This window comes from Pseudomonas sp. FW305-7, from assembly GCF_058786735.1.
This window is the reverse complement of the sequence record NZ_JBYSZA010000020.1, coordinates 1-115,343: the sequence shown is the minus strand read 5'-3', so window position 1 is coordinate 115,343 and position 115,343 is coordinate 1. Positions and strand designations below refer to the sequence as shown.

General features: G+C 56.8%; 91 protein-coding genes and 2 pseudogenes (1 of these 93 running past the window's edge). 40 read left to right on the top strand and 53 right to left on the bottom strand.

Annotated features, from left to right (window positions below; translation table 11 throughout):
- Positions 1-239: the beginning of a sigma-70 family RNA polymerase sigma factor gene (locus AC3WMT_RS22070; protein ID WP_103305030.1), read on the bottom strand. 256 nt of this gene lie to the left of the window's left edge; the window shows 239 of its 495 coding nt (coding positions 1-239); it begins with the start codon at positions 237-239; the stop codon falls past the left edge of the window.
- A gap of 52 nt (positions 240-291) precedes the next feature.
- Complete coding sequence (locus tag AC3WMT_RS22065) at positions 292-825, bottom strand: tetratricopeptide repeat protein (protein ID WP_103305029.1); 534 nt, start codon at positions 823-825, stop codon at positions 292-294.
- A gap of 159 nt (positions 826-984) precedes the next feature.
- Here AC3WMT_RS22065 and AC3WMT_RS22060 point away from each other — a divergent pair, with 159 nt between their 5' ends.
- Positions 985-1,755: a class I SAM-dependent methyltransferase gene (locus tag AC3WMT_RS22060; protein WP_103305028.1), complete on the top strand. Its 771-nt coding sequence runs from the start codon at positions 985-987 to the stop codon at positions 1,753-1,755.
- A gap of 44 nt (positions 1,756-1,799) precedes the next feature.
- On the opposite strand, the gene AC3WMT_RS22055 is transcribed toward AC3WMT_RS22060, so the two are convergent.
- Positions 1,800-2,279, bottom strand: coding sequence for a hypothetical protein (locus AC3WMT_RS22055; protein WP_103305027.1), 480 nt, complete (start codon positions 2,277-2,279; stop codon positions 1,800-1,802).
- Positions 2,280-2,489: 210 nt separating this feature from the next.
- On the bottom strand, positions 2,490-2,825 hold the full coding sequence (locus AC3WMT_RS22050) for a DUF2834 domain-containing protein (protein WP_103305026.1): 336 nt from the start codon (positions 2,823-2,825) through the stop codon (positions 2,490-2,492).
- Between the two features lie 285 nt (positions 2,826-3,110).
- Between AC3WMT_RS22050 and ilvA the strand changes: the two are divergent.
- Positions 3,111-4,094: pseudogene (gene ilvA / locus AC3WMT_RS22045) on the top strand (threonine ammonia-lyase, biosynthetic); the annotation flags it as partial.
- A 30-nt stretch (positions 4,095-4,124) separates the two neighbouring features.
- On the opposite strand, the gene AC3WMT_RS22040 reads toward ilvA, so the two are convergent.
- Positions 4,125-4,430 carry an NIPSNAP family protein gene (locus tag AC3WMT_RS22040; RefSeq protein ID WP_103305024.1) on the bottom strand — a complete coding sequence of 102 codons (306 nt, stop codon included), beginning with the start codon at positions 4,428-4,430 and terminating at the stop codon, positions 4,125-4,127.
- A 21-nt stretch (positions 4,431-4,451) separates the two neighbouring features.
- On the bottom strand, positions 4,452-4,937 hold the full coding sequence (eco, locus tag AC3WMT_RS22035; RefSeq protein WP_103305023.1) for a serine protease inhibitor ecotin: 486 nt from the start codon (positions 4,935-4,937) through the stop codon (positions 4,452-4,454).
- Between the two features lie 370 nt (positions 4,938-5,307).
- Here eco and AC3WMT_RS22030 point away from each other — a divergent pair, with 370 nt between their 5' ends.
- Positions 5,308-5,577 (top strand): DUF1652 domain-containing protein, encoded by a 270-nt coding sequence (locus AC3WMT_RS22030; RefSeq protein ID WP_103305022.1) that lies wholly within the window; start codon positions 5,308-5,310, stop codon positions 5,575-5,577.
- On the opposite strand, the gene AC3WMT_RS22025 is transcribed toward AC3WMT_RS22030, so the two are convergent.
- Positions 5,574-5,972: a hypothetical protein gene (locus AC3WMT_RS22025; protein ID WP_103305021.1), complete on the bottom strand. Its 399-nt coding sequence runs from the start codon at positions 5,970-5,972 to the stop codon at positions 5,574-5,576. The genes AC3WMT_RS22030 and AC3WMT_RS22025 overlap by 4 nt on opposite strands.
- A 91-nt stretch (positions 5,973-6,063) precedes the next feature.
- Positions 6,064-6,333 (bottom strand): DUF2790 domain-containing protein, encoded by a 270-nt coding sequence (locus AC3WMT_RS22020; RefSeq protein ID WP_103305020.1) that lies wholly within the window; start codon positions 6,331-6,333, stop codon positions 6,064-6,066.
- Between the two features lie 492 nt (positions 6,334-6,825).
- On the opposite strand from AC3WMT_RS22020, the gene AC3WMT_RS22015 reads away from it, so the two are divergent.
- Entirely contained in the window at positions 6,826-7,122 is a 297-nt protein-coding gene (locus AC3WMT_RS22015) for a hypothetical protein (protein ID WP_103305019.1), read from the top strand.
- 62 nt (positions 7,123-7,184) lie between these two features.
- On the opposite strand, the gene AC3WMT_RS22010 is transcribed toward AC3WMT_RS22015, so the two are convergent.
- The 17 genes from AC3WMT_RS22010 to AC3WMT_RS21930 form a co-directional block, all read right to left on the bottom strand.
- The gene (locus AC3WMT_RS22010) at positions 7,185-7,979 is read right to left on the bottom strand and encodes a PoNe immunity protein domain-containing protein (RefSeq protein ID WP_103305018.1); all 795 of its coding nucleotides are present in this window, start codon (positions 7,977-7,979) and stop codon (positions 7,185-7,187) included.
- Positions 7,980-8,005: 26 nt separating this feature from the next.
- On the bottom strand, positions 8,006-8,539 hold the full coding sequence (locus AC3WMT_RS22005) for a hypothetical protein (RefSeq protein WP_103305017.1): 534 nt from the start codon (positions 8,537-8,539) through the stop codon (positions 8,006-8,008).
- The gene (locus tag AC3WMT_RS22000; protein WP_103305016.1) at positions 8,536-9,342 is read right to left on the bottom strand and encodes a PoNe immunity protein domain-containing protein; all 807 of its coding nucleotides are present in this window, start codon (positions 9,340-9,342) and stop codon (positions 8,536-8,538) included. The genes AC3WMT_RS22005 and AC3WMT_RS22000 overlap by 4 nt, the downstream gene beginning before the upstream one ends.
- Before the next feature lie 33 nt (positions 9,343-9,375).
- Positions 9,376-10,149: a PoNe immunity protein domain-containing protein gene (locus tag AC3WMT_RS21995; protein WP_103305015.1), complete on the bottom strand. Its 774-nt coding sequence runs from the start codon at positions 10,147-10,149 to the stop codon at positions 9,376-9,378.
- The gene (locus tag AC3WMT_RS21990; protein WP_103305014.1) at positions 10,146-10,871 is read right to left on the bottom strand and encodes a YcxB family protein; all 726 of its coding nucleotides are present in this window, start codon (positions 10,869-10,871) and stop codon (positions 10,146-10,148) included. Before AC3WMT_RS21990 ends, AC3WMT_RS21995 begins: the two co-directional genes overlap by 4 nt.
- Positions 10,872-10,912: 41 nt before the next feature.
- Positions 10,913-11,683, bottom strand: a complete 771-nt coding sequence (locus AC3WMT_RS21985; RefSeq protein WP_103305013.1) for a PoNe immunity protein domain-containing protein — start codon at positions 11,681-11,683, stop codon at positions 10,913-10,915.
- Between the two features lie 69 nt (positions 11,684-11,752).
- Positions 11,753-12,526: a PoNe immunity protein domain-containing protein gene (locus AC3WMT_RS21980; RefSeq protein WP_103305012.1), complete on the bottom strand. Its 774-nt coding sequence runs from the start codon at positions 12,524-12,526 to the stop codon at positions 11,753-11,755.
- A 55-nt stretch (positions 12,527-12,581) separates the two neighbouring features.
- On the bottom strand, positions 12,582-13,520 hold the full coding sequence (locus AC3WMT_RS21975) for a type VI immunity family protein (RefSeq protein WP_103305011.1): 939 nt from the start codon (positions 13,518-13,520) through the stop codon (positions 12,582-12,584).
- Positions 13,521-13,548: 28 nt separating this feature from the next.
- Positions 13,549-14,511 (bottom strand): type VI immunity family protein, encoded by a 963-nt coding sequence (locus tag AC3WMT_RS21970; protein ID WP_103305010.1) that lies wholly within the window; start codon positions 14,509-14,511, stop codon positions 13,549-13,551.
- An 83-nt stretch (positions 14,512-14,594) separates the two neighbouring features.
- Positions 14,595-15,542, bottom strand: a complete 948-nt coding sequence (locus AC3WMT_RS21965) for a PoNe immunity protein domain-containing protein (RefSeq protein ID WP_103305009.1) — start codon at positions 15,540-15,542, stop codon at positions 14,595-14,597.
- Positions 15,539-16,330: a PoNe immunity protein domain-containing protein gene (locus AC3WMT_RS21960; protein WP_103305008.1), complete on the bottom strand. Its 792-nt coding sequence runs from the start codon at positions 16,328-16,330 to the stop codon at positions 15,539-15,541. Before AC3WMT_RS21960 ends, AC3WMT_RS21965 begins: the two co-directional genes overlap by 4 nt.
- Before the next feature lie 190 nt (positions 16,331-16,520).
- Positions 16,521-17,645 (bottom strand): DUF3396 domain-containing protein, encoded by a 1,125-nt coding sequence (locus AC3WMT_RS21955; protein WP_256583549.1) that lies wholly within the window; start codon positions 17,643-17,645, stop codon positions 16,521-16,523.
- A 72-nt stretch (positions 17,646-17,717) separates the two neighbouring features.
- Complete coding sequence (locus AC3WMT_RS21950) at positions 17,718-18,680, bottom strand: type VI immunity family protein (protein WP_146041247.1); 963 nt, start codon at positions 18,678-18,680, stop codon at positions 17,718-17,720.
- Between the two features lie 32 nt (positions 18,681-18,712).
- On the bottom strand, positions 18,713-19,363 hold the full coding sequence (locus tag AC3WMT_RS21945; RefSeq protein ID WP_103305005.1) for a DUF2931 family protein: 651 nt from the start codon (positions 19,361-19,363) through the stop codon (positions 18,713-18,715).
- A 413-nt stretch (positions 19,364-19,776) separates the two neighbouring features.
- A complete protein-coding gene (locus AC3WMT_RS21940; RefSeq protein WP_103305004.1) occupies positions 19,777-20,718 on the bottom strand; it encodes a PoNe immunity protein domain-containing protein in 942 nt (313 codons plus the stop codon).
- A gap of 3 nt (positions 20,719-20,721) precedes the next feature.
- Positions 20,722-22,278 (bottom strand): hypothetical protein, encoded by a 1,557-nt coding sequence (locus tag AC3WMT_RS21935; RefSeq protein ID WP_103305003.1) that lies wholly within the window; start codon positions 22,276-22,278, stop codon positions 20,722-20,724.
- The gene (locus tag AC3WMT_RS21930; RefSeq protein WP_103305002.1) at positions 22,275-24,566 is read right to left on the bottom strand and encodes a type VI secretion system Vgr family protein; all 2,292 of its coding nucleotides are present in this window, start codon (positions 24,564-24,566) and stop codon (positions 22,275-22,277) included. The genes AC3WMT_RS21935 and AC3WMT_RS21930 overlap by 4 nt, the downstream gene beginning before the upstream one ends.
- 374 nt (positions 24,567-24,940) lie before the next feature.
- Here AC3WMT_RS21930 and AC3WMT_RS21925 point away from each other — a divergent pair, with 374 nt between their 5' ends.
- The gene (locus AC3WMT_RS21925; protein ID WP_103305001.1) at positions 24,941-26,242 is read left to right on the top strand and encodes an OprD family porin; all 1,302 of its coding nucleotides are present in this window, start codon (positions 24,941-24,943) and stop codon (positions 26,240-26,242) included.
- Positions 26,243-26,395: 153 nt separating this feature from the next.
- Here AC3WMT_RS21925 and AC3WMT_RS21920 read toward each other — a convergent pair whose 3' ends face one another.
- From AC3WMT_RS21920 to AC3WMT_RS21865, 12 genes are all read right to left on the bottom strand, one after another.
- On the bottom strand, positions 26,396-27,016 hold the full coding sequence (locus AC3WMT_RS21920) for a transglycosylase SLT domain-containing protein (RefSeq protein ID WP_103305000.1): 621 nt from the start codon (positions 27,014-27,016) through the stop codon (positions 26,396-26,398).
- A gap of 47 nt (positions 27,017-27,063) precedes the next feature.
- A complete protein-coding gene (locus AC3WMT_RS21915; RefSeq protein ID WP_103304999.1) occupies positions 27,064-28,002 on the bottom strand; it encodes a carbohydrate kinase family protein in 939 nt (312 codons plus the stop codon).
- Positions 28,003-28,015: 13 nt separating this feature from the next.
- Complete coding sequence (xylB, locus tag AC3WMT_RS21910) at positions 28,016-29,512, bottom strand: xylulokinase (RefSeq protein WP_103304998.1); 1,497 nt, start codon at positions 29,510-29,512, stop codon at positions 28,016-28,018.
- A 308-nt stretch (positions 29,513-29,820) separates the two neighbouring features.
- Positions 29,821-31,293, bottom strand: coding sequence for a mannitol dehydrogenase family protein (locus AC3WMT_RS21905; protein WP_103304997.1), 1,473 nt, complete (start codon positions 31,291-31,293; stop codon positions 29,821-29,823).
- Between the two features lie 18 nt (positions 31,294-31,311).
- A complete protein-coding gene (locus AC3WMT_RS21900) occupies positions 31,312-32,415 on the bottom strand; it encodes an ABC transporter ATP-binding protein (protein ID WP_103304996.1) in 1,104 nt (367 codons plus the stop codon).
- Positions 32,416-32,580: 165 nt separating this feature from the next.
- Entirely contained in the window at positions 32,581-33,411 is an 831-nt protein-coding gene (locus AC3WMT_RS21895) for a carbohydrate ABC transporter permease (protein WP_003225143.1), read from the bottom strand.
- Positions 33,412-33,419: 8 nt separating this feature from the next.
- The gene (locus AC3WMT_RS21890; RefSeq protein ID WP_103304995.1) at positions 33,420-34,346 is read right to left on the bottom strand and encodes a carbohydrate ABC transporter permease; all 927 of its coding nucleotides are present in this window, start codon (positions 34,344-34,346) and stop codon (positions 33,420-33,422) included.
- 173 nt (positions 34,347-34,519) lie between these two features.
- Entirely contained in the window at positions 34,520-35,830 is a 1,311-nt protein-coding gene (locus AC3WMT_RS21885) for an ABC transporter substrate-binding protein (RefSeq protein ID WP_103304994.1), read from the bottom strand.
- Positions 35,831-36,177: 347 nt separating this feature from the next.
- Entirely contained in the window at positions 36,178-37,080 is a 903-nt protein-coding gene (locus tag AC3WMT_RS21880; RefSeq protein WP_103304993.1) for an AraC family transcriptional regulator, read from the bottom strand.
- A gap of 119 nt (positions 37,081-37,199) precedes the next feature.
- Positions 37,200-38,066: a phosphatidylinositol-specific phospholipase C domain-containing protein gene (locus AC3WMT_RS21875; RefSeq protein WP_103304992.1), complete on the bottom strand. Its 867-nt coding sequence runs from the start codon at positions 38,064-38,066 to the stop codon at positions 37,200-37,202.
- Between the two features lie 132 nt (positions 38,067-38,198).
- Positions 38,199-39,491, bottom strand: a complete 1,293-nt coding sequence (locus AC3WMT_RS21870) for a glycosyltransferase (protein ID WP_103304991.1) — start codon at positions 39,489-39,491, stop codon at positions 38,199-38,201.
- Between the two features lie 102 nt (positions 39,492-39,593).
- On the bottom strand, positions 39,594-43,484 hold the full coding sequence (locus tag AC3WMT_RS21865) for a hypothetical protein (RefSeq protein ID WP_146041246.1): 3,891 nt from the start codon (positions 43,482-43,484) through the stop codon (positions 39,594-39,596).
- A 596-nt stretch (positions 43,485-44,080) separates the two neighbouring features.
- Between AC3WMT_RS21865 and AC3WMT_RS21860 the strand changes: the two genes are divergently transcribed.
- Positions 44,081-44,362: a hypothetical protein gene (locus AC3WMT_RS21860; protein ID WP_103304988.1), complete on the top strand. Its 282-nt coding sequence runs from the start codon at positions 44,081-44,083 to the stop codon at positions 44,360-44,362.
- A gap of 53 nt (positions 44,363-44,415) precedes the next feature.
- On the opposite strand, the gene AC3WMT_RS21855 is transcribed toward AC3WMT_RS21860, so the two are convergent.
- On the bottom strand, positions 44,416-44,778 hold the full coding sequence (locus AC3WMT_RS21855) for a response regulator (RefSeq protein WP_103304987.1): 363 nt from the start codon (positions 44,776-44,778) through the stop codon (positions 44,416-44,418).
- Positions 44,779-45,042: 264 nt separating this feature from the next.
- Here AC3WMT_RS21855 and AC3WMT_RS21850 point away from each other — a divergent pair, with 264 nt between their 5' ends.
- The 5 genes from AC3WMT_RS21850 to AC3WMT_RS21830 are packed head-to-tail and all read left to right on the top strand — an operon-like array spanning position 45,043 to position 51,593.
- Positions 45,043-48,540 (top strand): response regulator, encoded by a 3,498-nt coding sequence (locus AC3WMT_RS21850; RefSeq protein WP_103304986.1) that lies wholly within the window; start codon positions 45,043-45,045, stop codon positions 48,538-48,540.
- Positions 48,540-49,373, top strand: a complete 834-nt coding sequence (locus tag AC3WMT_RS21845) for a CheR family methyltransferase (protein WP_103304985.1) — start codon at positions 48,540-48,542, stop codon at positions 49,371-49,373. The genes AC3WMT_RS21850 and AC3WMT_RS21845 overlap by 1 nt, the downstream gene beginning before the upstream one ends.
- Positions 49,370-49,963 carry a chemotaxis protein CheB gene (locus AC3WMT_RS21840; protein ID WP_103304984.1) on the top strand — a complete coding sequence of 198 codons (594 nt, stop codon included), beginning with the start codon at positions 49,370-49,372 and terminating at the stop codon, positions 49,961-49,963. Before AC3WMT_RS21845 ends, AC3WMT_RS21840 begins: the two co-directional genes overlap by 4 nt.
- Positions 49,957-51,171 carry a hybrid sensor histidine kinase/response regulator gene (locus AC3WMT_RS21835; protein ID WP_103304983.1) on the top strand — a complete coding sequence of 405 codons (1,215 nt, stop codon included), beginning with the start codon at positions 49,957-49,959 and terminating at the stop codon, positions 51,169-51,171. Before AC3WMT_RS21840 ends, AC3WMT_RS21835 begins: the two co-directional genes overlap by 7 nt.
- 44 nt (positions 51,172-51,215) lie before the next feature.
- Complete coding sequence (locus AC3WMT_RS21830) at positions 51,216-51,593, top strand: response regulator (RefSeq protein ID WP_103304982.1); 378 nt, start codon at positions 51,216-51,218, stop codon at positions 51,591-51,593.
- A 120-nt stretch (positions 51,594-51,713) separates the two neighbouring features.
- Here AC3WMT_RS21830 and AC3WMT_RS21825 read toward each other — a convergent pair whose 3' ends face one another.
- The 3 genes from AC3WMT_RS21825 to AC3WMT_RS21815 form a co-directional block, all read right to left on the bottom strand.
- Positions 51,714-53,384, bottom strand: a complete 1,671-nt coding sequence (locus tag AC3WMT_RS21825; protein WP_103304981.1) for an ATP-binding protein — start codon at positions 53,382-53,384, stop codon at positions 51,714-51,716.
- Positions 53,381-54,883 (bottom strand): ATPase domain-containing protein, encoded by a 1,503-nt coding sequence (locus AC3WMT_RS21820; RefSeq protein ID WP_103304980.1) that lies wholly within the window; start codon positions 54,881-54,883, stop codon positions 53,381-53,383. Before AC3WMT_RS21820 ends, AC3WMT_RS21825 begins: the two co-directional genes overlap by 4 nt.
- Positions 54,884-55,098: 215 nt before the next feature.
- Positions 55,099-56,154: a tetratricopeptide repeat protein gene (locus AC3WMT_RS21815; RefSeq protein ID WP_103304979.1), complete on the bottom strand. Its 1,056-nt coding sequence runs from the start codon at positions 56,152-56,154 to the stop codon at positions 55,099-55,101.
- A 172-nt stretch (positions 56,155-56,326) separates the two neighbouring features.
- Between AC3WMT_RS21815 and AC3WMT_RS21810 the strand changes: the two genes are divergently transcribed.
- From AC3WMT_RS21810 to AC3WMT_RS21800, 3 genes are read left to right on the top strand one after another with little or no spacing between them, the layout of a single operon-like run.
- Positions 56,327-58,462: an FUSC family protein gene (locus AC3WMT_RS21810; RefSeq protein WP_103304978.1), complete on the top strand. Its 2,136-nt coding sequence runs from the start codon at positions 56,327-56,329 to the stop codon at positions 58,460-58,462.
- Positions 58,452-58,652, top strand: a complete 201-nt coding sequence (locus tag AC3WMT_RS21805) for a DUF1656 domain-containing protein (RefSeq protein ID WP_103304977.1) — start codon at positions 58,452-58,454, stop codon at positions 58,650-58,652. Before AC3WMT_RS21810 ends, AC3WMT_RS21805 begins: the two co-directional genes overlap by 11 nt.
- 4 nt (positions 58,653-58,656) lie before the next feature.
- Positions 58,657-59,598 carry an HlyD family secretion protein gene (locus AC3WMT_RS21800; protein WP_103304976.1) on the top strand — a complete coding sequence of 314 codons (942 nt, stop codon included), beginning with the start codon at positions 58,657-58,659 and terminating at the stop codon, positions 59,596-59,598.
- A 113-nt stretch (positions 59,599-59,711) separates the two neighbouring features.
- Here the strand turns inward: AC3WMT_RS21800 and AC3WMT_RS21795 are convergent, their stop codons facing one another.
- From AC3WMT_RS21795 to AC3WMT_RS21780, 4 genes are all read right to left on the bottom strand, one after another.
- Complete coding sequence (locus AC3WMT_RS21795; RefSeq protein ID WP_103304975.1) at positions 59,712-61,133, bottom strand: efflux transporter outer membrane subunit; 1,422 nt, start codon at positions 61,131-61,133, stop codon at positions 59,712-59,714.
- Complete coding sequence (locus AC3WMT_RS21790; RefSeq protein WP_103304974.1) at positions 61,130-64,321, bottom strand: efflux RND transporter permease subunit; 3,192 nt, start codon at positions 64,319-64,321, stop codon at positions 61,130-61,132. The genes AC3WMT_RS21795 and AC3WMT_RS21790 overlap by 4 nt, the downstream gene beginning before the upstream one ends.
- A 15-nt stretch (positions 64,322-64,336) precedes the next feature.
- Positions 64,337-65,590, bottom strand: a complete 1,254-nt coding sequence (mexE, locus tag AC3WMT_RS21785) for a multidrug efflux RND transporter periplasmic adaptor subunit MexE (protein WP_103304973.1) — start codon at positions 65,588-65,590, stop codon at positions 64,337-64,339.
- Between the two features lie 273 nt (positions 65,591-65,863).
- Positions 65,864-67,603: a dipeptidase gene (locus AC3WMT_RS21780; protein ID WP_103304972.1), complete on the bottom strand. Its 1,740-nt coding sequence runs from the start codon at positions 67,601-67,603 to the stop codon at positions 65,864-65,866.
- A gap of 309 nt (positions 67,604-67,912) precedes the next feature.
- On the opposite strand from AC3WMT_RS21780, the gene AC3WMT_RS21775 reads away from it, so the two are divergent.
- Complete coding sequence (locus AC3WMT_RS21775) at positions 67,913-69,112, top strand: sugar transporter (RefSeq protein WP_103304971.1); 1,200 nt, start codon at positions 67,913-67,915, stop codon at positions 69,110-69,112.
- Positions 69,113-69,154: 42 nt separating this feature from the next.
- Here the strand turns inward: AC3WMT_RS21775 and AC3WMT_RS21770 are convergent, their stop codons facing one another.
- The gene (locus tag AC3WMT_RS21770) at positions 69,155-70,084 is read right to left on the bottom strand and encodes a LysR family transcriptional regulator (RefSeq protein ID WP_103304970.1); all 930 of its coding nucleotides are present in this window, start codon (positions 70,082-70,084) and stop codon (positions 69,155-69,157) included.
- Between the two features lie 269 nt (positions 70,085-70,353).
- On the opposite strand from AC3WMT_RS21770, the gene AC3WMT_RS21765 reads away from it, so the two are divergent.
- The 4 genes from AC3WMT_RS21765 (at position 70,354) to pgm (ending at position 76,582) form a co-directional block, all read left to right on the top strand.
- Complete coding sequence (locus tag AC3WMT_RS21765; protein WP_103304969.1) at positions 70,354-71,376, top strand: zinc-dependent alcohol dehydrogenase family protein; 1,023 nt, start codon at positions 70,354-70,356, stop codon at positions 71,374-71,376.
- 549 nt (positions 71,377-71,925) lie between these two features.
- Positions 71,926-73,380: a hypothetical protein gene (locus AC3WMT_RS21760; protein ID WP_103304968.1), complete on the top strand. Its 1,455-nt coding sequence runs from the start codon at positions 71,926-71,928 to the stop codon at positions 73,378-73,380.
- Positions 73,381-73,429: 49 nt separating this feature from the next.
- Positions 73,430-74,830, top strand: coding sequence for an aminotransferase-like domain-containing protein (locus tag AC3WMT_RS21755; protein ID WP_103304967.1), 1,401 nt, complete (start codon positions 73,430-73,432; stop codon positions 74,828-74,830).
- 105 nt (positions 74,831-74,935) lie between these two features.
- Positions 74,936-76,582, top strand: coding sequence for a phosphoglucomutase (alpha-D-glucose-1,6-bisphosphate-dependent) (gene pgm / locus AC3WMT_RS21750; protein ID WP_103304966.1), 1,647 nt, complete (start codon positions 74,936-74,938; stop codon positions 76,580-76,582).
- A gap of 77 nt (positions 76,583-76,659) precedes the next feature.
- Here the strand turns inward: pgm and AC3WMT_RS21745 are convergent, their stop codons facing one another.
- On the bottom strand, positions 76,660-77,355 hold the full coding sequence (locus tag AC3WMT_RS21745; protein WP_103304965.1) for a pirin family protein: 696 nt from the start codon (positions 77,353-77,355) through the stop codon (positions 76,660-76,662).
- Between the two features lie 279 nt (positions 77,356-77,634).
- Between AC3WMT_RS21745 and AC3WMT_RS21740 the strand changes: the two genes are divergently transcribed.
- Positions 77,635-80,109, top strand: a complete 2,475-nt coding sequence (locus AC3WMT_RS21740; protein ID WP_103304964.1) for a UvrD-helicase domain-containing protein — start codon at positions 77,635-77,637, stop codon at positions 80,107-80,109.
- A gap of 51 nt (positions 80,110-80,160) precedes the next feature.
- On the opposite strand, the gene AC3WMT_RS21735 is transcribed toward AC3WMT_RS21740, so the two are convergent.
- Positions 80,161-80,433, bottom strand: a complete 273-nt coding sequence (locus AC3WMT_RS21735; RefSeq protein WP_103305046.1) for a DUF1652 domain-containing protein — start codon at positions 80,431-80,433, stop codon at positions 80,161-80,163.
- A gap of 263 nt (positions 80,434-80,696) precedes the next feature.
- On the opposite strand from AC3WMT_RS21735, the gene AC3WMT_RS21730 reads away from it, so the two are divergent.
- The 18 genes and pseudogenes from AC3WMT_RS21730 (at position 80,697) to AC3WMT_RS21645 (ending at position 106,266) form a co-directional block, all read left to right on the top strand.
- Positions 80,697-81,512, top strand: coding sequence for an AraC family transcriptional regulator (locus AC3WMT_RS21730; RefSeq protein WP_103304963.1), 816 nt, complete (start codon positions 80,697-80,699; stop codon positions 81,510-81,512).
- A gap of 52 nt (positions 81,513-81,564) precedes the next feature.
- A complete protein-coding gene (locus AC3WMT_RS21725) occupies positions 81,565-82,971 on the top strand; it encodes an NAD(P)/FAD-dependent oxidoreductase (RefSeq protein WP_103304962.1) in 1,407 nt (468 codons plus the stop codon).
- 54 nt (positions 82,972-83,025) lie between these two features.
- On the top strand, positions 83,026-83,370 hold the full coding sequence (locus tag AC3WMT_RS21720) for a cupin domain-containing protein (RefSeq protein ID WP_093431317.1): 345 nt from the start codon (positions 83,026-83,028) through the stop codon (positions 83,368-83,370).
- Positions 83,371-83,428: 58 nt separating this feature from the next.
- A complete protein-coding gene (locus AC3WMT_RS21715; RefSeq protein WP_103304961.1) occupies positions 83,429-84,514 on the top strand; it encodes a polyamine ABC transporter substrate-binding protein in 1,086 nt (361 codons plus the stop codon).
- Between the two features lie 217 nt (positions 84,515-84,731).
- A pseudogene (locus tag AC3WMT_RS21710) lies at positions 84,732-84,872 on the top strand (FAD-dependent oxidoreductase); the annotation flags it as partial.
- Between the two features lie 158 nt (positions 84,873-85,030).
- Positions 85,031-86,551: an ATP-binding protein gene (locus AC3WMT_RS21705; protein WP_103304959.1), complete on the top strand. Its 1,521-nt coding sequence runs from the start codon at positions 85,031-85,033 to the stop codon at positions 86,549-86,551.
- Positions 86,551-87,480: an HNH endonuclease gene (locus AC3WMT_RS21700; RefSeq protein ID WP_103304958.1), complete on the top strand. Its 930-nt coding sequence runs from the start codon at positions 86,551-86,553 to the stop codon at positions 87,478-87,480. Before AC3WMT_RS21705 ends, AC3WMT_RS21700 begins: the two co-directional genes overlap by 1 nt.
- A 458-nt stretch (positions 87,481-87,938) precedes the next feature.
- Positions 87,939-89,402, top strand: a complete 1,464-nt coding sequence (locus AC3WMT_RS21695; protein WP_103304957.1) for a serralysin family metalloprotease — start codon at positions 87,939-87,941, stop codon at positions 89,400-89,402.
- Positions 89,403-89,495: 93 nt separating this feature from the next.
- Entirely contained in the window at positions 89,496-89,918 is a 423-nt protein-coding gene (locus AC3WMT_RS21690; protein ID WP_158249177.1) for an AprI/Inh family metalloprotease inhibitor, read from the top strand.
- Between the two features lie 208 nt (positions 89,919-90,126).
- Entirely contained in the window at positions 90,127-91,905 is a 1,779-nt protein-coding gene (locus tag AC3WMT_RS21685) for a type I secretion system permease/ATPase (RefSeq protein WP_103304956.1), read from the top strand.
- Positions 91,902-93,251, top strand: a complete 1,350-nt coding sequence (locus AC3WMT_RS21680; protein ID WP_103304955.1) for an HlyD family type I secretion periplasmic adaptor subunit — start codon at positions 91,902-91,904, stop codon at positions 93,249-93,251. The genes AC3WMT_RS21685 and AC3WMT_RS21680 overlap by 4 nt, the downstream gene beginning before the upstream one ends.
- 2 nt (positions 93,252-93,253) lie before the next feature.
- Complete coding sequence (locus AC3WMT_RS21675) at positions 93,254-94,615, top strand: TolC family outer membrane protein (protein ID WP_103304954.1); 1,362 nt, start codon at positions 93,254-93,256, stop codon at positions 94,613-94,615.
- A gap of 354 nt (positions 94,616-94,969) precedes the next feature.
- The gene (gene eprS, locus AC3WMT_RS21670; RefSeq protein WP_103304953.1) at positions 94,970-97,921 is read left to right on the top strand and encodes an autotransporter serine peptidase EprS; all 2,952 of its coding nucleotides are present in this window, start codon (positions 94,970-94,972) and stop codon (positions 97,919-97,921) included.
- A gap of 238 nt (positions 97,922-98,159) precedes the next feature.
- Entirely contained in the window at positions 98,160-101,246 is a 3,087-nt protein-coding gene (locus AC3WMT_RS21665) for an autotransporter serine protease (RefSeq protein WP_103304952.1), read from the top strand.
- Between the two features lie 64 nt (positions 101,247-101,310).
- A complete protein-coding gene (locus tag AC3WMT_RS21660) occupies positions 101,311-102,999 on the top strand; it encodes a polyurethane esterase (protein WP_103304951.1) in 1,689 nt (562 codons plus the stop codon).
- A 215-nt stretch (positions 103,000-103,214) separates the two neighbouring features.
- Positions 103,215-105,068: a polyurethane esterase gene (locus tag AC3WMT_RS21655; RefSeq protein ID WP_103305044.1), complete on the top strand. Its 1,854-nt coding sequence runs from the start codon at positions 103,215-103,217 to the stop codon at positions 105,066-105,068.
- Positions 105,069-105,307: 239 nt separating this feature from the next.
- Positions 105,308-105,682 (top strand): hypothetical protein, encoded by a 375-nt coding sequence (locus tag AC3WMT_RS21650; RefSeq protein WP_103304950.1) that lies wholly within the window; start codon positions 105,308-105,310, stop codon positions 105,680-105,682.
- Between the two features lie 230 nt (positions 105,683-105,912).
- Positions 105,913-106,266: a hypothetical protein gene (locus AC3WMT_RS21645; protein ID WP_249412126.1), complete on the top strand. Its 354-nt coding sequence runs from the start codon at positions 105,913-105,915 to the stop codon at positions 106,264-106,266.
- Positions 106,267-106,280: 14 nt separating this feature from the next.
- Here the strand turns inward: AC3WMT_RS21645 and AC3WMT_RS21640 are convergent, their stop codons facing one another.
- The 3 genes from AC3WMT_RS21640 to AC3WMT_RS21630 all read right to left on the bottom strand — a co-directional run bounded on the left by AC3WMT_RS21640 (position 106,281) and on the right by AC3WMT_RS21630 (position 111,274).
- A complete protein-coding gene (locus AC3WMT_RS21640) occupies positions 106,281-107,576 on the bottom strand; it encodes an OprD family porin (RefSeq protein WP_103304948.1) in 1,296 nt (431 codons plus the stop codon).
- 330 nt (positions 107,577-107,906) lie between these two features.
- On the bottom strand, positions 107,907-109,610 hold the full coding sequence (locus AC3WMT_RS21635; RefSeq protein ID WP_103304947.1) for an amidase: 1,704 nt from the start codon (positions 109,608-109,610) through the stop codon (positions 107,907-107,909).
- A gap of 281 nt (positions 109,611-109,891) precedes the next feature.
- Positions 109,892-111,274 carry an aspartate aminotransferase family protein gene (locus tag AC3WMT_RS21630; protein WP_103304946.1) on the bottom strand — a complete coding sequence of 461 codons (1,383 nt, stop codon included), beginning with the start codon at positions 111,272-111,274 and terminating at the stop codon, positions 109,892-109,894.
- Between the two features lie 157 nt (positions 111,275-111,431).
- Between AC3WMT_RS21630 and AC3WMT_RS21625 the strand changes: the two genes are divergently transcribed.
- A complete protein-coding gene (locus AC3WMT_RS21625; protein ID WP_103304945.1) occupies positions 111,432-112,040 on the top strand; it encodes a TetR/AcrR family transcriptional regulator in 609 nt (202 codons plus the stop codon).
- Between the two features lie 125 nt (positions 112,041-112,165).
- Here AC3WMT_RS21625 and AC3WMT_RS21620 read toward each other — a convergent pair whose 3' ends face one another.
- The gene (locus tag AC3WMT_RS21620; protein ID WP_103304944.1) at positions 112,166-112,759 is read right to left on the bottom strand and encodes a DUF502 domain-containing protein; all 594 of its coding nucleotides are present in this window, start codon (positions 112,757-112,759) and stop codon (positions 112,166-112,168) included.
- A 117-nt stretch (positions 112,760-112,876) separates the two neighbouring features.
- On the opposite strand from AC3WMT_RS21620, the gene AC3WMT_RS21615 reads away from it, so the two are divergent.
- The gene (locus AC3WMT_RS21615) at positions 112,877-113,485 is read left to right on the top strand and encodes a nucleotidyltransferase domain-containing protein (protein WP_103304943.1); all 609 of its coding nucleotides are present in this window, start codon (positions 112,877-112,879) and stop codon (positions 113,483-113,485) included.
- Between the two features lie 46 nt (positions 113,486-113,531).
- On the opposite strand, the gene proP is transcribed toward AC3WMT_RS21615, so the two are convergent.
- A complete protein-coding gene (proP, locus tag AC3WMT_RS21610) occupies positions 113,532-115,037 on the bottom strand; it encodes a glycine betaine/L-proline transporter ProP (protein ID WP_103304942.1) in 1,506 nt (501 codons plus the stop codon).
- Positions 115,038-115,343 lie beyond the last annotated feature (306 nt).

Here is a 115,343-nt window from a genome sequence, read left to right as displayed (position 1 = left end):
AGTTGCCCGTCGGCATCGACCTGTCCGGCACCTTGGCGCACGCGGCGGGCGCGCACTTCGTTGAGCCAGATCGAATGCAGAATGCTCAGCAGCCAGCGATCCATGCGCGTGCCGGCGACGTATTGCGCCGAACGCTCCAGCGCCCGCACGCACGTCGCCTGCACCAGATCCTCGGCCACATGCCGATTGCGCGACAGCAACAAACCGTAGCGCCACAGTCGCGCTAGATGCTGTCCCAGTTCTGCTCTGAATGCCTGATCGCTGACGATGATGGCTGTCCTTTATAAATGCTCAGGTTTTCGATGAATCGTTGATGGCTTCAGCCAAATCCTGGTACTCCTCGCAAGATGTGCCGCAAATCGATTTGATCTGTTGCAACTGCTCCTGCGCGAGGTCGACGCGACCCTTGATTACATAAGCCTCGCCCAGGTATTCGCGGACTTGCGCGTACTGCGGATCAAGTTTTACCGATTGCAGGTAATAGCCGATGCCTTCGTCGGTGCGCCCCAGTTTGCGCGTGGCGTAGCCGCGATAGTTGAGAGCCTTGGCGGTGTTCGGTTGTTGCAGGGTGTCGAGCAGCGCCAGTGCCTCCTCGTAGCGACCGTCCTTGGCGAGGCGGTAGGCATAATCGGTGCGGTCGGCGTCGGGCAGCAGGCGGCTGGTTTGCAACACGCATTTCTGGGTTTTGCTGTCCCAGACCTGACCTTTGGGGCATTCGGGCTTCTTGACCGGCTCGTCCTCATCGCCATTGGCAAACGCCAAATGGCTGGACAGGGCAGCGACCAGCAGCAACGGGGCGGCGAACATAACGGAACGGATAGTCATGGGCAAGGCTCCACAGAGGGTTATGTCTGACTTTGAACACCACAGGGTGAAATTTTATTCATTGCATTGTCAGTGACTGTTCAGGGCAGGCGTAAATTCAAACGCTATGCTAGTCAGCGTCCGCCGTTGATCCGAAGCTTTGCCGCAAGGGGAATTGCCATGAAAGATCAGCTCCATCACTCCGCCGCCGGCTACAAAACCGCTGCCGACACCTACGTCAAAGGGCGGCCGGATTATCCGCCGCAGGTCAGCGATTGGTTGGCAACCACGCTGAACCTTGATGGACATAAAACAGTGATAGATCTGGGCGCCGGCACCGGCAAGTTCACCGGACGTCTAGCGGCGACCGGGGCGCAAGTGATCGCCGTGGAACCGGTGGCGCAGATGCTGGAAAAACTCTCTGAAGCCTGGCCTCAGGTATTGGCGGTCAGTGGCACGGCGACGGACTTGCCACTGCCGGACGCCTCGGTTGACGCGGTGGTTTGCGCTCAGGCGTTTCACTGGTTCGCCAGTGCCGAGGCGCTGACGGAAATCGCCCGCGTGCTCAAGCCCGGCGGCAAGTTGGGACTGATCTGGAACTTGCGCGACCCACAAGCCAGTTGGGTGCCGAAACTCGACGCCATCGTCAATGCCCTGGAAGGCGATACGCCGCGCTATTACACCGGTGCCTGGCGTACGGCGTTTCCGCATCCAGCGTTCGGACCACTGCAATTGCAGCAGTTTCACCACGGGCACACCGGCTCGCCGGAAGACGTGATTTTCAATCGTGTGCGCTCTACCAGTTTCATTGCCGCGCTGCCGCAGGCACAGCGGGCGAAGGTCGACGAACAGATTCGCGACTTGATCGCATCGGAACCGGCACTGCGCGGTAGAGACGTGGTAACGGTGCCGTACGAAACCGCCGCATTTGTTGCGGTGAAACATGGCTGAGGCAAACGGGCCGCGATGGGCACACGGTTGCCTCAATGACGGTGTTACTCAGATTTTGAGGTTGAAGGTGTGGAAGCGGTCTGAGCAGTCAATTTGAACTCGCCACTCGTGACATCGACTTTCTGCCGTCCATCTTCATGAACGCCCTTGAACCAGAAAGTACCCTCTAGCCGATCATCGCCAGCAGTCGGCACAACGCTCAGGATCAGTTCACCTGATACTGCTGGGTACTCGTCAATATCACCCGGGTTGCCGAGGGCATAGCTTGCTCGATAATCCTTGCCATCCTTGGTTATCTCGTGGGTGCCAATCGTGGCATCCTCTGGGACGTACACATTCAGGTATGCATTTTGATTATCAATTGGCTGCGAGATGAGCTGTCCGCCGTGGCCGTGCCAATAGGAACCCAGATCTGGTCGCCACTTGAGGGACAGCTCCGTCTTGTCCGCACTGAACAGCGGGCGTCCACCCCCATTCACCTCAGCAGTAAACCTATTGTCAGTTTTTGAGTTTGATCCGGTCATCGTCAACGCTCCTGATGCATGAACAAGCGGGAGTGAACTCCCGGTGAATGTTCAAACTACTGCATCAGGACTGGCGGCATAACTGTCAGAGTTGACAGGTACTCACAGCTTGACAGCTTCATTAACCCAACGACTTACCGGTGCAACTCTATTCCCTGTGGGAAGGCGCTTGCTCCCGAAGACTGATTCAGCTTCAACCCACAATCCGGATCAGCTCAACTGAGGTGTATCAACAACTTTCCTGCGCTCCCGAACCCCACGCACCACCAGATACAACAACGGCCCGATCGACACAAAAACCGCTGTCAGTAACAGATAAGGCACCACCGACCAAACCGACCGGCCAAGCGACCGGGCGTCCTTGACCATCCACACCCCGGCCATCGTCGCCAGCAGGTACAGATCGATCACCACCTGCGCGGTATCCGGTCGCGACATCAGGCTGATGCCGAAGTCGATCAGCGACTGCTCAGCCTGGAGCATCACCGAAATGGTGTAACCGGTAAAAGCGAGCAGCGCCGTGAGGGGTAGGGCGATCGACATCATGCGTTCATTCCTTGAAGTGATGAGCTGAACCGCCAGCCTACATTCGCCACGCACAATTGACCATTGACTTGCCGGCTGGGCTCGGGCTAATTTCCAGTCCATGACTTCCACCGTATTGCGCTGCCAGCCAAGCATTATTACCGCCATTCCTCATTTGGCGGGCTAGCTCACGACTGCAGCACCCAACCCGCCCTAGAGGCGGGTTTTTACTTTCTGTCTCCCGGGTTTTAACGAAAAACACCTTCCCCTGTCGGAGTCGCGGCAGTGGAGGTGAGTCAGGAGACGATGATGAACGACCCGCAAACCCTGCTTGAGCACTACGTGAAGAAGATCCTCGCCGCGCCGGTTTACGACATCGCGGTGCGTACGCCGCTGCAGGCTGCGCCAGCCTTGTCCGAAGCATTGGGAAATCGCATCCTGCTCAAACGCGAAGACCTGCAACCGACGTTCTCCTTCAAGATCCGTGGCGCCTACAACAAACTGGTGCAGTTGAGTGTTGAACAGAAAGCACGCGGGGTGATCACCGCATCCGCCGGCAATCATGCTCAAGGTGTGGCGCTGGCGGCACGTGAACTGGGCATCTCGGCAACCATCGTCATGCCCTCGACAACGCCTGAACTCAAAGTCCTCGGTGTGCGCAGTCGCGGCGCCGAAGCGCTGCTGCACGGCGAGAGCTTTCCATTCGCACTCGCCCATGCGCTGCAACTGGCCGAAGAGACCGGCCGCACCTTCGTTTCCCCCTTCGATGACCCTGACGTGATCGCCGGCCAAGGCACCGTCGCGATGGAGATCCTGCGCCAGCATCAAGGCGCGCTGGACGCGATCTTCGTCCCGGTGGGTGGTGGCGGTTTGATCGCCGGGATCGCGGCGTACGTCAAATATCTGCGCCCGGACGTGCGCATCATCGGCGTCGAATCCGAGCACTCAGCTTGCCTGAAAGCGGCCCTGCAAGCCGGCGAACGGGTGGTGCTGCCCACGGTTGGCACATTCGCCGACGGCGTGGCCGTGGCACAGATCGGCGAGTACGGATTTGAAGTGTGTCGCTTTTGCGTGGATGAGGTGATAACCGTCAGCAACGACGACCTCTGCGCCGCAATCAAGAACATCTACGACGATACCCGCTCGATCACCGAACCTTCCGGCGCCCTGGCCGTGGCCGGTATCAAGCAATACGTGGCGCGAACCGCTGTGCGCGGTCAGACCTTCGTGGCGATCGACTCCGGCGCCAACATCAACTTCGACAGTTTGCGACACGTTGCCGAGCGCGCCGCTGTGTGCGGCGCCCCCGCGTAATGGCGATCAGGGCAGCATCGGGCGCAGGAAGCTGCGCTCGTAGCTGACGATGAACTTCTTCTCGACCAGTGATTGCACCAGCGCAGTACTTTCCGGGTCGGTCAGTGCGATGTGCCGGTAGCTTTCGTAATCCGCCAGCGACGGAAAACTGAACAGGCAATAGGCGATATTGCTCGCACCCTCGGACGGCAGAAAGTAGCCGTGATGAGTGCCGCCCAAGCGTTCGACAATGCCGAGCCAGGCCTTGGCGTAGGCCTCGAATTCGGCCAGTTGATAAGGGTCGATCACGTATCTGACGTGGCAGGTAATCACCGATGACGCTCCTTGTTCAGATTATTCCTGAATGGCGGTGCCGACTTTGTCCGAGGCGGACCAGATGCGATAACGCACTTCGACGTCCGACGGGGCATACACCACCACCGGCAACTTGCTGTTGTACCGCAGCATGAAACCGTCGCCGACGACCGGCACGAACGCGCGTTTCTTCTGCGAGCCGGGCGGGCAGGCCATCATTGTGCTCATCGGGCCAATAACCTTTTCCAGTCGGTAGAACGAGTAACCCCAGCCTTCGAGGTTTTTCTCGTCCAGAACCCCGCCCAGACGCTGGCGATTGCAATCCACTTCGAGAGTTTTGCCCGCGAGAATCTCGACCTGGAAGTTCTCTTCCTGATCCTGCTTGGGCAGATGAATGACCTGGCGCGTGAAGCCCGGTTCAGCCTTGGGATACGGCGCGACATCTTCCAGTTTCGCTGCGTGGGCGACAGTGGAAAGGCTGGCGATGATCAGGCCGGTGGTCGCGTAAGCACGGAAAGAACCCATGGAAGCCTCCTTGCGGGTGTAGTGTGATTGACGGGCATTCTTACCGTCACTGGCGGTGAATGCAAACCGACGACGAATTGCAAATTGCAGGGCCTGGAGGGGCGTTTCTTGCAATTTGCAACTGGCCCAATACTGGCCAGTTCGCCAAGTGCTTGATTTCACGAGGGTCAAAACGATCCGATGAAAGGCATGGTTTATGCGTCTCTATGGTGCAGCGCACCGGATTCGGGCGCCTACACTCCAATGGGCATTTCGCAGTACAACCGTTTGTTGCACCAGGGAAACAGCGGGGACACACCCGTGCAGGGGCAGCAAAAGCGGTCAACGTGAAAAGTTGATTGGCAGTTTCATCAATAAGGAGAGGTTCATCATGTTTCTGTCTGCCTTGGAACTACGCAATATCATTGAAAGCAGTTTTCTGCCTAAACGTTGCCAATGCACGCTGTCGCCGGACTTGTCGATGACCGTCAAGGTCTTCGGCGATCACCAGACCGATCAAGTTGATCTGCACGTCAGCGGCATCGACGCCAGCCACCTCAACGGCTGTCGCGAAATCAACGAACTGATCGCCGGGCTGCGCTCGGATCTGGCGCAACAAGCCACGCCACACCACTACAGTCCCCGCTCCCGAGCCGTTTAACCGACCGTTTCACCCAGTTCGACCGTCACGCGCCGGGCCTGCACGAAACCAAGGCCCAGCGCGAACTCGACCAGCACCGCGAGCAAAATCCCGGGGCCGGCGTGGCCGTTCAGCCATTCTGCGAAACCCAGCACCGCCAATCCAAAACAACCGACGATAAAGCCGTTGCTCAACGCATTGCGCGCGATCGACACCGGCGCTCTGCGCACCAGATAAAACATCACACCCAGCGCCGCAAACAGCACCGCGCTGCGCCGTGCAACAAATCCGACCCCCTCGGAATATTCGATACTCCAGATCGCCAACAACATGTCCGGCACCAAGCCCCAGACCAGCGCCAGCAGAAAACACAACGAAGAAGTGAAAGTCGACAACGTGCGAAACGACAACTGCATGGCGAATCCTTGCGGCAGTGAGGAGGGGCCCCGAGCATAACTCCGCAAAACCCTTCACGCCTACCGCAAAGCCGCAAATCAGACGTTTCTGTCAGTTCTGGAAGTTGCACGCGTCAGACATTTTCCTGTAGCTGATCTCCTCGGGTTTACCGGTGTTGTCGATGTACTTCATGTCGGCGGTAATGACCTTGCACTGCATCGTGGAAGGCTCGGTCATCGAAACCACCTTCGCCACATGCAGCGGCATGCCGTACTGGTACGGCACGGCATTGGACGTGGTGGACGTGTCGTTGGCCTGGGCCAGCCCGGCGAACGCGGTGCAGGCGAGGGCGGTGGTGAGCAGGAAAGGACGAATGTTCATGAAAGGACTCCCGTGCGACGCAAAGAAAGTTCGACGCGGATCTGGCCGAACTTGCCGCACTGGGCGTCAGCCAACGGCTGCGAGCGTGCGGTCAGGTAGAGTCTTTGACCGCGGCGTTAAGCGATGGTTAACCCACCTGAACGCCGGCTGTCAGCGGGCAGGGCGATTTCTGCGGGACGGATGGCGTATTCCTACAAGGGCCGATGCCTTGTCTGCTTCCGGTGGCTGGAGTGGGGCGGTTATGGTTTGGCGTCGCTGCAAAATCAGCGATTCGGGTTTGGTCACCTGAGAAGAGTTCATTGCATATGTGCCATCATTTGCGCCGCGGACATCTATGTCCGTGTAGTGCATTGCTGTGGCGGCTGTGTGCAGGACGCCTTCGGGCGAGCTGAGTTTGAACTGTTCTCGGTTGACCAAGCCTGTACATGGCCGCCTCCCTACTGTTTGGTCACAGTGCTGGCGGTTACCTTCAATACAGTTGAGTAATCATCTATGCCAGTTATTATTCCGTCTCCCAAACGCTACATCCCCCTCAACAGCGGCGTCACCGAAAGCGCGCCCCTGGTCATCGACACCGAAGCCAATCCCAAAGACATCCTCGAAGCCGCCGTCCAGCGCGTCCGCGCCTCGGCCGACCTGCTCGAAACCTTGCATTGCCTCTGTTTCAAACACGCAGACGTGCAAGACATTCCGCACATCACCCACGCGCTGTACCTGCTGACCCAGGATGGCAACGACTTGCTGCAAGTCGCGCAACAGCTGATGTTGAACTGGAAGGCGCCAGTCTGAGTTTTTCGCTCAAAAAAGCCTGCCATCGAAAGAGGGCAGGCTGAGTTGTTTATGAGGCCACTTCAGCGGGGAGTCACTTCAGTCGATTGCCGGTGCCGCGCATATTCGACCAAGTCCTTCGGGTAAGCCCAATGATCGTTCTGGCGATCATCAATCTCATACAGAAAAGCAACGGCGGCGGCCTCGAACGCCCAGTAACCGACGTAATTACCGTCATCGTCTTCAATGTCGAGATGACTGTCATGCCAGTTGGTTTGCTCCTCTTCAAACCCGGCGTACCAACCTTCGCAATATTGCCGAAGCAGCTCACTGGACTCTGAGGCATCTGCCGCGTAAATCGCCCTGATCAGCGGGGTGTACAAATCGTGGTACCACTCATCAAGGTTTGCCCGGCCGGGTAAATCCTTGCGCAACAGATCTTCATACAACGTGTCCTCGCCTGCGTAGCCAGCCCGATCAATCAGGGTGCAGAACCTCGCCAGCAAATCGGTGCGCCGCAGCAGAATGCACAAGCTGATGACCTGAACGCATTCTTCATACTGATCCGGCCAGTCATCAATGGCCAAAGGCGAAACATTGGCACCATCGTCCAGAGCCAGCGCCCGCTGATGGATTTCATAGCAATCCACCAACTTCTCCAGTCGCGGCAGCAAAGCGGCAATCGGCTCACCTGCGGTATAGCTGATCAGCAAAGCGTTAAACGCGGCTTCCTTGAAATAAGCCGTACGCAGTGCCTGCTCCTCCTCGGGGCTGTCAGCCTGCATGGTTTGGCCCATCCAGCGGGACTCGGTTTCGTCATAAAGCCGGATGGATTTTTGATAGTAAGAGTCAGTCAGGAACGCTTGGCGCTTACGCATGCGGGGATCTTCCTTGTCCATGCAAACTACTTCAGATCGATCACTGTGAATTCACCCGGATCGGGCAAGACATCAAACCCTTGCGGCTCATCTGTTTGGCCATTCTTTGCGAAAGAGTCATAGACGATGTACTTCTCGGGCACCTCGTATCCTTCGTTGGGAATGACCAGACGCATCTGTTCAGCGCTCAAGTACAAGAAACGCGGCAAGGCCTTCTCGGCAAAATCAATACGCTCCAGCACGCTGCTTACTGGACCTTTGCGCAAGACGACCCCTTTGGTATAAGGCGATCCGTAGTTCAACGCAAAAATCAAAGTGGCGCCTGTGCACTTTGCCAACATCACGTCACCGACAAAGTCCTCATCGGGCATGTCCGTAAAGGCTGTTTCGATTTTGCCGTCGAATTTCACAAACAGGCGCTGCCCGTCTGCATTGGAAGTGGCGAGCAACGCTATTTTGGTTCCGTCCGAAAGAGGGCAGGTCAACAGCGTTTTCTGCGAGCCTGCCCACGCCGGGCGACACATCAGCGTGATTAGTAATAGGTAAAACACCTTGTTCATTTGATGGGGCCGATTTCATAGACGTTATTGCGAGTGGTCGGCTTATGGCTTCTTGCGTACTCGACCAGGTCTTTCGGATAGACCATATGGTCTATCTGGCTGTCGTCTATGCCATACAGGTAAGCAATTGCCCCCGCTTCCAGAGCCCAATAGCCCACGTAACTGCCTTCTTCACCGTCAAGGTGCGTGTCGTGCCATGGCGCCTGTTCAAAGGTGCAATACCAGTTATTGCAGTATTCACTGAGAAAACGCGACGCTTCGCTCTTGTCTTCAGCGTAAATCGCCTGAATGAGCGGCGTGGAGACGTCGTGATACCACTGATCGATATCCAATCGCCCAGGCAGAACCTTGGTCAGCAAATCCTCATACAGCGTGTCTATGCCGGCGTATCCCGCATTGTCGATCAAAGAGACAAAGCGTTTTAACAAGTCAGTGCGGTGCAGCAGGATACACAGGCTGATGACTTGCAGGCATTCTTCGTATTCGTCGGGCCAGTCATCGATGATGAGCGGCGTGATATTGGGAATTTGCTCGTAAATGGCCAGATATTTTTGCAGTTCTTCGTAACTGGCAATCAGGGTTTCCAAAGGAAGAATCAGGCTTTGTATGTCCTCTCCGGCGGTGTAAAGCATCAAAATGTGCTGGAGGTGCAGGCTCTGAAAATTTCTGGCTCGCAGAGACTTCTCCTGCTCCGGAGAGTCAGCCGTGAACAGCTTGTCTTTCCAGAACTCAAACTCTTCCTCGAAGTAGGATTTGAAACTTTCATATCGAGCCGTAGTGAAATATTTTTGTCTGCTATTCAAGTGTCAAGTCCGTGACGAAAGTGCGTTTGAAGTTTATGCGCTTGGAGCATGCGATCTAGCGTATTCAACCAGATCCTTTGGGTAAACCATATGGTCTATCTGGCTGTCATCAATGCCATACAAATAGGCAATCGCACCCGCTTCAATAGCCCAATATCCTACGTAATTTCCATTTTCGCCCTGTAAATGCGAGTCGTGCCAAGGGGCTTGCTGAAATGCGGCGTACCATTGGGCGCAATAGTTTTTTAGATACTCTGATGCTTCCCCTTTACTTTCTGCATAAATAGCCAGAATCAATGGTGAATATGTCTCGTGGAACCATTGATCTACATCGTGTCTATCAGGAAGTAATTTGACGAGCAGATCTTCGTATAACGTATCGTCCCCAGCATAGCCCGCCCTGTCGATTAGTTCTACAAAGCGCTTAAGCAGGTCGGTACGATGCAATAGGATACAAAAGCCAATGATCTGAACACACTCTTCGTATTCGTCAAGCCAATCGTTTATTGCAAGTGGAGATATATCAGGTGTCCGCTGGTATTCAGCGAGTTTGGCTTGCCTGAGTTCATGCTTTGTTATCAGATCTTCAAGCAGCGGGATAAGGGAGTAGATTTCTTCCCCAGCAGTATATGCTGCCAAAAGCCTGTCAAATGCTAGTTGCTTGAAGTATGTGGCGCGCAGCGACGCCTCTTCCTCTGCTGAATCGGACTGAAAGGTGTTTGTTTCAAAAAAAACAATTACCTCGTCATGCTCTCTTTTGAAGTTTTCGTAATGGGTTTTAGTAAAAGGATGTTGGCGTATATTCACTGCTGAACTTTCCCTGTTGAGTCAAGGGAAGTACCCATATTTCGCACCATTGAAGTTTGGTCGTCAAATGCGGAAACAGGTATCCGGCTCAAAAACAGTTCCAAACCCTGCTGATACGAGTCAACGTCCATCACCTCGCTATGTCTGGGGATGTGATAGGCCTTGCCCTTGCTGTCCAGTTTTGCGCACGCAACGGAGTAGAAGTCGGGTGTTACCTTGAGCCGCACAATCTGATCCCACGCAAGTCTGCCTTTGGCGCCTTTGCCCTTGGTAAAGAACAAGGTAAAACCATCTTCATCGAATTCCAGGCGATAAGCGCCTTCAGCAGCCTTGAGTCGGGCACGTACCGTTGATTCGATCAGGCGCAGGTTTACCTTATGAAAAGGCTTGCGAGGTTTCGCACGGTTGGCGGCAATCCGCTTGCGCAAGCGATTTAGAAGGCGTTCGGAGAAGAACCGCCAGCACAACACGTATGCCACGGTGAAGAACACCAGGGCGATGAGCTTCTCCGGGCTCAACTCGCGCGCCGGGAAATAAGCGCCCAGAATGCCGCCAACCAGCCCGAGCAAAAACAAGACCGGCGCGAGCAGACGATCCTCAATGCGAGCCAGTTTGCCAAGTAGGCTGGCCCTCAGTTGATCATCCTTGAGTATTTCCTGCTCAACCAGTTTGCCGATTCTGGACTGTGTGTGTTCGGGGGTGATGGTGTATTGCAATTCCATGGTGCTGAATCCGAAATCCGTTTTCTGGGGGAGGGCAGAGTTTACGTGTTTGCCTTGCGTCTGGCGTATTCCACCAGATCTTTTGGATAGACCATATGATCGATCTGGCTGTCGTCTATGCCGTACAGGAAAGCAATTGCTCCTGCTTCGATAGCCCAATAGCCCACATAGCTACCATCCTCGCCTTGCAAATGTGTGTCGTGCCAAGGGGCTTGAATGAAAGCTTCATACCATTGGTTGAAATACTCTCTCAGTCGCTGTGCGGACTGTTCTTTAGACTCCATGTAGATGGCTTGTATCAGGGGGGTGTAGACGTCGTGAAACCACTGGTCAACATCATGTCTGTTTGGCAGCACTTTTCTTAATAGGTCCTCGTATAGGGTGTCACTCCCGACGTACCCCGCCTGATCAATCAAAACTACGAATCGCGTCAATAAATCGGTGCGGTCCAGGAGAATACACAAGCCTATTACTTGGACGCACTCTTCGTATTGATACGGCCAGTCATCTATAGCAAGCGGGGATATTTGGGGTTCCTGTTCATAAATAGATAACGTGTTCTGCCGTATTTCGTATTTCTCTATCAGTTCCTCAAGCAACGGAATGAGGATTTCTATTTCCTCTCCCGCCGTATAGCAGGCGAAGATTTTGTCAAGCAGAAGGCGCTGAAGATGGCGTGCTCGAAGCGACTCTTCTTGTTCGGGAGAATCTGATTCAAATTTATTGTTTTTGCAAAACTCTACAACTTCCTCGTACTCCTTCAAGAAGATTCTATAGTGGCTTTCGCTATAGTATTTTTGCCTTTTGTTCACGTTTCTTCCTTGGTTGTAAAATTCAAGCCTGCCTGGAATTTTTAAGCGCTCAGTGAGCTATTTAATAGGTCAAGCGGTCGATTTATTGTTTCGTGCATACTTGACCAAGTCCTTTGGGTAAACCATATGGTCGATTTTGCTGTCATCTATGTCGTACAGGAAAGCAATTGCTCCTGCTTCGATAGCCCAATAGCCCACATAGTTACCGTCTTCCCCTTGATGATGAGTGTCGTGCCAAGGAGCTTGTTTGAACGCCGTATACCAATGGCTACAATAATTTTTAAGATGTAGGGTAGCCTCTTTTACCGTTTCCGAATAAATCGCCTGTACCAGGGGTGAATAAACGTCGTGAAACCACTGGTCTATGTCATATCTGCTAGGTAGAACCTTGCAAAGCAAATCCTCATAGAGCGTATCGGTACCTTTATAGCCCGCGTTGTCTATTAGCACTACAAATCGTTTTAGGAGGTCTGTGCGATGTAATAAAATACAAAACCCTATAACTTGAACACATTCTTCATATTGGTAGGGGTAGTCGCCAATCGCCAACGGTGATATTTCAGGAATCTGTTCGTTCTTTGCCAGTTTGTCCTGATATATTTCGTATTTTTCGATCACATCCTCGAGCAGTGGAGGAAGTTCGGATATCTCTCTTCCCGCCGTGTACGTCGCTAACAGCTTATTCAAGGTCAGCCTCAGGAAAAACCTGGAACGAAGCATTTCCTCTTCTTCGAGCGAGTCTGATTTAAATTTTCTTGTGCGATAAAAATCGTGAGCTTCGTCATGTGCACTCATAAAAATGCTGAAGTGATTTTCACTGTAAAATTTTTGTCTCTGTTTCATGTTATTAGTCTATATCTTATTAAATTGACTCTATGCGAAATGGGTAGTCGATAATTCATTCCCGATCAAAGCGGGCGTACCATCGCTTGGTACTTTCTTCCTCGAAGCAATTTCCATGAGGAGAGTAATGATGAATTTGATCCGGTTCTGGAATACGCACTGGCTTTAATATTTTGTTTACTGCGATGTAAGCATCGAGCTCATCTCTACCTTCGGCGCCGAGTTGCGGGTACTCACCTGCTTGAATAATCAGTCCATTGTCATAGTTGACAAAATCAATGTCGCTACGGCTACTTAGCTTCTGGCGCAAAGCGGGCTCCCCGCCAAGGTTCGCAATAAATGAATTTCCGATTATAGTTTGCCAGTTAACACCTTTTATATGGTCGATAAGCTCGGAGGCCAAACTGTGAGGCATTGAATCAACATCCAGGCCGGTGTATTTTTGTGCAAGTTCATACTCGATAGGCATATAACTATCATAGTCGAACGGAAGTGCCGTGGATAATCCACCGTAACCATGCTCTGCTTCGACTTGGTTGCACAGGTATTTTACCCAGGTCCTGTACGTGGTCAGCCCCTCGTCTGATGCAATGAAGTCCCAGGGGAGAACTAGTTTTATATACGAGCGGTCGCTGTCTTCATGAACTTCGCGAGAATTAAGCACGGATATCCCATAATCCGCAGCTTCTTTAGTGCTCGACGCACTCGTTAGGTGCAATTCGCACCGTTCATTACCAGATGATGAGCGAATTTTGGTGAATGCTTTTTTTAGTGACTCCGAGGTCAGTTGTTTGTAGCTATCCTGAAGTAAGCCGTTAAGGTGTGCTCCAAATTCGTCATTGAATTTTCCAAAGCAATCAATAATCTTCAGTTTTTTTCCTGCTGTGTAGCCTTCTTTAAAGTATAAAGTGATGATGATACCCAGTTTTGCAACGGGCGTTCCATCGGGAAGTTCGAAGCACAAACCTGCGGCGCGTTGTTCAAGGTTTTTCATTATTTAACTCACGATGGTTCTCGATGCTTCATTTCGAATCGTTATCATCTTGATCAAAACGAGTATACCAGCGGGCGGTGCTGTCTTCTTCGAAGCAGTTTCCGTAAGGCGAGTATGTATGCAATTGATTCGGCGCAGGGATCCGTAGCGGTTTAAAAACGCGATTCACTGCTACATAGGCCGCCGGCAATGGTTCATTTATGGGGCCCAAGTCCGGGAACTCACCGGCGCGAACTATCAAACCGTATTGGTATTTCATTACCTCTATATCGCCGCGACCGCTAAACATATAACTGATTGCATCTACGCCACCCAATTGTTCAGCAAATCGATCGCCTACGACGGTATACCAGTTAACACCTTTAATATGATCGAGGAGTTCTCGTTTGAAATTAGTTGCCAAAGAATCAACTTCAAGGCCGGTGTACTGCTGGGCTAATTGGAACTCTATGGGCAAGTAGCTATCGAAGTCAAACGGTAGGATGCTGGAAAGTCCGCCATACCCATGTTCAGCCTTAACTTGATCAGCTAAGTAAACAAGCCAGTTTTTATAACGTGCCGCACCATCGGGTTCTTTTAATATACTCCATGGTAGCGTCATTTTTAGAAATGAGCGTCTTTGATCACCATGTACTTCAAAAGAATTCAGTACGGTTAGACTATACTCGGCAGCTTCGTTAGCTTTAGTGGCGCTACTGATGTGCCATTCGTATTGTTCATTTGGGCCCGTGTCGAGAATTTTTGAGGTTTTGTTATTAAAGTTTGTACCATTTAGTCTTTTGTAACGGTTATCGAACTGACCTTTTAGGTGTTGGCCAAACTCTTCCTTGAAACGTGCGAAACACTGCATGACAGCTTCTTTGCTCTGCCGTAAATAGCCCTCTTTGAAGTAAAAAGTCGCAATCAGTCCCAATCTGATAACCGGTGTACTATCCGGTAATTCAAATGTCAGGTCGGATGCACGCTCGGTCAATTTTTCCAGTGAGTTCATAGGATTTCTCTTTTGTCCGCAAGATAATGCCTGTGTGCTTTGCTCAAAACATGAAAACAGACCTAAGCGAATCGGAGATCCGCTTATTCATTTCCTGACCAATACCAGATAGTGTCTTCCCAAGCTAAGTTTTTATACTTCTGCATGATTTCGCCTTGGTTAAAGTAACGGCGAGAATCTGCCTCAGCCGGAGTAAACCAGAATCCTGCTTTACTGCATGGTTGACCAGCGTCTATGCGAGCAACCTGAAATTTATTGGATACTTGATGATTTCTTGCGTATTCAACCAGTTCTTTCGGGTAAACCATGTGGTCTATATCGCGATCATCAATGCCGTAAAGAAACGCTACTGCTCCTGCTTCCAATGCCCAATATCCACAGTAGCTACTTTCATCGCCTTGTTTGTGAGAGTCATGCCAAGGTGCTTGTTTGAATGCTGGATACCAACTTTCGCAGTATTTTTTTAACAGATTTGAGGCTTCTCTTTTATCCTCTTCGTAAATAGCGAGGACTAGAGGTGTATAGACGTCGTGATACCAACGGTCAACATCGTATCGGTCAGGTAATAGTTTGCAAAGTAGGTCTTCATACAATGTGTCATCACCGCCATAGCCTGCGGAGTCGATAAGCGAAACGAAGCGCTTTAGCAAGTCAGATCGGTGAAGAAGTATGCATAGACTAAAAACTTGGACGCACTCCTCGTATTGGTCTAGCCAGTCATCAATTGTCAATGGTGTTATGTTGGGGGTCCCTTCATAGATTGCTAATTTCTTCTGTAGTAGTTCGTAGCTGTTTATGAGGCTTTCCATCAGTGGGATGAGATTGTTTATCTCGTCTCCCGCTGTATAGCGAATGAGTATTTCTTTAAAAATTAATTTTTGGAAGTGTCGGGCTCGAAGAGATTTTTCTTGATCTTCTGAGTCTGCTTGAAATGTGTTTTTCTCAAAAAATGCTGTTGTTTTTTCTTTGTTGTTGAAGAAATTTTGATAGCGTTTTTCGCTCAAATACTGTTGTCTTCTATGCATCATCAAGCACCAACCTGCGATTTTTTCGTGGTTTTCTGGTTTCGGGCGTATATGACGAGGTCTTTTGGATAAATCATATGATCGATTTTGCTGTCATCTATGTCATACAAAAAGGCGATAGCTCCAGCCTCGAATGCCCAGTATCCAACGTAGTTTCCTTCTTCACCCTGCAGGTGAGTATCATGCCAAGGTGCTTGTTCAAAGGCCGAATACCATTGATTGCAGTATCTTTGCAGAAAATTTGTAGCCTCTTCTTTTGTTTTTGCATATATGGCTTGTACTAGCGGTGAATAAACATCGTGATACCATTGGTCTACATCAGTTCTGCCAGGCAATATTTTACAGAGTAAATCTTCGTATAATGTGTCGTCGCCAGCATATCCCGCATTGTCTATCAATTTAACAAAGCGATTTAGCAGGTCTGTGCGATGCAATAGGATGCAGAGACCTATGACTTGCACGCACTCTTCATATTCGTGTGGCCAGTCGTCTATTGCTAACGGTGAAATTTCTGGGGATTGTTCCGATACCGCTAGTGCCGCCTGCCGGATTTCATATTTTTCAATCAGATATTCCAATGGTGGAATCAGCGAAGAGATTTCTTCGCCTGCTGTATACATGGCTGTAAGCTTTCGAAGTGCTAAACGTTGAGCGAATCTTGAGCGAAGTGTCGCTTCACCTTCGGGGCTGTCGGACTTGAATTTAGTCGTGTTTAAAAGCTCGACAGCATCGTCATGCTCTTTTAAGAAGTTGTTGTAGTGGGCTTCATTAAAGAATTTTTGTCTATTTTTCATTTGGCGACTAAACTTATGCGAATCTAATGTGCCATATTTTTATCAAAACTTTCGTCCGTCATTTACAAGATTGTGATGGAAAGTTTTATGGCTCTTATGGATCGATTCGTCTGTAAGGTCAAGGCAGAATTCTCTTTGTACACTTCGCTCAGATCCTGAAACAGATCTAAGCGAAGGGTAGGGGATGGGCTTAGTCTTCACCTGACCAATACCAAAGCGTATCGCCCCAAACCGAATTATCAATTTTAGGCATTAGCTCTCCCAGCTTGAAGTATTTACGAGAGTTTGGCTTTGCCGGGGTAAACCAGTAACCTTCTTTTGTGCATGACTGGTTCGACTCTATACGGGAAGGAGTGGTCATGTCGTCATTACGGTCAAAGCGCGCATACCATTTATCAGTGCTCTCTTTCTCAAAGCAAATTCCATAGGGTGAGTAGCTATGTAATTGATCCGGAACTGGTATACGTAGAGGCTTGAAAATGTTGTTTACCGCAACATACGCTGCCGGGAGATACTCCTCAGAGGAACCAAGCTCAGGCCACTCTCCTGCTCGAACGATCAGTCCTTTTTTATAGCTGAGAATATTTATGTCACCGCGACCGCTGAAAGACTTTCTAATTGTTGATTCCCCACCCAATCGTTCGATAAGGTCGTTTTCTACAATCGTGAACCAATTTACTCCCTTAATGTAACCAAGCAGTTCCCTTGCAGACGAATGAGGCATCGAATCGACTTGCAGGCCAGGATAACGCTTCGCTAATTCGTATTCTGTTGGCATATAGCTATGGTAGTCGTAAGGCAGAATGCTTGAGAGACCTGCATATCCATGCTCCGCGCCAATTTGGTCACAAAGATAAGTGATCCAATCTTGGAAGCGCTCCACGCCTTTTTCTTCATTTAAGAAAGTCCACGGCAATACAATTTTTATAAATGACCGTTTTTTATCACCGTGCACTTCAAATGAATTGAGCATTGACATGCTATAGCTGTCGGCCTCATCAGGGCTGCTCGAGCTACCTATGAACCAGCTGAACTGATCATCCGGATCAGTTTGAAGAATACTTTCACGTGCCTTTGTGAAATTATCATTTGTAAGCTTTTTTCGGCGCCGATAAACCATGGTTTTTAAATGAGATTCAAATTCTTCATGGAATCTAGCGAAGCATTTATTAATCTTGTTCTTTTTTTTGAGACTGTACCCCTCTTTAAAATACAGAGTGGCAATCAGCCCAAGTTTAGTTGTCGGCAAGGCGTCCGGCGGCTCAATCGACAAGTTGTGGGCTTGCTCATTGATGGCTTTTAAGAGTCGGTCCACGGAAAGTCTCATTTGGTGGCATCAGATCGAAAGTGGGCGACCAATTCTGGATCGAAACGGCACGTTTAGCATTTAGTAATTCTTGACTTCTCCGTCGAATCGAGCATACCAATGTGCCGTGCTGTCTTTTTCGAAACAATTTCCATGTGGCGAATAATTATGCAACTGACTGGGAGCAGGGATGCGCAGTGATTTAACTATTTTGTTGACGGCCAAGTAAGAGGATGGTGCGCCGTCCTCGATTGCACCGAGTTGAGGATAATGTCCCGCACGGATAATCAAGCCATGACCGTATCGTTCTATAGAAATATCACCGTGTCCTTCAAGCTCCTGGCGCAGAACATCCTCTCCCCCAAGTTTCTGCACAAAGGTCTCTCCTAGCACAGTTTGCCAGTTCACCCCTTTGATAAAGTCGATCAAATGAATAGTCAAACTATGGGGCATTGAGTCAACGTCCAGCCCTAGATACCGTTGAGCAAGCTCAAACTCCATTGGCAAATAGCTATCGAAATCATAAGGAAGGATTGTTGATAATCCGCCATATCCGTGCTCGGCGTTGACTTTCGAGCTCAGGAAGTTTATCCAGTAATTATATCGAGATAACCCTTCTTCGGTGGTTATAAGTTGCCAAGGTAGTACGATTTTTATATAAGATTGAGCATGGTCGCCGTGCAACTCCCGGCTGTTCATGGTTGATATTCCGTACTCTTCAGCTTCATAAATACTGGCGGCGCTAGTAAGTTGCCATTCGTACTGCTCATTTGGGCCGGTGCGTATCGTTTTCTCTACGTTTTTTTCAAGGTTTTGTTGAGTGAGCTTTGTGTACTTATCTTTAATCTGCCCTTTCAAGTGGGCGCCGAACTCTTCATAAAAAGCACGGAAGCAATCCATTACAGATGTTTTAACTTCTGTTGTGTATCCATTCTTGAAGTAAAGTGTTGCGATCAAGCCAAGTTTGACCACAGGTGTACCGTCCGAAAGCTCAAATGACAATTCTTCGACGCGATTTTCGAGGTTTTTTCCTATTTTGCTCACGATGCTTCTCGACCCTCCGGTCCCTTACAGCGCTACCATGAGTTGTATGGCACGCCGAATTTTTCGACATAGAATTGGGATTCCTTGGAGAGAGAGTCATATTCTCCTCCAGACTTACCCTCGTAGGGGCCTCGAGGGTCTATCTCGGCTTTAATCTTTGCCACTTCGACGGAGGTCATGCAGGGGCCGGCGACCCAGACTTTAGCAATTCCTCCGGGAGCGAGGTGGACTGTAATTGATTGACGATATCCGGTAATCCATTTTCCGTCCGCCGCACAAAATACCTTTTCACCCTGACGCATGAGTTCCCTGGTCGAGTCAGAGATATCAATTTCCATCTTGTAGGTTTGCGGCTCAACCAGAGACTGCCAACGTACATATATTTTTTTTGGCAGGTCCGCTCCTGTAACGTATTTACCGCCTCCAATGCCAGCTTTTTTAGGCCAGCCTCGTGGATCTCCGGAATTGTTTGGAGGCGTCTGCAATGACGCGACGCCGCTCATCGCGCGTCTGTAAACGTCACCACGGATATCTATTACATCTGCCGTTTCGATCCAGACTTCCATATAGTCGGGAGCAGAGAATCCAAGATGCCACCTATCGTATGGTAAAGCCACGCTGTAAGAATGAATGCATCCAGTAAGTAGTAATGCAGCAAATATAGGTGTTAAGTATTTACTCATTCTGGGGGTACCATGTGCAGCAAATTATCGATTGGCTTACTGATAAGTTAAGTGTTCTACTCAATCAAATAAAGAATGTTACGGTTTGTGCATTGGTTACTGGCTTCTCATAAGAGTAGTGCTTTATTTTTTCAGATGGCTCTCAACTGGTCATCAGTCCAGTTGAGAGGCTCTTCGAATTTATTACCTCATTACCACAAATTTTCTCGATTAAAGCCAAGGTTCAAATCGCATCAAGCAGTTCTGAGCTGAGCACTGCCCGCTTGAGGGATCATCGCGAGCCTGACTTCAACGTTGTTCTCTTTTTCGCCAACCAACGCTGCAGGTTCTGATCATGTTCGGGGGCCTGAGTAGTAGAGCAGTAGATATATTCAGGCGTGACTTTCAGATTGCTTAAGGTGCCAGAGGGCGTTTTACTCTTCCCCTGACCAATACCAAATCGTGTCGCCCCAAGTGGAATCTTCATACTTCGGCATGATTTCACCTTGATTGAAATAGCGGCGGGATTCCGTTTTTGCAGGGGTAAACCAATAGCCAGTCTTTCCGCAAGGTTGACCAGCATCTACACGAGCTACCTGCGATTCATTCGTAGGTTGATAATTTCTGGCGTATTCGACTAAGTCCCTAGGGTAAACTAGGTGATCTATTTTACTGTCGTCTATACCATACAAAAACGCAATCGCGCCAGCTTCGAAGGCCCAATAGCCTACATAACTTCCATCCTCTCCCTGCAGATGAGTGTCATGCCAGGGAGCTTGTTTGAATGCTGGGTACCATTGCTTGCAGTAATCATTTAACAGCTTTGAAGATTCTTCTTTAGAATCTGCGTATATGGCTTTGATCAATAGCGTGTATACGTCGTGGTACCATTGGTCAACATCATGCCTTTTTGGTAGCGTTTTTCTTAATAAGTCTTCATAGAGTGTGTCGTCACCAGCATATCCCGCATCATCTACCAGAGTGACAAAGCGTTTCAATAAGTCAGTGCGTTGTAATAGTATGCACAAACTTATGACTTGAACACACTCTTCATACTGATCCAGCCAATCATCTATTGCCAAAGGAGATATATTTGGTGCTTGTTCATAGATAGCTAATTTTTCCTGTCGAATTTCGTATTTTTCTATTAGCTCTTCAAGCAATGGGATAAGTTTCTCTATCTCTTCTCCAGCTGTATAGCTGGCTAGAATTTTATCAAGCAGTAGATCTTGGAGGTGCCTGGCTCTAAGTGAGGCTTCTTGCTCTGGTGAGCTAGATTTGAAAGTGTTAGTTTTGCAGAATTCAAGAACCTCTTCGTACTCTTCTAGGAAGGTTCTATATTGGTTTTCAGTGTAGAATTTCTGTCTTTTTTTCATGTTCTAAATCTCAAGCGTCAGCGTCTCTAGTTTGCCATGTTTTCTAATCAAAGATTTTTTTCGCTTGTTGACAAAAGCTTTGATCTCGGCTTCGCTATAATGAAAGGCTTTGTGGTTTTCGTGAGTTTCGTTGTTTGAGTTGTTGAGGCGTGCGCTAGCGTGTTCTTTGGGGCTCAAACTTGTGTGGTAGAGTGGTGAATAAAAAAGATGACGGCTATATGAGCTTTTTACTTGAATGGCTAGTGCTGCTCGAACGGATTTTTTGATATTTCTATCGATCCATTCTTCGCTCATTTGAACCAAAATTTCTCTTGTTTTTGGTTTTGAGCTTTGTTTGTTTTTTGCCAAGATTGGTTTGTTTTTTCCTGATCTTAAAGGTGTCTTGCTTTGGTCAGTATCAGTGGCACTCTCGATGGGTTCGATCAAATCGCTAGGAGCAAGCCCTGAAACACCTAGTTTTGAACTAACCCCTGGTTTCCTAGTGTTATTTGGTCTGCGCAAAAATCTTGGCGCATCTTCATCCCTGCTAGCCTTCGCTTCCACAATGGCAAACTTCTCGCCGCCATTGTTAGCCGGGTTGGCCCGCCAAACCGCATCTATCCCCGTGCCATTCGCCCCATCCGTCAGCTTGTAAAGCACATGCTTCGCTTTAGGACTCCCCCCCGCCGAAAGTTTCCCCATCTTGCTCCCGCTCGGCACGCCCTCAAGCCACTTCCCATCAGAACCCTTGTCATGCCCATCCCAATCCTTGCCCCAGCCAAACTCCACCGCGCAGATGTAGTCGGCAATGTGCTCGCCACTGACACCCAATCCTTCATTCAAGATGCTGGAGGGGGCCTGCAGGCCTACTTTGGAGGCTTCGACCTGATTGGAGTGGGTGCCGCTGGCGCCATCCTTGCCTTTCGCTGCAACCGATGAATCTTTGCTGGCAGGTTTTTCCGCTCTTTTCGGGTGGCTGGAGCCGGAGGAGGCCGCTGAGCTGTTGCGCTGCATGCCTTTCCATTTCACCAAGCGTTTCTCAACAATCCCGACCATGGCCGGCATGTTGTCGCGGGAGGAGGCCAGGACAGTGACGACGGAGGTTTTCGCCCAGTTGGGCAGGCTCTGGAATGTGGAAGAGCCTTTTACGCCAGTGATGATTTCGTCGAGTTCGCCGCGTAGCTTGCCAGCGTCGAAGATTTGTTTGAGCAGTTCTTCGGGGCTGGTTTTGATTCCGCATTCCTGGAGGACGAAGCGCAGCAGGTCGAACAAGACCGGGGCGAAGCGTTGAGGGTCTTTGTTGACGATTCGCAGGCTCTTTTTCAGTCCGTCGCCCGGGCCGGGAATCCAGCCGATGACGGCCATCAGCAGGTCGAATTGCGCGTCTTCCTTGCCTGCCGTCGTCTCTGCGTTGTAGAGGACGATAGCGGATTCGATGGTGTCGTAGGCATCAATGGCCTGACCCAGAAACGGCACAGCGCCGAGGGCGATGCCTTTTGCCAGTTCAACTGCGGCTTCTTGATACGCTGCGCTGCGGTCTTCGCCGCCCTCGCTTGCGTTCTCAGCTACTGCCTCGCTCATGTCAGCCTCCCTGCGGCTTTCTCCACTAATGCTTGTAAATCAACCTGATTCGGGTCCAGGCCGAGTTTGCGTAAATCTTCGTTAACTTTGTCGTCCGAGTTCTGCACGACCGCGACGCTGTCGCGGCTGTACGGTCTCGGGTCTTCGCCGTAATACACTTTGGCCGGGCCTTTCGGTACGTCCTCCAGTCGGGCGAATCCGTCGTCATCCAGCACGCCTTCACGCGTCGAACCGTCTGCAAAATCAACGCGGTACGAGGCGCCGGGCACGGGTTCAAGGTTGTCGTAATGCAAGTTCAACTCCAGCCACGTCGGATTGGCCTTGGCTTTTTCCATCAGCCTTCCGGCGATGTCCGCTGCCGCCAACCCCGGAATCAACGGAATCAAAATCCCGATCCCGGTCCCGACCCCTGGCGCGCCCCCGGTATTAGCCTTCACCTCAGCCCCGCTAATCGTCACGCCACCCGCATCAACCTTCACAAAACTTCCGCCAGCCTTGGCCGTGAGCTCCATCCCCCCCTCAACCACAACCTTCTCGCCAGCGTGGTAGTGAATCTCCGTCCCAGCCTCGACAAACTGCGCCGTACCCACTTTCACATGCTGCGTCACGCCCACGGTCAGGTGATCATCCGCGCGCATTTCACTGACGCGATCCAGATGTGTAATCCGGTGTTCTTCCACCTTGAACTCGCTCAAGGTGTTGGCTTCAACGGTGTCATGCCGTTCGTTGCCGACGCGGATCTTCTGGTCGTGCTCGATGTTTTCGTCCCAGTCGCGCTGGGCGTGGATGTAGATCTGCTCGATGCCTTTTTTGTCTTCGATGCGGAATTCGTTGTAGCCCTTGCCGCCCGGTGAGCTGAGGGTTTTGAAGGTGCTGCGGGTCTTGTTTGCCGGCAGGTCGTAGGGGACGACGTTTTCCTTGTGGTACAGGCAACCGGTGACGAGTGGCTGGTCGGGGTCGCCTTCGAGGAAGGTGACGAGGACTTCCATGCCGATACGCGGGATGGCGAGGCCGCCGTAGGCGCTGCCGGCCCAGCCGCTGGCGACGCGCATCCAGCAGGTGGTTTTGTCGTCGGCCTGGCCGTCGCGGTCCCAGTGAAATTGCACCTTGATGCGGCCGTATTGGTCGCAGTGAATTTCTTCGCCGGACGGGCCGGTGACGATGGCGGTCTGGCTGCCGAGGATTTTCGGTTTCGGGTGTTCGAGGGCAGGGCGGTAGTGCGCGTCCCACGGGGTGGCGAGGAAGCTGTTGCGGTAGCCCTGGTGGAAATCGCTTTTGTTGTCGGTGACGTCGCTGGTGACGTTTTCGCCAAGCACTTGCGGTTGTTTGCCTTCGTGGAAGACTTCCAGCAGCAGCCACAGGTCGTTCCACTCGGCACGCGGGTGTTCGGCGAGGGTGAGGAAATGGCCGCTGGTGAGCGTCGGTTCGTCACCTTTACCTTCGGCGAGTTTGTAGTCGCTGCGGTGGCGTTCCAGTGCGCGGGTCGAGAGGAACTTACCGCGCTCGCGGGTGGTGAAGCGGCCGGGGTAATCGTAGTCTTCGAGGTCCGGGGCGAAGGGGCTGGTCGCCGTGCCTTCGGGCAGGATCTGCGGTTTTTCGAAATCGTAATCGCGGCGGCTGACGCGGGTGGTGCGGGTTTCCAGGCGCAGGTTGAAGCGCTTGATCACCGGTTTGTCGGCGGCCATGCCGGAGTCTTGCTGGTAGCTCACGGCTTTGAGTTTGCGGAACACGGTCTGGTCGTCGCCGAACACCAGTTTGTGGCCGCTGCTGCTGTGCTGGAAGTGGAAGTGGATGCCTTCCTCTTCGCACAGGCGCTGGATGAAGTGCAGATCGGACTCGTCGTACTGCACGCAGTATTCGCGTTCCGGGTATTCGGCGCTGAGCTGGAAGCTGTAGGCGTCGGCGAGGATGCCGCGATCTTCGAGAACCTGGGCGATGATCTTCGGCACCGTGAGCTGCTGGAAGATCTGCTGGTCGTGGTTGTGGCGCAGGTAGGCCAGTTGCGGCACCAGGCTGATGCTGTAACGGGTCAGGGTCTTGCCGGAATCGCCTTGCTCGATGCGGTACACCAGGCCGTGGATCTTGCCTTCGCCTGTGGCGCCGAAGGTCAGCACACCGGGTTTGTGCAGCAGCTCTTCGAGTTTCAGGTCGGGGCGGGCGCTGACCAGTTCGAGGTCGAAACGGAACGGTTCGTTGAGGGCTTCGCGACCGGTGAAGCTGAGGACTTGCAGGTCGGCGTTGGCGCCTTCGAGCGTGAGGGTGATGTGGGTAGCGTTGGCGTCCAGCATGCCTTGAATTCCGTCCGTTGAATAAGCAGGGGACGGATGATGGAGGATTAGACCGCCTCGTTCAAGGCGCAAATGCCGTATGCACGGCACTGGCAGCGCATAGGGCAAACCCTTAGACAGAGGGTTTTCGTCAATGAAACCGGGCGATTTGCGGGTTGCAGCGCGGGTCGGTTGCCGCTATCAATCCAGCCGGGCGTTGCAGAATAGCCGGTCAGTTTCAGACTAAAGTCGCCTGTGGCACGTTAAAGCCATCTGCCATCATTGCGCTTCACCCCTGCGTGTTCACTTTCTCCCGGCTCAGCCTTGATCCGGGACGGGAGCTATTTTTCTGGCTTATTGCGCCTCGCGCAAACGCTGCATTGTTGGAGTTTTTCATGCGTCCCCCATTTCCCCTCATCACCCCGCGCCAGTCGTTTGGCTTCGGAGCCGTTGTGCTGTGCGCCGGTTTTGCCGCACAGGTTCAGGCCAGCGGATTTCTCGAAGACACCACAGCGAAAATCGAATCGCGCACGGTGTACTTCAATCGCGATTTCCGTGATGGGCACACGTCCAACGATCAAGGCGCATCGAAACGTGAAGAGTCGGCGCAGGGGTTCATTCTCAACCTGCAATCGGGTTACACCGAAGGCACGGTGGGTTTTGGTATCGATGCGCTGGGCATGCTTGGTTTGCAGCTCGATTCCAGCCCTGACCGCAGCAACAGCGGCTTGTTGCCGTCCAGCGGCCAGGATCCGCGCGGTTCAAAGGGTCAATACGCAAAGATGGGCCTGACTGCCAAAGTGAAGGTGTCCGACACGGTGCTGAAATACGGCGCACTGCTGCCGGATCTGCCGCTGCTCAAGTACAACGACGGACGTCTACTGCCAACGATGTTCAACGGTGCGATGCTGACCTCAAAGGAAGTGAAGGACCTGACCTTCATGGCGGCGCGTCTGGACAAATACACCGCGCGCGATTCCACCGACTCGCAAGACATCCGCGTGCACTGCAAGAACAAGCGCTATGCGTGCAACACCACCGCCGACCATTTCGACATGTACGGCTTCGACTACAAGATCAACGATCGCCTGACCGCGCAGTATCACTACGCCGAACTTGAAGATATCTATCGCCAGCACTTCGTCGGCCTGTTGGCCAATCAGCCGCTGGGCAACGGTGTGTTGAAAGCGGATTTACGCTTGCTGAAAAGTGCCGACAGCGGTGATGCCAAGGCTGGTTCCATCGACAACCGTGCGTTGAGCGGCATGCTGTCCTACGCCATCAACGGCCACACCTTCAGTGGCGGCTGGCAGCGCATGAACGGCGACAACTCGATGCCGTATCTCGATGGCAGCAACCCGTATCTGGTCAACTACGTGCAGGTCAATGACTTCGCCGCTGCACAGGAACGTTCCTGGCAGTTGCGTTATGACTATGACTTCAAGGCGATTGGTATTAACGGCCTGAGTTTCCTGACGCGTTATGTGAACGGTGATCACATCAAGGTGTTGGGCAGCGATCAGGAAGGTAAAGAGTGGGAACGTGACAGCGAGTTGAAGTACGTGATTCAGAGCGGCACGTTCAAGGATGTGAGTCTGCGTTTGCGTAATGCGACTTACCGCACCAACTACGAGAAGTTCGCTCGGGATGTGGATGAGACCCGGTTGATTGTGAGTTACAACTTTTCGGTGTTGTAACCGCCGGGTTTTCGGCGTCTGATCCGCCGTCATCGCGGGCAAGCCCGCTCCCACAGGTTTCTTCGGTGGTCACAAAATCTGTGTTCACCGGAGATCCTTGTGGGAGCGGGCTTGCCCGCGATGGCGTCCTGAAGGTCAACGAAATTGTGCCTGTTACAACCAATGCCAGAACCGGCTCCAGAACCCCCGATTCAAATCCTCTTTGCAGCCGGCATATTGCTGGGCATACATGTCTGAGCGATTCTGCACCTTGCGCGCCGTCGGCATCAGCCACGCCTTGCTCGCGTAAGTCTTGTTGCGATAACCACCCCAGCCTTCGTGGTAGTTGAGGTACTGGCCGTAGGCGTCGTATTTGTACACGCCGTTGATGCTGGTGGTCTTGTCCATGTACCAGCCGACGAAATCGATGGCGTCATCGAAGTCTTCGCGGTCGGCCCAGTTGCGGCCGGTGCTTTTCTGGTAGTCGGACCAGACTTCATCCTTGGCTTGCGCATAGCCCGACGCGGTTGAAACGCGGCCCCACGGAATCACCCAGAGCAGGTATTTGCGTGGGGTCTTGGCGTCGTAGCGGTAGCCGGATTCCTGATACATGATCGCGAACGGCACCTGGATCGGCACGCCCCAGCGCTTTTGCGTGACTTGCGCGGCGTCGTACCAGTCGCTCTTTTCGCGGAAGATCTCGCAGATGTTTTCCGGCGAACGGGGCGGCGAGGTGCCGCAACCCGTCAACAGTGCCGCGAGTACCAGTAGTCCAACCGTCTGCCCTGAATTCAAAAGCCGTTATCCCGTCATGCGCATAAAAAGGGCGACAGTCTACGCGCTCAGGTCAATTGGTGACGATAGGGCAGATCCGGACCCGTCTTGCTACAGGTCAGCGCCGCCGCTTGCACGGCGAACTTGAGCATGGCGTCGATCTGTTCGCGAGCAAGTTGCTGCACACCTTCGACCGAGTCCAGACCTTGTTCGGTCAGCCAGGTAATCAGCGCGGCCTGGAAGGTGTCGCCGGCGCCGACGGTATCGGCGATCTTCACCGAGCAGGCGGGTGCCGACCATGAACCATGGGCGCGGCTGAACACGCTGGCGCCTTCGCCGCCACGGGTGAGGAAGACGACCTGGCAGCGATGCTCCAGCCAGCCTTCGATGACGTGCTGCGGATCCTGCTCGGGGTAGAGCAGGCTCAAGTCTTCATCGCTGACCTTAATCAGATCCGCCAGTTGCACCAGCGTGGCAATCCGTTCGCGCCACAGTTCGATATTCGGCTCGGGATTAAGGCGTACGTTGGGGTCGAGGGTGATCAGGCGTTTGCCACTTTCACGCTGAACCAGCGCGAGCAGGGTGTCGGCAATCGGCTGCACCACCAGGGAGAACGAACCGATGTGCAAGCCGCGCACCTCAGGGCCCAGCGTTGGTAAATGGGTCAGACTCAATTGCCGATCAGCGCAGCCTTCACCGCGAAAACTGTAATGCGGCGAGCCGTTAGCACCGACCGCCACCATCGCCAAAGTCGTCGGCGCGGCAAAATCCAGCAGATAGTCCGGCCGTACACCTTCCTCCTGCAAGACCTGCTGCAAGCGCCGGCCGAGGTAGTCGGTGGACAGACCACCGAACAAGGCCGAGTCCACGCCCAAACGACGCAAACCAACCGCGACGTTGAACGGCGAGCCGCCGGCAATCGCCTTGAAATTCACTTTCGAGGCCAGTCCGCTGGCATCGTCTTCGCTGAAGAAATCAAACAGGGCTTCGCCACACACCAAATACATAATTGTTTGCTCTTTATAGGGTTGCGACATGCTGTTGATAGCGTTCATAAGCCTGCTGAAACGCCGCGACATTGGCGGCGATCGGCAGGGTTTCACTGCTCAGGTCGAGTTTCACGCAGCGCTGGCACAAGTCGGCCAACGTGTCTTCGTGGCCGTTCGACCAGGATTTGCACCACGCCGCCTGAATCGCGGCACCGAGGGCCGCAGCTTCACTTTGCTCGGTGCAGATCACCGGGGTGTTCATGGTGTCGGCGACGATCTGCCGCCACACCGCGCTGTTCGAACCGCCGCCGATCAGGCAAATGCTGCGGCTTTGTAAACCATTCTGCCGGAGCAAATCCAGTCCATAACGCAAGCCGAACGTCGTGCCTTCGACGGCGGCGCGGCACAGATTGGCTTGGGTCAGATTATCCAGCGTCAAACCGTGCAGGCTACCAGTGGCGTGGGGCAGGGCCGGGACGCGCTCGCCGTTGAAAAACGGCAGCAGGCTGACGCCTTCGGCGCCGATGGGCGCTTGGGCGACAAGCTCGTTGAACCGGGGCAGATCGAGGTTGAACACTTCGCGAATCGCGCCGGTGGCATTGGTCAGGTTCATGGTGCAGATCAGCGGCAACCAGCCGCCGCTGGATGAACAGAACGTGGCGACGCTGGCATCCGGGCTGACTTTCGGGGTTTCGGCGTAGGCGTACACCGTGCCGGAGGAGCCGAGGCTCATGGTGATTGCGCCGGGCTGAATATTGCCGGTGCCGATCGCGCCCATCATGTTGTCGCCGCCGCCGCTTGAGACCAGCGCGTTGGGGTTGATGCCAAGGTGTTCGGCGATGGCCGGCAGGATTGTGCCGACGGCTTGGTGCGCATCGATCAGCTCAGGCAGCGCCGCTTGCAGACGTCCGCTGGCGTCGATGTCGCGCAGCAGCTGCAAATCCCACTGGCGGGTGCGCACGTTGAAATAGCCGGTGCCGGAGGCGTCGCCGTATTCGCTGCAGGCACGGCCGGTGAGCCAGAAATTGAGGTAGTCGTGGGGCAGCAGAATGCGGGCGATGCGTGCGAACACGAGCGGATGCTGCTCTTTGGTCCACAGCAGTTTCGATACTGTGTAGCCGGGAGCAATGACCACGCCGAGGCGTTCTAGCGAGCCTTTTTCACCGCCCAGATGGCTGAGCAGCCGGTCGTTCTCAGCGCTGGTTTCGGTGTCGCACCAGAGCTTGGCCGGGCGCAGGACTTCGCCTTGATCGTCGAGCAGCACCAGCCCGTGTTGCTGGCCGGAAACGCCGATGCCGAGGATCGCCTGGCCATCGACTTCCGCCGCCAACAACGCACGGCGGGTGGCGAGGGCGAAGGCTTCCAGCCACTGGCGAGTGTCTTGCTCGCGACGGCCGTTGGCGCCACTGATCATGGTGTGAGCGGCAGCGCCGTGGCCGAGGACTTCGCCGCTGGCGGCATCGAGGATGATCGCTTTGCTGCCTTGGGTGCCGCAGTCGATGCCGAGGAAGAGTTGTCGGGTTGTCATGTGTGAACCAGTCAGTTGGGCTAAAGATCAAGAGCTACCCCCTCACCCCAGCCCTCTCCCCCAAGGGGGCGAGGGGGAAAGGGAGCCGACCTGGGTGCTATTCAAAACCTCAGTTCGACATCGGACTATCAGGTCGATGTAAGTCGCACCAACCACTCGGTCAGTTCCTTCCCCCAGGGGAAAGGGAGCCGACCTGGGTGCTATTCAAAACCTCAGTTCGACATCGGACTTTCAGGTCGATGTAAGTCGCACCAACCACTCGGTCAGTTCCCTCTCCCTTTGGGAGAGGGCTAGGGTGAGGGGCTTTTTCAGGCCAGCACCCGCTCCAAAGTCCGCGAAACGCCCACCTCACGCAAACTGTCGCAGCACCATTCAAACGCCGCCACAAATTCCGCAGACTGCGGAATCGCCGTGCCAAAAATCTCTTCAACCCCCAGCAATCGCTGGGTCATCAACCCATCATCCGCCACCAACGCCTGACAAAAAGTCGCCCGTGGATCAGGAATCGAATAGGTATCGCCATTCTCATCCACCCCCTTCAGATACAACGCCCAGGCCGCCACCACCAACGCCGTACGCTTGGTCTCGCGCCCATCGGCAATCAGCCGGTTGATCGTCGGGATGGTGAACTTGGGAAACTTCGACGAACCGTCCGAACACACCCGCTCCAACTGATCGGCAATCGCCTGATTGGAGAACCGCGCCACCAGCGTGTTCTTGTAATCGGTCAGGTCGATACCCGGCACTGGCGCCAGTTGCGGCGTGACATCCAGATCCATATACGCACGCATGTAGCGCACGAACAGCGGGTCATTCATGGTCTCGTGGACAAAGCGATAGCCTTTCAAGAAACCCAGATAGGTCAGCGCCAGATGACTGCCGTTGAGCAGTTTGATTTTCATCTCTTCGTACGGCGAAACATCGTCGGTGAACTGCACGCCGACCTTTTCCCAGGCCGGGCGGCCGTTGACGAATTTGTCCTCCAGCACCCACTGCACAAACGGTTCGCAAACCACCGGCCAGGCGTCATCCACCGCGTGTTTATCGGCCAGTTGCAAGCGATGCGCGGTGCTGGTCATCGGCGTGATGCGGTCGACCATCGCATTAGGGAAGCTGACGTTGGCGTCGATCCAGCTGCACAGATTGCTGTCGCGCAGGGTGGCAAACGCCAGCAACGCCTTGCGGGTGATCGCGCCGTTGTGTGGCAGGTTATCGCAGGACATCACGGTGAACGCCGGAATACCCGCCGCCCGGCGCTTTTCCAGAGCTGCGCACAAAAAACCGAACACGGTTTTCGGCGACTCAGGATTGTTCAGATCGTGCTGGATCTGCGGCAGGTGCGCCATGAATTCGCCGTTGCTGTCGTCGATGCAGTAGCCGCCCTCGGTGATGGTCAGCGAGACGATGCGGATCTGCGGATCGGCTAGTTTGTCGATCAAGGCCTGGGCGCTGTCTTCGGCCAGCAACATGTCGCGAATCGCGCCGATCACCCGCACTTCAGTGTCATCGCTGTCGCCGAGTTCGAAAAGCGTGAACAGGTAATCCTGCTCCTTGAGATCGTCGCGGGCGCGGCGGTCTTCGGCGCGCAGGCCGACCCCGCAAATCGCCCAGTCGAGTGCTTCGCCGGTATTCATCAGCGCGTCGGTGTAATACGCCTGATGCGCCCGGTGGAAACCGCCGACGCCAATGTGCGCAATGCCTTGGCGGGTATCACTGAGGCTGTACGCCGGCAGTTGCACTTCGGCGGCGAGGCGATTGAGGTTTTGTCTGTTGAGTTTCATTGGGCAAGTCTCGAAAAATCAGGCGGCAGCGCGCAGCGGACGGGTGAGCGCCACGCCTTCGGCATCGAATAAATGGCAATGGGCGGCGTCCAGATGGAGGCTCAGTTGTTCGCCATAACGGCTCGCCAGATCACCGCGCACGCGCATGGTCAGCGCTTCACCGGCGTTGGTCTTGACGTGGCAGAAGGTGTCGCTGCCCAGCCGCTCGCTGACATCGGCGGTGACTTGCAGGGTGCAGTCGCCCGGTTGCGCCAGTTCCAGATGTTCCGGGCGAATACCCAGGGTTACGGCGCTGCCGACGCTCAGGTGGGCGGCGTTGAACGGCAGGGTGATGCGCGTGCCGGCATCCAGTGACACTTCACAGACCTGAGCGTCGATCCGGGCGATCTGGCCTTTGAGGAAGCCCATTTTCGGCGTGCCCAGAAACCCGGCAACGAACAGGTTGGCGGGGTTGTGATAGAGGTCCAGTGGTGAACCGACCTGCTCGATCTTGCCGCCATCGAGCACCACGACTTTGTCGGCCATGGTCATCGCTTCGACCTGGTCGTGGGTCACGTAAATCATCGTCGCTTGCAGGTCCTTGTGCAGGCGCAGCAGTTCCAGACGCATCTGCACGCGCAGTGCGGCGTCGAGGTTGGACAGCGGCTCGTCGAACAGGAAGATCTTCGGGTTGCGCACGATGGCGCGGCCGATCGCCACACGCTGACGCTGGCCACCGGAGAGCTGTTTCGGCTTGCGTTCGAGCATCGGGCCGAGTTCGAGAATCCGCGCCGCTTCGCCGACTTTTTTCTCGACATCAGCCTTGGGCACGCCGGCCAGATCGAGGGCGAAAGACATGTTCTTTTTCACGGTCATGTGCGGGTACAGCGCGTAGGTCTGGAACACCATCGCCAGATCGCGTTTGGCCGGGCTCACTTCGGTGATGTCGCGGCCATCGAGTTCGATGGTGCCGCCGCTGACTTCTTCGAGGCCGGCGATCAGTCGCAGCAGGGTGGATTTGCCACAGCCGGAGGGGCCGACGAAGACCACGAATTCCTTGTCGTTCACTTCCAGGTCGATGCCCTTGATGATGGAAAAACCTTCGAAGCCTTTTTGCAGATTCTTGATTTTCAGGTTGGCCATGAGGATGGGCCTCCGCAATTTATTATTCGTTTGAGCTGAATTGGTTTTTATGTGGGAGCGAGCCTGCTCGCGAAGGGGCCGTGCCAGTCGCCTTCATCGTTGAATGACACTCCGCTTTCGCGAGCAGGCTCGCTCCTACAGGGAATCGCATTAGGTTCGGCATGTTCATTTCACAGCGCCGAACGACAGGCCGCGCACCAGTTGTTTCTGGCTGATCCAGCCGAAGATCAGGATCGGCGCACAGGCAAGGGTCGAGACCGCCGACAACTTGGCCCAGAACAACCCTTCGGGACTTGAATACGAGGCGATCAGCGCGGTCAGTGGTGCGGCTTTCGACGAGGTCAGGTTCAGCGACCAGAACGCCTCGTTCCAGCACAGGATCAACGACAGCAACACGGTCGAGGCAAGGCCGCCCTTGGCGATGGGCAGCAGCACCCGAACCATTTCCTGCCACAACGTGGCGCCGTCGAGGCGTGCGGCTTCGAGGATGTCTTTGGGGATGTCCTTGAAGTAGGTGTAAATCATCCAGACCACGATCGGCAGGTTGATCAGTGTGTAGATCACGATCAGCGCGATGCGCGTGTCGAGCAGGCCGAAACTCTTCGCCAGCAGGTAGATCGGCATCAGCACGCCCACCGGCGGCAGCATCTTGGTCGAGAGCATCCACAGCAGGGTGCCTTTGGTGCGCTGGGTCTCGTAGAACGCCATCGAATATGCCGCCGGCACTGCGATCAGCAGGCACAGCGCGGTGGCACTGAAGGAAATCACCACAGAGTTCCAGGCAAAACTGAAGTAGTCGCTGCGCTCATTGATGTGCAGATAGTTCTCCAGCGTCGGCGTGAAGATGAACTGCGGCGGCGTGGCGAACGCATCGATTTCGGTCTTGAAACTGGTCATCACCATCCAGAAGATCGGGAAGAAAATCACGATCGCGATGGCCCAGGCCAGGGTGCCGAGCAACAGGCTTTGCAGCCGGCGGGATTGTTGAAGGGTCATGGCAGGCCTCAGGCTTTGTCAGTCAGGTTTTTGCCGATCATCCGCACCAGAATGATCGCGGCGATGTTGGCGATGACCACGGCAATCAAGCCGCCCGCCGAGGCCATGCCGACGTCGAACTGCACCAGCGCCTGGTTGTAGATCAGGTAGGCGAGGTTGGTCGAGGCGTAGCCCGGCCCACCGTTGGTGGTGGTGAAAATTTCGGCGAACACCGACAGTAGGAAGATCGTTTCAATCATCACCACCACCGCGATTGGCCGGGCCAGATGCGGCAGGGTCAGGTGCCAGAAAATCGCTATCGGGCCGGCGCCGTCGAGGCGGGCGGCTTCCTTTTGTTCCTGATCGAGGGACTGCATGGCAGTCATCAGGATCAGGATCGCGAAGGGCAGCCATTGCCACGAAACAATGATGATGATCGACAGCAGCGGGTAGTGCGCCAGCCAGTCCACCGGTTGCGCGCCGAACAACTTCCAGAGGTAGGCGAGGATCCCGGACACCGGGTGGAAAATCAGGTTTTTCCAGATCAGCGCGCCGACCGTGGGCATGATGAAAAACGGCGAGATCAACATGACCCGCACGATGCCGCGACCGAGGAATTCACTGGCCTCAAGCAACGCACTGATCAGCACACCGAACACCACGCTGATCAGCAACACGCTGCCAACCAGCAGCAGGGTGTTGGTGGCACCGGGCAGGAAGCCCGAGTCGGTCAGAAAGTAGGTAAAGTTCTCCAGCCCGACGAATTCATTCACGCCCGGGTCGAGCAGGTTGTAACGAATCATCGAGAAGTAAATGGTCATGCCCAATGGCACGATCATCCACAGCAGCAACAGGGCTACCGAAGGGCTGACCAGGAACCAGCCGGGATTGCGTACGCGGATTTTGCGCGCAGGTTGCGACAGGTCGATGTGGGCTTTGGCAGTTGAAGTATTCATGGTGATCACAACCAGTTGGGTGCAGATACATGCTCAGGAGAGAAACCCTTCCTGACATCGACGCGAACCCTGTGGGAGCTGGCTTGCCAGCGATGGCGATTGAACAGTCGACATCAATTTTGAATGTGCCGGCCTCATCGCTGGCAAGCCAGCTCCCACAGGTTTAGTGGCGTTTACTTGGGATAACCGGCGCGCTTCATCTCGCGTTCAGTGGTTTGCTGGGCTGCTGCCAGGGCCTGGTCCACCGTGGTCTGGCCAATCAGCGCTGCCGAGAACAGCTTGCCGACCTGGGTGCCGACGCCCTGGAACTCAGGAATGGTCACCAGTTGTATGCCGATGTAAGGCACCGGTTTCAACGTCGGTTTGCTCGGGTCCGCCGCTTTCAACGACTCCAGCGTCACCTTGGCAAACGGCGCGGCGCTCATGTAGGCGTCGCTGTAGGTCGAGGCGCGAGTGCCCGGCGGTACGTTGGCGATGCCGTCGGTCTTGGCCACCAGCTCGCCGTATTCCTTGGACGTGGCCCAGGCGCTGAATTCTTTTGCCGCATCTTTCGCTTTGGAACTGGTCGGAATCGCCAGCGCCCACGAATACAGCCACGCCGAACCTTTGTCAGTAACCTGATGCGGCGCGAAGGTGAAACCAACGTGATCGGCAACCTTGCTCTGGGTCTTGTCGGTGACGAACGAACCGGCAACGCTGGCGTCGACCCAGATCGCGCACTTGCCGCTGTTGAATAGCGCAAGGTTTTCGTTGAAACCGTTGCTGGACGCACCGGGCGGGCCGGATTTCTTCATGGTGTCGACGTAGAAATTCAGTGCGTTTTTCCACTCGGGGCCATTGAATTCCGGCTGCCATTTTTCATCGAACCAGCGCGCGCCATAGGCATTGGCGACGGTGGTGATCAGCGCCATGTTCTCGCCCCAACCAGCCTTGCCGCGCAGGCAGATGCCGTACTGCTCTTTGTCTTTGTTGGTGAGTTTTTCGGCGAAACCGGCGATCTCTTCCCAGGTCGGACGTTCCGGCATGGTCAGGCCGGCGTCCTTGAACAGGTCGGTGCGGTAATAAGTGATCGAGCTTTCGGCGTAGAACGGCAGGGCATACAGCGAGCCCTTGACCGAAAGGCCTTCGCGCACCGACGGGAACACGTCGTCGAGGGCGTAACTGGCCGGCAGATCCTTCATCGGTTCGAGCCAACCTTTGGCACCCCACAGCGCTGCTTCGTACATGCCGATGGTCAACACGTCGAACTGGCCGCCCTGCGTGGCGATGTCGGTGGTCAGACGCTGGCGCAGGACGTTTTCTTCCAGTACCACCCAATTGAGCTTGATGTCCGGGTGCTCGGTCTCGAAGGTTTTCGAGAGTTTTTGCATGCGGATCATGTCGCTGTTGTTGACGGTGGCGATGGTCAGGGTCTGGGCGCCAAGGCTGACGCTGCTGAGGGTCATGCAGGTGAGGGCAAGCAGAGCTTTTGCAGTGGGTTGCATCGTGCACTCCTTTTCTGCACCCGGCGGGTGGCAGAAGGACGGTTATTGTTTTTGTGTCTTCCGAATGCAGGAAGAATGTGCACCGATTACAGCCTTCAATTGCCGGGCTGACAAATCATCCGTAGCACTTCAATTGATACTTTTTTGCACTGGTGTTGTTGCGGGCGAACGCAGGGTAGGGGGTTGCAGCGAACGGAGGGTATCGGATACGTACAGGTTTTCGACGCAAAGCAAGGTCAAAACCTGTGGGAGCTGGCTTGCCAGCGATGGCGGTGGATCAGTCGACGCGGAGGTTGGGTGTGCTGGCCTCATCGCTGGCAAGCCAGCTCCCACAGGGGTTCGGAGTTTCAGACGTTCTGTTCAGTCAGGCGCTGCACCGCGAGCCGCCGATAGTGCGAAGGCGTCATGCCCTTGAGCTGCTGAAACCGCCGATTGAAGTTGGAAATATTGTTGAAGCCTGACTCAAAGCACACATCGGTCACCGGTTTATCGCCGTCCGCCAGCAACTCGCAGGATTTGCTGATGCGCAAGCGATTGACGAACTCGATGAAGTTGCGCCCGGTGGCCTGTTTGAATACGCGGCTGAAATAGGTCGGTGTCATGCCCAGGTGCTCGGCAACTTCTTCCAGCGAAATATCCCGGGCGTAGTGGCTGAAGATGTAATCGACAGCGCGGTTGGTGCGGTCGATATTGTGCTCATCGGCCAGTTGCGGGGTGGTGGCACCGGACAGCAACTGATAGTCGTCACTGGCCGCAAGCAACTCCATCAGGATGAAAAAGTGTCCGAGCCGGGTGATGCCACGGGTGTCGGCGATTCGCTGCATCAGCGTCATGGCCTCGCGGATTGTCTGTTTGCAGCGGAATTCGATGCCGTACTGCGCCCGTTCCAGCAACGGCGCCAGCGTTTTCAGTTCGGCGAATATCTGGTGACCGCTCTCGAACAGTTCATCGGTGAAATTGACGAGCATGTCGCGTTTTTCCACCACTTCGTCTTCGGCCACCTGACTGATCCAGTTGTGCGGCAGGTTCGGACCGGTCAGAAACAGGGTTTCAGGGTAGAAGTTGCCGATGTAGTCACCGATGAACACTTTGCCGGAACTGGCGACGATCAGGTGCAGCTCGTATTCCTTGTGGAAATGCCAGCGCACCAGCGGGCAGGGGAAACCGTGCTGGCGGTAGATGATGGACAACCCGTTGTGGTCATCCATCAATTCGTAGGAAGGGTCGGTCACGCGTGCGGTTCGAGTCATGGCTGAGCGCTTTATTTTGTTATCGCTTGCCGATCATGCCTCTTTCTGCGCTTGCTGTGCCAGCCTGTATCAACTCAGCACTATGCCTTGGCTGATGCGTTCGCACAGGGGTTGGCTGATTAAGTTTTTTTGGCTGCCTTGATCAGGTTGGCCGCGTGGCAGTATGCAACGATGTCGCTCTCCTCGATGAAGTCGACATTGATAATGTTGCATTTCATGGCCCAGTCACCGTTTTTCGGATTGAACCAGGCATTTAATTCGTCGTGAATATCCACCGGGCCTCCGAGAGCAGCGTAGCAGGCGGCCGAAAGAGACCAGGGCGACCACTTGCCAGGCGGATTCTTCATTACTTCAGAAATGTATTTATTAAGTTCATTGGCACTAACGGTGCCAGTACCGATCCATTTGTGAGCTATCTGTCCAAAAAAAACGTTGTGTGACAGCTCGCCGTGACTCTGGGTGGCAAACAAAACTCTCTGTGTGGAGCTGATTTTTTTTAGTTGTCCCAATGTGAGGCGTGCGTTATTCGGTGGAATGATTCGGTCCCCGAGCAAGTGCTGAACCACTTCGTTGAAATAGCGGAAGTCAAACGTTGCGCCGAGCATTTTATGAACATCTACAACAATAAACTCGTCAGGATTTTCATCGAGAAACTGATTGATGTCGGAAATCAGATGCCCCAGCGTTCGAGAGTTGGGGAATTTATTGTGGTGCATGCGAAATTTGCCTAGTCCCTTTGCAGCAGGCTCACTCATCAAACGAATATCCAGAGCTCGGGATCCATGACTCAATTGCCTATAAAACGAATCATGCTGACAGGCGAGCCAGTGGCGAGGTGGGCCGAAAACAGGATAGCTTGCCTTCCAGTCACTGCCGGCGTTATGAGTTCCCGGCAGAGTCATTTCGTTGAGAGACAGTGCGTCAAATTTGGGGGTGGCCGTCATCCAGTTATGATTGGAGTAGTTGCCTTGATTAAGAGTTGTCATGTATGCATCCTGCATTAGTTAAAGTGCGCACCGTGGAAGTGTTAGTGCGCTGCCTGCAGAATGTTTTAAATGCTAATCAGGTTGTTTGCCAAGTCGTGTTTTAATGCCAAATGTGATGAGAGTTGCGAAGTCCTATGTTTTTTGGTTTTTAACTTCAATCCATTGAGACATGTACTGAGTGCTTTTATGCATGTGGTGGCGCAGCATGCTGCCAGTAAAGTTATTGTTTCTAAGTGCTGTTAAATGCTCTTGGCAATAGCGCAGTTTTTCAATAAGAGCCGGGCCATGGACGATGCGTTGGTAACGTTCCCCGAGCAAATGGTCTCCTGCCTTTTGCGCCGCTTGCCAACGTGCCTTGTCCTTATAAAGCTGAACGGCTTGGTTTGCGAACTCCGTCGTCGTGTGCGTGACAGCTCCGGGCCAGGGCAGATCGCCGTGCATGCCCTCAGCGCCAATCGGTGTCGTGACACTCGGCGTACCGCACAGCATCGCGTCAACCAGCTTGCCTTTGATGCCCGCGCCGAATCGCAACGGTGCCAGGCAAATGCGCGCATCGGACATGACCTGCAACGCATCTTCTGCCCAGTTCATCACATGAAAACCCTGCGCCGCGTTGTGCAGCGCCGTGGCTTTCGGCGGGGTGTAGGCGCCATAAATGTGCAGTTGTGCATGAGGAAGTTGCTGGCGAATCAACGGCCAGATCGTGGATTTCATCCACAGCACTGCGTCCCAGTTTGGCGCATGGCGGAAGTTACCGATGCTGAGGAAATGCGCCCGCTCCTCAAATGCTTTTGTGGCAGTGGTGGGAGGGGCAATCATCAGCGGGCACCAATGCAGCAACTGGCGCGGCAAGCCGAATTGCTCGACGAGCAGCTCGATTTCCACCTCGGAGATCATCAGATTCAAGTCACAGCGGTACAGCGCGGCGATTTCCCGTTTGGCCAGGTCGGTGTCGGCCATCAGTTCAAACTCTTCGCGCAGTGCCGGGGCGAACAAAGCGCTGAAGTCGTCCTGATCGGGACAGGCTTTCAGGTGATCCTTGAGCCGTTGATGGCGGGCGTGACGCAGGCTTTGCAGATCGGAGGTTTCCAGTACCCGCAAGGCATCGGGGCAGTACTTCTCGACACGCCAGCCGAACTGCTCCTCCATCATGAACTGATCGAACAGCACGATATCCGGGGCCAGTTCGCTGATGAATACGTCGAAACTGCTGTTGTTGAGTTCAATGGGCACTTCGCGAATGCCCAGCGCGGTCAGGTCAGCCTTGTGCTCACCCGGGCCGGCGGGGCTGCTGAAGGTAATGTCCCAACCCTGCTGCAAGAAGGTGTCGAGGATCTGCATGACATGCCCGCTGGCCGCCGAGGATTGGGGCTCGGGCCAAACGTATCCGATGACCAGAACTTTGGTGGTGACTGGCTGAGACATGAACAGAAATCCTTTGCAGCAGGCGAGGGGGAACAAAAAACGGCCGCAATTAAACCACAGCGGCCGTTGAAGGTGGGCGGACTCAGCCTGCAGAAGCATCCATTACACGGAGAGATCGATCTCGAGCTTGGAGATGAAGGCACTCGGGTTATATTCGTCCACTGTTTTTTGTACGAGTGTGATGTTCGATGCAAACTTCGCAGGATCTGTTGTTCTCTGATTCAGCAGCGAAACGGCGACTTCTATGCTGTTGGCGTTGTAGAGGGCGGGATTGTCCTGAATAATTTTCGCCAAACTATGACGGACTGCATCAAAATTATTTAACTGAGCCAGTTCAGTAGCCTCATAGGTCCTGTGAAGGTGGGAGAGGGCTGGATGGACCATGTCCGGCTTTCTCGCGAGATCTACCAGGACGGCTACATCCGTTAGTTTATCCCCTTCTTTTGCGTAGAACAGATCCAGTGTGCCGCTACTGCCGTGGGACATTTCATGAATCAAAACGTCAGCGATTTTCGAGACTGCGTATTTTTCTTTTTTATAGTAAGCATCGAGGTGTTTCGGGTAGATTTTTATAAACCTTTTCATGGAATCGCTGACTAGGAGGCCGCTCTTTTTGGCGGCCTTCAATTTTTTGTAGTCATGTGTGGAAATCGCTGCCAATGCATTCGGGCCGACGTGCCGGAAAGACATATTGGCAACGGAAATGGCATCCAGTTCGCTACGCATTGTGCGTAGCGATTTTAACAAGTACCTGATGGCATCGTCTGAGCCTTCGCCCAGCATGTATTTGACGACCAGACGCGTGTTGTCGTCTGCGCTTTCCAAGAGTTTGATCGCTGTATCCAGTCTGCTCTTGGCAGGGGCAAGCGCCTTCCCCACATAGTGCCGGGTGTAGGCGGTGGGCTTGAGCTTTCCAAAAAGTCTATGCACCCGGTATGGCAGCAGTTGCACGTTCTTCAGCGCCGGTCCCCAGGCTCCGCCCACGCTCTTGTGGAAGACATGAATCGATTGGTGGCGTTTGATTACTGCGAGGTCTACGACATCCCCGGCATTCTCGGCCGCGCGCCAGCTGCCATGCTGGAGGTCGGAGCGTTGCAGGGCTTTGACCAGATATCGTGCGTCCGTATGACCGGTAAGTTTTTTGAGCTGTCGAGCGACCGATTCGACCGTGCTTGCACTGTTTTCCCCCAGTAATACCAAGTTGCGATGGGCCAGCCGATAACCCTTGCGCGCCAGTTTCGGCAGGCCATCAATCGGGTTTATGAAGGCCAATGCAGCACGCACGGTTGCCTTGGCAACGCCCAAAACCCTCAATGTGTTCGAAGCCGTTGCGGCGATGACTTTTGCCGAGGCCACGCTGAGGCCGACGACCAGCCCAAGGACTGACAGACCATCGACAATGCAACCGCCAATGCCCTCGCGTACCCGGTGCTCCTCGCCCGATCGAATATCGTTGACACACTTGAAAAACGGCACGGCGACATTGGCGAAATTGGTTTGTGTCAGGTCCCGACGGATACGCATGTGTTCCAGATCTGTCTGGGGCTTGAAGGCAGCATAAAGTTCGTCACGAGTTGCCACCGGATGGCTGGACATGATCGACTTGGTGAGCTTTTCCAGCGAAGGGGAGAAAAACAGCGAAACGGGATGCAGGTTCTCGGTGCTCGTGTGGAAATGCCAGAGTTTTTCCACCACAACGCTGGACGACTGGCCATTTCGTGGTTCGCTGCCGTCTCTGTATGCCGCGAAGTCCAGCGGCCAGTCCTGTGCTTCGATTCTGAGCTGAAGGTCATGTTTGGAGCCAACATAGGCTTTAGTGGGAAAACCATTGATGACTTCACTGCTTTGCAGTTTGTTCGCCAGATCCGGACGTTCACGACACAAACCACGCATGGTGAACATTTCATAACAGCGGGTCTCGCCGTTGTATTGGCGACAGAGAAGGAGCCCGTAACGGCCTTTCTCGGCATCACGCTGCAATTGCGTCTCCTTCTCCGCTTCCAGATTGAGGAGGTTGCCGGTGATTTTTCGCAGCGTTGAAGTGCGAACGGTGTAGAGCGAGATGTATCCATTCATCAGCGCGTCCCGATCGTCTTTCGGCAGGCAGCAGATGGCCATTTTGATCACGGCTGCAAGACCTTCCTGAACACCCGTGTAATACGTGTCGAAGGCTTGATCGTACAACGTGTCGGCGTTCTCCAGCTCAGCCAGGCGGGCAAACGCATTGGCTGGAGGTTGGAAGCCACTCTTGAGCTTGAATCTGCTGGTGAGGCGTCCTTCTTCAACCAGGTCGCCGGAAAGGTACAAATCGAGCACAGAGAGACGCAGGCGCAAAAGCTCGGACAACGAATATTCATTGAGATCGGCCGCATTGGCGGCGAGATTGTATAAATCAGCGAGCACACCGGTCGGGGATGAATACCTCAAAGCATCCAGAAAATTGGTTTCCGTGCGCGAGCCGTTGAAGGTGAACTGCAGCGACTTGTGCTCCAGGTAATCGCCCTCTGGCATCACCTTTTTCAGTGACTGGAGTCCGAGTTTGCGTCGGTCAGGCGGCGCGGCCAGCAGGCCTGTTTCGGATTGGCGCAATGCATCCATATAACGGTTGAAATAAGACGACGCCTTGGTCAGCGAAGCGCTGCCATAGTCTCTGCCAACCTGGTAGACAATGACGCCGTTGAGCACAGCCCAGTTAATGACGGGGATGACGCCAGTGATTTCCTGCAATTCATTCTGTTCGTACGTCACCGGCGCCAGGTCGGAGAATGCCTTGATCTGCGCATAATTCATCACGCGTGATGTGCCTGGCGCGACGTGTTCGAGCATCGCTACCGTTTGTGCGATCAGGACCCAACCCGGTTTATCCAGCGTCAAGTCCAGGGGCGCGCCCTGCACCAGGAACTCCGGCGCCACTTTCGCCAGCAACAGATGGGCAGCCAGCGGCGCGACGTTTTCTTCGATCAGTGCGTGGGTAACCAGATGAGCTTCCAGTTCCTCCCGAACCTGCGCCGCGTTCAGCGGCGCATTGGCTGGCCGGTATACGTCATAACCGGCGATCACCGGTTGATCGCTGGCGCCCAGATCGAGCGCCAGCGCGACGGCTGCCATGTGCATGAGCTGCTCGTCGCCCAGCTGTGCATCATCGAGATCGAGATGCCATTCAAGCCGTTCATGAATGGCTCGGCCCAGCGCTTTGGCGGTTTTACTTCTCAGGCAACTTGTTAAAAATTTTTCCGAGTGTTCGCGTTTTTCAGACGCTGGAATCAGATTGAAATTAAGAAAGGCAAGTTTTTGCAGAAGACTGGTTTGACCCTGGGTTATTTCCAGAGTCACATCCTTGATGATCTGTCGCACATTGTCCGACAGATGAAACGGGGAGTCTTCATGGGCGTCCAGCAATTCCTGAAAGTCACCCAGTGCGGGACTTTCCGGAAGCTTGAAGGACAGATAAGCGATCAGATTGTGGATGTCGGCGACGGTGGTCGGAAGTATGAAATCTTCAAAGCGCAACCATTGTTCCACGCTGAAGTTATCGCCCGAATAAATATGGCCACCGGTAATGCCGGCGAACTCGCCCAGCATGGCCAGTTCCTCGGCCAACGTGGGTTCAAACTCTATGAACAACTGAACCTGAGTAGTCGCGACAAGCGCGAACAGGCACGCTTTTTCATCGACGCAAATCTGCACGTCGGCGGGAAGGGCCTCTTGTTTGAGGAGCCTGGCGAACGCTGGGCTTGCGACCATTTTTTGCAGGGCAGTGCGTGCAGGATCACACACTTCATCGAAAGCACTGCCTGTCACTCGCGGTATAAACCGGTCTTTCAGTTCTAACAGGGGCGTATCGGATATTCCACTGACAACTACATCGGCAACAGCAACGGTGCTGGTGCGATCTTTAATTAATTTGTTGAGTGACTGAATGACCAGATTTTTTTCGTACTGGTCAGCTATGTCGGTGTTGGAAGCAGTGTTAGTAGCAAAGGTGGGTTTCATTAATTGTGCGTCCTGCATCGAGTGGGTGGAATTGCTTACTTCTGGCCGTTAGTACGAGATGCTGATCAGCATTAACGTGTAATAGCGAGCAACCTCAGAGTAGAGAGCGAGTCAGTGCGTTGGAAGTCCGAATTCTTTACGGTTTGTTTGTTGTTGCAGGAGGTGGCTTAGATGTTTGGTGTTATGTGCGCAAGTAGCAGATGCTAACAACTAAGTTATTGTTGTTGGTTGCGAGTTTGATAGTTTGCCTCCGGCCTGGAATGCAATCATGCGACTTGCATTTTTACTCATGTGCAGGAGGTTTTAGGAATATCGAATTATAAAAGTCCGAATTTCGCCCCGTTTGGTGAACTTGCACAGTGACCCGGACTTAAATGTCGATAACGCTGTCTTTATCGGGCGAAGCAGTTTAGACCGAGGCATTCTTTTTTCTTTCTCGGTGAAAACAGTGCTGAATTTGAGTTTCCCGCCGGTCACGATGCACGCGGCAAGTGTGTGGAAAGCGACGCCGATCTCCCGCCACGAATAGCCACGCAGTACGATTGTCAGGCCCGGAAAAAGGCTTCGTTTATCAGGGATTTGTCTTTCGGGGAGACATGCGCGATCCGTTGATCATCTTCGAGAAGGGGTTTACCCGCCATCCACTGGACAGTGGTGAATTATTCTCCAGCCTCGATTTCGGTAACGAATCGGTAAGTGCCCCGGAGCATAGCGCGGCTGCTCAGCAGTCTGGCCAAACGCCGGCCCAATCAGAGCCAGCGAAAGTGACAGTCGATGACATTATCGACTTTAGAGAGCGGCAAAAAGCCAAGCTCGATTGCATGAATGGTAAAGACTTGAACAACCAGAAGGGGCGTTCATTCTGGTACCTCGGATAAACGCAACAGAGAGGCTCCAAAGGCGTTCAGGACCAAAGCTGCAGAGTCGTTTTTCAGCTTTCCAGAATGCTTTGGACCTTGTCCCTCAATTGGTCAATCGAAAAGGGTTTGCCGATAATTTGCATACCTTCTGGCGCATCAAGATTCTCCGCATAACCACTGGCAAACAGAATCGGCAGAGCAGGGCGCAGTTTGCGAGCTTCGTTGGCCAGTTCACGGCCATCCATCCCCGGCAAGCCGACATCGGTCATCATCAGATCAATGTGCTTCTCCGGATCTTCGAGAATTTCCAGCGCCTGCTCGCTGCCATCCGCCTCCAGCACTGTAAATTCCAATTCCTCCAGCACATCGACGATCAGCATGCGCACGATGTCATCGTCTTCTACGACAAGGATGGTGGAAGCGGTGGCGGACATAATAAAAGCTCTCAAGGATGGAATTTTGGGGCGCCGGTCGATCAAAAATGCCGGGCTCCTGCATGAGTAAGTGGCGCATAGCCACAAGTTCCCGGCAGGACACAAAAAAGATTAGCTGCAAATGGGCGCGCAAGGATAACTGTTGGCGAGTCCAAGGGCGCAGGCAAATGTAGGAATTTGCGTCCAAAGTTGTGAGAAAAATGGATCCGCGCGGCTGTTTTGGGGCAAACTCTCGGGTTTTCAACAGTTCGACAAGGCTGCCCCATGTCCTCTCCGTCTTCGGTTGATGAGCAACGGTTTCGTAAAATCCTGAGTCGCAACATCAGCCTGCCCCTGGGCGTTGGTGTGCTCAGTGCCGTCTTCTTCGTTTCGCTGATCACTTATCTGCTGTCGGTCATCCAGTGGGTTGAACACACCGACCGGGTGATCAATAACGCCAACGAAGCGGTGAAGCTCACCGTGGACCTGGAAACCGGCATGCGCGGTTTTCTGCTCAGCGGCGACGAGCACTTCCTCGATCCGTACGAAACGGCCAAGCCCCGCATCAATGTGGCGCTCAATACCTTGCTCGAACTGACCGCCGACAACCCGGTGCAGACCGATCGTCTGCGTCGTTTGCAAGCCCTGCAAACCGAATGGGCGAACTATGCGCAGTCGATGATCGATCTGCAGCGTTCCAGTGGCGACTATAAAGCGGCGGTCAAGGCCGGGCGTGGCAAGCGCCTGACCGACGAGATCCGCAAACAGTTCGAAGACGTGATCGACATGGAGCAGCAGTTGCGCACCACGCGCAACGAAGAAGTGCGCCGCACCACGATCTGGAGCATCACCCTTTATCTGTTGTTCGTGGCCGGTATCAGTGGGCTGCTGGCGTATATCGGCCGGCGCGATCTGGTCAATCTGTCTGACAGCTACGGCGCCACACTGGCGGCGCAGCAGGCCAGTGCCGAGCGTCTGGAGCGTCAGGCGTGGTTGCGTAATGGTCAGACCGAACTGGCCGAGCAGGTGCTGGGGCAACTGACGCTCAATCTGTTGGGGCGCAACATTCTGCAGTTCTGCGCGCAGTACCTCGGCACGGCCGTGGCGGCGCTGTATGTCCGTGAAGAGCACGGCGGCCTCAAGCGCGTGGCTACATATGGCTTCTCGCGCGAGCAGGAAGAACAGGATCAATTGATTTACAGCGGCGAGGGCATCGTCGGTCAGGTGGCGCAACAGGCGCGGCTGACTCGACTGGATTCGGTGCCAGGCGATTACTTCAAAGTCAGCTCCGGTCTGGGTGAAGGCCTGCCGCGCAGCGTGATGGTGGTGCCGACTACCGATGACGACCGGGTTAACGGCGTGATCGAACTGGGCTTCTTGCGCCCGCTCAACGACCGCGACGTCGAGTTGCTGGAACTGATTGCCAGCAACGTCGGCACGTCCATCGAAGCCGCACGCTACCGTCAGCGTTTGCAGGAAGTCCTCGCTGAAACCCAGCAGCTCAACGAAGAGTTGCAGGTGCAGCAGGAAGAGCTGAAAACCGCCAACGAAGAGCTCGAAGAGCAGTCGCGGATCCTCAAGGAATCCCAGGCGCATCTGGAAACCCAGCAAGTCGAACTGGAACAGACCAACGAGCAACTCGCCGAACAGGCGCAGACTCTGGCCGAGCAGCGCGATGCAATGGACCAGAAGAACACCGAGCTGAATCAGGCCCAGGTGCAACTTGAAGAACGCGCCGAAGAGCTGCAGCGTTCGAGCAAGTACAAATCCGAATTCCTCGCCAACATGTCCCACGAACTGCGCACGCCGTTGAACAGTTCGTTGATTCTGGCCAAGTTGCTCGCGGAAAACCCGCAAGACAATCTCAGTGCCGAGCAGGTCAAGTTCGCCGAGTCGATCTACTCCGCCGGCAACGATCTGCTGAACCTGATCAATGACATCCTCGACATTTCCAAGGTTGAGGCCGGCAAGCTTGAGGTGATCCCGGAAAACACCAGCGTCGCGCGTCTGGCCGATGGTCTGCGCAGCGTGTTCGAACCGCTCGCGGCCGACAAGCGCCTGACCTTCAGCGTCGATCTGCTCCCGGACGCACCGGTCACCCTGTTTACCGACCGCCAGCGTCTTGAACAGGTGATCAAGAATCTGTTGTCCAACGCCGTGAAGTTCACCGAGCAGGGTACAGTCAGCCTGACCATCAGCGGCCAGCCGAACCAGCGCATTGCCTTTATCGTGCGCGATTCGGGTATTGGCATTGCCGCGGATCAGCAGGAAAGCATTTTCGAAGCCTTCCGTCAGGCCGACGGCACCACCAACCGCAAATACGGCGGCACTGGCCTGGGCCTGTCGATCTCGCGGGATCTGGCGACGTTGCTGGGCGGTTCGATCAGCGTCAGCAGCGCACCGGGGCAGGGCAGTGTGTTCACGCTGGTATTGCCGCAGCAGTACAGCGAAACATCTGAAGTGTCGACGGCACCGCTGACCTTCACCCCGCCGGCGCAGATCGTGACGGCGGCCGCTGCGCCGGCGATTTCGGTTTCACCTCTGGCGCCGGTGCACATCCCGCGCTTTGCCGATGACCGTGACAAGGCGCCGTTTGCCACCCGCTGCATTCTGGTGGTGGAAGACGAGCCGAACTTTGCGCACATCCTCTACGATCTGGCGCATGAACTCGGCTATCAGTGCCTGGTTGCGCACGGTGCGGACGAGGGGTATGACCTGGCGCGCGAGTTCGTGCCGGACGCAATCCTGCTCGACATGCGCCTGCCGGACCACTCCGGCCTGACTGTGCTGCAACGCCTGAAAGAACACGCCGAAACCCGGCACATCCCGGTGCACGTGATTTCGGTCGAGGATCGGGTCGAAGCGGCGATGCACATGGGCGCCATCGGCTATGCGGTCAAACCGACCACCCGCGAAGAGCTCAAGGACGTGTTTGCCCGTCTTGAAGCGAAGCTGACCCAGAAGGTCAAACGCGTGCTGCTGGTGGAAGACGACGATTTGCAGCGCGAAAGCATCGCACGGCTGATCGGCGACGAAGACATCGAAATCACCGCCGTGGGCCTGGCGCAAGACGCGCTGGATTTGCTACGCACGACGATTTTCGATTGCATGGTCATCGACCTGAAGTTGCCGGACATGCTCGGCAACGAATTGCTCAAGCGCATGTCCACTGAAGACATCTGCTCGTTCCCGCCGGTGATCGTTTACACCGGTCGTAACCTGACCCGCGATGAAGAGGCCGATCTGCGCAAGTATTCGCGCTCGATCATCATCAAGGGTGCGCGCTCGCCGGAACGCCTGCTTGATGAAGTGACACTCTTTTTGCACAAAGTCGAATCGCAGTTGTCCCATGAGCGGCAGAAGATGCTCAAGACCGCGCGCAGTCGCGACAAGGTCTTTGAGGGGCGCAAAGTTCTGCTGGTGGACGACGATGTGCGCAACATCTTCGCCCTGACCAGCGCGCTGGAAACCAAAGGCGCAGTCGTGGTGATCGGTCGTAACGGCCGTGAGGCGATTGATAAATTGAATGAAGTCGAGGACATCGACCTGGTGCTGATGGACGTGATGATGCCGGAAATGGATGGTTTCGAAGCCACCATTGAAATCCGCAAGGATCCGCGCTGGCGCAAACTGCCGATCATTGCGGTTACGGCCAAAGCCATGAAGGACGATCAGGAGCGCTGCCTGCAAGCGGGCGCCAACGATTACCTGGCCAAGCCCATCGATCTGGATCGCCTGTTCTCGCTGATTCGCGTGTGGTTACCGAAGATGGAACGTATTTAGTGGAGTGCAGTGATTCAGTGGAACGGAACAGCGAGATCGAATTGCGGCTGTTGATCGAGGCCATTTACCTCAAGTACAGCTACGACTTCCGCGATTACTCTGGCGCTTCGATCAAGCGTCGGGTGCTACACGCGTTGAACCAGTTCGAGTGCGCGACCATTTCGGCCTTGCAGGAAAAAGTCCTGCATGACCCGACCGCGTTCATGCAGCTGCTGCAATTGCTGACGATCCCGGTCAGTGAGATGTTTCGCGATCCGTCGCACTTTCTTGCCATTCGCAGGGAAGTGGTGCCGCTGCTCAGAACCTATCCGTCGATCAAGATCTGGATCGCCGGGTGCAGCACGGGCGAGGAGGTCTATTCGATGGCGATTCTGCTGCGCGAAGAGGGCCTGCTCGATCGCACGATTATTTACGCCACTGACATCAACCCGCGCTCGCTGGACAAGGCCAAGCAGGGGATTTTCTCGATGGAAAACGTCCGTGCCTACACCGCCAACTACCAGCAGGCCGGTGGTCAGCGTTCATTTGCCGACTACTACACGGCCGCTTATGGTTACGCGATTTTCGACAAGAGCCTGTGCGAGAACGTGACGTTCGCCGATCACAGTCTGGCCACCGACAGTGTGTTCTCTGAAACCCAGTTGATTTCCTGTCGCAACGTGCTGATCTATTTCAACAAGAAACTGCAGGATCGAGCGTTCGGGCTGTTTCACGAGTCGCTGTGTCATCGTGGTTTTCTAGTGCTTGGCAGCAAAGAGACGCTGGATTTTTCCAGTTATGCCAACCAGTTCGAAGCGCTGGTGAAACAGGAACGGATCTACCGCAAATCATGAACGATACAGCGGATCTGCCTCGAATCGAGGCTATTGTGGTCGGTGCTTCCGCCGGTGGCGTCGAGGCATTGATGAACATGCTTGGGCCATTACGACGTGGATTCGTGCTGCCGATCATCATCGTCCTGCACCTGCCGGAAGAGCGCCGCAGTCATCTGGCCGAGGTGTTCTCCCGGCGTCTGCTGCTGCCGGTGGCAGAGGCCACGGACAAGCAGGATATCGAAGCGGGCACGGTGTATTTCGCCACACCCGGTTATCACTTGTCGGTGGAACAGGATCGCAGCCTGTCCTTGAGCCTTGAGGAACGCGTCCATCATTCCCGGCCATCGATTGACTATCTTTTCGAGTCCGCCGCCGACGTCTACGGCCCCGGGTTGGCCGCTGTGTTACTGACCGGCGCCAATCACGATGGCGCGCGCGGGCTGGCCAAGGTCAAACGCCACGGCGGGCTGACCATCGTGCAGGATCCCGACGACGCCCAGGTCGCCACCATGCCTCTGGCTGCGCTGAAAATCCAGCAGCCGGATCATGTCTTACCCATTCACGGCATCGGCCGTCTGCTTGTCGAGCTGGAACGAATCGCATGCTGAGTAATATCCAGGCAAAACTGCTGATCGTCGACGATCTGCCCGAGAACCTGCTGGCTCTCGAAGCGCTGATCAAACGCGAAGACCGCACCGTCTATAAGGCGCTGTCGGCGGACGAAGCACTGTCGCTGCTGCTGCAACACGAATTCGCCATGGCCATTCTTGACGTGCAGATGCCCGGCATGAACGGCTTCGAACTGGCGGAGTTGATGCGCGGTACCGAAAAAACCAAGAACATCCCGATCATTTTTGTCAGCGCTGCCGGCCGTGAACTGAACTACGCGTTCAAGGGCTACGAGAGCGGGGCGGTGGACTTTCTGCACAAACCGCTGGATATCCATGCGGTCAAGAGCAAGGTCAACGTCTTCGTCGATCTGTATCGCCAGAGCAAGGCCATGAAGCAACAGGTCGAAGCGCTGGAGCAGGCCCGCCGCGAGCAGGAAGCGCTGCTGCAGCAGTTGCAGAGGACGCAGTCGGAACTCGAGCAGGCAGTGCGGATGCGCGATGACTTCATGTCAATCGTCGCCCACGAAGTGCGCACGCCGCTCAATGGCCTGATACTCGAAACGCAATTGCGCAAGATGCACCTGGCGCGGGACAACGCCGCTGCGTTTACCCTGGACAAGATGCACGCCATGGTTGATCGCGACGAGCGCCAGATCAAAAGCCTGATCCGCCTGATCGAAGACATGCTCGACGTCTCGCGGATTCGCACCGGCAAGCTGTCGATCCGGCCGAACCGTTTTGATCTGGTGCAGTTGGTCAGTAACCTGCTGCAAAACTTCGCGCAGCAGATCGAAGTGGCGGAAACCACCGTCACGTTCGAAGCCGAGAGTCCGGTGGAGGGTTGCTGGGATGAATTCCGCATCGAACAGGTGATCTCCAACCTGCTGACCAACGCCCTGCGTTACGGCGGCAGAAGCCCGATTCAAGTCCGCGTCTACCGTCAGGGCAATCAGGCGCGGGTCGAGGTTCAGGATCATGGCATCGGCATCAGCGAAGAGAACCAGAAACGCATTTTTCAACAATTCGAACGGGTTTCCGCCAAGACGGTAGTCGCCGGGCTCGGGTTGGGTCTGTTCATTTCCGAGCAGATCGTCGCCGCCCATGGCGGTTCCATCGTCGTCGAGAGTCAGATCAACGAGGGCGCCCTGTTTCGCGTTTGTCTGCCGATCGAGGAAAACGGCAAATCCGACGCAACCTCTGAGTGACCACACGGTCGTATCAGCAGCTATTGACCGAACAAAGGCTTCCCATGAGCGTAGATGCACAAGATGTAGTACTCGTCGTCGAGGACGAACCGGTTATCTTGATGATCCTGACGGACTACCTGTCAGGCCAGGGCTATCGTGTGCTGCAGGCCGAAAACGGCGAGCAGGCATTCGAAATTCTCGCGAGCAAGCCACATCTGGACATGTTGATCACCGACTTCCGTTTGCCCGGCGGCATCTCTGGCGTACAGATCGCCGAACCTGCCGTGAAGCTGCGACCGGATCTCAAGGTGATATTCATCAGCGGTTACCCGCAGGAAATCCGCGAAACCGGCAGCCCGATCACGCGCAAGGCGCCGATTCTGGAAAAGCCGTTCGACCTGGACGTGTTGCAGGAAAAGATTCAAGAACTGTTGGCCTGATTTACAGCGCCTGACCTGAATATCTCCCTGTAGGAGCTGTCGGAGGCTGCGATCTTTTGATCTTAAAAACAAGATCAAAAGATCGCAGCCTCCGACAGCTCCTACAGGTTTTTTGCGGGGTCAGCCGCGGATCATCTCCCGCACCTTGGCGGTGAGTAGATCAAAGGTGAACGGTTTGGTGATCATCTGCATCCCCGAGTCGAGGAAACCGCCACGCACCGCCGCATGTTCGGCGTATCCGGTGATGAACAACACCTTCAAGCCAGGCCGGTATTGCCGACCGATCTCCGCGAGTTGCCGACCGTTCATGCCCGGCAAGCCGACGTCGCTGATCAGCAGATCAATGCGCTGCGCCGAGTTGAGAATCGGCACGGCGCCATCGGCATCTCCGGCCTCGACAAACGCATAACCCAATTCACTCAGCACCGAACTGACCAGCAAGCGCACGGCCGGATCGTCTTCGACGATCAGTACGGTTTCGCCATGGATGGCTTGCGGGGCTTGCTCGCAATTGCTGGCCGGTTGCTCCAGTTCTTCGCCACGGAAACGCGGCAGATAGAGTTTGACCGTCGTGCCTTGATCGATCTCGCTGTCAATCGACACGTGGCCGCGCGACTGTTTACTGAAGCCGTAGATCATCGACAGGCCCAGCCCGGTGCCCTGGCCGATTGGTTTGGTGGTGAAAAACGGATCGAACGCTCGGCTGATCACACTTTGCGGCATGCCGCTGCCGTTGTCGGTGACACTCAACATCACATAATCACCGGGCTCGAGGTTGGGGTAGGCCTCGGTGAAGTCACGGTCTAGCACCTGATTACTGGTCTCCACCACCAATCGGCCGCCCTCGGGCATGGCGTCTCGGGCGTTGATCACCAGGTTGAGCAGGGCGCTTTCCAGTTGGTTGGGATCCGCCTCGGCGACCCAGAGTTTTTCGTCCAGACGCATGTCCAGTTGAATGCTTTCGTTGAGGCTGCGCTGCAACAGCTCGCCCATCGACAGCACCAGGGTATTCATCTGCACGGCTTTGGAGTCGAGCGACTGCCGCCGGGAAAACGCCAGCAGGCGATGAGTCAGGCCGGCGGCGCGGTTAGCCGAGGTCACGCCCAGATCGATCAGGCTGTCGAGGTCTTCAGTGCGTCCTCGGGCCAGACGCCGGCGCAGCAGTTCAAGGCTTCCGATGATGCCGGTGAGCATGTTGTTGAAGTCGTGGGCGATGCCGCCGGTGAGCTGGCCGACCGCTTCCATTTTCTGCGACTGACGCAACGCTTCTTCGTTGTGCCGTAACTGTGCGGTGCGCTCTTCGACCTGCTGCTCGAGGGTTTCCAGCGTTGATTGCAGGCGTCGTTCGCTTTCGCTCAGGTCGATCAGGCGATCGCGGGCTTCGTACTGTCGTCGTCGACCGCGCAGGGCAGCGGACACCAGACTGATCAGGGTCGCCGGATGAAACGGGCGCTCAAGAAACGTGACATTGCCCAACAGATCGCTGAGGCGCGAGGACGGCCCTTGTTCCTGTCCGCCATGATGAGTGAGCACAACAATCGGCAGGTCCGACCATGCCGGCTGTTGTTCCAGGTGCAGAAACAACGCCTCCAGCTCCGGGCCGCGCAACGCTTCGGCGGCGATCAGCAACAGCCCGGCGCCGGGCTCCAGCTGCGCACACAGCGTGGCAAGGTCCGGGGTAATCAGGCCGCCGTAACCCGCCTCGTTGAGAATCATCAGCGCAATCTGGCTGTCGCGACCCATCGGCGCCAGAATCAGCGCGCGCTCGGCCAGCGGTACAGAAACGGTCACGAGCTCCCTTCCTGCAACAGCGGTTTGCTCGCGCCGAGATAGGTCGGTACGCCACGAAGCACACCCTGAAAGGCTTCCAGCGGCTCGCCGATGGTCATGCCTTGCTTCGAAATACGGTATTCGCGAATGGTCGATTCGTGGCTGCCGGTGCGTTTCTTGATGATGGAAATGGCGCGGCGGACCTTGCCGATGGCTTCGAAGTAACGCAACAGAATCACCGTGTCAGCCAAGTAAGTGATATCGACCGGCGCTTGCATGTCGCCGACCAGACCATGCTGGGCCACCGTCATGAAGGTGGCCGCGCCTTTGCGGTTCAGGTACAGCAACAGTTCGTGCATGTGCAGCACGAGGGCGTTTTCTTCCGGCATCGCGGCCTGATAGCCATTGATGCTGTCGATGACCACAGTTTTGATCTCGCCGTCATCGACGCAGCGGCGCACTCGGTGGGAAAACTCGCCCGGTGAAAGCTCGGCGGCGTCCACTTGCTCGATCAGCAGATTGCCGGTGGCGCGCAGGGCCTTGAGGTCGATGCCGATGTTTCTCATCCGTTCGAAGAGCAGTTCCAGTTCTTCGTCGAAGATGAACAGGGCGGCTTTTTCGCCGCGTGCCACTGCGGCGGCGGCGAAGATCATCGAGATCAGCGATTTACCGGTACCGGCAGGGCCGAGAATCAGCGTGCTGGAGCCGGTTTCGATCCCACCGCCCAGCAGCGAGTCCAACTCCTTGATGCCGCTAGTCAATTGCAAACGCGGGTAATCGCCGCGATGTTCCGCGGCCACCAGCCGTGGAAATACATGGACACCATCGCCCATGATGGTGAAGTCGTGATAACCGCCGCGGTACTTTTGCCCACGGTACTTGACCACCCGCACGCGTCGACGCTCGGCGCCGTAGTTGGGTGTGAGTTCTTCAAGCCGAATCACCCCGTGGGCAACACTGTGCACGGTTTTATCGAGGGATTCGGTGGTCAGGTCATCGAGCAGCAGAACCGTGGCGTTATAGCGCACGAAGTAATGCTTGATGGCGAGGATCTGCCGCCGATAACGCAAGGAGCTTTGCGCGAGCAGGCGGATCTCCGACAGGCTGTCGAGCACCACCCGGGTTGGCTTGAAGCGTTCGACCGCTTCGAATATCTGCTTGGTGGCTTCGCCCAGTTCGAGGTCGGAGGAGTACAACAGGCTCTGCTGATGCTCGGCATTGAGCAGGCTCTCCGGCGGCGTCAGTTCGAAGATCTTGATGTTGTCGTCAAGCTCCCAGCCATGGGACAGCGCGCCTTGGCGCAGTTCACGCTCGGTTTCAGATAGCGTGATGTACAACGAGCGCTCGCCGGCCTTCGCGCCGGCCAGAAGAAAATGCAAAGCGGCCGTGGTTTTGCCGGTTCCGGGTTCGCCCTCCAGCAAGAAAACATGACCGCGAGACAAGCCACCGGCCAGGATGTCATCCAGACCCACAATGCCGGTAGCGGCTTTCGCACTGATCAACTCGTTAGATGTAGACAAAAAATGCCCTCTCATGACTAGGGGAAGCGAGGCCGCCGACTGAATTGGGGGCGACCTGATTTACTTGACCCGTTGCAGTGATGGCAGTTCCACTTTTTCTTGCTGGCGACGGGATTTATCCTCGCTGGCCTGCGAAGCAGGTCCTTGGCTGAGGAGGGGCCGCTTCGCGCTCTATCGGGGATAAATCACCTCGCCACAGGTCACATCTATCCGATTCAGAGACCCTGCTGCAACGCCGGATCATCCGGATTCAACTGCTCCAGCTGAGCCAGCAGAATCTGCACGTTCTGCAACTGACCGCTTTCTTTCCAATAGTTGATCAGCAACACCCGCGCCTTGCGATCGGCCGGGTGGCGCTGGACGATTTCCTGCAGTTGCTTCTGCGCCGCCTCGAGTTCCTCTGCACTGTGCAGAGTGGTGGCAAGGTCGTAGCGGTAATCCTTGTTGTCAGGTTCCAGTTCGACCGCTTTGGACAAGCCGAGCAGGGCGTATTCACGCTGGCCGTGGTGCAACAGCCACAGGCCGAGGGCATGTTGCAGATACGCCGAGTCAGGTTGGGCTTTAAGCTGTTGGGCGAGCAACTGCCGGGCCGCATCATTCTGGCCCTGGCGGTCGAGCACATCGATCTGCATCACCAGCGCCTGCAAGTTGCCCGGTTCCAGGCGCAGTGTGTTGTCCAGTGCCTGCTGCGCCTGTTTCAACTCGGCGTTGTGGATATAAAGACGCGCCAGTTGGGCGTAAGTCGCGGCGCTTTCCGGTTGGTCCTTAAGTACTTGCTCCCAGCCATCGATCGCTTGTTGCAGTGGTCCGAAATACAGCCCCAGCTCGTCCGGGCTCAAGCCGAGAAGGGCGTTGATTGCCGCAAAACGAACGGTCTGATCCGCATCTTCGAGCATCGGCCCCAGCAACAGGCTGCGCTGTCCGCCCGGCACCAGCCCCACCACACTTTTGATCGCTGCCAGCCGCACTTCGGGCGCTTCGTTCTGCAGGTCGGCGTCGGCGAGTTTCAACGCCAGCGGACTTGGGTAATTCGGCAGCTCGCCGTGAAGCCAGACGCGGCGCTTGACCGACAGGTCCGGACGCCCCAGCTGTTGATACAACTGCCGCGCGGCACCGGGCTGCCCGGTCCGCGCGGCGCCCAGCGCTTCGCTGTAGCCATGCTTTATCGCGTCGGGAATGACCGGTGTGGTACTGCGCAGAGACAGCCATGCCACGACGACAATAAGCACAAGACCAAGGCTGATAAGCAGATAGCGGCGAGACTGAGGCATGCAGGTTTCCGAAAACAGGTGTACTTGAGCAGAGCGGCAAGCTTCGGTCAGCTCGGACCGTGAGTCAAACCCTGAGCATGCGAATCGCCCTACAAGTCCTGTCGACTGCGTAACCCGTCAGGCTTTCGCAGCAGTGTCTACGCTTGCAGGAGTCGCTTAAACGAGTGTGCCCATGCAAGCCCTGTTGAATTATTTCAAGGTGGTGATCCATCCCGGTCAGGCCGTCCTGCTGTTTGCCCTGCGCACCATCGCGGCCGGGTTGCTGACCCTGTATCTGGCGTTCCTGTTCGATCTCGATCAGCCGAAGTGGTCGATCATGGCCGTGGTCATTGTCAGTCAGCCGCTGGCCGGCATGGCGCTGGCACGCAGTTTTGGCCAGGTGATCGGCACCACGCTCGGTGCAGCGGTAGCGGTCTTGATCATGGCCATCTTTCCGCAGGCGCCGCTGCCGTTCATCACGACGCTGGCCCTGTGGCTGGCGCTCTGTACGGCGGGCGGCACGTTGCTGCGCTACACCAGTTCCCAGGCGTTTGTGCTCAGTGGTTACACCGCCGTGGTGGTGGCACTACTGGCCATTCCCGATCAGGACGGCACTTTTCTGCTGGCTGTCACCCGCGTCACCGAAACGTTGCTGGCCGTGGCCTGTGTCTGCGTGGTCAGCCTGCTCACGGCGCGTCCGGAAGCCGTCGCCAAAGGCTATTTCGCCAAGGTCGATCAGGTGATCAAACTGGTCGCCAGCCATTCCGCTGCGGTCATCCGCACACAAGAGAGCGAAGCCGACTTTCAACGTCGGCAAATGCAATTGCTTGGTGAAATCAGTGCCCTCGAAGGGCTGCGCCGTCACCTGTATTTCGATGCGCCACGGTTGCGCAGCGCCAATAACCTGGTGCTGTTACTGGGTAATCAGTTGATGCTTTTGACTTCGCGCCTGACCGCGCTGAGGCATCAACGCGAACTGCTGACCGAGCGCTGGGAGGGCGATTTGCCGCCCGACGTCCAGCGCCTGCGTGCCGATGAGCTGGCGCTTCTCGACCAGTTGGCGGAGCAGGGCCGCTCGCTCCCCGCCGAGCAACGGCATCACTTCATTACGCTGCAACAGCAGTTCGAAGCCTTGGCTTATGAGGCCGAACAACTGACCGAAGATATGAGCGCAACCCTGCGTTCACTGGCGTGGGCATTACGCTGGGAGCAGGCGCGTCTGTTACAGCAACTGGAACAGATCCTGGAACTGAGCGATGCCATTCAGGAGGGGCGCGAAGCCAGTTGCCTTTATCGCGGTCAGGCCAGCCCCTTGCATCTGGATTTCACTCTCGCTTCGATGAACGCCATTCGCGCCTTTACCGCGTTGCTGGTTGCCGGGTTGATCTGGATCGAAACCGCCTGGGACGGCGCACGGGGCGGGATGATTCTGGTGGGGATTCTCTGTTCGCTCATGGCGACGTTTCCGCGTCCGTTGATGGCGGCGCAAAGTTATGCCCGAGGGTTGGGATTGGCGCTGGTGGTATCGGCGCTTTATCAATTCATGCTGGTGCCGGCGATCAGTGACTTTGAGTGGCTGGCGTTGTTGCTGGCACCGCTGCTTTATGTGATCGCGGTCGGTCTGGCGAGCCCGGCGACGGCGGGGATCGGCATGGGGTTGGGGTTGTCGAGTTTCCTCATGCTGGGCCCGCAGAATGTCGGCACCGGGCAGAACACGGCGATCCAATGGTTCGAATTTGCCGGCGCCTATGTCAGCGCGGCAATGCTCGCCCTGATCGTATACGCGTGGATTTTTCCGTTCCGCCCGGTCTGGCGCCTTCGTCGCTTGTACAACGAAGCGCGTGAACAGGTGTACGAACTGACTAAAAAACCAGCCACCGATGAGCAGCAATTCGCCTTCGAAAGCCGCATGGTCGATCGCTTGACCAGCATGCTTGGCTTGCTGCCGGCGGCGAATGACCGCGCCATGCAGCAACTGTACGAAATCAGCCTGGCCAGCGTGGCACTGGGTGTGGCGATGCATCAGCTCAGGCAGCAGGCGCAGAACAATGCATTGCTCACCGACGTATTCAGTCAGCGCTTGTCCTCAGCCTTGCGCAAGGCCGGGCGCTTTGTCGCCGGGCGACAGGATGCGCAACTGACGCCGTTGCTGGCCACGCTGCACGCACTGGGCGATGAGCTGGATGATCTGCACGTCGCCAGTCATGAACATCTGTGGTCGGTGTTTCGCATGCGCGTGGCGCTGCTGATCGTTGTGTCATTTTTGCAGCGCCACGGCGAGTACCTGCAACGTAATGCCCCGGAAGGAGAACCGGCCCTTGCCCATTGATTTCGAGATTGGCGGCGTTTATCTGCCACCCATTGCTCAGGCCCTGTTGCTGGCCATACCGATATTCATGCTGCTTGACTGGGGCTTGCGCCGCTTGGGCGTATTGCGTCTGGTCTGGCATGAGGCGCTGTTCGAAGGGGCACTGTATGCCTGCGTCTGTGCCACGCTGCTTTTGCTGATGGGAGCCTGATGCCTTGAAAGTGTTACTCGCTCGATCAATGACGTTGGCCGTGGTGGCACTGGCCATCGTGCTCGGCTGGTTTGCCTGGGAGCATTACACCCGTGCGCCATGGACCCGGGATGCCCGGGTGAGGGCGGACGTGGTGACGCTGTCGGCCGACGTTTCCGGACGTCTCGTCAGCCTGGCTGTGCAAGACAACCAGCACGTTGACAAGGGGCAACTGCTGATGGAGATCGATCCGGCACGCTACCGGTTGGCGGTAGAACACTCGCGGCGCTCGGTTGAAGTGGCAAAAGCAACTCTGGGGCAGTCGCAAGCGGCCATCGTCGCCAGTGAAGCACTGCTCAAACAGCGTCAAAGCGAAGAGCGCCGGCGCCGTACGCTCAAGCAGGGTTTCGCGATCTCCGGGGAAGAATGGGAGAAATCCAGTACCGACGTGGCTGTGGCTCAGGCTGATCTGTTACGCAATCAGGCCAATCTCGGCCTGGCGCAGGCGAATGTGCAATTGGCGATTGCGGCACTGACTCAGGCCGAACTGGATTTGCAGCGTACCCGTGTCGAGTCGCCGGTCAGCGGCTATGTCACCAATCTGCTGACCCGCGAGGGCGATTACGCAGTCGCTGGCGGCGCACTGTTGGCATTGGTAGACAGCGACTCGTTCTACGTCAGCGGGTACTTCGAGGAAACCAAATTGCCACGGATCGAGGAGGGCGACCGAGTGCGGATTCAGTTGATGAGCGGGGAAACCTTCGGCGGTCGCGTGCAAAGCATTGCCTTCGCCATTGCGGACAGGGAAAACGCCCCGGGCAGTCGTCTGCTGGCGAATATCAACCCGAGTTACACCTGGGTGAAACTGGCACAACGGGTACCGGTGCGGATCGACATCGATAGCGACTATGCCGGCAAGAACCGCTTGCGCGCCGGCACGACCGCCACCGTCACTATCCTTGAATAAGGCAGCTCCAGGGGTAAGTCACCAGGCACAAAAAAGCCCCGCGACCGAATGATACGCGGGGCAAAAAATTGGTTGGTTGCGGCCAACCAAAGGAGCTCTTTAAAAACTGGAAGTTACTTGCTGGCGACGGTCTCTGGCTGCCAGCCACCGCCAAGGGCCTTGTAGATCGCGACAATGCCGCGATAGAGATCGACTTCGGCCTGGGCCTGGCTGTCTTCGGCATTCAGACGCTCACGCTGTGCATCGAGCAGCACGAGGAAGTCAGTGGTGCCTTCGCGATAGCGAATCTCTGCCAGATCGGCAGCCTTGCGGCTCGATTCGCTCTGGCGGATCAGCGAGATCAGCCGTTGCTGACGTTTGCCGTAGTCGCTGAAGGCGTTTTCCGATTCTTCCAGGGCCAGCAGCACTTGTTGCTCATAGGTCGCCAGTGCGCCTTCGGCATCGGCATCGGCGCCGCGTAAACGGGCACGGACGCTGCCAAGGTCGAACGCTGCCCAGGTAATGCTCGGGCCGAGCGCCCAGGCGTTGGCCGCCGAGGAACCGATCTGCGAACCGCGTCCGGCCGTCCAGCCGAGGAAACCGCTGAGGCTGACCCGTGGGAACAGATCGGCCTTGGCCACACCGATGCGCGCCGTGGCGGAAGCCAGTTTGCGTTCAGCGCTGAGGATGTCCGGACGAAGTTGCAGCAGTTCGCCCGGGTTACCGATTGGCAAGGCCTTGGCGATTGCTGGGAGCTCCTTTGGACTCAGGTCGACGGTCAGTTTGTCCGGACGCTCCCCCAAGAGGGTGGCGATGCGGTTTTTCTGTCGGACCTGTTCCGCCTGCAACTGCGGCACGCTGGCTTCGACTGAGGCCAGACGCGCATCGGCACGTTCGACATCGAGCTGATCGCCAACGCCGGCATCACGCAGGCTGATGGTGATCTTGCGCGACTCCTGCTGGTTGTTCAGGTTGGCCACGGCGATTTTTTCGCGTAGTTGCGCGCCGCGCAGTTGGCCATAAGCATCGACCAGTTCGGCAATCATGGTGACTTGCAGTTGGTACAGATCGGCTTCGGCCGCTTGCTGGTCGGCGTCGCTGGCTTCCAGGTTGCGCTGGATGCGACCGAACAAGTCCAGTTCCCAGGCCATGTCCAGACCGAGGTCATAGCGTTCGCTATTGACCCGTTTGGTGGTCTGGCCAGGGATTTGCCCCTTGGCCAGATCGCTGCTGGCGCGGCTGGTGATGGTCGGCATCGCATCGTTGCTGACGTCGTCGCGGATCGCCCGGGCGGCTTTCCAGCGAGCGAATGCCACGCGCAGTTCACGGTTGCCTTGCAGCGATTGAGTCACCAACTGGTTGAGGGTCGGATCGTCAAACTGCTGCCACCAGATGCCTTCGAATTTCGAACGGTCGAAGTTCTTTTGCCCGGCGGCGCCGTCGGTGGCGGTCGTGATGTTGGCCGCCTCCGTGGCTGGGGTCTTGTAGTCGGGGCCGACGGCGCAGGCGCTGAGGGCCAGCACCAGCAGACTCGGCAGGAAGACTTTCAGACTCATTGGTGCGCCTCCAGTGGCTTTTGAAGAGTGTGCGCCTTGGCCGCTTTACGCTGCTCGCTGCGTTCGACGAAGTTACGGATCAGTACGTAGAACACTGGTGTCAGCAGCAGACCGAAGAAGGTCACGCCGAGCATCCCGGAGAACACCGCCACACCCATGGCGTGACGCATCTCGGCACCCGCACCGCTGGAGAACACCAGTGGCACCACACCCATGATGAATGCAAAGGAAGTCATCAGGATCGGCCGCAGACGCAGACGACAGGCTTCCAGTACCGCAGCAAGCGGGTCGAGACCTTCTTCCTGTTTGTCCTTGGCAAACTCGACGATCAGAATCGCGTTCTTACAGGCAAGTCCCACCAGTACGATCAAACCGATCTGGGTGAAGATGTTGTTGTCACCGCCCGAGATGATCACGCCGGTGATGGCCGACAGCAGGGTCATCGGTACGATCAGGATCACCGCCAGTGGCAGGCTCCAGCTTTCGTATTGAGCAGCGAGCACTAGGAACGCCAGCAGTACGCAGAGCGGGAACACGAACAGCGCGGTGTTGCCGGACAGAATCTGCTGGTAGGTCAGGTCGGTCCACTCGTAGGTCATGCCGTTCGGCAGTTCATCCTTGAGCAGTTTCTCGATGGCTTTTTCTGCTTGACCCGAGCTGTAGCCGGGGGCTGCGGCGCCGTTGATTTCTGCGGTGATGAAGCCGTTGTAGTGCATCACACGATCCGGCCCAGAGGTGTCGCTGACCTTGATGAAGGTCGCCAACGGGATCATTTCGCCTTTGTTGTTACGCACTTTCAGCTGGCCGATCTGGTCGGATTCGAGGCGGAACTGTTGCTCGGCCTGAACGTTGACCTGATAGGTGCGGCCGAAACGGTTGAAGTCGTTGGCATACAGCGAACCCAGGTAGATCTGCAGGGTGTCGAAGATGTCGCTGACGGCCACGCCGTGGGTTTTGGCTTTTTCCCGGTCGATGGCGGCATCGACCTGCGGCACGTTCACGGTGTAACTGGTGAACAGGCCAGCCAGTTCCGGCACGTTGTGGCTCTTGTTGATGATGTTCATGGTTTCTTTGTACAGCTCGTCGTAACCCAGGTTGCCCCGGTCTTCGATTTGCAGGCGGAAACCACCAATGGTGCCCAGACCTTGTACCGGCGGTGGCGGGAAGATCGCCATGTAGGCTTCCTGAATGTTCGCGTACTGGCCGTTCAAGGCACCGGCGATTGCACCGGCCGACATGCTCGGGTCTTTACGTTCGTCGAACGGTTTCAGGGTCACGAACACGATGCCGGCGTTCGGGCTGTTGGTGAAGCCGTTGATCGACAGACCCGGGAACGCTACGGCGCTTTCCACGCCTGGCTGTTTCAAGGCCAGGTCGGACATGCGCTTGATCACGTCTTCGGTGCGATCCAGGCTCGCGGCGTCCGGCAGTTGCGCGAAAGCCACCAGGTATTGCTTGTCCTGGCCGGGTACGAAACCGGTCGGCGTGTTGGAGAAACCGAAGAAGGTCAGCACCATCAGGCCCGCGTAGAGGAACAGAGCGATGCCGCTGCCACGGATAACCCGGCGCACGGTGCCGACGTAGCCATGGCTGGCACGGTCGAAAAAGCGGTTGAACGGACGGAACAACCAGCCACCGAAGATCTTGTCGAGCACCTTGGAGAAACGGTCTTTCGGTGCGTCATGGCTTTTCAGCAATACAGCGGCCAGTGCTGGCGACAAAGTCAGCGAGTTGAACGCCGAGATCACGGTCGAGATCGCAATGGTCAGGGCGAACTGTTTGTAGAACTGTCCGGTAAGGCCGGAGATGAACGCTGCTGGAATAAACACCGCGCACAGCACCAGCGCCGTGGCAATGATCGGGCCGGTCACTTCACCCATGGCTTTTTTGGTCGCATCGAAAGGGTTAAGCCCCAGTTCGATGTTCCGTTCGACGTTCTCCACCACCACGATGGCGTCGTCCACCACAATACCGATGGCCAGTACCAGGCCGAACAGCGACAGGGCGTTGAGCGAGAAGCCAAACAAGTGCATCACCGCAAACGTACCGATCAACGATACCGGCACCGCCACCAACGGAATGATCGAGGCGCGCCAGGTTTGCAGGAACAGAATCACCACCAGCACCACGAGGATCAGCGCTTCGAAGAGGGTATGAACCACCGCTTCGATCGAGCCGCGCACGAAGATCGTCGGGTCATAGACGATGCTGTAGTCCATGCCTTGCGGGAAGCCTTTCTTCAGCTCTTCCATCTTGCCGCGAACTTCGTTCGAGATGTCGATGGCGTTTGAGCCAGGACGCTGGAAGATCGGGATCGCCACCGCCGGCTGATTGTTCAGCAACGAACGCAGGGCGTATTGGCTGGAACCCAGTTCGACGCGAGCGATGTCTTTCAGGCGAGTGATCTCACCGTTGTCGCCTGCGCGAATGATGATGTTTTCGAACTCTTCCTCGGAGACCAGACGGCCCTGGGTGTTGACCGACAGCTGGAAGCTCTGCGCATTCGGGGCAGGGGGCGCGCCCAACTGACCGGCGGCCACCTGACGGTTCTGTTCACGAATCGCGGTGACCACGTCAGTGGCTGTCAGATTGCGCGAAGCGGTCTTGTTCGGATCAAGCCAGACACGCAGCGAGTAGTCGCCCATGCCGAACAGTTGCACATCACCGACACCACCGAGGCGAGCGAGCTCATCCTTGATGTTGAGGATCGCGTAGTTGGACAGGTAGAGCATGTCGTAGCGCTTGTCTGGCGAGGTCAAGTGCACAACCATGGTCAGGTCAGGCGACGCCTTGTCGACGGTGATACCGATACGCGTCACTTCCTCGGGAAGCTTCGGCTCGGTACGAGTCACGCGGTTTTGCACCTGCACCTGCGCGTTGTCCAGGTCAGTGCCCAGAGCGAAGGTGATGGTCAGGGTGATCTTGCCGTCAGCGGTGGATTGCGAGGACATGTACAGCATGTTCTCGACGCCGGTGATGGCCTGCTCCAATGGAGCTGCCACGGTTTCACCGATGACTTTAGGGTTGGCACCCGGGAAGTTGGCACGTACCACCACGGTGGGCGGCACGACTTCCGGGTATTCGCTGATCGGTAGCTGGAACAGCGAGATCGCACCGGCGATCAGGATCAACAGCGACAGCACCGCTGCGAAGATCGGCCGTGAAATGAAGAATTGGGAAAAATTCATCGGAGTTGTCGTCCCTTAACCGCGTGGGGTCGTAGCAGCCAGCTTCACAACCGCACCGGACGCGCCTTTGGCAGGGGCGACTTTAGGCAGGTTGCTGGCTTCCAGCGCTTGACGTTGTTGAGCTAGTGCCGCAATGGTTTGCTCGCTGGCCATCGGCACCACTTCAGGAGTGACCGGTGAGCCAGGACGTACCCGTTGCAGACCCTTGACGATGATTGTGTCGTCCTTGTTCAGGCCGGTACGGACGATGCGCAGACCTTCGATTTTCGGACCGAGTTCGACGGCGCGGTAAGCGGTTTTGTTGTCCGCGTCCATCACCAGTACGAACTTCTTGCCGAGGTCGGTGCCGACCGCTTCGTCGTTGATCAGCATGGCGTTGTAGGTGCCGCTGCCCACCAGCTTCAGGCGTGCATACAGACCCGGGGTGTAGGTGCCGTCGCTGTTGTCGAACACCGCGCGACCACGGATGGTGCCGGTTTTCGGATTGACCTGATTGTCGACGAAGTTCATCTGGCCCTGGTGCGGGTTACCGTCTTCGTTGGACAGGCCCATGTACACCGGCGTGGTGGCGCCGCGCTGACCCTGACGGGCGAGTTGAGTGTATTTGAGGAACACACGCTCGTCGGCGTCGAAGTAGGCGTAGACCTTGTCGGTGGAAACCACGCTGGTCAGCGGCGTGGTGTCGGCGGTGACCAGGTTGCCGGCGGTGATCTCGGCACGGCTGACACGGCCGCTGATCGGCGCGGTCACGCGGGTGAAGCTCAGGTTCAGTTTGGCCAGGTCCAATTGCGCTTGCAGGGCACCGACGGCGGCGCGGGCTTCTTGTGCAGCGCTGGTGCGCGAGTCGGCCAATTCGGCGGAGATCGCGTTACTGGCACGCAGACGTTCGCCACGGCCGGCTTCGTTTTCACTGCGGGTGGCGTTGGCGCGGGACTGGGCTACCAGAGCTTCGAGGCGGCGCACCTCAGCCTGGAACGGACGAGGGTCGATCTGGAACAGCAGGTCGCCTTTCTTGACCAGCGCACCTTCAGTGAAGGCGACTTCGTCGATCTGGCCGGAGACCCGTGGACGGATTTCAACGGTTTCCGGTGCTTCGAGGCGCCCGGTGAATTCGTCCCACTCGTTGACCGGTTGTTCCAGCACTTTGGCCACGCTGACTTTGGCAGCGGGCATAGTGGCGGCAGTCTCCGGAGTCTTGCCGCAGGCGCTCATCACCAGTACGGCCAACATGGCCAACGGGAAGCGCAAATGTTTGAGTGACTGTTCCATGGATGCATCCGCCAATGTATTGAAGATGGGCGGATGATGCTCGGCGGGGTGTGATGGCACGAATCGAATGAAGCAAAGGTAACTATCATTCGGAATGATATAAGACCCGAGCGAGCCCTCTAGCATGCACCTTTCGTTAGGGGGCTATCAATCTCTCTGGAGGCAATTCTGTGTTGCCCCGTGTGCAAAAGTCAGGAGCGAGGCTGCGCGGCGGGGATTACGTGACGATTAAAAAACTGGGGCGAGGGAGCTTGCTCCCTCGTCCCAGTGACATCAGAGTTTCGGCAACTGGCCAATGCGGCCAATCATTTCCGTGACGATCTGCAGATCCAGCTGGAATTGCTCCACGGTCTTGAATTCACCGTCGGTGTGCCCGGTGTATTTCACGTCCGGCTTGGCCAGACCGAACTGCACGCCGTTCGGCAATTCATGCACCGAGGTGGCGCCAGCGGAGGTGCCGAACTCGTGTTTCATGCCGAGGTTTTCAGTCGATACTGCCAATAGCGCCTTCACCCATTCACCCTCAGGGTTGCGGTACATCGGCTCGGCGATCGAGTAGTCGAAAGCAACGCCAACATGGCTCTTCTTGCTCCACGCCGCCAGTTTCTCAGCGATCTCAGCCTTGAGCTTCTCTGGCGACTTGCCCTTCGGCACGCGCAGGTTGACCGCGAGTTTGAAGGCTTTCTCGTCCTCGCCAACGTAGGTCAGCGAGGTGGTCAGCGGCCCCATGAACGCATCGGAGAAACCGACACCAAGCTTGTTGCCCAGATAATCCAGCCCCCAGTTATCAGCGGCGTAACGTGCGGCGTCAGTAATCTGGTTGTGCTTGAGGGCGACCTTGCCGTCAATGCTATGGATGAAGTCGAGCATCCGGGCTACCGGGTTGACCCCGGATTCGGGTTCGGAGGAGTGCGCTGATACGCCCGTCACCGTCAGCTTGACGTCTTTACCGTCGACCTTCGCCGCCACCTCGAAATTGCCGCCATTGCGTTTGGCGTATTCGGCCCCGGCTTTTTGCAGGCTGGCGGCCAATTCGGCCGGCGTGTCGGTGACCAGAGTCGCGACGGACACCGAAGGAATCTGGTTGGTCGCCAGGCCGCCGGTCATCGAGATGATTTCCGCGCCTTTGCCTTCACCTTTGCGCTTGGCGAAGTTGGCCATGACCGTGCCGTAACCTTTCTCGGCAATCACCACCGGGTAGCCACCATCTAGTGCCAGGTTGTAGTTGGGCGTCGGATTGCGTTCAAAATAGTAGGGGATCGCATCGCCGGTGGTTTCTTCGGTGGTGTCCACCAACAGTTTGAAATTGCGTGCCAGTGGCAGCTTTTCATCCTTGATGACTTTCATCGCATAGAGCGTGACGACGATGCCGTTCTTGTCATCCTCGGTGCCACGGCCGTACATGCGATCACCGATCAGCGTGATCTTGAAGGGGTCGAGGCGGGTGCCATCCTTCAATACCCAGTTTTCCGGCGTCACCGGCACCACGTCGGCGTGGGCATGAATACCAACGACTTCATCGCCGCTGCCTTCGAGCGAAATCTCATAAACGCGGTTGTCGATGTTGCGGAAATTCAGGTGGAACGACTCGGCCAGGCTCTTGATCTTTTCGCCGATCTTGATGAATTCCGGATTGTCGTGCTGGGCTACGCCGTCCTTGCGATAGGTTGGGATCTCGACCAGTTCGCGCAGTGTCTCGGTGGCAGCGGCGCTGTATTTCACCCGGGCATAAATACCGAGCAGACGATAGATCTCGTTCTGCTGCTCAGCGGTCAGGGTCTTGTTGTCGAGAAAAGCGCTGATGGCCGGGCCAATGTCGGCGGCTTTCGCCAGATCGCTCTTGGCGAGGCTACCAAGGAACTGACGGAAATCCGTAGTCGACTCGGCCTTGAAGGTTTTGAGGATTTCAGCGCTCTGCTGCGGGGTAAGGTTGGCCTGAGCCGGGGCGGTGAACGCCGACAGTCCAGCCAGCATCAAGGTTGCTGCGGCCAGTTTTTTGAAGGGGAAATTCATTACGAAGGGCATTCCTTTGCAGGACAGTGAGTAAAGCGTGTCTCAACGCTGAGACACATGCACTTACAAACTAACACCGTGCCAGAGCATTGCGGGAGTCCTGAAACGGGATCTGTCGCACAGAAATGCAAAAGCGGCGCACAATCGAAAGTGATCCTGGCTCAGCCACCGATGTCTTCGCGGGTCGTCGACGAGCATTTCACTTTTTCTTTATAGTGCAGGCCCCAGCGGACCACCTGCCACCTGAGTTTTTCGGCAACGGGTAAGCAAAACCGCGCGCGATCTTCGACTGAGTAATACACCCCTTCAATGAGCGATTCTACAACTACAACCAACGGCAACTGGTACGCAGTGATTGCCTTGGCACTGGCTGCGTTTGTGTTCAACACCACCGAGTTTGTGCCGGTGGGGCTGTTGAGTTCGATCGGTAGCAGCTTCGATATGTCGACGGCGCAGGTTGGCCTGATGCTGACAATCTATGCGTGGGTGGTGTCGTTGACCTCGCTTCCCATCATGTTGCTGACGCGCAACATCGAGCGGCGCAGGCTATTGATCGTATTGTTTACGATGTTCATCGCAAGTCATGTCCTGTCGAGCCTGGCGAGCAGTTTCGCTGTTCTGATGGTGAGCCGCATCGGCGTGGCGCTGGCGCATGCGCTGTTCTGGTCGATCACGGCTTCTCTGGCAGTGCGGCTCGCGCCACAGGGCAAGCAGGTGCAGGCCTTGGGCCTGTTGGCAACGGGTACCTCCCTGGCGATGGTGCTGGGTATTCCTCTCGGCCGATTGTTGGGCGAGGCCATGGGTTGGCGTACCACGTTCATGGTGATCGGCGGATTGGCGGCTGCGCTGGTAATGTGCCTTGCCAGGGTTCTACCGTTGTTGCCCAGTCAGAACTCTGGCTCCCTGAGAAGCCTGCCGTTGTTGTTCAAACGGCCTGCACTGGTGGCGCTTTATATTCTGACGGCCATGGTGGTGACGGCTCACTTCACGGCTTACAGCTACATCGAACCCTTCGTTGAAGTGGTAGCGGGCATGAGTAGCGATGCGGTGACGCTCATCCTGCTGTTGTTCGGTGGCGCAGGTATTTTCGGATCGCTGCTGTTCAGTTGGCTGCACCGGTATAACCCGCATCGTTTTCTGGTCATCTGTGTGATGCTGCTCGTGGTGTGCCTGGCGTTCCTCTTGCCGTTGAACGGCAAAGTCTCCTATTTGGGGACGCTGAGTGTTTTCTGGGGAATGGCGATCATGGGATTTGGGCTGGCGTTGCAGTCCAGGGTTCTGGTGTTGGCACCGGACGCTACCGATGTGGCGATGGCGCTTTTCTCGGGTATCTACAACATCGGTATTGGTGGTGGGGCACTGTTGGGGAGTTGGGTTGGTGGCCAGATCGGGTTCGCTTACATTGGAATTGCTGGAGGCGTGCTGACAGGTTTGGCGCTGATGATTTACAGCCTGACGATCTATCGCCTCACCAGCGCCCGAAGCCCGGGCCCGAAGTCGATGACGTGAGATCGCCCGGTGAGCAGAGGGCGCCTGGCGTTGTCAGGCTGCTCAGTGCGATGGAAGCTCAAGGCTATCCGGATCGCCAAAAAACATCTGAATCCGCGATCTCAACCAACGCTCACCCGGATCGTTATCCTGCGACCCACGCCAGGCCATGTGCAGTTCAAACGTCCGCGTCGGCAACGGCGGATCTTCCGCCCTCACACCGCCAGCCGCCGTCAGCGCATCCGCCGTGTAATCCGGTACGGTTGCAACAATGTCAGTGCCCGCCAGCAACGTACTCAAACCGTTGAACTGCGGCACAGCCAGCACCACATGGCGTTTGCGCCCGAGTTTCTCCAGTTCCTCATCAATAAAGCCACTGAGGTCGCCCGCAAACGAAACCAGTGCATGCGGTCGCGCGCAGTAATCGTCGAGGCTCAACGGGCCAGGGACCGTGTCGGCGCGCAACAGTTTTGGCTGGCTGCGGCGCAAGACTTTGCGCTTGGCATTGGCCGGCAGGTCGGTGGTGTAGCTGACGCCGATCGAAATCTCACCGGAAGCCAGCAGGCTTGGCATCAGGATGTAATTGACTCGGCGCACCACCAGCACGATCCCCGGCGATTCGGCGCGCAGGCGTTTTAGCAGCATTGGCAGCAGTGCGAATTCGACGTCATCGGACAAACCGATGCGAAACACCGAGGTGCTGGTAGCGGGGTCGAATTCTGCGGCACGGCTGACGGCGGTCGAAATCGAGTCGAGGGCGGGCGAGAGCAGGGCGAATATTTCCACCGCACGGGCGGACGGTTCCATGCTCCGGCCGGTGCGCACGAACAAAGGATCATCGAACAGGCTGCGCAGACGCGAGAGCGCCGCACTGATTGCCGGCTGGCCAAGGAAAAGTTTCTCGGCGGCACGGGTCACACTGCGTTCGTGCATCAATGTTTCGAATACGATCAACAGGTTCAGGTCGACACGACGCAGGTCATTACGATTCATCTGGAGTCCTGGCAGAGTCATCAAGCTTGACGAGGGCGGCCATATGAGAACAATGGCCGGCATGAATCTTACGGGGAAAGGCTGGTACTCTGCACCGGAAAATTCAGCTTTACTCACACGGGCGCAGCAGTTTTTCATGGATTTTGCCAATGCCGTCCATACTGCGGAATCAATGACAGGCATGTCGACTATTAATAGCCACTGATAGTCTTGGGTCAAAAGCCCAGATAGAGTTCAGGGCATTAGAGGTTACTTTGACGAGGTTTGCGATGTCCCGCACGATCCGTTTTCACAAGTTTGGTCCGGCCGAGGTGCTCAAATGCGAAGAGCATGCGGCCGCTCAGCCAGGTCCTGGCGAAGTGCAGGTGCGTGTCGAGGCAATCGGCATCAGCTGGTACGACACGCTCTGGCGTCAGAATCTGGCCTCGTCCCAGGCACGCCTGCCGTCAGGCCTTGGCCATGAAATGGCCGGTGTGGTCACGGCGGTCGGTGCCGATGTCGAAGATCTGTCCGTGGGTGACAAGGTCGCCAGTTTCCCTGCCGAAAGTCCAAACGACTATCCGGTCTATGGCGAGTCGATTGTACTGCCGCGTACAGCGCTGACCCGTTATCCGGACGTGCTGAGTCCGATCGAAGCCAGCGTGCATTACACACCGCTGTTGATCGCCTATTTCGCTTATGCCGATCTGGCACGGGTAAAACCCGGGCAGTTTGCGCTGGTCACGGATGCCAGTCATTGTGCCGGCCCTTCCTTTGTCCAACTGGGCAAGGCCATGGGGGTGCGGGTGATTGCCGCTACCAAGGACGCGGAGGAGCGCGAATACCTGCTGTCGCTGGGCGCGGAGAAGGTGATTGTCACCGAAGAGGAAGATCTGTTGATGCGAATCAACAAGATCACCGACAACCGGGGCGTCGACGTGGTTTTTGACGGTCTCGGTGGCCCGCAGATGTCGCTGCTTGGCGATGTGCTCGCGCCGCGTGGCAGCCTCGTGTTGTACGGTTTGCAAGGTGGCAACCAGACGCCGTTCCCGGCCTGCGCAGCGTTCCAGAAGAATATCCAGTTCTTCGTGCACTGCATCGGTAACTTCACCGGCAAACCGGAACTGGGCATCACCCAGGATCACGTCGCCCTGCAACGTGCCTTGCGCGACATCAACCAGTTGACCGCTGATCGTGTGTTGGTGCCGCTCAAGACTCGTGTATTCCCGTTCAACGAGTTCGTCGAAGCGCATCGCTACATGGACGAATGCCCATGCCGCGAACGGGTCGCTCTGCAAGTCGAACCCGCCTGAAAATAGACCTCCATCAGAGTCCGTGGCCCCACGGACTCTTCTGCGTTTTTCCCCCTGCGAAAAGCCGATCTCACTGCCTGCATCCGAATCTGTTCAGCAACTGAACTGGTTTTTGCCTTCGATCTGTATCTTCTAATCGCAATGTAAGCCCTGATAATTGAATGATTACTTTCATCTCAAGGAATGAGTCATGGCTGTGCATTCAATTTGTCCCGCGCAACATCAAGCGGCTGGATCTGCTTGTCGAGAAAACTTCTGTTTAATTGTTGTAGGGCTATTCGCAAACTGCTTCTCTTTTTCTTGTACTCACTTGTCGTGGGACGTTGTGGGAAGTTTCCTAGGAATAATATTTTCTAGAAAAATACCAGCATTTACAGGTGCTTGAGGCTGTCTGTCAGTGACTTCAGGGCTTTTCAAAGCTCAAGTGTTTCAAATAACTACAGATTTGTAAGTGTTAGCATCTGAGCGTCTATTACTTATTGATGAATTGTCGTGCGATCGGGATTTCGGTCTGCGCGTCATGAAAATTTTTATACCGGGTAAATACCGATGAGCACGATCCATGATCAGGCAATGAATTATGTCTACCAACAAGTATTGCAGCGATTGCTGAGTTTCTTCTCCCGCGCGGAACGCACGGCATTGCAGTTATTGATCCAGCGGCTGGCCGTGGCCGCGGGCGGCATGGAGAACATCGGTCATTTCAAGGTGTTGGTGAACCAGACCGGTTCGCGCGACAGCTGTTACACGCTTGCCCTGCTCCGGGCGGCGCAGTTGAGCATCGCCGGACGTGCCCCCGCCACCTTCCAATTGCGGGTGGCCAATTTGCGCTGGAACGGCAACAGCCCAATGGCACTGCAAAACATGCACCGTAGCTACGGCGCACTGTTCCTTTACGACGATCCCCGTGTCGAGCTGGTGATGGTGGATCATCGTCAGGTCCTGCCATTCGACCATCAGGCGCGGGCCTGCGACGAGGGGCGTGAAGCCAACCGGATCAACCTGCTGCTCATTGGTCATCGTCGCAGCTTCAGTGAAGCGCTCGAATTGTGGGATGACGCCTATCTGGCCACCGCAGAGTTCTACGGTCAGGTCGCCCGCTGGAACAACGGCGTCGATGCAATGATCGGCAGTGAAAGTCCGAGCCGCCAGATTCATTTCCTCGAGGGCTTGAGTCGCGCCGTACAGAAAGCGGCTATTGCCGATTCGTTAGTGACTGCCGCAGGCTACGAAGCGCTGTTTCCGTTGCTCGACGGGCTAGGGGGGGATTATTACCGCGAGTTCTATACGGACGAAGAGCGGGTGACGTGGCGCCCCGAAGGTCAATTCGAAGCTTGTCGCCGCACTGGCTTCATCAACATCAACGACATGATTGTCGGCAGGCTCGAAGAACGCTGGCCTTTGCTCAGTGACTTTCTTGGCTTCCAGGCAGATGAGCTGACGCTCTCTCAGGGCGACGACGAATTCGCAGAGCCAATGGTGGCTGCACATTTGCGAGGATTGCAGGCGTGCTTCATCGAGGGGCGAACCTATGAGGCCGGAATCAGCGATTACCTGCAAAGCTGTTTGCTGAAGATGCGCCGCAAGCAGGTGCCTGAAACGGTGTGTGAACAATTGCTCGCCAGTTTCGGCAATCTGCAGGACCCCGATCTCCTCCGCCAGCAAGCGGAAGGCTGCCTGTTGGAAAATTTTGAACTCAACGAGATCCAGTTGGCGTGCCTGATGTTTGCACCGTTTATTGACGCCGGTGCGGGGCTGGAACGGTTTCTGCGCAATTGTCATCCAGGCATGTTGGTGGCCATGCCGGATCTGCATCGGGCGATGCAGGGCCTGCATGCCTCGGATCAGGTATTGAAATGGATGACGGATGTCAGTGGCTTGCCGGTCAAGTTGATTGTGCGTCTTTACGCCATGGGCCCGATCCGCATGCCCGTCCCTGGTGAAATTGCAAGTTCAGGCGAGGCGGGTGCTGGAAAGCACGTCGATCGGTCGGCGGAAGGCTGATCGTGAGCCAGTTGCCAGAGCATGAATACTTGCCCACGGGGGCGGGCTTGTGAAAGCGTCACGGGAAAACGACTTCGTATATCAGGCGGTGTATCGCTATCTGACGCTGTTAATCGACGAGGCGGGGGGTGGCCCGGCAGTGCGCTTGCCCTCGTTGCGGCAATTGGCTGATCGACTCAATGTGTCTATATCGACCGTCCAGTACGCCTATTCGTTACTGGAAAAAGAAGGTCGCGTCTATTCAATCGCCAAGTCCGGTTACTACGCGCAAGCGCAGAACGCTCTGGAGTCGCCCGGTTGTGGCAGTGACTTGCTTGAAACTGTGTATGTCAACGCCAGGCGCCCTGGTATGTGTGTGTTGAGCGCCGACGACCCGGCCTCACTGCAACCGTTGGACAGTCCGCTACTGACACTTGAACGCGAACTGCTGCGCCAATATCCGCGACAGCCGCAGCTACTGGCGCAGCCTTGCGGCGAGCTGGAACTGCGTACGGTGCTTGCCGCGCGCTATACCTCGTCAACGGTGAATTGCTGGCATGCCGATGACGTCTATATCGGTGCAGATCTGCGTGGGGTGCTGGAAATACTGATCTCCGTGCTTGAGCTGCGTGGGGCCACCGTAGTGGTCGAATCTCCATGCGACTGGGTGATCTTGCGCCTGTTGGATGCTGCTGAAGTTCGTGTCATCGAGCTGCCGCTGCTGACGGGAGGAGTGATTGATCCCCAGCGGCTGGAGTCATTGCTCAAGAGTGAGCCGGTGCGCTTGATCCTGTTGTCTTCGGCGCTGAGCATGCCTCAGGGCAGCCCGCTGTCCCGGACCAATCGACAGGCGATCGCGCATCTGCTCGGATGCCATGGTACGTGGGTGCTGGAAAACGACTGTTATAGCGAACTCGATGAAGGCAACGACTCCCAGCGCTTGCGCGACTGGCTGGATCCTGATCGCTTGCTGGTGTTTTCCACGTTCGAGAAGTTCGTCGGTACAGAGGCGCCTTTCGGTTTTGTGCTGTCTCACCATTGGCGGAGTGAGTTGCAACGCCATTTCCTGTTGCGTGCGTTCCGATTGTCGCCGATCCGCCAGAAGGCGATTGCCAGGTTGCTGGGCGGCGGCAGGCTGGATCAGCACTTGTCCGTGCTGCGCCGAATGCTCAAGGAGCGTCGCACGCAATTAATCGAGTTATTGCGCGAGCGACTGGGTGAAGCGTTGGCGATCGACGAATCGCAGGGCGGGGCGACCATCTGGGTGCGCTCGTTGCGACCGGTGAATATGGGCAACGTGTTTCACCGTTTGCTCCAGCAGCAGATCGTCATTGCACCTGGGGAGTTGTTCAGTCTGCAGGGCCTGCATGGGCACCATCTGCGATTGAGTTCGCTGACCCATGGTGAGCACGATCTGGCCGATGTCGTCGGGCTATTGGGTGACGCGTTGCGTCTGGCGCCCGATGATTAACGTTAAAAAACTTCGGGAGAGTCTCGGATAGATCCCATCGCACTGTGGTCAAACTGCCAGTAAACTGCGCTCTATTCCTGAACCACTCTATTTCAGAGGTTTTGCATGACTCTCAGTCCTTTTGCGGGCAAACCGGCACCGGCAGAATTGTTGGTCGATATCCCGCGACTGGTAACGGCTTATTACACCGGCCAGCCTGACGCTTCCATTTCCACGCAGCGCGTGGCGTTCGGCACTTCCGGTCACCGCGGCAGTTCCTTCGACTTGAGTTTCAATGAATGGCACGTTCTGGCCATCAGCCAGGCAATTTGCCTGTACCGTGAAGCCCAGGGTATTACCGGCCCATTGTTCGTCGGCATCGACACCCACGCGCTGTCGACGCCGGCCGGAGCCAGCGCTCTGGAAGTCCTGGCGGCCAACGGCGTGACCGTGATGATCGCTGAAGGTGATGAATACACGCCGACACCTGCCATTTCCCATGCCATTCTCTGCTACAACCGCGGTCGTACCTCGGGCCTGGCCGATGGCATCGTCATCACGCCGTCGCACAACCCGCCGCAAAGTGGCGGCTACAAATACAACCCGACCAATGGCGGCCCCGCCGACACCCACATCACCAAGTGGATCGAAGCCAAGGCCAACGAGCTGCTGGCCAACAAACTGGCGGGTGTTAAACGCATCAGCTACGAGCAAGCGCTCAAGGCCAGCACGACTCATCGCCACGACTACGTGAATTCCTACGTTGCCGATCTGATCAACGTGATCGATTTCGATGCCATTCGTGATGCCAAACTGCATCTGGGCGTTGACCCGTTGGGTGGAGCAGGGGTGCGTTACTGGTCGGCCATCGCTGAGCACTATCGTCTGGACCTGGACGTGGTGAACAAGGAAGTCGATTCGACTTTCCGCTTCATGACCGTTGATTGGGATGGTCAGATTCGCATGGACCCATCGTCCAGCCATGCAATGCAAGGCTTGATCGGCCTGAAAGAGCGTTTCGATGTCGCGTTTGCCTGCGACCCGGATCACGATCGCCACGGCATCGTCACGCCATCCGGTGGCCTGCTCGCGCCGAACAACTATCTGGCGGTCTCCATTGACTACTTGTTCCAGAACCGTCCGCAGTGGCGTGCCGACGCGGCCGTGGGTAAAACCGTGGTCAGCAGTGGCTTGATCGATCGCGTTGCCAAGCGTCTGGGGCGTCGCCTGTATGAAGTGCCGGTCGGCTTCAAATGGTTTGCTGACGGTCTGTTCGACGGCTCGTTGGGTTTTGGTGGCGAGGAGAGCGCTGGCGCATCGTTCCTGCGCAAGGATGGCGGCGTATGGAGCACCGACAAGGACGGACTGATCCCGGCATTGCTCGCTGCTGAAATGACCGCGCGCACCGGTCGCGACCCAAGCCAGGCCTATCGCGCCCTGACGGACGAACTGGGCGAGCCGTTCTCGGTGCGTGTTGATGCCAAGGCAAACCCGGAACAGAAAGCGCTGTTGAGCAAGCTGTCGCCGGCGCAGGTCACCTCGACCGAACTGGCAGGCGAGAAGATTCAGACCATTCTCAGCCATGCACCGGGCAATGACCAAGCGATTGGCGGTTTGAAAGTGATGACCGAAAACGGCTGGTTTGCAGCACGTCCTTCGGGCACCGAAGACATTTACAAGATTTACGCCGAAAGCTTCATCAGCGACGACCACCTCAAGCAACTGGTGGCCGAAGCGCAAACCCTGGTGGATGGTGCTATCAGCACTAAATAAGCCGCAACGACATCAGTGTTTGAATAAAAAGGGGCAACCATTACGGTTGCCCCTTTTTTTGCCCGCCACTGATGAAATCAGGCGAGGTCCACCAGGACAATCTCACTGTCTTCAAGCGCCGTGACCGTCAATACCTGTTCATGCGCAATCGCCACGCCGTCTCGAGCTTGTGCCTGCAAGCCGTTGACTTCAATGACACCTGTCGCCGGCACCAGATACGCCCGACGGCCCGCCTCCAGTTGGTATTCGGCTGTTTCTCCAGCCTTGATGTTCGCCGCGACCAAGCGTGCATCGGCGCGGATCCGCAGGCTTTGATCGTCGCCGTCCTTGCCGCTGGCGAGGGTCACAAAACCTTCACGCTGACCTTTCGGAAAGGGCTTCGCACCCCATGACGGCGGGGCGCCGGTTTCGGTCGGCAGAATCCATATCTGGAAAATCCTCGTGTCCTGCGCCTCCAGGTTGTATTCGCTGTGAGCAATGCCGGTGCCGGCGCTCATCACTTGGACGTCGCCGGCTTCAGTACGGCCCTTGTTGCCGAGGTTGTCCTGATGGGTAATCGCACCTTCACGCACATATGTGATGATCTCCATATCGCGATGCGGGTGCTGCGGGAAACCGGTGCCGGGGGCAATCACATCGTCATTCCAGACCCGCAGGTTGCCCCAGTTCATGCGTTGCGGGTCGTAATACTCGGCGAACGAAAAATGGTGATGGGCATCCAACCAGCCATGATGGGCGCCGCCCAGCGAGCTGAAAGGTCTGAGTTCAAGCATGTTCGTCTCCTCAAAAGGCTCGTCGCGGGGATGCGATGGCCGCATCTGGCGCAAGTCCGGTGGTGTATGGCGTCGATCATCTATCAGGCAAGCATCGATAAAAAGCGTAAAAACTGCGGTATAAGCATCGAATAACTTGATAGGAAGTGGCGTCGAAACACTCTTGTCCCACCTTCAATTCATCGCCTAAACCAATGACCTGTAAGCATTTCGCTAGAACTCGACGGCAAATACAGACACCATAGCCCTCAACAGCCTTACACACTGGAGCCCGTCAGCGTGGCGCAACACACCCCCGAACTTCCTCCCGAACTTCGCCCTCTGGCCGAAATGCCATGGTTCAAGCGCCTGGCCGCACGCTTCTTCGGCCACGGTTTGACTCGTTTGCGTGCTCAGCATCGCGCGTCCTGGCTGCATGGTCAGGCTGACGGCTTTCGCAGCGGGCACACGGCAGGTGTCGAGTACGGCTACAAAGAGGGCAAACTCGAAGGTCTGGAAGAAGGCCGGCAGGTATTGTTGATTCGCGACAGCCGCAGCACCGAGCATCGTCCGCCGAGCATCGACAATCACTTGTTCGATGACTGGCGTCTGCCGCTGACGCCTGAATTGAAGAAACGCATAAAAGCCGATGTCGCCCGTTTACTGCCCGCACAGGCTCAGCCGAGCACCGCGCAGTGGAAGATGATTTTCAGCGAGACACCTTCGACCTCTGTAGTGGCCGGTGCCGGAGCGGGCAAGTCGACCACGCTGGTGTTGCGGATTCTGTTGCTGACCCATTATCTGGGTTTTGAGCTTGATTCGATGACCGTGGTGACATTCACCCGCGAGTCGCGCAAGGATTTCATCAATAAACTGATCGAGCTGTTCGCGCTCTGGGACCATGCGTTGAGCTTGAAACAGGCGCGCGAACTGGTGCGGACCTTTCACTCGCGCATCCTGCCGATGGTCCGCAGCCTGCCGGGTTTTGAACGTTTGCAGGCGTTTGAAAACCTCAGCCATCGCGCGCCGGGTGCTGACGAGGAGGTCGATAGCAATCCGTTCGATCTGCGCATCAATGACGCTCAACGCCAACAGCTCAACGCCTGCTATCACCGTTTATTCACTCAGGACGAGCGCTTCCGCCAGTTGATTCAGCCGCTGTCCAAGGCAGCCTTGCAGCTCAAGGAGCTGGAGCGTGATCACCCGGATGTGCAAAAGCGCATGGCAGTCACCGAACTCGCTGCCAAGCGCGACGAAGAACTCTGCGACGTCATCGAAGATCTGTGGTTTCGCGCCGGTGCCTGGCCGATCAAGGGCATTGAGCCGAACCGGCAGACTTTCGAGATCAATGGTGCGAAATTCCACGGTCATGGTTACATTCCCAGCCTCGACGCTTGGGTAGTGCTCGGTTTCGATCCACGAGAAAACCCGCAGCTCAACCGGCCCAATGCCAAGCTTTCCGTACGTGCGGAGTGGGCGGTAAAGCGCACCCTGTTTCAAGCTTTCTGTCGTAAGCCTTTGATATGGCTTGATAGTTACGACTCTTCAAAGCGCGTACTGGCCACTTTGGCGGGTGATGCCAGTGCAGGCCCGGGCTTCGATTACAAGGTCAAAGGCGAACTGGCGTCAGCGCCTTTGCTCGACTGTTTTGTTGCCGCCGCTGGCTTTATCGAGAACCTGGGGCTGGATGTACCCGACGCCGTCGGCCGTATGAGCTTCGCCAAGGATGACCCAGACCGGTTTTTCTTCGAGGCATTAAGTCTGTTCTGGCGCGCATTGGAAGATCATCTGCTCGACCAGAAACCACCGGTAATGACCTATAACCGCATGTTTGCGCTGTTCAGTGAGCATTCACCGGAAAACCTCAAGTTGCTCAGCGATGAGCTGCTGCGACCGATGTCGCACCTGATGATCGATGAATTCCAGGACGTTTCGCCACAGATCGTCTCGTGGATTCGCGCCAGTCTCATCGAAATTCGTAGTCGTGGGCCGGCCATGCATGTCGGCCGGGGTGCGCAGCGTTCGTCGCTGCTGTGCGTGGGCGATGACTGGCAGTCAATTTATGGCTGGCGCGGCAGTTCGCCAAGTTATTTCATGGAGTTCACCAAGGAATTCCCGTCGCCGAGCACTACGCGAGTCATGCTCAGCGACAACTATCGCAGTCATCAACACATTATCGACGCGGCCGAACACATCGTGCGGGCAGCACCGGCGATTCCCGGGAAGAAGGCCAAAGCCAGCGGCGAACCGAAACCGTTACAGCCCGTCAACGTGCTGGAGCGTGACGACCAAGCCTTGGGGCAGCGTCTCGCCGATCACTACCGACAGGGCCACTCAATCTTGATGCTTTATCGAAAAAGCAGCGATAAGTCATTGATTGAAGAGCATATTCAGTCTGTAGTTAATGTTGATTCGAGCTTGCCGTACGAAGCCCGACGCATCAAACAATTGACCTATCACAGCGCCAAGGGCTTGCAGGCTGACGCGGTGTTTCTCCTCGGTGACTGCCAGCACCTGACCAGTTCGCCGTACAAGAATCAGGTCTATCGCATGGCCGGGTTGGGTAAAAGCGGCGACAGCGAGCCCTACGATAGCGCCCAGAAGGATGAAATTCTGCGCCTGGCCTACGTCGGCATTACCCGCGCAGTCAGTCATTGTTACTGGTACGTCGAGCCGCAGGATGTGCAGGCGGTGAACATGCCTCGGGCGTCCGATCGGGTGCCAAGGGGCAAGCCGTTCTTCGCCGATCACCGACCCGAAAAGAAGATGGCATGAGCCAAAAAAAGCCCGCATATCTGCGGGTTTTTTTTGTTGTAAATCAAATGTTTATGCGTAACTTCTAAGAGAGATTGGAGGAATGAATGCTTCCAGCTCATCCTCCACAGCCTCGATAATTCGCTCGACGTCCGCTGCATTCATCACCGTGGCGCACGGGATGCCGGCGATAGCGATCATGGTTTCGCCACTGGCGCGATCAAACAGGCGGGCGATCATGCTGCCCGGTGCGTCCATCGTTGCTTCGAAACCCATGGGATGAAAATGCCAACGCATCAGCTGGCATGCATTGGGGAACGTGACTTTGCTTGACCCTTTGTTCATGTGTTGCCCGCCTTCTTCATCGAGCGCTTCCTTTTGCTCACGGTAGGTGGGAAGAGCCTTCATTGGCTCATCCGATGAATGCCGTTAAAAATAGCATCTGGATGTGAAATTTCTGTGCGATTTTTCAGTTCGTTTCGCGATTGCTTCGCATTTTTTGATGTAAGTCACGGCCTACGCCATCGTCGCCAAAATGCCATTACGGATTAATCATTGCTGCCCGTGGCGAACTTGGGCAAGCTCGATTCTTTTTCGCCGAGCCCTTTATGCACGCCGACGATGACGGCCCAGACCAGACCCAGGCCACGGCTGCCACGGTCATGCGCTATCACTTGAGCTGGAAGCACCGCGACCTCGACAGCGTCATGGCGCTGTACCACCCGGACATCCAGTACAACGATTTCTTCCAGAACCGCGTGCTCGGTCTCGACGAGTTGCGCGAGTACGTGCGGGTCAGCATGCCGAGGGAATCCGACGAAGCGCTCGAGCATTGCGACCGGATCCGCGTGGACGGCAACACCGCGTTCATTCAATACGAAGTGACGCTGCGCGGTGGTGATGGTCTGGTGTCGTTCCGCTCCAGTGAGGCAATCACTGTCAAGGACGGGCTGATCTGGCGAGTTAACGAATACGCTTCGCTGGTTCGCGCGCAAAGTGGCGACAACGAGAAAGCCAGCCAGCGCCCGGCGGTCAGTCGTCTGGGCCTGTCGCCGCGCCAATTGAGCTTTATGGCCGAGGACTTGCAGCAATATTTCGAACGACAGCAACCGTATCTCGATCCCGAGCTCGACCTGCAACGGGTGGCGAAGGAGTGCGGGTACAGCCGCAATCAGATTTCCTACCTGCTCAATCAGGTGCTGGGGCAGAGCTTCTATCGCTACGTCAATCAGGCGCGCCTGCAGCATTTGCTCAAATCCCTCGACGCGGCGACGCCGCCCGTGCGCATCGATGAGCTGGCCTTCGCGGCCGGGTTCAATTCGCTGTCGGCGTTTTACAGCTGTTTCCGTCAGCACACCGGGCAGTCGCCGAAGGCCTACGTCAAACAAATTTCTTTGCGGACACGCGCGCAAGACATTCCCTGAGCCCGCGCACTAGGATCGACGCCATCGAAGGTTTTCAGTGGCGGAGTCTTGCATGCCAGCATGGCGCACTATCAGTTTATGGATGGACCAACTCGACGAGCCGCTGATCGCGCGGCCTGCGCTTGAGCGGGATCTGGACGTCGATGTGGCGATTATCGGCGCCGGTTATACCGGGCTTTGGACGGCGTACTACCTGAAGAAACATGCCCCGGGCCTGGATATCGCCATCATCGAGGCGCAAACCGCCGGGTTCGGCGCCTCAGGTCGTAACGGCGGTTGGCTGATGGGCAACCTGCTCGGCGAGGATCGTTTGCTTGCCGGGTTGTCGCCGGAACAGCGCCGCGCTTCGTTTGACCTGCTGCACAGCATCCCCGATGAAGTGGAAGTCGTCCTCGAGCGCGAAGGCATTGACTGCGACTACCGCAAGGGCGGCGTGCTGTACTGCGCGGCGCGTTACCCGGAGCAAGAAGCCAGCCTGCGTGAATACCTGGCCAAGCTGCATGCCCAAGGCCTGACCGACGACGATTACCGCTGGCTCAGCCCCGAGCAACTGGCGCAGCAGATCCGCGTCGCCAAACCCTACGGCGGCATCTATGCGCCGCATGTGGCGACCATTCACCCGGCCAAACTGGTGCGTGCTCTGGCGCGCACCGTGCAAGGCATGGGCGTAAAAATCTACGAAAACAGTCCGGTCACCCATTGGCAGTCGGGCAGCTTGCGTACGGCCAAGGCCAGTGTGCGCAGTCGCTGGATCGTTCCGGCAGTTGAAGGGTATTCGGTAACATTGCCGCCATTGGGTCGCTATCAGTTGCCGGTGCAAAGCCTGATCGTCGCCACCGAGCCACTGTCTGCCGCCACTTGGGACGAGATCGGCCTCAATCGCGGCCAGGCTTTCAGCGAATTCAGCCGCCAGGTCACTTACGGCCAGCGCAGCGCCGACAACCGTTTGATCTTCGGCGCACGTGGCGGTTATCAGTTTGCCGGCCAGTTGCGCCACAACTTCGACCTGACCCGTGATGAGGTCGAGCTACGCCGCTATCTGTTCGGCGAACTGTTTCCGCAACTGAAAAATGTGCAGATCACTCACGCCTGGGGCGGCAACCTCGGCATGTCCCGACACTTCAAGCCGCACATGCTCTGCGATCGCGCCAACGGCATCGCGTTGTCCGGCGGTTATGGCGGGGAAGGCGTGGGTGCCAGCAACCTCGGCGGCCGCACCCTGGCGGATCTGATTCTTGAACGCGACAGCGAATTGGTTAACCAGCCCTGGGTGTTGCCCGATGGTGGCATTCACGCTCTGCGCGCCTGGGAGCCGGAGCCGTGTCGCTGGCTCGGTTACAACGCGATCATCAAAAGCTTCGTCCATGAAGACCAGACCCTGGCCAACCCGGCGACCGCGCCATGGCGGCGCAAACTCGCCAGCCAAGTGGCCGGTTTCATGGAAGGTTTCATGCATTGAACGTCGATGCACTCCCCAAAAAGCCATCAACAAAGCCCCGAGACAGGTAACGCCATGAGCATCACCCAGTTCAAAAACACCGCCACGCTCCAGCTCGACGAGTCCAATCCGGTCGCCGTGCCCCTCGGCGAACCTGTCGCCATTGCCTCGACCACCAGCGTCGAGCGCGACGACGGCGTAGAAACCGGCGTCTGGGAATGCACCCCCGGCCGCTGGCGTCGGCAGATTACCGCGCAGGAGTTCTGCCATTTCATCTCCGGACGCTGCACGTTCACCCCAGACGGTGGTGGCGAAACCCTGCACATACAAGGTGGCGACGCACTGATGTTGCCGGCCAACACGCTCGGTATCTGGGATATCCAGGAAACCGTGCGCAAGAGCTACGTGCTGATTTTCTGATTGTTTGATCCTTTGATTGCCTGCCAACAAAAAAGAAAACCCACACAGGAATCGATCCATGATCCGCAAGACCCTCGCTCTGGCACCGCTGATGCTCGCCGTTTCCCTTGCTCAGGCCGCCGAAACGGTCAAGGTTTACAACTGGTCCGACTACATTGCGCCGGACACCACCAAGAACTTTGAGAAAGAAACCGGCGTCGGTGTCACCTATGACGTGTACGACAGCAACGAAACCCTCGACGGCAAGTTGATGACCGGTAAATCCGGTTATGACGTGGTGTTCCCGTCCAACCACTTCATGGCCCGGCAGATTCAGGGCGGGGCGCTGAAAAAGCTCGACAAGAGCCAGTTGCCGAACTGGAAGAACCTCAACCCGGTGCTGCTCAAAGCCTTGCAAACCAACGATCCGGGCAACGAACACGGCTTCCCGTATCTGTGGGGCAGCACCGGCATCGGCTACAACATCGCCAAGGTCAAAGCGGTGCTGGGCGATGACGCGCCGGTCGATTCATGGGACCTGATCTTCAAACCCGAATACATGGAAAAGCTGCAGAAGTGCGGCGTGGCGATCCTCGACAACGGTCCGGAATTGCTCCCCGCAGCGCTCAATTACCTGGGCCTGCCGCACCACAGCAAAAATCCCGAGGACTATAAAAAGGCTGAAGCGCTGCTGATGAAAGTCCGGCCGTACGTCAGCTACTTCCATTCCTCGAAATACACCAGTGACCTGGCCAATGGCGACATCTGCGTGGCGGTCGGTTTCTCCGGCGACATCTTGCAAGCCGAGAACCGCGCCAAGGAAGCGAAAAACGGTGTCGACATCGGCTACGCGATTCCCAGGGAAGGCGCGGCGATCTGGTTCGACATGGTTGCCATGCCCGCTGATGCACCGGACGAAAAGGCCGGCTATGCGTTCATGAACTACCTGCTGCGTCCGGACGTGATGGCGGGCATCAGTAACTACGTGCACTACGCCAACGGCAACGAACAGGCCGACAGCCTGATCGACCCGGCGATCAAGAACGACACCAAGGTGTACCCGAGCCCGGAGATGATGGGCAAGCTGTTCGCGCTGGAAGCGATGCCGCTGAATATTGACCGGATTCGCACGCGCGTGTGGAACAAGATCCGCACTGGAAGCTGATCAAGGCTCGCCGGGTGTGAAACCCCGGCGAGCGGGATTTATCGGCGGTTCGGAATAACTGTGAAAATTTTTATGTCTGTCAGATATCAGTAATAGTCTTTCCGATCTGAATTTCCTAGGCGATACAGGTGGACCAGCAACCCACTGGGGCTGCAGGGTCGCATGCAGTTCCTCGCACACGCCATTAATATTGATGGTGACCATTTCGGCGCATCGTGACTACCGTTTGATCTTCGTCGCCCGTGGAGGTTGTCAGTTTTCCGGCAAGCTGCACCGCAACTTTGACCTACCCCGTGATGAGGTCGAGTTACGCTGCTATCTATTTGGCGAACTGTTCTCGATACTGAAAAACTGCAGGTCACTAGTCACTCGCCAGTTTTTTCCTTGCCTTACTAGACGGTTTCCTACGCTAATACTTGTCAAAAATGAGATTCTCGTGCTCCCATAGCTCTCTGAGAGTGGCACAGAGTCGGTGTCGCGACAATTGTTTCGCAGGACACGGAAAAGGATAGGTAAGTGATTACTAGGATTGTCTTCCCAACCAATGAAATAAATCTTCGGTCAGTTGACTCTGACGATTCAGTAAAGCCGTACAACATATTTGGCGTTGATTCACTTTCATTGTTGATTGGGAACAACGGGGCGGGGAAGACTCATGCGTTCAAGGACCTGATTCATGAGTTTCGGCAAGGTGGTATTGCAAAACTTTCGAGTCGGTGTGTTTTTAAAGCTGAACCTAAAGATGGTGCTATTGAAAACTACCTCGAGAAAGATTGGGGGCTGATATATTTCACGCCGGTACCACACGGAGGTAGAGTGCACCGTTCAAACAAAATTTGCGACGCCTCTCCCAAAGCCAATCATCCATTGGATGCATTTGACTTGAAGGATCAAACGGATCTTCTCAAAGGGTTTGGAGTCAAAACAAAATTAAAAGCATTCTTGCGAGTTGATCGAAAAAAAGTTATTTGCTATTTGTTGGATATCGCATCTTCGATAACAAATGATGAATGTGGTGAGCGGCTGCTGGGTAGTGAATTTAAAGTATTCAAGGCGCTATGTGCGGATATAAAGGACCGAGGGTCCGCGTTCGGCATTGTTGCTGCCCTATCGTTGCGAAAAGGCAAAAGCAACGGGCCTGTTTCGAAAGCATTGCATACGTGTATCGCTGCACTGGATGAACGTTTTTTTACAGATTTTGACCTCGTCGAAGTGTTTTCGGTATTCGCGGTTATTGAAGATCAAATGAGTACTAAGCTCCAGCGACCGCGTCTGGTCGCAGATGCTATACGCTTTCGATTTGGCATTGAACTAATGGATGGTCTCGGTCAGGGGATAAGCCCAATCATTGCGAGAGAGTTTTTGCAGAAGTGTGATGACTTGCAGGAATTTATAAGGAAAAACCATATAAAGATAACAAAGAGTCCAACTTTTGGCTTTTCTTTTGCGCTGGGCGATTCAATGGACCGTGCCTGGCTTGGAGGCGGTTTTATATCTCGAATTTTAAATTTAGGCTGGGAAGGTTTGAGCTCCGGTGAATGGGCACTGCTCAGCCAAATGTATCTTATATCGCGTGCTGTGGGCGGTCTTGTCGAAAATGGTGCGAAATCTGTGCTGATTTTGATTGATGAGGGTGATGCGTTTCTGCATCTTGAGTGGCAGCGTCGTTACATCGGAGAGATTGATAAATTTCTGTTTAAGACTAAAGAGCGGTTAGGGTTGAATACTGTACAGGTCATTATTGCTACGCATTCGCCACTGCTGGCGTCCGACGTCCCTTCTGAATATGTTTGTCGCCTAGGTGAAGGACCACAGGAGCAAGTTCCAAGTTTTGCTGCGCCGTTGCAGACCTTGCTCAATCTTTCATTTTCTGCAAAGTCCATTGGTCAGCACGCGATTGAGACAGTGAACAAAACAATTGGCAGGATCGAAAGTCGTTCAATGACAGATATGGATCATTATGTGGTTTCCATTGTCGATGATCCACTCATTAAAGGAGAGTTAAAGCGTCTCATGCAGCAGAATGGTTACCAATAATGATAATCTCGATTGTTGATAATTGGAGTTTGGTTAAAAAGTCGCATCGTGAATTTCTTGGAAAAAAGATAAATAAGTTTTTGAAGTCAAAGGTTGTTCGTTTGGGGCCGCCTCTACCGGTTCATTGTTTTATTTATCAAGCGAGGCGTGACATACTTTCTGGCTCTCATGCTGCGATGAAGCGCTCTATACAGCTATATAAGTCATACATTGGTCGCATGGCTTTGCCTGATCAGGTCTTGTTTAAAGAAGTGTTGACGGAACTGTTCAATTATAAAAGTTTTACATCGAAGGAAGGCGCCTGGAATGCCTACTCGCTGTGCAGTACTTCTCCAAGCCGAACATGCCCCTACTGTAATCAAGCATTTGCGTTTACGGTAACCGGAAGTCAGTCAGCTTATCGACCAACCTTGGATCACTTCTACTCTAAAGAGCATTATCCGCATCTGGCGCTTACGTTGAATAATCTGATTCCGAGTTGCTATGCGTGTAATTCCAGTTTAAAGGGAAGGAAGGACTTTTTCGGCACGCCACATCTTCATCCTCTGTTCGATGCGGAGAATGTCGAGTTCTACTTTGTGCACCCAGATCGAAGCGTCATGGATATCAGTGCTGATTTCGAAAACATCAAAGACAAATTAATTATCAAGGCGCGAGCACGTGTCCCCTGTGATAAAACGAAAAATTCGTTATCAACTTTTTTAGTAAATGAACGCTATCTTTACTCCTCTCTTGAGGCTGTCAAATTTGCCAAGGCAAAAATATCCTTCGATACCAATGTGCTCTCATTGTTCGCGTTTCCGCGCGAAGCCATAGAACGCGAAATTCTTCAGTTTCACCCGAATGATTACAAGCACTCCATTCTGGGGAAAATGTACGAATGCATATATATGGAGTTGGAGAAGGCCAAGGCCAAGGCCAAGTCCTGACGGTGCGCTCCTGTCTTTAGATTGGCACAGCATAGAGCTTGCAACGTCCAGAGGTGTGCGGAAGAGATGTTTGCTGTGTCGCCCTTTAGAAAGCGAAATCAGGAGACAAATATTTCTGCTGATGTGGTTGATGTCAATGCGATGGCACGCACTAATAAAGTGCAGCGAAGTGAGACGCGCCTAACAAAAAACAACTTACTCATATTTAATAATTAAATAGAAAATCGTCAGACAATTAGGCAAAAAATCACCGTCTAAAACATTCTTCCCACAGCGCACGCTTTGTTTACGGGAGTTTCCCGGAACAGTTCAATTTGATCTCAAAAAAATCCTTTACGACAGATTTCAAATTGTGTCAGGTTTCTTACGCCTTCATTGGGCGAGTGATAGGACAATCTCGCCAGGGGTTGTCGCTATCGGACAAAAACTGTTCCATTGCTAAACAAGGAAGTGTGTTTATGTCGAAAGTTAAAGCTAACGCTATTGATACCGCCGAACAGGCTCTTCTGCTGTCGGCGGCGCCGCAATCTCTGGCTGCAACCAGCGCTGCCTGGAACCAGATCAATAGCTTCAGCCACCAATACGATCGTGGCGGCAACCTCACGGTCAATGGCAAACCGTCGTTCTCCGTGGATCAGGCTGCGACTCAGTTGCTGCGTGATGGTGCCCACTGGAACGACTTGGATCACAGCGGCAAGATCGAACTGACCTACACCTTTCTGACCGCTAAAACCGCTAACTTCAGCGGCCTCGGTGTCACCGGTTTCAGTCAGTTCAGCGCCCTGCAAAAAGCCCAGGCCGTGCTCGCCATGCAATCCTGGGCCGATGTCGCCAATGTGACGTTCACCGAAGCTGCCCGAGGCGGCGATGGTCACATGACCTTCGGTAACTACAGCGGTGGCCAGGAGGGCGCGGCAGCGTTTGCATTCCTGCCGGGCACCGAGCCAGGTTATGACGGCCAGTCCTGGTACCTGACCGGCAGCGGCTACGACGTCAACAAGACCCCAGGCCTGAGCAACTACGGGCGTCAGACCTTGACCCACGAAATCGGCCACACCCTGGGCCTGTCTCACCCTGGCGACTACAACGCCGGCGAAGGCAATCCGACTTACAAGGATGCTTCCTACGGGCAAGACACCCGCGGTTACAGCCTTATGAGTTACTGGAGCGAGAGCAACACCAATCAGAACTTCAGCAAGGGCGGCGTAGAAGCTTATGCCTCCGGCCCGCTGATGGACGATATCGCTGCCATCCAGAAGCTTTACGGTGCCAACACCACCACCCGTACCGGTGACACCACCTACGGTTTCAACTCCAACACCGGTCGTGATCACCTTAGCGCCTCGTCGTCGGCGGACAAGCTGGTGTTCTCGGTGTGGGATGCGGGCGGCAAAGATACTTTGGACTTCTCGGGTTTCACTCAGAACCAGAAGATCAACCTCAATGACGCCTCGTTCTCCGACGTTGGCGGCCTGGTGGGTAACGTGTCCATCGCCAAGGGCGCGATCATCGAGAACGCCATCGGCGGTTCGGGCAACGATCTGCTGATCGGCAACAGCGTGGCCAACGAACTGAAGGGCGGTGCCGGCAACGACATCCTCTACGGGGCTGGCGGTGCCGACAAGCTGTGGGGCGGCGCGGGTTCGGACACGTTTGTGTTCGCAGCCAGCTCCGACTCCAAGCCGGGTGCGATCGATCAGATCCTCGATTTCGTCAGCGGTCTGGACAAAATCGATCTGACCGGCATCACCAACGGCGCCGGCCTGCACTTTGTCAGCAGCTTCACCGGTGTAGCCGGCGATGCGATTCTGACTTCGTCGGGCGGTAACAGCCTGCTCTCGGTGGACTTCTCCGGGCACGGCGTGGCCGACTTCCAGGTCAGCACCGTTGGCCAGGCAGCGACCAGCGACATCGTGGCTTGATGTGAAACAGGGAAGCGGCGCGTGATGCGCCGCTTTCTTCGCTTGCATCGTTCAGCCCGGTGGGCAAGGCTAAGCGCCGGAGTGAAATTTCCTATGAGTCGAAACGTTTTTACCTACATGACACAGACGTGGCTGATGGCGACGCTGATGATGATTACCGGAGAAGCAAGCATGGCAAGCAGCCTCAGACTCGAAGATCCCTCGGTATTTGCCGGTCAATGGCAGGCGACGCTGAACACTCGCGAAGACACCGCTGAAGCGCAAAAGCTGCAAGACAAACCCTCCAATACCTGCGCTGTAGAACTGGCGCTGAACCAGACCGTCGGGGAGGGCGCCGATTGCCTCGCAGCCTGGCTGGAAGAAACGCCCATCGGTTGGTTTCCCGAACCGGACGGCATTTCCATCACTGGCAAGGAAGGCTCAAGAATCCAGTTCTTCAGCCGACAAGGTGACGGGCATTATCTGGCTACTTTGAAGTCGGGCCTGGTCATTATCTTGGAGCGCAAGGCGCCATAGTTGTAATTGCCAAGTAGGCGACAGGTTTTTATATAAGGCACTGCTGTGTGGTTATAAGCGGCTGTCTTCAAAGCAACTGCACCGCATTAAATCGTGCAAGTTGTTATGAAATTGTAAGTACCCACAAAAAAGCAATTCCGGCATTGCCCGGATAACTAATTTGAAGTCTCGTCAATGATCGACGAGAGATATCTTTCAGGACGAATCAATGAAGATGGCGAAGGCCCCAGCCACCGCTCCCTTATTCAAGGCATTGGGCGACTATAAAAGCATTCTGATCAGCGTCGGCTGCTTTACCGCACTGATAAACGTGCTGATGCTGGTGCCGTCGATTTATATGCTGCAAGTCTACGATCGGGTACTGTCCTCGCAGAACGAAACCACCCTGGCGATGCTGTCGCTGATGGTGGTCGGTTTCTTTGCCTTCATCGGCCTGCTGGAAGTGGTGCGCAGCTTCATCGTGATCCGTATCGGCAGCCAACTGGAGCGCCGTTTCAACCTGCGGGTCTATCAGGCTGCATTCGAACGCAACCTGTTCAATGGCGAGGGCAACGCCGGGCAATCGCTGGGCGATTTGACCCACATTCGCCAATTCGTCACTGGGCCTGCGCTGTTCGCCTTTTTCGATGCGCCGTGGTTCCCGGTGTATCTGTTCGTGATCTACCTGTTCAACGTCTGGCTTGGCGTGCTGGCCACGGCGGGTGCGCTGTTGCTGATCGCCTTGGCCTGCCTCAACGAATACATGACCAAGAAGCCGCTGGGCGAAGCCGCCGGTTTCTCGCAGAAATCCAGCCAGTTGGCCACCAGCCATCTGCATAACGCCGAAACCATTCAGGCGATGGGCATGCTGGGTTCGTTGCGCAAGCGCTGGTTCCAGGTGCATTCACGCTTTCTGGGTCTGCAGAATCAGGCCAGTGATACGGGGGCGGTGATCAGTTCGCTGAGCAAAACCTTGCGCCTGTGCCTGCAATCACTGGTGCTGGGGCTCGGTGCGTTGCTGGTGATCAAGGGCGACATGACCGCCGGTATGATGATCGCCGGTTCCATCCTGATGGGGCGGGTGCTGAGCCCGATCGATCAGTTGATTGCCGTGTGGAAACAGTGGAGCGGGGCGAAACTGGCTTACCGTCGTCTCGATGCGCTGCTGCAAGCCTTCCCGCCAAGCGATGACGCCATGGCGCTGCCGGCGCCGAAAGGCCAGATCACCTTTGAACAGGTCAGCGCCGGCCCGCCGGGGCAACGCGCGGCGACCTTGCACATGGTCAATTTCAATCTGGGCGCAGGTGAAGTGCTGGGCGTACTCGGTGCTTCCGGTTCGGGTAAATCGACCCTCGCCCGTGTGTTGGTCGGCGTGTGGCCGACCCTCGGTGGCACGGTGCGACTGGACGGTGCAGATATTCACCGCTGGAACCGTGATCAGCTCGGGCCGTACATCGGCTACCTGCCCCAAGACATCGAGCTGTTCAGCGGCAGCATCGCCGAGAACATTGCGCGTTTCAGTGAAGCCGATCCGCAGAAAGTCGTGGCCGCCGCGCAACAGGCCGGCGTCCACGAAATGATCCTGCGCCTGCCGCAAGGTTACGACACGCAATTGGGCGAGGACGGCAGCGGTCTGTCCGGCGGCCAGAAGCAGCGCGTTGCTTTGGCGCGCGCCATGTACGGCACGCCAAGCCTGGTGGTGCTGGATGAACCCAACTCCAACCTCGACACCGTCGGCGAAGCGGCACTGGCCAGCGCCATCGCGCAGCTCAAGGCCCAAGGCACCACGGTGGTGTTGGTGACGCACCGGTCTTCGGTGCTGGCCCAGGCCGATAAATTGCTGGTGCTCAACGACGGCCGTTTGCAAGCCTTCGGCGCCAGTCAGGACGTGCTCAAGGCACTGTCCGGCGCCGCCAACGAGCAGCAACGCGAGAAACCTGCGCAAGCACCGGGCGGGCTCAGCATGAGCCGGCAGTACCAGCCCACGACAAGGAATTCGGGTGTATGAGCAGCGCAAGCATGAACACTGAAAACGAAGCGAGCATGGAACACGCCTACGTCACCGAACGCCCCGAGCGTGATGCGAAATTCTTCGCGCGCATGGGCTGGATTCTGGCGATTGTCGGCGCCGGCAGTTTCTTCACTTGGGCCGCATTGGCGCCGCTGGATCAGGGTATTCCGGTGCAGGGCACCGTGGTGGTCACGGGCAAACGCAAAGCCGTGCAGTCGATGAGCAGCGGCGTGGTCAGCCGGATTCTGGTGCGCGAAGGCGAGATCGTGAAGCAGGGGCAGCCACTGTTCCGCCTCGATCAGACCCAAGTCGCCGCCGATGTGCAATCGCTGCAGGCGCAGTACCGCATGGCGTGGGCGAGCCTGGCGCGCTGGCAGGCCGAGCGCGACAACCTCAAGCAAGTGACCTTTCCCGCCGAGTTGAGCAATGACCCGGACCCGCGTCTGGCGCTGGTCCTGGAAGGTCAACGGCAGTTGTTCAGCAGCCGCCGCGAAGCGTATTACCGCGAGCAGGCCGGGTTGCGTGCCAGCATCGAAGGCGCCACCGCGCAACTGGCCGGTATGCGCCGTGCGCGCACCGACCTCAATGCCCAGGCAGACTCGCTGCAACAACAGTTGAGCAACCTGCAACCGCTGGCTGACAACGGCTACATCCCGCGCAACCGCTTGATGGAATACCAGCGCCAGCTCTCGCAAGTGCAGCAGCAACTGGCGGAAAACACCGGTGAAAGCGGTCGAGTGGAGCAAGGCATTCTTGAGTCGCGCCTGAAGCTGCAACAGCACGGCGAGGAATATCAGAAGGAAGTGCGCACGCAACTGGCCGACGCGCAGCTGAAGAGCGTCACCCTGTCCGAGCAACTGACCTCCGCCGGTTTCGACCTGCAACACAGTGAGATCGTCGCCACTGCTGACGGTGTCGCGGTCAACCTCGGCGTGCACACCGAAGGCGCCGTGGTGCGTCAGGGCGAAACCTTGTTGGAGATCGTTCCGCAAGGCACCACCCTGGAAGTCGAGGGGCATTTGCCGATCAACCTGATCGACAAGGTCGGTCCGCACTTGCCGGTGGACATCCTGTTTACCGCGTTCAACCAGAGCAAAACCCCGCGTGTTCCGGGTGAAGTCAGCCTGATCTCCGCCGACCAGATGGTCGATGAGAAAACCGGCGTGCCGTATTACGTGTTGCGCAGCAGCGTCAGCGATCAGGCCATGGAAAAACTCAACGGTCTGGTGATCAAGCCCGGCATGCCCGCAGAAATGTTCGTGCGCACGGGCGAACGTTCACTCCTCAACTATCTGTTCAAACCGCTGCTCGACCGGGCCGGCTCTGCGCTGACCGAAGAATAAGGATGTTCGGCTGTATGAATAAGCTTTCCATGCTCGGGGCGGCATTGATGCTGCTCGCGAGTCACTCGGTAGTGGCGGCCATGGGGCCGTTCGAGATTTACGAACAGGCGTTGCGCAATGACCCGGTGTTCCTCGGCGCAATCAAGGAACGCGACGCTGGCCTGGAAAACCGTGCCATCGGCCGCGCCGGGCTGTTGCCGCGCATCGGTTACACCTACAACAAGGGCCGCAACACGTCGAAAGCGACTTCCCTTGATGACCGCGCGCGCAATCGCACTGAAGACCGCAACTACAGCAGTTATGGCTCAGCCCTGACCCTGCAACAGCCGCTGCTCGATTACGAAGCCTATGCGGCGTATCGCAAGGGTGTGGCGCAGTCGTTGTTCGCCGACGAGAACTTTCGCGGCAAAAGCCAGGAACTGCTGGTGCGGGTGCTGGACAACTACACCAAAGCCTTGTTTGCCCAGGACCAGATCGACATCGCCCAGGCGAAGAAGAAAGCCTACGAGCAGCAGTTCCAGCAGAACGAGCACATGTTCAAGCAGGGCGAGGGCACGCGCACCGATATCCTCGAAGCCGAATCGCGCTATGAGTTGGCGACGGCCGAGGAAATCGAGGCGCGCAATGAACAAGACGCGGCGCTGCGGGAATTGGGCGCGCTGGTCGGTGTGCCGGCGGTGGATATCGCTGATCTGGCACCGCTGGATCAGAACTTCCAGACCTTCGCGCTGATGCCGGCCAACTACGACACCTGGCACGAAATGGCGATCAGCAATAACCCGAACCTGGCTTCGCAACGCCAGGCCGTGGAAGTGGCGCGTTACGAGGTCGAGCGCAACCGTGCCGGGCATCTACCGAAAATCAACGCCTACGCCTCGATGCGCCAGAACGAATCGGAAAGCGGTAACACCTACAACCAGCGTTACGAAACCAACACCATCGGCCTCGAAGTAAGCGTGCCGTTGTACGCCGGTGGCGGGGTGTCGGCTTCGACGCGGCAAGCCAGCCGCACCATGGAACAGGCGGAATATGAACTGGACGGCAAGACTCGCGAGACGCTGATTGAACTGCGTCGTCAGTTCAGCGCCTGTTTGTCCGGGGTAAACAAATTGCGCGCTTACCAAAAGGCGCTGACCTCGGCGGAAGCGCTGGTGGTGTCGACCAGGCAAAGCATTCTCGGCGGCGAACGGACCAACCTCGACGCGTTGAACGCCGAGCAACAACTGTTCACCACCCGCCGCGATCTGGCGCAGGCGCGGTACGACTATCTGATGGCGTGGACCAAATTGCATTACTACGCCGGGACCTTGAATGAACAGGATCTGGCGCGGGTGGATGAGGCGTTTGGTGTTGCTCATCGTTAATGGGCAGGCCTTGAGACCGCCCCTCACCCTAACCCTCTCCCGGAGGGAGAGGGGACTGATTGGGGGATGCTTGAGAGATGCACCGACCTGAACGTACGGTGCTGAATCCATAATCGACCCGAACGTTCAGGTCGGCGAAAAATGCAAGACAGCGCGATCGGTGAGGGAATGAATAGGAAAAGTTACACGGTCCTGAACGTGGTGCTGAATCCATAGTCGATTCGGTATTTCAAGTCGATGTATAGCGCAAGACACCGCGGTCGGCTCCCTCTCCCTCTGGGAGAGGGCTGGGGTGAGGGCTTCAGGCAACACCGTAGAAAAACCTGCATAAAACAATAAAAGAGAGTGGTGAACATGGAAGTACGCATCAAGTCGATTTCGGTCGGCACCCTGTTGCTCGCAGTCTCCGTTTCCCAGGCCCAGGCGCAATACCTGGAAGTCGGCAAACCCGGCGATCCCGCCAGTTGGCGCAGCGCCGAGTTCCTGCGTGACTGGGGTCTTGAGCGCATGCAGGCCGACCAGGCCTACGCCGCCGGCATCACCGGCAAAGGCGTGAAAATCGGCGCCCTCGATTCCGGGTTTTACGCAGCCCATCCCGAGTTCGCCACTGACCGCTATCACCCGGTGTTGACCAGCGGAAGTTACGTCGATGGATCACCGTTCAACGTCGACGGCACCCTCAACCCCAACAACGATTCCCACGGCACCCACGTCGTCGGCACCATGGGCGCCTCCCGCGATGGCACGGGCATGCATGGCGTGGCGTACAACGCGCAGATCTACGTCGGCAACACCAACAAGAACGACAGTTTCCTGTTCGGCCCCAATCCCGACCCGCGCTATTTCAAAGCGGCCTACGACGCGCTGGCCGATGCCGGCGTGCGCGCCATCAACAACAGCTGGGGCAGTCAGCCGCCGGATGTCAGCTATCGCACACTGGCCGATCTGCACGCCGCTTACGCCCAGCACTGGAACAAAGGCACCTGGCTCGACGCCGCTGCCGACGTGTCGCGGCGCGGCGTGATCAACGTGTTCAGCGCCGGCAACAGTGGCTACCCGAATGCCAGCGTGCGCTCGGCGCTGCCGTACTTTCAGCCGGATCTTGAAGGTCACTGGCTGGCCGTGTCCGGGCTCGATCAGAGCAATCAGCAGAAGTACAACCAGTGCGGCCTCGCCAAATACTGGTGCATCACCACGCCGGGGGCGAAGATCGACAGCACCATCCCCGACGGTGGCTACGCGATCAAGTCCGGCACCTCGATGTCGGCGCCGCACGCCACCGGCGCGCTGGCGCTGGTGATGGAGCGTTACCCGTACATGAACAACCAGCAGGCGCTGGAAACCCTGCTGACCACGGCCACGCAACTCGACGGATCAGTCACTGACGCGCCCACCGAGCGGGTCGGCTGGGGCGTGGCCAACCTGAACCGGGCGATGCGCGGGCCGGGGCAATTGCTCGGCGCGTTTGACGCCAATCTGGCGGCCGGGCAGAGCGATGTCTGGAGCAATGACATCTCCGACAAGGCACTGCTTCAGCGCCAGAGTGAAGACCTCGCCGAACACTCAGCGTGGCAGCAGACCTTGCAAGACAAGGGCTGGCAAAACGGCGTTGCGGCCGGCGCCAGTCAGCAGGATCAGACCGATTACGCCATCGGCACGGCGCGTGATGCGGCAGCGGCGACGCGGGTTTATCAGGGCAGCCTGATCAAATCCGGCGCCGGACGCCTGTATCTCACCGGGGATAACACCTTCCGTGGTCCGACCACGGTCAATGGCGGCTTGCTGAGCGTCAACGGTGCGCTGGCTTCGGCGGTCACTGTCAATGACGGCGGCACGCTGGGTGGTTCCGGGCGGATCGCTGCGCTGACGGCCAACACTGGCGGTCGCGTGGCGCCGGGCAATTCCATCGGCACCTTGAACGTGGCGGGCGACGTTCACTTCGCGCCGGGTTCGACTTACGCCGTTGAGCTGTCGCCTACCAGCAGTGACCGCATCGTTGCCGGCGGCAGCGCCAGCGTCAGCGGCGCCACCGTCAGTCTGTCGCTGGAAAACAGCCCGACCTTGCTCAGCACCGCCGAGACGCAAAGCCTGCTGGGGCGTCAGTACAACATTCTGCAAGCGGCCGGAGGCATTCAGGGCCAGTTCGCTGCCGTGCTGCCGAGCTACCTGTTCATCGGCGGCAACCTCGACTACACCGCCAACGGCATCCAACTCGATATCGAACGTAACGCGAGTACGTTTGCCAGCGTCGGCCAGACCCCGAATCAGCGCTCGGTCGCTGCTGCGGTCGAGGGCCTGGGTGCCGGCAACGCAGTCTACGAAAGCGTGTTGCTGTCGGCCGACGCCGCCTCCGCGCAACAAGCGTTCCAGCAACTGAGTGGCGAGATCTACCCGGCTCTCGGTTCGATGCTGATCAACGACAGCCGTCAATTGCGCGATGCCGTGGGCGAACGCCTGCACGATGCCTCGGCAACCCAAAACAACGGCTGGATCAAGGCACTGGGCGCCTGGGGCACGACTGATTCGAGCCACGACACGGCGGGTTACAGCACCTCGCTTGGCGGCTTGCTGGCCGGTGTCGACGGCGCGCTGGACGAGCAGACGCGCATCGGTCTGGTTACCGGTTACAGCGACAGTTCACTGAGCATGGGCTCGGGCACGCACTCGTCGGCCAAGGTCGACAGTTATCACCTCGGCGCTTATGCCGGGCATGAAATCGGTGCCTGGCGCTTGAGCACCGGCGCGGCTTACAGCTGGCATCGCGCCGATGTGAAGCGTGATCTGCAATACGCCAACGTCAGCGCCAAACAGAAAGCCAAGGTCGATGCCGCCACGACCCAAGTGTTCGGCGAAGCGGCCTATCGACTGCACCTGCAACCATTGGTGCTGGAGCCGTTCGCCAATCTCGCTTACGTGCATGTGGACACTGAAGGCTTGACCGAGAAGGGCGACGCGGCGGCGCTGAAAAGCTCCGGCGATCAACGTGACGCGGTGCTGAGCACCCTCGGCGTGCGGGCGATCAAGACGTTCAACCTGGCGAATCAGCAGTCGCTGGATGTCAGCGGCCACCTCGGCTGGCAGCACAGCTTGAGCGACATCGAATCTGAACAGCATCTGCGTTTCGCCAGCGGCGGCGCGCCTTACAGCGTGGAGAGTTCGGCGCTGGTGCGCGATGCCGCGCTGGTCGGCGTGCAGGCCAGCCTGGCCTTGAGCAAAGACGTGCGGGTGAACCTTGATTACAACGGACAACTGGCCAGTCGCGAGAAGAGCCGTGGCGTTGGGTTGAGCCTGAACTGGCAGTTCTGAACCACGGATTCACGGCTGCTCACATACCTGTGGCGAGGGGATTTATCCCCGATGGGGCGCGAAGCGGCCCCCTGCGGTCTCTCAAAAAACCGAGTTGATTGATCGTTCCCACGCTCTGCGTGGGAACGCAGCCCGTGACGCTCCGCGTCACTGAACGCAGAGCGTCCCTGGAGGTATTCCCACGCGGAGCGTGGGAACGATCAGGATTTTTCGCAACATAACTAAGGAAGGTCGCTGGATGAATAACAATAAAACCCCCGCGCAAACGGGTGGCCGCTTTGCCCTCAAAACACTGACTTGCGCCGTGTTATACGCGCTCACCACCTGGGGCACGGCACACGCCGCGCCTTACGTGGAAAACGGTCGTACGGGCGATCCGTCAAGCTGGCGCAGCGCCGAGTTCCAGGCTGACTGGGGCTTGGGCGCCATTGGTGCCGATCACGCTTACGCCGCTGGCTACACCGGCAAAGGCGTGAAACTGGGGATTTTCGACCAGCCGGTTTACGCCGCACACCCGGAGTTCTCCGGCAGCAACAAGGTCATCACCCTGGTCACCAGCGGGATCCGCGAATACACCGACCCGTACATCCCGGTCAAAGCCGGGGACGCGTTCCGTTATGACGGTTCGCCCTCGGTCGGTTCCGACGGCAAACTCGGCGCCCACGGCACCCACGTCGGCGGCATTGCGGCGGGCAGTCGTGACGGCGGGCCGATGCACGGCGTCGCGTTCGGTGCGCAAATCATCAGTGCCGACAACGGCGACCCGGGCCCGGAGGACGGCATCGTGCGCGGTAACGACGGCGCGGTGTACAAGGCCGGTTGGGATGCGTTGATCGCCAGTGGCGCGCGGATCATCAACAACAGCTGGGGTATCGGCATCACCGACCGTTTCGACCTTGGCGGTCGCGACCCGGCGTACCCGCACTTCACCGTCAACGACGCGCAGGTACAGTTCAACGAGATCCGCACGCTGCTGGGCACCAAACCCGGTGGAGCCTACGACGGGGCGATCGCCGCCGCGCGTAGCGGTATCGTCACGATCTTTGCCGCCGGTAACGACTACAACCTCAACAACCCGGACGCCATCGCCGGCCTCGGCTATTTCGTTCCGGAAATCGCGCCGAACTGGATCACCGTCGCCGCGTTGCAGAAGAACCCGGATCTGGCCAGTGCCAACCCTTACATCATGAGTACGTTTTCCTCGCGCTGCGGCTACACCGCGAGCTTCTGCGTCTCGGCACCGGGTACGAAAATCTTCAGCTCGATCATCGAAGGCACCAACGCCGACAACCTGACCACCGGCTACAAAAATTACAACGGCACGTCCATGGCCGCGCCGCATGTGGCCGGTTCGATGGCGGTGCTGATGGAGCGGTTCCCGTACATGACCGGCGAACAGGTCGCCACCGTGTTGCGCACCACCGCGACCGACCTAGGCGCACCGGGCATCGACGCTTTGTACGGCTGGGGCATGATCAACCTGCGCAAGGGTATTGATGGCCCGTCGATGTTCGTCACCGAGCAGGATATTCCCGAGGAATTCCGTGTTCAGGGTGCCTACGGCTCCGGGCAATTCGTCGCCGACCTGCCGGGCATCGGCGCGATCATCGATCAGGGCAAACCGACCGAGCGCGTGTGCACCGACATCACCTGCGGCCTCGACACCTGGCGCAACGACATTTCCGGTCACGGTGGCCTGACCAAACAAGGCATCGGCACCCTGGTGCTGACCGGCAACAACACCTACAGCGGCCCGACCCTGGTCAATCAGGGACGGCTGGCCATCAACGGTTCGCTGGCCTCGGCAGTCACCGTGAATGACGGCGGTATCCTCGGCGGCAACGGCCACATCGGCGCGCTGTCGGTGAGCAAGGGCGGCACCGTGGCCCCGGGCAATTCGATCGGCACGATGAACGTCGCCGGTGACGTGACCTTCGCGCCCGGCTCGACCTATGCGGTCGAACTGTCGCCGACCAGCAGCGACCAGATCATCGCTACCGGTAAGGCTGTGATTGAAGGCGCGACAGTCACCATGTCGCTGGAAAACAGCCCGACGCTGCTGACCACCAACGAAGTGCAAAGCCTGCTCGGCACCCAGTACAACATTCTGCAAGCGGCGGGCGGTATTGAAGGGCGCTTCGGCCAGGTGTTGCCGGATTACGCGTTCCTCGGCGGTACGTTGGCGTACTCGGCGAACGGCATTCAACTGGCGGTGGGTCGTAACGACGCCTCGTTCGCCAGCGTCGGCCTGACCCCGAACCAGCGTGCCGTCGGTGCCGCTGCCGAGCGTCTCGGCGCCGGCAATGCGCTGTTCGAAACCCTGCTGCTGTCGCCAAACGCGGCGTCGGCGCAACAAGCCTTCCAGCAACTGTCCGGCGAGATTCATCCGGCCATCGGCACAATGCTGATCAACGACAGCCGTTACCTGCGTGAAGCGGTGGGCGAGCGCCTGCGTGAGCGTGATCTGTTCGACGCCGGTGCGCCGACCGATGATCGCAGCAACGCTTGGGTCAAGGTGCTGGGCGCCTGGGGCAAGAGCGATGGCGGGCATGACAATGCCGACTCCAACAGCTCAATCGGTGGCTTGCTGGCCGGTGTCGACGGCTTGATTGCTGAAGATACGCGCCTGGGTTTCGTTACCGGTTATAGCGACAGCTCGTTGAGCATGGGCAGTGGCACGCATTCGTCGGCGTCCGTCGACAGTTACCACTTGGGTGCGTACCTGGGGCATGAAATCGATGCCCTGCGCCTGACTGCCGGTGCGGCGTACAGCTGGCATCGCGTGGATGTGAAACGTGACCTGCAGATTGGGGACATCGGCAGTAAACAAAAGACCAAACACGATGCGGCGACGACCCAAGTGTTCACCGAAGCGGCTTACGATCTGCGCCTGCAACCGATGAATCTGGAGCCGTTCGCCAACTTGTCGTACGTGCATTTGAACACCGAAAGCTTCACCGAAAAGGGTGATGCGGCGGCGCTCAAGGGCGGTGAAGACAACCGCGATGTGGTGCTGTCGACCCTTGGCGTACGCGCCAAGCGCACCTTTGCACTGTCGGAAAAACATCAGCTGGAACTGGGCGCAAGCCTGGGCTGGCAGCACAACATGAGCAGCGTCGATGCTGACAGCCACCTGGCGTTCGCCAATGGCAACAGCGCGTTCACTGTGCAGAGTGTGTCGATGGATCGTGATGCGGCGGTGGTCGGCGTGCGCGCCGGGCTGGCGCTCAATCGCGATGTCCGGGTCAACCTGGATTACAACGGACTGATCGGTAACAACGAGAAGGACCACGGTGTGGGTCTGACCCTCGACTGGCAGTTCTAAAGGAGGGTGCTGGCAGTTCCAGAAGGGACTGCCAGCACTGATTTGAAGGAAGAGAGAGCACAACATGGGACTGTTCGATTACAAAAATGCCGATGGCAAAGCGTTGTACAGCGATGCCATTGCCCTGACGCTGTATGCCTACACGCCGACCGGGCAAGCCTTGCCGGGCACTGCGTGGAAACCGGTCAGTGCGACGGCGCTGGGTTATCAGGGCAAGGTCGGTGCGCAGGGCACGTTCTTCGGCGAGAAGGACGGCTTCACCAGCGCCGAGGCCGAAGTGCTCGGCAAGTACGACACTGCCGGTAAGTTGATCGGCATTGGCGTGGCCTTTCGTGGCACTGGCGGGCTGGGTTACAGCGACACCTTCGGTGACATGAAGAACAATTTGCTGGCGGCCATCGGGCCGTCGGATTACGCGACTCAATATGCGAAAAACGCCTTCGACAATCTGCTCAAGGCAGTCGCGGCGTTTTCCATCGCGCACGGCATCGCGGCCAAAGACGTCTTGATCAGCGGCCACAGCCTCGGCGGGCTCGGGGTCAACAGCGTGGCCGAGTTGAGCGCGAGCAACTGGGGCGGCTTCTTCAAGGATGCCAACTACGTGTCCTTTGCCTCGCCGACCCAGAGCAGCACCGGCAACAACGTGCTGAACATCGGTTACGAGAACGATCCGGTGTTCCGAGTGCTCGACGGCACCACGTTCAGCACCGCTTCGATGGGCAAGCACGACAAGCCGCACGATTCGACCACTGACAACATCGTCAATTTCAACGACAACTACGCGTCGACTGCACAGAACCTCGTGCCGTTCAGCATCGTCAACCCGCTGAACTGGTCGGCGCACAGCTCGCTGGGTTATGCCGACGGTTTGAATCGGGTGATCGATTCGAAGTTCTACGGCCTGACTCACAAGGATTCGACAATCATCGTCTCCAACCTTGAAGAAGCGTCGCGGGGTAAAACCTGGGTCGAGGACCTGGGCCGCAGCGGCGAGCCGCACACCGGCAGCACCTTCATCATCGGCACGCAAAGCAGCGACTGGCTCAAGGGCGGGGCGGGCAACGACTTCCTCGAAGGCCTGGGCGGCGATGACCGTTTTCGCGATGACGGCGGTTACAACATCCTCCTCGGCGGTCAGGGCCACAACACCTTCGAGCTGCAGAAGCCGCTGCAGAACTTCAGTTTTGCCAACGACGGTGACGGCACGCTGTATGTGCGCGACGCCTACGGCGGCATCAGCATGACCCGCGACATCGGCGCGCTGGTGAGCAAGGAGTCGGGTTCGTGGTGGGGCAGCAAGGAAATCACCTGGGGCGTCACGGCCAAGGGTTTGACCAATGGCAGCGAACTGACCCAGTACAACCATTCGCTGAGCGGCGATGGCTACGGCAACGCACTGCACGCCAGCGCCGACGGTGACTGGCTGTTCGGTCTGGGTGGCGACGACAAGCTGATCAGTGACAAGGGCCATGTGACCTTTGTCGGTGGCGCCGGCAACGACGTGATGACGGCGGTGGGTGGCAACAACACCTTCCTGTTCAGCGGCGCCTTCGGTTTCGATGCCATCAACGGTTATCAGGGCAGCGACAAACTGGTGTTCATGGGCGTCGAAGGCGCGGGGCAGGGCTACGACTACAAGCAGCACACGTCGCAGGCCGGCAGCGACACCGTGCTGAAGATTGGCGAATATGCCGTGACGCTGGTCGGGGTTGGCGTGGCTAACCTGTCGGATTCGAGTTTCGTTTTCGCTTAGTCACTCCTTAAGGCAAACCCTGTAGGAGTGAGCCTGCTCGCGATAGCGGTGAGTCAGTCTCCATCCATGTTGCCTGACACAACCTCATCGCGAGCAGGCTCACTCCTACAGTTAAAAAGCAAAGCAAGTAGTTTTGAAATGCTCCGGGGCGTCCCCGTGGGGCGCCCTGGCTGTGAGCTATCTCTGACAATTCCAACAAAAGAGAGGCAATGGCAATGGGTGTGTATGACTACAAAAACTTCAGTACAGCCGATTCCAAGGCGCTGTTCAGCGATGCCATGGCGATCACGCTGTATTCCTACCACAACCTCGATAACGGCTTTGCCGCCGGTTATCAGCACAACGGCTTCGGCATTGGTCTGCCCGCTACGCTGGTCACGGCGTTGCTCGGAGGGACTGATTCCCAAGGCGTCATCCCCGGCGTTCCGTGGAACCCCGATTCTGAAAAACTCGCGCTCGAAGCCGTGAAAAAGGCTGGCTGGACACCGATCACCGCTTCGCAACTGGGTTACGAAGGCAAGACCGACGCCCGGGGAACCTTCTTTGGCGAGAAGGCCGGTTACACCACGGCTCAGGTCGAGATTCTCGGCAAGTACGACGCCCAGGGTCATCTCACGGAAATCGGCGTTGCCTTTCGCGGCACCAGCGGCCCGCGTGAGAACCTGATCCTCGACTCGATCGGCGACGTGATCAACGACTTGCTCGCCGCGTTCGGCCCAAAGGATTACGCCAAGAACTACGTCGGTGAAGCGTTCGGCAATCTGCTCAATGACGTGGTCGCGTTCGCCAAGGCCAACGGCCTCACCGGCAAGGACGTGCTGGTCAGCGGCCACAGCCTCGGCGGGCTCGCGGTCAACAGCATGGCGGATTTGAGCGGCGGCAAGTGGGGCGGTTTCTTCAAGGATTCCAACTACATCGCCTACGCCTCACCGACCCAGAGCAGCACCGACAAGGTGCTCAACGTCGGCTACGAAAACGACCCGGTGTTCCGCGCCCTCGATGGCTCGACTTTCACCGGCGCCTCGATCGGCGTACACGATGCGCCGAAGGAATCGGCCACCGACAACATCGTCAGTTTCAACGACCACTACGCATCAACCGCGTGGAATCTGCTGCCGTACTCGATCCTCAACATTCCGACCTGGATCTCGCATTTACCGACTGCCTATGGCGACGGCATGAACCGGGTGATCGAGTCGAAGTTCTACGACCTGACCAGCAAGGACTCGACGATCATCGTCGCCAACCTGTCGGACCCCGCGCGCGCCAACACCTGGGTGCAGGACCTCAACCGCAACGCCGAAACCCACAAGGGCAGCACCTTCATCATCGGCAGCGACGCCAATGACCTGATTCAGGGCGGCAGCGGCAACGACTACCTGGAAGGCCGCGCCGGCAACGACACGTTCCGTGATGGCGGCGGTTACAACATCATCCTTGGCGGGCAGGGCAGCAATACCCTCGACCTGCAGAAATCGGTGAACACCTTCGACTTCGCCAATGACGGCGCGGGCAACCTGTACATCCGCGATGCCAACGGCGGGATCAGCATCACTCGCGACATCGGCAGCATCGTCACCAAGGAGCCGGGCTTCCTCTGGGGGCTGTTCAAGGACGACGTGACCCACAGCGTCACGGCCAGCGGCTTGAAGGTTGGCAACAATCTCACCGCTTACGAATCCAGCGTCAAAGGCAGCAATGGCGTCGATACGCTGAAGGCGCAGGCCAGTGGTGACTGGTTGTTCGGGCTCGATGGCAATGACCACTTGATTGGCGGCGCGGGCAACGATGTGTTTGTCGGCGGCGCCGGTAATGACCTGATGGAGTCGGGGGGCGGGGCGGATACGTTCCTGTTCAACGGCGCGTTCGGGCAGGATCGGGTGGTGGGGTTCACGTCCAACGACAAACTGGTGTTTCTGGGTGTGCAGGGTGTGTTGCCTGGCGATGACTTCCGCGCCCATGCCACGGCGGTCGGGCAGGATACCGTGCTGAAGTTCGGCGGCGATTCGGTGACGTTGGTTGGTGTGTCGCTGGGGAGTTTGAGTGGCGATGGAATTGTGATCGCCTGATGTTGATGTGGCGCCTGTAAGGGCCTCTTCGGGAGCAAGCCCCCTCCCACATTGGATTTGTGATCGACACCGATCCAATGTGGGGGGGGCTTGCTCCCGAAGAACGATAACGCGGTATCAAAAGTGACTCGGCAGCCATTCTACGACTCAAAGCCTGTGCAAACAGGAAATGCGGCCTAAAGCCAGCACGTGCGCGCACGTTCTATAGCTAGCCGCCAACGAGTACAGGAGATTCAAACGTGAAAGGTTTCAAGAGGTTTATCGGGGTTGCAGGGTTGGCGCTGTTATCGGCCAATGCCAGTGCCGATCTGCCTCAAAGCTCGATTCTGAGCCGCTACGGAATCACCCCTGAGCAATTGCCGAGCCCGACCAAAAGCGAAGTGATCGAACCGGTTGAAGAAAAAAGCCGCTTTCAGATCCAGCCCGAACAACCGTTCGTGACGATTCGCCTGGGTGACGGCAAACAACCGCAAACCACCGGCAACCTGAGCATCGACCGCATGGCGCAGCAGGACTATGAACGTTGCCAGCGCCTGCAGGGCGAAGTAGCCCGGCGTGGCGGGCAATACCTGAGCTGCGACAACACCATCCCGGGCATGACCCTGGACCAATAACCCACTCCAGTCCAGGGTAGGAATTGCTGAAGGCTGTGATCTTTTGATCTGCAACAGCCTTCAGCCCTGTAATATCCGCTCACCCTGACAATGGACTGGCGGTGACCCACTTGAGAAAGACCACTCGACTTGTCGTGCTCTGCTGCACTTTGCTGACAGGCGCGAATGCAGCCGCATTGGCTTGGCTGTACTACGTGGTCACTTACGCCTCAGTGACGCGTGGAATGCCCATGATCAGAACCACGGAGCCGCTGCTGATCGGCGGGCCTGGCGGTGATGAAAACAGCTATGTGCTGCCAATGGGCACTACCCTCTATGAAGATCGAAGCTACCCGGAGGGATTTACCCGTTACCTGGTGTACTTCAATCACAAAGGTCCGATCGATTACCAGACAGTCACGATGGAGCCCAAGTACGGCGGCTCTCTGATTGATCCGCTGTGGCTGGAAAACATCGACGCCGAGACGCTGAAAGAGGTCTTCAAGCGGTTTCCCTTGTCCAGAAGCGATATCGCCGCGGCGATCAAGGCCAACGAAATAACCAAAGACGATCTGACCGAGATCATCCAGTCGATGCCAAAGTAAAAGGCTGGCTGCAATCAGAACCCCAGCGGGTACTGAACCACCACGTAGATCCGGTCAATGTCATCCCCCGCCTGAGCGCTATTCGCCCGATGCGAAACGTGCGACAGCTGCACGGACAAATCCTTCGCTGCCCCCGACTGCACGATGTATTTCAAGTCGATGTCGCGCTCCCAGTGTTTGCCGCCATCCCCTTGCAGCGGCTGGAATTCGGCGCTGTCGGCAGCGAACGGGTTGTAGGCGCCGCCCTTGGGCGCGTGGGTGCCGTCGATGTGATTGCCGCGGACGTAGCGGGTCATGAAATTGAGACCGGGAATCCCGAACGCCCCGAGGTCGAGGTCGTAGCGCGCTTGCCACGAACGTTCACCGGCGCCGTTGAAGTCGGCGTATTTGATCGAGTTGGCGAGGTAGATCGAGTCGCCGCCGACGAAATCGAAGGGCGTGTCGCCGTCGATCCGCTGCCAGCCGAGCATTACCGCGTGTGGGCCAACGGTGTACTTGCCCGACAGGCTGAACGCGGTGTTATCGATCGCACCGGCCAGCGCCCGGCCCGTATCGCGGGTGTGGTAGAGGTTGGCGTCGAGGAATATGCCGGCCTGCTTGAAGTGCAGGTTGCCGTAGTACTGATGCCAGGTGTCCGTCAGCTCGGACGCATACACAGCACCGCCCACAGGACTGTCGCCGAACAGATCGGCACCGAGAAAGCTGATTGAGCCGTGTTCAGTGTTGGCGCCGTAGCCGTAGAAATCGCCTTTGCCGGAAGCGCTGTCCTGATTCTTGAACGCCGTGAAATGCCCGGCCTGCAGATTGATGTTGTCGATCTCCCGGCTGGTGAGCAGAAAACCCGTGGCGTACTCCGGTTGCAGGCGTTTGTCGGCGGTGTCGAATACTGGGGTTTCCACGGTCATTTCGCCAAACGCCAACGTGCTGCGCGAGGCTTTCAACTTCAATGCGCCACCGGCACTGGAATAATCGTTTTCGCTGCGACCGTCGCTGTCTACCGGCAGCAAGCCAGTGCCGGAGTGACCTTTGCCGCCATCCAGTTTCAGACCGGCAAAGGCGTGAGCGTCGATGCCAAATCCAATCGTGCCGTCTGTGAAACCGGATGAGAAAGTGCCGATAAACCCGTGTGCCCATTCCTGTTTGTAGTTTTTACCGGTGGGAGAGGGTGAGCGGTAGTCGTTGCTTAGAAAGAAGTTGCGGCTGAGCACTTCGGACTTGGCATCGTCGAAAAAGCCGTCGGCGGCAGCCGTTTCGGTCAGTCCGCACAGTAGTAATAACAGGGTGATACGCGATGGCGCGGATTCGATCATGGTCGGTGGCCAACAAGAAAAAAGTGGCTCTGATGATCGATTGATTGTGGGCGAGTGGATTGAGCGTATGTGCTCAGTTGGCGGGGCTGGAGTGGTGGGTCAGACATTCAGGATGTGAATGCGCTGACGCCATCGCTGGCAAGCCAGCTCCCACAGGTTTTGTGTGTTGCCATCAATCATGGATACACACTGGCAAGCCAGCTCCCATAGGTTTTTTGTGTGCTGCCATCGATGGTGGACACACCCTCAACCCCTGTGGGAGCTGGCTTGCCAGCGATTGCGGTGGGTCTGGCAACATTTCTGTCGGCTGCCCCTCCAGGTTTGATCGCGTTACGACAGTGGCGGGGTGCGTGGCGGGATCAGGCGTTTGCTGCCTGTCGATTCAAATGCTGCGGCCAGGCGCAGCAAGCTCGAATCGTCATAGGCACGACCGGCGAAGGTCAGACCGACCGGCATGCCGATGTCGGCCATCACGCCCATCGGCACGGTGACGGTCGGTACGCCGAGGTGACGGATCGCGAGGTTGCCGTTGGCGACCCAGATGCCGTTGCTCCAAGCGATATCGGCTGACACCGGGTTCACGTCCGCGTCCGCTGGGCCGACGTCGGCGACGGTCGGGAACAACACGGCGTCGAGGCCCAGCTTGTCCATCCAGTCTTCAAGATCGATACGCCGCGTCTGTTCGAGGCCGCGCAGGCCATCGGGCACGGTGGAGATTTCATTCCACGGCGTGATGCCGCGCTCGGCCATGCGCACGTATTCATCCATGCCAGCGGCGAGGTCGCCTTCCCGGTTCGGCAGAGTGCCCGGGTCGTGCGGGAAAATCTTCGGCCCATCGACGTCGACCAGACGATTGAGCTTCGGATCGCCGTTGGCTTGCAGGAAGTCGTCGAACGCCCAAGCCGTCAGATCCCACAGTTCATGGTGGAGGAACTCTTTCGACACCAGCCCACGGGTGAACACGGTCGGCGCGCCGGGGCGATCGCCTTCGCAATTGGACACCAGCGGGAAGTCCGTCTCGATCACTTCAGCGCCAGCGGCTTCGAGGGCCTGACGTGCCTGTTTCCACAAATCGATTACCGAAGCGCGGGTGTTGATGCGTTGGCCGGTCGGGCCACCAATACCCGGCGCTTCGCTGGTGCCCGCCTCAGGATCGGCGTTGATGAACATGCGCGGCACGGCAAAACGCTTGCCGGCCAGTGCAGTGCCGTCGGCAGCCAATTCAGCGTAAGCGGCGGGGCGCACGGAGCTGACGCTCGGGATCGGTACCCACGGTTGCAGGCGCCACAGGTCGCCACGGGTATCCGGATCTTCGGCAACAACAATGTCGAGGACTTCGAGCAGATCGGCCATGGTGCGAGCGTACGGCACGACCACGTCCATGGTCGGCGTCAGCGGCCAGTTGCCGCGCACCGAAATCACCCCACGCGAAGGGGTGTAGGCGCACAAGCCGTTGTTCGACGCCGGGCCGCGACCGCTCGACCAGGTTTCTTCAGCCAGACCGAACGCGGCAAAACTGGCCGCCGTGGCGGTGCCGGCGCCATTCGATGAGCCGGAGGCGAACGGCGCGGTGAGGTAGTCGGCGTTGTACGGGCTTTCAGCGCGGCCATACACCCCGCGCTGCATCCCGCCATTGGCCATCGGCGGCATATTGGTTTTGCCCAGGCAGATCGCCCCGGCGGCGCGCAGGCGCTCGATGGTGAACGCATCGCGGTAGGCAACCAGATCAGCGAAGGCCGGGCTACCGGACGCTGCGGTCAGGCCCTTGACCAGATAACTGTCCTTGGCGGTGTAGGGGATGCCGTCGAGCGGGCTCAGGGTTTCGCCTTTGGCGCGGCGAGCGTCGGAGGCCCGTGCTTCGTTGAGCGCTTCGGGATTGCGTACGACCACCGCGTTGAGTGCGGTCGGCGTGTCGGCGCCGTCGTAGGCATCGATGCGGGCGAGATAGGCCTGCACCAGCTCAACCGAGGTGGTCTGGCCGGATTCAAGCGCGGCGCGCAGTTGCGCAATGGAAACTTCAGTGACTTCGATCATGCGGTCACCGCCGTTTGCAGTGGGGCGACGTTCTTTTTGGAATGGGTGTTCATAGCGGTTCTCGTGGCACGGCTTTAAGCGACAAGGTTAAGACTGGCGCCTATTTAACACCATGCGGCGTGCGGAGTAATCGGCGGGATCGTTCGCCCACCGATTTTTTCCAGGTGAAATGCAATCCCCTGTGGGAGCTGGCTTGCCAGCGATGGCGGTAGGTCAGTCAACCCAATATCAACTGTGCTAGCCCCTTCGCTGGCGAGCCAGCTCCCACAATGTTCCGCCGATTACAGAACCCCATACTCACGAGCCGTACGATCCACCGCAATCCGCGTCTTGTCGATCAGCTCATCAAGCTCCGCACGGCTGGCAATCAGCGCCGGCGCCATGATCATCCGACCCAATGTCGAACGAATGATCAACCCTTCCTCAAAGCCGATCGTACGGCAGCGCCAGGCGATGTCGTTCTCGTTGGCAAAACGCTTGCGAGTCGCCTTGTCCTCGGCGAATTGCAACGCCGCCACCAGACCAACACCCTGAATCTCACCGACCAACGGGTGATTGCCAAACACTTCGTGCAGACAGTTTTGCAGGTAAGGCCCGGTATCGGTTTTCACCTGCGTGACCACACCTTCATCACGCAAGGCCTTGAGGTTGGCAATCGCCACCGCAGCCGCGACCGGGTGCCCGGAGTAGGTGAGGCCGTGAGCAAACACGCCACCCTTTTCCACCAGTGCCTCAGCCATACGCCGCGAAAGGATCAAGCCGCCCATGGGGATGTAACCGGAGGTCAGGCCCTTGGCGATCGACAGCGTGTCGGGCTCGAAACCGAAAGTCTGGTGGGCGAACCACTCGCCGGTGCGACCGAACCCACCGATCACTTCATCAGCGCACAGCAGCACATCGTATTGGCGGCAGATGCGCTGGATTTCCGGCCAGTAAGTGGCGGGCGGAATGATCATCCCGCCAGCGCCCTGAAACGGTTCGGCGACGAAAGCTGCCACCTTGTCGGCGCCCAATTCAAGAATCTTGTCTTCCAGTTGCCGCGCCGCACGCAGGCCGAATTCTTCCGGGCTAAGGTTGCCTTCGTGGGCGAACCAGTACGGCTCGTCGATGTGCGCCACATCGGGAATGGTGCCGCCCATTTCGTGCATGAACTTCATGCCGCCCAGCGCCGTCGCCGCGAGGGTCGAGCCGTGGTAGCCGTTCCAGCGGCCGATCATGATTTTCTTCTCGGGCTTGCCCATCACCTGCCAGAACTTGCGCACAGTGCGGATCAGCACTTCGTTGGCTTCGGAACCGGAGTTGGTGTAGATCGCGTGGCTGTAGTGCTTGGGCAGCAGGCTGAACAACAGTTCGGACAGTTCGATCACGGCCGGGTGAGTGGTGTGGAAGAACATGTTGTAGTAGGGCAGCTGCTCCAGTTGCGCGGTCGCGGCGGCGGCCAGATCCTTGCGGCCGTAACCAAGGTTGGTGCACCACAGGCCGGACATGCCATCCACATAACGATTGCCGTCGTTGTCCCACAACGCCAGGCGATCGCCGCTGACCATCACCCGTGGGCCTTCCTCGTTGAGCGCCTTCTGATCGACAAACGCGTGAATGTGGTGGGCGGCGTCGGCGGCTTGAAAATCACGGGTGCTACGGGTCGGATCGAGTTCGGCGGACATGACTGATCTCCAAAAGAATTGGGCAAGTGAGTGCGTTCATTCCAGCGGTGCACAGCTAATATTTGTCACTTAAAAATATTTTTGTAAAGAAAATATTTGTCGGTGGAAAAAGATATCCGTAGGCTGAGGCGCATTGGCAAGGCACAGCAGGCACGACATGAGCGGACTCAGAGAGCGGCAAAAGGAACAGCGCAGGGAAGTCATCGCGCAGGCAGCCCTTGAACTGTTTATCAGCAACGGCTTCGGCGCGACCACGCTGGAGCAGATCGCCAATGCAGCGGCGGTTTCCGCGCCGACAGTGACCAACTACTTCGGCGGCAAACAGGAGATTTTGCTGGCATTGCTCAAGCAACCGGACGAGCAGGCCATGCGCGAGGCCCGAGCCAATCTCGATGACGACAGCGATCCGCTGGAGGCGTTGTGCGAGTTCGAAGGGCTGATGACCGACTACCAACTGCAAGCGATGCCGGCTTCACTATGGCGCGAGTTGGCGCCCTTTCTGCTCACGGGCGAACTGGCTCAGGCGTTGAGCCCGTGGAATGCGGCGGTGATCGAGGAAACCAAGGCGTTGCTGACGCATTTTCAGGCGCTGGGCAAAGTCCGCGAGTCCGTCGATATCGACGTGGCGGCGACGTTGTTCAACCAGTACGCGAACATGGCGTTTATTCGACTGGCGACCGAAGCGGCGCCAGATCGAGAAGCGCATGCGCGGCATATGCGCAGTGTGCTGGGGCTGATCTGCCATGGAATTCTGAGCCTGGGGTGATCAACTGTGGCGAGGGAGCTTGCTCCCGCTGGACTGCGCAGCAGGCCTTCTTTTAAAAACAGGGGCCGCTTCGCGACCCAGCGGGAGCAAGCTCCCTCGCCACAGGTTCTTCAATAATCCAGAGATCAGGCTTTCGGCAACCACGGCTGCATCTGCTCCAGCAAACCTCGTCCGCTCCGCCGCAATCCTGCTGCCAGTCCCAGCCATGAAAGGTCAGTCATGATCACCTCAGAGGCGCGCAGCAAGCGAACTTCGCCAGCCGTGCCGCCAGAGGTCCCTCCGTCCGGCATGAACACCGTCAGCCAATCGCCGACACTGTCCACCACCAGACACAAGCGCCAGCCTTGCTCCTCGGCAATCATGCCGACCTTGGTCCCATCGGTGTGCTCCATGCCGGCAAACCGCGCCGTGGTGTCTTTGAGCAACTGATAACCCGGCAGATTGCTCAGCACTTTGTCTTCGGTCGCCTCAATCGCCCGGGCCGCCGCCGAGGTCCTGGCCAGAAGGCCGGCAAGAAAACACAGCACGATCAAGCCAACCAACGTGGCCAACGTCACCACGGTCACGCCCGCCACATCATGACCTTCAAACATCGGCAGCAGCTTTTGCATCGGCCCACGCAGCAGATGAATGGCTTTTTCGATCAGGATGAAGATCAGCACCAACGGCAGAATAAACAGCAGTCCGCCGATCACGGTGGTTTTGATGAACTTGAACATGACAGCTCCTTGATGACGATAAGAAATCAAGGCTAGCTGATAAAAATCCCGGGGCAGGCGCGCGATGAAACTCATGGCACCATGGCGGCCGGATGCGCTTAACAAGGAGCAGGGCACATGAAAGTACCGGATCAGCAAGCATGGCAAGCGTGGACGCCGGAGGAGTTATCGCAACGTCTGAAACAGGTTTCACGCCCCTGGAGCGTGGTGGGCGGATGGGCGCTGGATCTGTGGCTGGGCAGACAGACCCGCGATCACGGTGATCTGGAGTTCACCGTCCTGCGTGATGATTTCATGCTGTTCAGGCAAGCGCTGGAGCCATTGCAGTTCTACACCGTCAAAGACGGCACGTTTGCGTTTCTGTCGGCAGACCGGGTGCCCGGCGAGGAGATATTTCAGGTTTGGGGTTTTGATGCGGTTGCCAATGTCTGGCGAGTGGAAGTGATGCTGGAGTTCGGCACTGCGGACACTTGGGTCTATAAAAGAGACACTTCGCTTGTCTATCCACGCGCCGAAATGGTCGCTCTCAGTGACTCAGGGGTTCCGTATTTAAAACCTGCGGCCATTCTGCTGTTCAAGGCCAAACACACCCGGTCCAAGGATCAAGCGGATTTCAGTCTCGCCTTGCCGAACTTGTCGGGCGAGGAGCGGCAATGGCTGGTTTTGCATCTGAAGCGACTGCACCCGGATCATGAATGGACACGCAGGCTTGAAAACGCCGAATGACTTGTGGCGGGGGAGCAAGCTCCCTCGCCACAAGGTGGTGGATTGTTTACTCGTTGATCCGCGGATGTTGCTGCACCAGATTTTTGCGTTTGGCCTCCAGCTCAGCAATTTCAGCGTCGATGTCTTCGATCTTCTGCTCGATGTTGTCGTGATGCTCCTGCAACAACTCCTTGGCTTCTTCAAGATCGGAAGCCGCCGGCGCCGCGCCTCGCAGCGGTTTGTTGGCGGTTTCTTTCATGGTCACGCCGGTGGCCAGGCCGACCACGGCAATCACCATCAGGTAATACGCCGGCATGTACAGGTTGTTGGTGCTTTCCACCAGCCAGGCCACGACAGTCGGGGTCAGGCCGGCAATCAGCACAGAAACGTTGAACGCCGCCGCCAATGCGCTGTAGCGAATGTGCGTGGGGAACATCGCGGGCAGGGTCGAAGCCATCACGCCGATGAAGAAGTTCAGCAGCACTGCCAGCATCAGCAGGCCGCCGAAGATCAGGCCGATCTTGCCGCTGTTGATCAGCATGAATGCCGGAATGGCAAGGATGAACAGGCCGATGCTGCCGACGACGATGAAAGGCTTGCGGCCAATCTTGTCGCTGATAAAGCCAATCGCCGGCTGCACGAACAGCATGCCGACCATGATCGCGATGATGATCAGCACGCCACGGTTTTCGCTGTAATGCAGGTTGTGCGACAGGTAACTCGGCATGTAAGTGAGCAGCATGTAGTAAGTGACGTTGGTCACCGCCACCACGCCAATACAGGTCATCAGGCTGCGCCAGTGCTTGGTCGCAACTTCCTTGAACGACACTTTCGGCCCGCCGGCCAGGCCTTCGCGGTCGCCTTGTTCAAGTTTCTCGACATGCTGTTGAAACGCTGGCGTCTCTTCGAGGGCGTGACGCAGATACAGGCCGATCATACCCAGCGGCAACGCGAGGAAGAACGGCAGACGCCAGCCCCATTCCTCGAATTTGGCTTCGCCCAGCGTCGTGGAAATCAGCACCACCACACCGGCACCCAGCACAAAACCGGCAATCGAGCCAAAGTCCAGCCAACTGCCGAGGAACCCACGCTTGCGATCCGGCGCATATTCGGCGACGAAGATCGAGGCGCCGGTGTACTCACCGCCAACCGAGAAGCCTTGAGCCATTTTCGCCAGCAACAGCAGGATCGGCGCCCAGATGCCGATCGAGGCATAGGACGGAATCAGGCCGATGGCAAACGTGCTGAGCGACATGATCACGATGGTCGCGGCGAGGACTTTCTGTCGCCCGTACTTGTCGCCCAGTGCGCCGAAGAACAGCCCACCCAAGGGACGAATCAGAAACGGCACGGAGAACGTCGCCAGCGCGGCGATCATTTGCGTGCCCGGATCGGCGCCCGGGAAAAACACCTTGCCGAGCACATAGGCCACAAAGCCATAGACCCCGAAGTCGAACCATTCCATGGCATTGCCGAGCGCGGCGGCCGTAATGGCTTTGCGCATCTTGGCGTCGTCGACGATGGTGATGTCTTTCAGGCCGATCGGTTTGACGCTGTTTTTACGTGATTTCATCCGCGTATTCTCTTTACTGATCCATCTTGCCGCGTAGATGCCATCTTTTTGATGGCGCGTGCTCTTTGGGTCAGATACATGAGGACACGAAATAATTCACCGCTAACCGCTTTTTTTCCCCGTAGGCGCTGCTGAAGACTGCGATCTGATGATCTTGCCTTGCGAAAACGACAAAACCCGCCATCCCGATTGAACGGGAGTGGCGGGTTTTTTCTCCCGAAGATATGTATTGCCAGTGAGTCAGCCTTCGCGGGCAAGCCCGCTCCCACAGGGATCTGTGTCGACCACAAACCTGCGCCACACCGC

What these genes read in the sequence shown, in the direction of transcription:
- AC3WMT_RS22065 (WP_103305029.1), bottom strand. Translation starts at nt 825, where the DNA reads ATGACTATCCGTTCCGTTATGTTCGCCGCCCCGTTGCTGCTGGTCGCT.
- AC3WMT_RS22060 (WP_103305028.1), top strand. Translation starts at nt 985, where the DNA reads ATGAAAGATCAGCTCCATCACTCCGCCGCCGGCTACAAAACCGCTGCC.
- AC3WMT_RS22055 (WP_103305027.1), bottom strand. Translation starts at nt 2,279, where the DNA reads ATGACCGGATCAAACTCAAAAACTGACAATAGGTTTACTGCTGAGGTG.
- AC3WMT_RS22050 (WP_103305026.1), bottom strand. Translation starts at nt 2,825, where the DNA reads ATGATGTCGATCGCCCTACCCCTCACGGCGCTGCTCGCTTTTACCGGT.
- eco (WP_103305023.1), bottom strand. Translation starts at nt 4,937, where the DNA reads ATGGGTTCTTTCCGTGCTTACGCGACCACCGGCCTGATCATCGCCAGC.
- AC3WMT_RS22030 (WP_103305022.1), top strand. Translation starts at nt 5,308, where the DNA reads ATGTTTCTGTCTGCCTTGGAACTACGCAATATCATTGAAAGCAGTTTT.
- AC3WMT_RS22025 (WP_103305021.1), bottom strand. Translation starts at nt 5,972, where the DNA reads ATGCAGTTGTCGTTTCGCACGTTGTCGACTTTCACTTCTTCGTTGTGT.
- AC3WMT_RS22020 (WP_103305020.1), bottom strand. Translation starts at nt 6,333, where the DNA reads ATGAACATTCGTCCTTTCCTGCTCACCACCGCCCTCGCCTGCACCGCG.
- AC3WMT_RS22015 (WP_103305019.1), top strand. Translation starts at nt 6,826, where the DNA reads ATGCCAGTTATTATTCCGTCTCCCAAACGCTACATCCCCCTCAACAGC.
- AC3WMT_RS22010 (WP_103305018.1), bottom strand. Translation starts at nt 7,979, where the DNA reads ATGCGTAAGCGCCAAGCGTTCCTGACTGACTCTTACTATCAAAAATCC.
- AC3WMT_RS22005 (WP_103305017.1), bottom strand. Translation starts at nt 8,539, where the DNA reads ATGAACAAGGTGTTTTACCTATTACTAATCACGCTGATGTGTCGCCCG.
- AC3WMT_RS21990 (WP_103305014.1), bottom strand. Translation starts at nt 10,871, where the DNA reads ATGGAATTGCAATACACCATCACCCCCGAACACACACAGTCCAGAATC.
- AC3WMT_RS21980 (WP_103305012.1), bottom strand. Translation starts at nt 12,526, where the DNA reads ATGAAACAGAGACAAAAATTTTACAGTGAAAATCACTTCAGCATTTTT.
- AC3WMT_RS21975 (WP_103305011.1), bottom strand. Translation starts at nt 13,520, where the DNA reads ATGAAAAACCTTGAACAACGCGCCGCAGGTTTGTGCTTCGAACTTCCC.
- AC3WMT_RS21970 (WP_103305010.1), bottom strand. Translation starts at nt 14,511, where the DNA reads ATGAACTCACTGGAAAAATTGACCGAGCGTGCATCCGACCTGACATTT.
- AC3WMT_RS21960 (WP_103305008.1), bottom strand. Translation starts at nt 16,330, where the DNA reads ATGAAAAATAGACAAAAATTCTTTAATGAAGCCCACTACAACAACTTC.
- AC3WMT_RS21945 (WP_103305005.1), bottom strand. Translation starts at nt 19,363, where the DNA reads ATGAGTAAATACTTAACACCTATATTTGCTGCATTACTACTTACTGGA.
- AC3WMT_RS21940 (WP_103305004.1), bottom strand. Translation starts at nt 20,718, where the DNA reads ATGAAAAAAAGACAGAAATTCTACACTGAAAACCAATATAGAACCTTC.
- AC3WMT_RS21935 (WP_103305003.1), bottom strand. Translation starts at nt 22,278, where the DNA reads ATGAGCGAGGCAGTAGCTGAGAACGCAAGCGAGGGCGGCGAAGACCGC.
- AC3WMT_RS21930 (WP_103305002.1), bottom strand. Translation starts at nt 24,566, where the DNA reads ATGCTGGACGCCAACGCTACCCACATCACCCTCACGCTCGAAGGCGCC.
- AC3WMT_RS21925 (WP_103305001.1), top strand. Translation starts at nt 24,941, where the DNA reads ATGCGTCCCCCATTTCCCCTCATCACCCCGCGCCAGTCGTTTGGCTTC.
- AC3WMT_RS21915 (WP_103304999.1), bottom strand. Translation starts at nt 28,002, where the DNA reads ATGTATTTGGTGTGTGGCGAAGCCCTGTTTGATTTCTTCAGCGAAGAC.
- xylB (WP_103304998.1), bottom strand. Translation starts at nt 29,512, where the DNA reads ATGACAACCCGACAACTCTTCCTCGGCATCGACTGCGGCACCCAAGGC.
- AC3WMT_RS21905 (WP_103304997.1), bottom strand. Translation starts at nt 31,293, where the DNA reads ATGAAACTCAACAGACAAAACCTCAATCGCCTCGCCGCCGAAGTGCAA.
- AC3WMT_RS21900 (WP_103304996.1), bottom strand. Translation starts at nt 32,415, where the DNA reads ATGGCCAACCTGAAAATCAAGAATCTGCAAAAAGGCTTCGAAGGTTTT.
- AC3WMT_RS21895 (WP_003225143.1), bottom strand. Translation starts at nt 33,411, where the DNA reads ATGACCCTTCAACAATCCCGCCGGCTGCAAAGCCTGTTGCTCGGCACC.
- AC3WMT_RS21890 (WP_103304995.1), bottom strand. Translation starts at nt 34,346, where the DNA reads ATGAATACTTCAACTGCCAAAGCCCACATCGACCTGTCGCAACCTGCG.
- AC3WMT_RS21885 (WP_103304994.1), bottom strand. Translation starts at nt 35,830, where the DNA reads ATGCAACCCACTGCAAAAGCTCTGCTTGCCCTCACCTGCATGACCCTC.
- AC3WMT_RS21880 (WP_103304993.1), bottom strand. Translation starts at nt 37,080, where the DNA reads ATGACTCGAACCGCACGCGTGACCGACCCTTCCTACGAATTGATGGAT.
- AC3WMT_RS21875 (WP_103304992.1), bottom strand. Translation starts at nt 38,066, where the DNA reads ATGACAACTCTTAATCAAGGCAACTACTCCAATCATAACTGGATGACG.
- AC3WMT_RS21870 (WP_103304991.1), bottom strand. Translation starts at nt 39,491, where the DNA reads ATGTCTCAGCCAGTCACCACCAAAGTTCTGGTCATCGGATACGTTTGG.
- AC3WMT_RS21865 (WP_146041246.1), bottom strand. Translation starts at nt 43,484, where the DNA reads ATGAAACCCACCTTTGCTACTAACACTGCTTCCAACACCGACATAGCT.
- AC3WMT_RS21860 (WP_103304988.1), top strand. Translation starts at nt 44,081, where the DNA reads ATGCGCGATCCGTTGATCATCTTCGAGAAGGGGTTTACCCGCCATCCA.
- AC3WMT_RS21855 (WP_103304987.1), bottom strand. Translation starts at nt 44,778, where the DNA reads ATGTCCGCCACCGCTTCCACCATCCTTGTCGTAGAAGACGATGACATC.
- AC3WMT_RS21850 (WP_103304986.1), top strand. Translation starts at nt 45,043, where the DNA reads ATGTCCTCTCCGTCTTCGGTTGATGAGCAACGGTTTCGTAAAATCCTG.
- AC3WMT_RS21840 (WP_103304984.1), top strand. Translation starts at nt 49,370, where the DNA reads ATGAACGATACAGCGGATCTGCCTCGAATCGAGGCTATTGTGGTCGGT.
- AC3WMT_RS21835 (WP_103304983.1), top strand. Translation starts at nt 49,957, where the DNA reads ATGCTGAGTAATATCCAGGCAAAACTGCTGATCGTCGACGATCTGCCC.
- AC3WMT_RS21830 (WP_103304982.1), top strand. Translation starts at nt 51,216, where the DNA reads ATGAGCGTAGATGCACAAGATGTAGTACTCGTCGTCGAGGACGAACCG.
- AC3WMT_RS21815 (WP_103304979.1), bottom strand. Translation starts at nt 56,154, where the DNA reads ATGCCTCAGTCTCGCCGCTATCTGCTTATCAGCCTTGGTCTTGTGCTT.
- AC3WMT_RS21810 (WP_103304978.1), top strand. Translation starts at nt 56,327, where the DNA reads ATGCAAGCCCTGTTGAATTATTTCAAGGTGGTGATCCATCCCGGTCAG.
- AC3WMT_RS21795 (WP_103304975.1), bottom strand. Translation starts at nt 61,133, where the DNA reads ATGAGTCTGAAAGTCTTCCTGCCGAGTCTGCTGGTGCTGGCCCTCAGC.
- AC3WMT_RS21790 (WP_103304974.1), bottom strand. Translation starts at nt 64,321, where the DNA reads ATGAATTTTTCCCAATTCTTCATTTCACGGCCGATCTTCGCAGCGGTG.
- mexE (WP_103304973.1), bottom strand. Translation starts at nt 65,590, where the DNA reads ATGGAACAGTCACTCAAACATTTGCGCTTCCCGTTGGCCATGTTGGCC.
- AC3WMT_RS21780 (WP_103304972.1), bottom strand. Translation starts at nt 67,603, where the DNA reads ATGAATTTCCCCTTCAAAAAACTGGCCGCAGCAACCTTGATGCTGGCT.
- AC3WMT_RS21775 (WP_103304971.1), top strand. Translation starts at nt 67,913, where the DNA reads ATGAGCGATTCTACAACTACAACCAACGGCAACTGGTACGCAGTGATT.
- AC3WMT_RS21770 (WP_103304970.1), bottom strand. Translation starts at nt 70,084, where the DNA reads ATGAATCGTAATGACCTGCGTCGTGTCGACCTGAACCTGTTGATCGTA.
- AC3WMT_RS21765 (WP_103304969.1), top strand. Translation starts at nt 70,354, where the DNA reads ATGTCCCGCACGATCCGTTTTCACAAGTTTGGTCCGGCCGAGGTGCTC.
- AC3WMT_RS21760 (WP_103304968.1), top strand. Translation starts at nt 71,926, where the DNA reads ATGAGCACGATCCATGATCAGGCAATGAATTATGTCTACCAACAAGTA.
- pgm (WP_103304966.1), top strand. Translation starts at nt 74,936, where the DNA reads ATGACTCTCAGTCCTTTTGCGGGCAAACCGGCACCGGCAGAATTGTTG.
- AC3WMT_RS21745 (WP_103304965.1), bottom strand. Translation starts at nt 77,355, where the DNA reads ATGCTTGAACTCAGACCTTTCAGCTCGCTGGGCGGCGCCCATCATGGC.
- AC3WMT_RS21735 (WP_103305046.1), bottom strand. Translation starts at nt 80,433, where the DNA reads ATGAACAAAGGGTCAAGCAAAGTCACGTTCCCCAATGCATGCCAGCTG.
- AC3WMT_RS21730 (WP_103304963.1), top strand. Translation starts at nt 80,697, where the DNA reads ATGCACGCCGACGATGACGGCCCAGACCAGACCCAGGCCACGGCTGCC.
- AC3WMT_RS21725 (WP_103304962.1), top strand. Translation starts at nt 81,565, where the DNA reads ATGCCAGCATGGCGCACTATCAGTTTATGGATGGACCAACTCGACGAG.
- AC3WMT_RS21720 (WP_093431317.1), top strand. Translation starts at nt 83,026, where the DNA reads ATGAGCATCACCCAGTTCAAAAACACCGCCACGCTCCAGCTCGACGAG.
- AC3WMT_RS21715 (WP_103304961.1), top strand. Translation starts at nt 83,429, where the DNA reads ATGATCCGCAAGACCCTCGCTCTGGCACCGCTGATGCTCGCCGTTTCC.
- AC3WMT_RS21700 (WP_103304958.1), top strand. Translation starts at nt 86,551, where the DNA reads ATGATAATCTCGATTGTTGATAATTGGAGTTTGGTTAAAAAGTCGCAT.
- AC3WMT_RS21695 (WP_103304957.1), top strand. Translation starts at nt 87,939, where the DNA reads ATGTCGAAAGTTAAAGCTAACGCTATTGATACCGCCGAACAGGCTCTT.
- AC3WMT_RS21690 (WP_158249177.1), top strand. Translation starts at nt 89,496, where the DNA reads ATGAGTCGAAACGTTTTTACCTACATGACACAGACGTGGCTGATGGCG.
- AC3WMT_RS21685 (WP_103304956.1), top strand. Translation starts at nt 90,127, where the DNA reads ATGAAGATGGCGAAGGCCCCAGCCACCGCTCCCTTATTCAAGGCATTG.
- AC3WMT_RS21680 (WP_103304955.1), top strand. Translation starts at nt 91,902, where the DNA reads ATGAGCAGCGCAAGCATGAACACTGAAAACGAAGCGAGCATGGAACAC.
- AC3WMT_RS21675 (WP_103304954.1), top strand. Translation starts at nt 93,254, where the DNA reads ATGTTCGGCTGTATGAATAAGCTTTCCATGCTCGGGGCGGCATTGATG.
- eprS (WP_103304953.1), top strand. Translation starts at nt 94,970, where the DNA reads ATGGAAGTACGCATCAAGTCGATTTCGGTCGGCACCCTGTTGCTCGCA.
- AC3WMT_RS21665 (WP_103304952.1), top strand. Translation starts at nt 98,160, where the DNA reads ATGAATAACAATAAAACCCCCGCGCAAACGGGTGGCCGCTTTGCCCTC.
- AC3WMT_RS21660 (WP_103304951.1), top strand. Translation starts at nt 101,311, where the DNA reads ATGGGACTGTTCGATTACAAAAATGCCGATGGCAAAGCGTTGTACAGC.
- AC3WMT_RS21655 (WP_103305044.1), top strand. Translation starts at nt 103,215, where the DNA reads ATGGGTGTGTATGACTACAAAAACTTCAGTACAGCCGATTCCAAGGCG.
- AC3WMT_RS21645 (WP_249412126.1), top strand. Translation starts at nt 105,913, where the DNA reads ATGATCAGAACCACGGAGCCGCTGCTGATCGGCGGGCCTGGCGGTGAT.
- AC3WMT_RS21640 (WP_103304948.1), bottom strand. Translation starts at nt 107,576, where the DNA reads ATGATCGAATCCGCGCCATCGCGTATCACCCTGTTATTACTACTGTGC.
- AC3WMT_RS21635 (WP_103304947.1), bottom strand. Translation starts at nt 109,610, where the DNA reads ATGATCGAAGTCACTGAAGTTTCCATTGCGCAACTGCGCGCCGCGCTT.
- AC3WMT_RS21630 (WP_103304946.1), bottom strand. Translation starts at nt 111,274, where the DNA reads ATGTCCGCCGAACTCGATCCGACCCGTAGCACCCGTGATTTTCAAGCC.
- AC3WMT_RS21625 (WP_103304945.1), top strand. Translation starts at nt 111,432, where the DNA reads ATGAGCGGACTCAGAGAGCGGCAAAAGGAACAGCGCAGGGAAGTCATC.
- AC3WMT_RS21620 (WP_103304944.1), bottom strand. Translation starts at nt 112,759, where the DNA reads ATGTTCAAGTTCATCAAAACCACCGTGATCGGCGGACTGCTGTTTATT.
- AC3WMT_RS21615 (WP_103304943.1), top strand. Translation starts at nt 112,877, where the DNA reads ATGAAAGTACCGGATCAGCAAGCATGGCAAGCGTGGACGCCGGAGGAG.
- proP (WP_103304942.1), bottom strand. Translation starts at nt 115,037, where the DNA reads ATGAAATCACGTAAAAACAGCGTCAAACCGATCGGCCTGAAAGACATC.